Consider the following 115,343-nt stretch of genomic DNA (forward strand, 5'->3'; position numbering starts at 1 on the left):
AACACGACCGCCAACATGGCGACAAAAGGAACCTTGCCACGCAGGTCGAGACCTTTGAAGCTGTGATATTTAAAGTTACTGACCATCAGCAAACCCGCTGCCGGCACTATCACCGCCATCAACCAGGCCACCTCTTCCCCTTTAACACCAGTTTCACTGAACACCCAGACGGTACCGGCCACAATAGCTGCCGCCGCCGGACTGGCCAGGCCGGTGAAGAAGTTCTTATCCGCAGTGTCGAGCTGGGTATTAAAGCGCGCCAGTCGCAAAGCTGCACCGGCCACATAAATAAAAGCAGCAACCCAGCCGACTTTACCTAAATCCTGCAATGCCCAGCTGAAGGCCACCAGCGCTGGTGCCACGCCAAAAGACACCATATCGGCGAGGCTGTCATACTCGGCACCGAAATCACTCTGCGTATTAGTGAGACGAGCCACGCGGCCGTCCATACCATCCAGAATCATGGCTACAAAGATAGCAATAGAGGCATTAATAAAGTCGCCGTTCATACTGGCCACTACGGCATAGAAGCCAGAGAACAAGGCGCCGGTGGTGAACAGGTTCGGTAACAGGTAGATACCTTTACGGCCAGGCCACTTAGCTGGTTTACAGGGTTGTTCCGTTTCAGCGTCTGCCTGCTCGTCGTGCAGAGATTCGTTCTTATCGTTAAGACTCATGGGTAAAACTCGTTCGTACTGCGTTAAACAAAGGCTGCATTATGAGCCATCGCCGGTCAAATAACAGCCGTCTTCCACAACGCCTGCAATAAAGGTTCATGCAAACGTTGCGTCGGCGCGCACAGGCCAATGGAAAACGGCTCCAGCTCAGGTTGTACATTCAATACCCGCACCCGGCCGGCCATTGGACTGTTGCGCAATACCAGTTCCGGCACCACTCCAGCCCCAACCCCTAATGCCACCATGCTGACAATGGCTTCGTTGCCGGTGACCTGGGCATAGATATGCGGAGTAATGCCACGGCTTTCAAACCAGCGATTTACCCGGGTACGGGCCAACCCGGTTTCCGACAGCACCATGGGTACCGCCGACCAGTCGATATCACTGCGGGTTAGCGCTGACACCGCCCCTGGTGCCCGCGGGGCAATGAACAATAAAGGTGACGCGGCAATGGCCTTAAAAGTGAGCTCCTGCGGTAACTGCTCAGGGCGGGCCGCAATCACCACATCCGCCTCACCGGACAGCGCCCGCGGAATAGACTCTGCGGCATCACCGGTGTGGATACGCAGATCCACCAGCGGATAGCGTTCACGGAAACGCGATAACAGATCGGCCAGAAAGCTGTAGCTGGCAGTTACCGAACAGTAGAGTGTCAGACGACCACTGAGGTCGCTCACTTCGGTACTCAGAGCTGTGCGCAACTCCTGCCAGCTTAATAAGGTTTGCTCAGCATGCTGACGGAAACGCTCACCGGCGGCGGTTAACTGCAACGGTGTGGTATCGCGGGTTAACAGTTGCGCACCGGCTTCTTCTTCCATACGCGCCAGCCGCCGGCTGAGCGTGGACGGACTCATGTGCAGTTGCACACTGGCTTTCCCCAAGTGCAGACAGCTGCAGAGGCTTAAAAACACCTGCAAGTCTTTGTAATCCATGGTCTTTCTTTAACCTCCGCCAGGGCGTTGCATTTATTGCAACAGGATGACGCAAAGATAGCATTTTACGCAACAAGCTGGGTGGCTTAGTATGGGCGCGGATTTTTATTAACCTCACTACCTGGGAGACAGAGATGAGTGCTAACTATTTCAATACCCTGAACCTGCGTGAAAAGCTGGATCAGCTGGGCCGCTGCCGTTTTATGGACCGTTCTGAGTTCGAGTCCGGCTGTGATTTTCTGAAAGGCAAAAAAGTCGTCATCATCGGCTGTGGTGCTCAGGGTCTGAACCAGGGCCTGAACATGCGTGATTCTGGCCTGGATGTGTCTTACACCCTGCGCGCAGAAGCCATTGCGGAAAAGCGTCAGTCCTGGAAAAACGCCACTGACAACGGTTTCACTGTTGGCACCTACGAAGAACTGATCCCGCAGGCTGACCTGCTGATCAACCTGACCCCGGACAAGCAGCACACTGCCGTTATCAACGCCGTGATGCCGCTGATGAAGCAAGGCGCAGCCCTGGGCTACAGCCACGGTTTCAACATCGTGGAAGAAGGCATGCAGATCCGTTCTGACCTGACTGTAGTCATGGTGGCACCGAAGTGCCCGGGTTCTGAAGTGCGTGAAGAATACAAGCGTGGTTTCGGTGTACCGACCCTGATCGCTGTGCACCCGGAAAACGACCCGAACGGCGAAGGCTGGGACATCGCCAAAGCCTGGGCCGCTGGTACCGGTGGTCACCGTGCGGGCTGCCTGGAATCTTCTTTCGTAGCCGAAGTGAAGTCTGACCTGATGGGCGAACAAACCATTCTGTGCGGCATGCTGCAGACTGGCGCCATCCTGGGCTTCGAGAAAATGGTTGAAGACGGTATCGACGAAGGTTACGCCGCCAAGCTGATCCAGTACGGCTGGGAAACTGTGACCGAAGCGCTGAAATACGGCGGCATCACCAACATGATGGATCGTCTGTCCAACCCGGCGAAAATCGTTGCCTTCGACATGGCCGAAGACCTGAAAGAACTGATGCGCCCGCTGTTCCGCAAGCATCAGGACGACATCATGAGCGGCGAATTCTCCCGCAACATGATGATCGACTGGGCCAATAACGATGCCAACCTGCTGAAATGGCGTGAAGAAACCGCAGAAACCGGCTTCGAAAAAGCCCCGGCGTCTGACGTTAAGATCGACGAGCAGGAATACTTCGACCACGGCATCCTGCTGGTTGCCATGATCAAAGCCGGCGTAGAACTGGCGTTTGAAACCATGGTTGAGAGCGGCATTGTTGAAGAGTCTGCTTACTACGAGTCTCTGCACGAAACTCCGCTGATCGCCAACACCATCGCCCGTCGCAAACTGTACGAAATGAACGTGGTGATCTCTGACACCGCTGAATACGGTAACTACCTGTTCTCTCACGCTGCGGTACCGCTGCTGCGCGAGAAGTTCATGCCGCACATCAGCACCGACGTGATCGGTAAAGGCCTGAAAGTGAAGTCCACTTCTGTCGACAACAAGCGTCTGATCGAAGTGAACGAACTGATCCGCAACCACCCGGTAGAGTGGATCGGTCAGGAACTGCGTGGCTACATGACCGACATGAAGCGCATTGTAGAAGCCTCTAACTAAGAGACTGTCTGCAACCAAAGAACCCGGCTCCGGCCGGGTTTTTTATTGCCCGCCTGCCAACAAACAGCCGCGAAAAGTGACTGATTCATTACACGACTGTCATCTGGCGTTCACATTGCCGCCCGATAATGCCCGCCTGTCTGATTTTTCCGGTTTTATTTATGGCACCGCATCTGCTGCAACGCAGTCTGGACGATCTGATCAGCAAGGAAGCCATTCACACCGTTGTACAACCCATTGTCGATTTACGCCGGCAATGCGCGCTGGGTTATGAAGCACTCAGCCGGGGCGAACAGGGGCATCTGCTACAACGCCCGGACCTGATGTTTCAGGCTGCGCACCAGTTTGACCGCATTCCCGAACTGGAGCTGCTGTGTATCCGCAGTGCGGTAAAACACTTTGCTGCCGAACAGGCCGAAGGCCTGTTATTTCTGAATGTCTGCCCGCAAAGTCTGCTGAATTATGCCGAAGAAATCAGCAGCCTGACGCTGTTGCTGCAACAGCGTGGCCTGCAACCGGCCAATGTGGTGCTGGAAATATCCGAACGCTTTCCCATCGACAATACTGCGCAGTTTTTAACCCTGCTCGGCCACCTGAAAGAACTGGGTTACAGCATTGCCATCGATGATCTGGGCAGCGGCTATTCCGGCCTCAAACTCTGGTCAGAAATCCGTCCGCATTACGTCAAAATTGATCGCCATTTTATCGACCGCATTGATCAGGACCCGGTCAAGCAAGCCTTTGTCACCTCAGTGGTGCAGCTGTGTGAGCAACTGCAGTGCGAAGTGATTGCCGAAGGTATTGAAACCGTTGGTGAACTGAACCTGATCCGCAGTCTGGGTATTCATATTGGCCAGGGCTATCTGCTGGGTAAACCGCAAAGTCAGCCGGCATTTTTAACCCCGGAACGCACGCCGGCACCGCCGCCCAACAGTTATGGCAAAGGGCTTGAGCAACCCATTGGTAATTTATGCCAGAACGTCCGCGCCATTGATGCCCAGCTGCCGATGCGCCAGGTGGATGAATTATTCCGCACCCGGCCAGAACTGATGTCGCTGCCGGTGCTGGCACAGCAACGCCCGGTCGGTTTACTGGAACGGCGACGGTTGCTGGAAGCCTTTGCCCTGCCCTATGGCCGTGCCTTATTTGAACGCAAAACCGCCAGCCATTTTATGCAGCAGAATCCGCTGATTGTGGATGCCAGCATGACGCTGGAAACGGTGAGTAAAATCATTACCGACGACACCGAGCACGAATTGCCACCGCAGATTATCGTTACCCACGCCGGCGAATATCAGGGCGTGGTGAACAGTAAAGATCTGCTTAAACACATCACCGACAGCCAGCTGCAGAAAGCCCGTTACGCCAACCCGCTGACTCTGCTGCCCGGTAACGTGCCAGTGGATGAACACATCGCCTCGTTATTGCGGGTGCAACAGAATTTCAGTCTGCTCTATGCCGACCTGAATTATTTCAAACCCTTTAACGACCACTATGGTTATCGTCAGGGCGATGCGGTGTTGCGCTGGCTGGGCAAGCTGCTGCAACAATTCAGCAGTCGCGACACCTTTGTCGGCCATATCGGTGGTGATGATTTTGTGCTGATCAGCGAGGAACCGGATATTGCCCGCTTATGCGACGATATTCTGCAAGGCTTCGCCAGCGGCGTAACTGATTTTCTCAGTGCCGAAGACCGCCAGCGTGGCTATATTCCCGGTACCGACCGCGCCGGCAATGCCTGCCACTTGCCGTTACTGAGCCTCGCCATTGGTGTCGTTCCCTCAACCCTGCTGCCCAACAACGATCCGCAAACCCTGGCGCAGCTGGCCGCTCAGGCCAAACACCTGGCCAAACAAAAAAATGACAGCGCCTGGCATCTGCTTGGTAACAGCCACCCGCCGCTAAGGCCTGCCCTGCGCGCCGTACAGCTCTGACAAGCATCCACGCCAAATGCCTGTATAATGGCCGCCGTTTTTAAGGCAACGCGGACACAGGCATGAACCCCGATCTGAGCAAGCTGCAACCCTACCCGTTTGAGAAACTGGCCCAACTGAAGGCCGCGGTTACCCCACCTGCCGGGCTGCCACACATCGCCCTGTCCATCGGTGAACCGCAGCATCCGTCGCCGGCCTTTGTGCAGCAAGCCATGATCGACAACATCAGCCGGCTGGAAAATTACCCCACCACCAAAGGCCTGCCGGAACTGAGCAGCACCATCGCCCACTGGCTGCAGCGCCGTTTTAACCTGCAAACCATCGACCCAGTGACCCAGGTGATTCCGGTTAACGGCACCCGCGAAGCCATTTTTGCCTTTACTCAGGCCGCGGTTGATCGCAGCCAGCCCGATGCTCTGGTGGTGTCGCCCAACCCCTTCTATCAGATTTACGAAGGCGCCGCGTATCTGGCCGGCGCCACGCCGTATTTTCTGCCCTGTCTGGCGGCCAATAATTTCCATCCCGACTATAAAGCCGTACCGGCCGACGTCTGGGAGCGCTGCCAGCTGCTGTTCCTCTGCTCGCCCGGCAACCCGACCGGTGCGGTGCTGAGTTTTGAACAATTCGCTGAGCTGATTGAGCTGGCCGATCGTCATAACTTTATTCTGGCCAGTGATGAGTGTTATTCAGAAATTTACGTCGATGGCAAAGAAGCACCCATGGGCCTGCTGGAAGCCTGCGCACGTCTGGGCCGCCACGATTATAAAAACTGCGTGGTGTTTCACTCGCTGTCCAAACGCTCCAACCTGCCGGGCCTGCGTTCCGGTTTTATTGCCGGCGACGCCGCGCTGCTGAAACCCTTTTTGCTCTACCGCACCTACCACGGCTGTGCCATGCCGCTGCAAACCCAGCTGGCCTCCATCGCCGCCTGGAACGACGAGCAGCACGTAGTAGAAAACCGCGAGTTATACACACAAAAATTCCGTGCCGTGATCGATATTCTCAGCCCGGTGTTACCGGTGCAGCAAACCGACGCCAGTTTTTATCTGTGGGTAGAAACGCCCATTAATGAAGAAACCTTTGCCCAGCAATTATTCGCCCAGCAAAACGTCACCGTGCTGCCCGGTTCGTATTTATCCCGCACGGTAAATGACATTAATCCGGGTAAAAACCGCGTGCGCATGGCCTTAGTCGCCGGCGTGGATGAATGCATTGAAGCCGCGCAGCGTATCCGCGCCTTTGTTGAAAGCCTGTAAGGAGTAACCATGACCCTCACTGAAAACCCCTTCGGCACCAGCATCAGCACCGAAGACATTCTCGATACCCTGGGCTTTTTTGACGACTGGGAAGAGCGCTACAAATACATCATCGATCTGGGTAAACAATTACCCGTTATGGCCGACAGCAAAAAAACCGAACAGTATCTGCTGCGCGGTTGTCAGAGCCAGGTGTGGATCGACAGCGAACTGAATAACGGCGTGCTGAATTTCGAAGCCGATTCCGATGCACACATTGTGCGCGGTTTGCTGGGCGTGGTACTGGCGGCGTACAACCACAAAACCCCGGCGGGTATTCTGGCCTTTGATATAGACGATTATTTTGCCCGCATCGATCTGGTCAAACATTTAAGCCCCACCCGCGGCAACGGTTTACGCGCCATGGTGCAACGCATTCAGGACACCGCGCGCAACGCCGGCTGAGCCTGTTTGTGAATTCCGGTTAACATTTCCACCGATTTGTTAACCGCAACCGCATTGTCATAAATATGTAACATTGCACCTACAACCTGTGCAGCGCCGGATGTCCCGGCTCTGACAGGAATTTTTACATGCGCATCCGCCACCGGCTGATCCTGATGGCCGCTTTACCCGCCGTACTCACCAGCCTGATTTTTTTCTATGTGTGGCAACAAATGCCGCAGGTGGTCGCCAATGCCACCCGGCTGTTTGACGAACGCATGACCCCGGTGTGGTTACTCAGTGCCATCAGCCGTGCCACCGCCGATGGCGTGGTGGATGTGGCACACCAGAGCCGCGCCCAGATGCTGATGTGGCCGGACGCGCAGCAACGCCTGCAGCAAGCCCGCACACAGATTGAAGATTCCTGGCAGCAGTATCAGCGGCTGGCCACTTCCGCCAGCGAACAGGCCTTATTGCAGCAACACCCTGAGGCTTACCCACAACTGCAGACCGCCCTCGACCGCCTGCAGCAATTTATTGAGCAGCGCGAGTCGTACAGCATGGGCCGCTGGATTGATATGGATATGTACCCGCAGATCAGCCCCATGCTGCAACTGGTTGATCAGTTGATTGCGTTACAGACGGAACTGGCAGCGGCCGGCGCCGCCGAGGCCGAAGCGCAAACCCGGCAAACCATCCGCGCCATCGCCGCACTGGCCACGGTTCTGATTCTGGCCATGGCGGCGCTGGGCTGGCTGGGCTACCGGCGCATTCTGAACCCGCTGCGGAATATCCGTAACCGGGTGATTGAAGTGGAGACAACCCATGATCTTGGCTTGCGCATTGAACTGCAGAATCGGGATGAGCTGGGTGAGCTGGCACGGGCGTTTAATCAGATGATGGACAGCATCAGCAGCACCTTTCAGACCCTGCATCAGAATGGCCGCCAACTCAGTGAGGCGGCGGTAGAACTGCGTCAGCTGGCCGGCGACACCGGCAATCTGGCGCGCGAACAGCTGGGCAGCATGCACGAAACCAGTCAGCAGATGGAACAGGTACACGCTGCCGCGCAGCAGGTGAACCGGGTTACCGATCAGGCCGCCAGCGCCACCCAGGATGTCGCCCAGCTGGTCAGCCACGGCGACCAGACCGTGCAGGCGGTGGTTAAGGCCATTGCCGACACCAGCGCCCGCACCGAGCAGTCGGCCGGGTTTGCCCGTGGCTTGCTGGAACATTCCGGCAATATCGGCACCGTGCTGGATGTGATCAGCAGCATTGCCGAACAGACCAACCTGCTGGCGCTGAACGCGGCAATTGAAGCGGCACGGGCCGGTGAACACGGCCGCGGCTTTGCGGTGGTGGCTGATGAAGTGCGCACATTGGCGCGCCGTACCGCCGATTCCACCCGGGAAATTGCGGCGTTGGTGGAGAATATTCAGCAAGGTGCCGACCAGACCGCCAGCAGCCTGAATGATGTCAGCAGCTTAACCGATTATATGGTGCAACAGGCGCAGGCCGCCGGGCAGGCGCTGGCCGATATCCGCCAGGCCGCCGAGGCGCTGCAGGAAACCGGCCATGCGGTGGCGTCACTCAGCCATGAGCAGTTGCAGATCAGTGCCGCCATTCAGCAGCGCACCCACAGCATGACGGCCCAGGCCAGCCAGACCGAAAGTCAGGCCAGTGCCACCGAAGCTCTGAGCCAGCAACTGGAACAGCTGGCGGTGCAGCAAAAAACCGCCCTCAGCCGCTTCGGCATTTAACCGGGCTTTTTACCAGATACGCAGCGCAGCTTATAACGTCCGCAGTGCGGCTTATAAGGTGCGCAGTGCATCAATCGGATTCAGGCGCGCGGCGCGGCGGGCAGGAAAATAGCCGAACACCACGCCGACCAGCGCCGAAAACACAAAGGCAATTAAGGTGATGCCCGGGTCAAACACATAGGGCATGCCCATCCACAGCGACAGTCCGAACGACAACCCCACCGCCAGCAAGACGCCCAGCAAACCGCCCAGCGATGACAGCACCACCGCCTCGACCAGAAACTGCCACAACACTTCGTGTTCCAGCGCACCAATGGCGAGGCGGATACCGATTTCCCGCGTCCGTTCCGTTACTGACACCAGCATAATATTCATAATACCGATACCGCCCACCAGCAGGCTGACCCCCGCCACGGCGCCGAGCAGGCTGGTCATGGTGCGGGTGGTGCTGGTGAGAGTGTCGGCCAGCTCGGTGGTATCCATAATATTGAAGTTCAGGCTGCTGCTGGGGCCGATATTGCGGCGTAATTTCAGCAATTCGGTCAGGCGGTTTTTCACATGGGCGCTGTCCACCCCATCGTGCAGCGACACATAAATCTGCTGCACATCGCGGCTGCCGGCAATGCGCTGGGCAAAGGTCGGGAACGGCAGCAGCACCACATCGTCCTGATCCTGACCGAAGCTGGTCTGGCCTTTGCCCTTGAACGTCCCCACCACCGTGCAGGTAAAACGGCCGATGCGGATGGTCTGGCCCAGCGGCTGGTCTTTTAACAGCTGGCGGATAATGGTCTGGCCGACAATACAAACCGCGCCGCCGACGGTTTCTTCTTCGGCGGTAAATTCCCGGCCACTGTCCAGCGCCCAGTTACCGGCCAGCAGAAATTCATTGGTGCTGCCGCGAATGGTCGAGCTCCAGTTATTGTTGCCCACCACCAGCGTGGCGCTGCTGTTGCTCATCGGTGCCAGGGCTTTAATACCGGCGATTTCATTACGTACCGCCTCGGCATCGGCCAGAGTAAAGGCCGGCGCACTCATGCGGTCACGACCGGGGCCAAAGCCCTGCCCACGGTTAATCATCAGCAGATTGCTGCCGAGGCTGGCGATCTGTTCCGTCACCTGCGCGGTGGCACCTTTGCCCAGCGTAACCATGGTAATCACCGCCGCCACGCCGATGATGATGCCCAGCGTGGTTAAAAACGAACGCAGAATATTGCGGCGGATTTCCTGCAGCGCCAGCTTGAAGGCGTTACCCAGCATCAGTCCGAACATCACAACGCTCCTGCAGCAGGTTGATGCAACTGGTCGTAATCCACCCGGCCATCGACAAAGTGAATAATGCGGTTACCGAATTCGGCCATGTCCGGCTCGTGCGTCACCATCAGAATGGTCAGGTTCTGGTCGCGATTCAGGCCGGCCAGCAGCTGCATAATTTCGCGGCTGCGTTCGGTATCGAGGTTACCGGTGGGCTCGTCGGCCAGCAGAATGGCCGGCTGCGTCACCAGCGCGCGGGCAATGGCCACCCGCTGTTGCTGGCCGCCGGATAATTCTTCCGGGCCGTGCTTAGCCCAGGGCCCCAGGCCCACTTTATCCAGTGCTTCCATGGCCAACCGCTGGCGCTCTTTTCGGGCCAGACCACGGTACACCAGCGGCAGCTCGACGTTTTCCAGCGCCGTGGTGCGGGCCAGCAGGTTAAAACCCTGAAACACAAAACCAATATGCTGGCGGCGTAACAGCGCCCGCTGCTGACGGTTCAGCTGCGACACCGGCACCCCCTGAAAATAATATTCACCCCCACTCAGCACATCGAGACAGCCGATAATGTTCATCACCGTCGATTTGCCCGAGCCACTGGGGCCCATCAGCGACACAAACTGGCCGGGCTGAATGGCAAAATCCACACCTTTCAGAGCCTGAAAGGCCGCCGCACCCTGGCCGTAGGTTTTGGTAACGCCGCGAAATTCAATCAGGGCGGTCATGAGCGCACCGGCACCGCATCACTGATCACCAGATCACCTTCCTGCAGATCACCGCTGATAACCTGGGTGAAAGCGCCGTTGCTGATGCCGGTTTTAATTTCCACCGCCTGCGGCTGGTTATTACGCAACACCCAGATGGTGGCCGGACGACCGCGCAACTGCTCCTCGACCGAATTTTCTTCGCCGGCTTTTTTCTCGCCCCGGCCCATGCCCGGCAGACGCCGCGGCAGCAACGCCCCGACCATGCCTGAGCTGCCGTTAGCGGCGGTGTTGGCAGCGGCCGCCGGCCGGTAACGCAGTGCGGCGTTATCAATAACGAGGGCATTGTCGGCGCTGGCAATGCGGATATCGGTGACGGCGGTCATGCCCGGTAGCAGTAATAAATCATCATTTTCCACACTCAGCACCGTCTGATACGACACCACGGTGGAGGTGCTGGCTTCAGTAGTAGCAAGGCGGATCTGTTCGGTGCGGGCGGTAAAAGTACGGCCGCGATAGGCATCCACGGTAAAGGTGGCGGACTGCCCCACCTTCACCACACCGATGTCGGCTTCATCCACATCCACCAGCAATTCCATAGCTTTTAAATCCCGCGCCAACAGAAATAAGGTGGGCGCTGATAACGACGAGGCCACGGTCTGGCCTTTTTCCACCGAGCGGCTCAGCACCACGCCATCAATGGGCGACACCAGCGTGCTTTTGGCCAGATCGGATTCGGCAAATTCCAGATCGGCTTTGGCGGTATCCACACTGGCCAGCGCCTGTTCCACACTGGCTTCGGCCTTGGCCAGGGTAATGCGGGCGTTATCCAGGGTTTGTTGCGAGGGGAATTTGCCTGCGCTGCTGGCCCACACGTTCTGGTAATACTGATGATTCAGCTGCGCCTCTTCCAGATTGGCACGGGCGGTTTTTACCTGCGCCTGGGCCGAGCGCAGCGAACTTTTGCGCTGCAGCACGGTGGCGCCGATCTTACTGGTATCCAGCTGCGCCAGCTTCTGGCCTTCGCTGACGCGGTCGTTATAGTCGACAAACACCTCTTCGATAATGCCCGACAACTCCGAACTGAGTTCCACCTTGTCTTTCGGCGACACCTTGCCGGTGGCGGTAACGGTAACCGCCAGGTTCATGCGCTTGGCTGGCGCGGTTTTGTACATCATGCCGGTTTCTGGCTGGTACCCCAGCCACCACCACAGCCCGCCGGCGCCGGCCAGCAACAGCAGCGCGGCCAGCAGCCAGCGCAGTTTCGGATTAGCGGTTGCCTGCAGCAATCCCAGCTGCCGGGCTTGTTCCTGTTGTTCGTTATTCACGCGTATCACCTGCTGCATCAAAAGCCAGGGCCGGCAGCGTCAGGCCTTGCCAGCCGCCTCCCATACTGCGGTACAGCTGCACCCAGCTGCCCAGAATATTGCTGTGGTTACCCAATAAAGCGCTGCGGGCGTTCAGCAGCGCGGTCTGGGCATCGAGTAATTCGGAAAAACTTAATAAGCCGGCCTCAAACTGCTGAGCAGACAGACTGGCGGACAGTTCCGCCGACGCCAGTGCCTGAGCAAAGGATTGCTGCTGGCGTTGGGTGCTGGCCAGCCTGGTCAGGGCGTTTTCCACTTCTTCCTGCGCCGTCAGCAGCTTGCTGCGATAGGCCAGCAGGCTTTGTTCCAGCTGCAATTGCTGCGTGCGTACCGCCTGTTTCAGTACCCCGCCATCGAACAACACCAGCGCCAGATTGGCGGCAATTCTGGCCACCACGGCATCAACATCGAAGACATCGCTGTAGGTTTCACCACTGGCGGACAAACTGCCGGACAAACCCAGCGATGGGTAACGCTGATGCCGCGCCAGCACCACCGCTTCGGTCTGCGCCCGCACCGCCTGCTCCTGCGCCTGCACATCGGGGCGCTGGCGCAGCACTTCGGCCGGAATCGTTAACCCGGCCGGAGCGCTAAACGAGGGTAAGGATTGTGGCGTTTGCAGCGCCGCTGATAATTCACCCAACTCTCCGCCGGCCAGCGCCTGCAACTGCTGCAGCGCCTGCAGCTCGGCCTGTTCATAGGGTGGTAAGGAAGATTCGGTCTGGCGTAATAAGGTCAGCGCCTGCGCCTGTTGCAGCTCGGTGGTTAAACCGGCCTGCCGTTGCCAGCGCGCCAAGTCATAACTTTGCTGACGCAAGCGGATGGATTCTGTGGTTAACCCCCGGTTCTGCTGCGCCAGCCGCAGGTCTACATAGGCCTGCACCACTTCGGCAATTAAGCTCACCTGGGCGGCGTGTAACTCCTGCAGCGACTTCTGCACATTGGCATCGGCCTGCTCGCGGGCGGCGCGGCGGCTGCCCCATAAATCAATTTCCCAGGAAGCATTCAGCCCGGCATTAGCACTGGTGCTGTCAGTGTTGTCGCTCTCACTGGCACTGATGCCGGTGCTGAGGTTGCCCTTGGGGCGAAAACCGGCGGTAGCAACACCGGCCTGCAGTAATGCCAGCCGGTAACTGATGCCACTGCTGGCCAGGCTCGGGTTATTCGCCAATACCTGCTGTACCAGCTGATTCAGCAGCGGGTCTTGCCAGTGTTGCCACCAGGTGGCCAGGGACGAGGGGTCGGCAGCGTCAGCTGGGTCGAGGTTTACCCCTTGCGGGGTCTGGGTATGCCAATCCTGCACGGTGGTGGCGACCGCCAGATCAGGTTGCTCCGGGGCCGAGCTGCAGCCAGCCAATGTCAGCGGCAGCAGCAAAGCGGCGTGACGAACCAGAGTAGGAGAAATCAATTTCATGCCGGTTATTCCAACAACAGTACCCTCAGGATACCGGGGTGCGTACTCTGTCAGAAAGTGCTTTGTGATAAAAGACCCAAATAGTAAGTATTTGCATTTGTATTGAATAATTTACCTTTTCCCCGCGCAGATACAAAAAACCCGCCGCAGCGGGTTTTTTGTTGCATCACGAAAACCGCTCATCCGATTTTCGGATCCAGTTCGCCACGGGCGTAACGCTGGTACATGCCTTCCAGAGAGATCGGTTTGATCTTGGAAGCGTTACCGGCGGTGCCGAAGGCTTCGTAACGGGCGATACAGATATCACGCATGGCTTCGACGGTTTTGGCGAAGAATTTACGCGGATCGAACTCGCTCGGGTGTTCGGCCATCATGCGACGCATCGCACCAGTGGAGGCCAGACGCAGGTCGGTGTCGATGTTCACCTTGCGCACGCCGTACTTGATGCCTTCAACGATTTCTTCCACCGGTACACCGTAGGTTTCTTTGATGTCGCCGCCGTACTGGTTGATGATCGCCAGCCATTCCTGCGGAACCGAAGAAGAACCGTGCATTACCAGGTGGGTATCCGGAATGCGCTTGTGGATTTCTTTAATACGGTCGATGGCCAGAATGTCGCCTGTTGGCGGCTTGGTGAACTTGTACGCACCGTGGCTGGTACCGATGGCAATGGCCAGCGCGTCCACACCGGTTTTCTTCACGAAATCCGCAGCTTCTTCCGGATCGGTCAGCATCTGGCTGTGATCCAGCACGCCTTCGGCGCCGATGCCGTCTTCTTCACCGGCCATACCGGTTTCCAGAGAACCCAGACAGCCCAGCTCACCTTCTACCGATACACCACAGGCGTGCGCCATGTCGACGGTACGACGGGTTACGTCCACGTTGTACTCATAGGAAGTCGGGGTTTTACCGTCTTCACCCAGCGAACCGTCCATCATCACCGAGCTGAAACCCAACTGGATAGAACGCTGACAGACGTCCGGAGACGTACCGTGATCCTGGTGCATACACACCGGAATGTGCGGGAATTCTTCAATGGCCGCCAGAATCAGGTGGCGCAGGAACGGCGCACCGGCGTACTTACGGGCACCGGCAGACGCCTGCACAATCACCGGCGAGTCGGTCTTGTCGGCGGCTTCCATGATGGCGCGCATCTGTTCCAGGTTGTTCACGTTGAAAGCTGGCACGCCGTAGCCGAATTCGGCGGCGTGATCCAGCATCTGACGCATGCTGATTAATGCCATGTTGTTGCCTCTTTAGGTCTGCCAGACGCTGGACGCTAGACGCCAGACGCTGACTCTATTAAAAAATTCTGCGCGGGAAGCCGGGCTTCCCACACGCTGTTCAGCCGAACGCTTAACGGGCGCCCTGCGCGCGTTCTTCCAGTACTGCAACCGCCGGCAGCACTTTGCCTTCCACGAATTCGAGGAACGCACCGCCACCAGTGGAGATGTAAGAGATCTTATCGGCCACGCCGTATTTGTCGATGGCGGCCAGCGTATCACCACCACCGGCGATGGAGAATGCGGCGCTGTCCGCAATGGCATTCGACAGTTCTTTGGTACCGTTGCCGAAGCTGTCCACTTCAAACACGCCGACCGGGCCATTCCACAAAATGGTTTTGGACGCTTTCAGCATGTCAGCGAACTGGGCCGCGGTTTCCGGGCCGACGTCCAGAATCATGTCGTTGTCGCCCACGTCGGCCACTTTCTTCACCACCGGCGTGGCGGCATTAACGAAGGCCATAAAATCGTCGATCGGGCCGGTGATTTCCGCCACCACTACGTCGGTTGGCAGTGGCACGTTCACTTTGGCGGCGATGGCTTTGGCGGTGTCGATCAGGTCGTGTTCACACAGGGATTTACCCACTTTAAAACCCGCGGCGGCCAGGAAGGTGTTGGCGATACCGCCACCCACAATCAGCTGGTCACAAATGGTCGACAGCGAGGTCAGCACGTCGAGTTTGGTGGACACTTTGGAACCGGCAACAATTGCCACCATCGGACGGGCAGGCTTATCCAGCGCTTTGCCCAGTGCGTCCAGCTCGGCTGCCAGCAGCGGGCCGGCACAGGCCACCGGGGCAAATTTGGCCACGCCGTGGGTGGAACCTTCAGCGCGGTGCGCGGTACCGAAGGCGTCCATCACGAACACGTCGCACAGAGCAGCGTATTGCCTGGCCAGCTCATCGGCGTTTTTCTTTTCGCCCTTGTTAAAGCGCACGTTTTCAAACAGCACGATCTCACCGGCTTTTACATCCACACCATTCAGGTAATCACTGACCAGCGGTACATCACGACCCAGCGCCGCGCTCAGGTAGTCGGCCACCGGACGCAGAGAATTTTCTGCCGAGAACTCGCCTTCGGTCGGACGGCCCAGATGCGAACACACCATCACGGCGGCGCCTTTTTCCAGCGCCAGCTTAATGGTGGGCAGGGAAGCCAGAATACGGGCATCGGAAGCGACGTTGCCGTTCTTAACCGGTACGTTCAGGTCTTCACGGATCAGCACACGTTTACCGTTCAGATCCAGATCCGTCATTTTGATTACAGACATGATGTTTCCTCAGTCGATCACTTCGGCGGCTGCACCACCGGGTTAACAGAATTCGGGCCGGACGGCAGGCTGCTCATGCAGCGCGCGGTATCCAGCATGCGGTTGGCAAAGCCCCATTCGTTGTCGAACCACACCAGCAGTTTCAGCAGGTGGCCAGCACTGACGCGCGTTTGCGTGGCATCGACAATGCCCGAGCGCGCGTCGTGATTAAAATCGATGGAGGCATGGGCCTCGCGGGTAATGCCCAGAATCCCGCGCAGGTTGCCGGCGGCGGCGGATTGTATCAGGTCATTCACCGCTTGTGAGGATGTGATTTGCTGCAACTGCAGGCTGATATCCAGCGCCGATACGTTCATGGTCGGCACCCGCACGTGCAGGCTTTCGATCTTGCCGGCCAGCTTGGGCATTAAGCGGGCGATACCAAGCGGCAGGCCGGTATCCACCGGAATAATGCTCTGGCCGGCGGCGCGGGTGCGGCGCAGATCAGAATGGTAAGCGTCGATCACCGGCTGATCGTTCATGGCCGAGTGAATGGTGGTGGTGACGCCCGCTTCGATGCCAAAGGCGTTATCCAGCAGAGTCAGCAGCGGCAGCAGGCAATTAGTGGAACAGGAACCATTCGACACGATGCGCTGCTCCGCCGTCAGACTGTGCTGGTTCAGGCCATAAATAATGGTGTTATCCACCGCGCTGTCGGCCGGGTTGGAAATCAGCACACGACGGGCACCGGCGTGCAGATGCTGTTCGGCATCGTCGCGGCTGGTGACCTGACCGCTGCATTCCAGCACGATGTCCACATCCAGCGCCTGCCAGTCCAGCTCGCTCAGCTCGGCAATATGGCGCACACAAATACGGTCGCCATTCACCAGCAGATGCCGATCATCCGCCACGTCCACCGTGCCGGGAAAACGGCCGTGGGTGCTGTCATAGCGCAGCATATAACTGATGGTGTCGATGTCGGCCAGCTCATTAATGGCCACCACCTGCAAATCGTTGCGGTAACCATGCTCGTACAGCGCACGCAGCACGCAGCGGCCGATGCGGCCAAAACCATTGATGGCAATGCGGGTGGTCATGAACAGCACTCGGGCAGAAACAAGGGGCGTATTCTGGCGTATTCAGGGGCTGGCCGCAAAGGCCGGCGCCGTCAGGTTGCTGCGTCAACACTCTGTTCAGGCGTAACGGCTGGCACTTTGCTGCCATTGTGGCAGGCTGTAGCGGTTTTCCATTATCAGAACGGCCTCTTATGTCTGCTGCAACCCTGCCATTATCACTGCTGGAACTGGCTTCGGTGCCCACCGGTTCCGACATCCGCCACACCTTGCTGGAGCTGCGCCGTTACGCCCAGGCTGCCGATCAACTCGGCCTCACGCGCCTGTGGCTGGCGGAGCATCACAATATGGAAGGCATTGCCAGCAGTGCCACCAGCGTCTTAATTGCCGATCTGGCCGCGCACACGGAACGTCTGCGCATCGGTTCCGGCGGCATTATGCTGCCCAACCACCCGCCCTTGGTGGTGGCCGAACAGTTCGGCACCCTTGCAGCGTTGCATCCGGGCCGGATTGATTTAGGCCTCGGCCGTGCGCCCGGCACCGACCCCGTCACCAGCCGCGCCCTGCACCGCGATGAACGCCGCGCCGAGCGTTTTCCACAAGAAGTGGCCGAACTGCAACGGCTGCTGGGCAATGGCGATGAGCCGGGTGTGCGCGCGTACCCCGGCCGCAACAGCGACATTCCCATCTGGATTCTCGGTTCCAGTTTATTCAGCGCCCAGCTGGCGGCGCAGCGTGGGCTGCCCTATGCCTTTGCCGGGCATTTTGCTCCGGCGTTAGCGGCCGAAGCATTGGCCCTGTACCGCCGCCAGTTCCAGCCTTCGGCAGCGCTGGCCGAGCCTTATGCCATTCTCTGTTTGCCGCTGATTCTGGCCGACACCGATGACGAAGCGCGCTATTTAGGCACCAGTTCACAACAGCGGATTTTGTCATTGCTGTACGGCAAGCCGCTGTATATTCCGCCGCCGGTGGACGATATGGATAAGATCTGGGATGCCCCCAGCCGTATGCAGGTGCAGAATTTTCTGGCGCTGTCGGTGGCGGGCAGCCCGCAAACCGTGGCCTTTAAACTGCAGCAACTGCGCCAGCGCTATGTCTGCGACGAGCTGATGTTTACCAACGATATTTACGACCGGGAAAAACGTCTGCGGGCGCTGGAACTGCTGCCGCAGGTGCAGGCATTAATGGCGGATAAATAACCAATTTAAAAACGCATAAACCCGTTTTAAACATTATTTAAAACGCATAAAAAAGCGGCGCTGCTGAATGGCAGGGCCGCTTTTTTTTACCGGGCGGATCAGAAGCGGGCGTTCAGACGCATCTGGCCCGGCAGGGAAATAGTATCTTCCTGTCCCCAGGCATTGCCGCCGATCTGCAGCGGTACGATATCCAGCGTCAGACGGTCGTTGTATTCCCAACGCACACCAACAACAACCAGCGTGTCTTTGTTGTCTGCAGTGGTGGCAATTACTTCGATACCCGGCTGAAAGGTACCGTACTGGGTTTTGGCCATTTTCAGATGCGCTGACAAGCCCACGTCCAGGTAGTTGTCGTCATTATCGTCATCAATAATAAATTCCGGCGCAATGCTCAGCAGCAGGCTGTTCATGTCGGCGGTAAAGGCAGCACCGATCATAAAGTTGTTGTAGCTTTCGCCACCCACGGAATCTTCATCAAACACTGCCACGCCCGCGTACACCGCCAGACCGTGTTTCATTTCAGACAGACCCTGCAATGCAGGCAAACCCAGTTTGAAAATGGCTTCGCTGTTAACGCCTACTGTATCGACCTTGTTGCTGTTCAAAATCAGCTCACTGTTGCCCAGGCCCAGACGCACACCACCGCTGGAGTAGTCGCCACCAGTAGACAGATCCACCGAGGCCTCGCCCTGCGCGGCCACGCCTGCGCGCTCAACCATAAAGCCACGGGTTGGCTGCTGCGCAACCGCGGGTGCAGCAACCGCTGCTGCCAGAGTCATACCAGTCAGAATTTTTGCAATATTCATTGAGACACTCCTGTGAAAAGAGCCCTGATTGTAATGAGGCGAACGGGGAATAAAACAACCAGAACCGCCACAAGCACTCAAAAAACGGAACCGGCGCACAGAATCAGAAAAAAGTATCAGACCAAAAAGCCGTTGGTCATTAAACGGGCCAGCAGCATTTCTAACGTCTGGTCGCCAGCCGCCACCACGCCACAGTCCGCCAGTGCATAAGCACCACCGTATGTAGTACGCACATCGCCGCGCGCGCACTGGCTGCGGTTAATAATACGCACGCCACGCGCGCTGGCGTCTTTTAAAGCGCTTAGTAAGGTGGGATGTTGCGGCGCATTACCGCTGCCGAAGGTTTGCAGAATAACGGCGTCCCAGGGTTGCGCTAACCATTGTGCGATTAACTCAAAATCCATGCCCGGATGCAGGGTTAATACGGCAACTTTTTGCGCAACAATGCTTTTTAATTCTGGTTTGTCGCCATTTTTTACGTGCACTAATTCCGACAGTTTTAAATATTTATCCGTCCATTCCAGCAAAGGTTTGGCATTAGGGGCCGCAAAAGCAGCCAGGCCCTGGGCATCCACTTTGGTGGCGTATTCTGCTGGCAATAACTGCCGGTGAAACACAATCCCCACCTGAGCAATGCCACTGTGCGCAGCGGCGTACAACGCATTGCGGATATTCGCCGGCGCATCGGAACCGGCTTCGGCCAGTGGAATCTGCGCGCCGGTAAACAGCACCGGCTTGCCCAGCCCAGGCAATAAACACTGCACCGCCGCGGCGCTGTAAGCCATGGTGTCGGTGCCGTGCAGCACCACAAAACCATCGTAATCGTCGTAGTGCGCATGAATATCCGCCGCGATTGTTTGCCAATGCTGTGGCTGCATATCGGACGAATCGAGCAGTGGCGCATATTCATGCAGCACAAATTCTGGCATCTCCGGTTGCTGCAATTCCGGCAACTGGCGCAGCTGTTGTTCCAGCCAGCCGGCCAGCGGCTGATAACCACGCGGAGTGGGCTGCATCCCCAGGGTGCCGCCGGTGTAAATAACGAAAATGCGCTTAGAGGTCATGGCTAACAATCCGGGCCGGAAAACCGGCATCTTCGCATATTCCGCGCCGGCGACGAACCGCAGTGCTGGGCAAACCGCGGCCAGCGGAATATCCTACTGTTTTGCTCAGCTTTACGGATTGCTTATGCCAGCCCTGTTAACGATTCCGTTCGACAACGCCTACGCCCGCCTGCCCGCACAGTGCTTCGCCCGCGTGCTGCCCACGCCGGTGGCCAACCCGGCGCTGATCCGTTTTAACCACGGCTTAGCCGCGGAACTCGGCATTGATGTTAACGGCAGCACCGAGGCGGAACTGGCGGCGGTATTTGCCGGTAATGACATTCCGGCAGGGGCCGATCCGCTGGCCATGGCCTACAGCGGCCATCAGTTCGGGCATTTAAATCCGCAGCTGGGCGATGGCCGCGCCATTTTATTGGGCGATGTGGTGGATATTCACGGTCAGCGCCGTGACATTCAGCTAAAAGGCAGCGGCCGCACGCCGTTTTCACGCAATGGCGATGGCCGCTCACCGCTGGGGCCGGTGCTGCGCGAATACATTCTGTGCGAAGCCATGCACGCACTGGGCGTACCCACCACCCGTGCCCTCGCAGCCGTAAACAGCGGCGAATGGGTATACCGTGAAGGGCGCGAACCCGGCGCGGTTTTTACCCGCGTCGCCGCCAGCCATATCCGCGTGGGCACCTTTCAGTATTTTGCCCTGCGCCGTGATCACGAGACACTGCAGCAACTGGCCGACCATGTTATCGAACGTCATTACCCGCATATTGATCTCAATAGTTCAGATAAATACCGCCAGCTGTTTGCCGCCATCTGTAAAAATCAGGCGCAATTAATTGCGCAGTGGATGCAGCTGGGGGTTATTCACGGCGTAATGAATACCGACAATATGACGGTCAGCGGTGAAACCATTGATTACGGTCCCTGCGCTTTTATGGATGCTTACCACCCCGACACGGTCTTCAGCTCCATCGACCGCCAGGGCCGTTACGCCTATGCCAATCAGCCGGCCATCGGCCAGTGGAATTTAGCGCGGCTGGCCGAAGCGTTATTGCCGTTAATTCATAGCGATGAAAAAACCGCGGTGGCTCAGGCTACGGAAATTCTGCAGGAATACCCGCGCTGGCAGCAGGACACCTGGCTGCAGCACATGGCGGAAAAACTCGGTTTCAGCAGCGTACAGGAATCCGATCAGGCTTTGATTGAACAAGTATTACATCTGCTGGAACAAGGCCGGCTGGATTACAGCCTGTTTTTCCGCCGCTTAAGCCACTGCACGCAAGCCGGCGATAACCGTGGCCAGCTGCTGGCACTGCTGCAGTTACCCGAATGCCGCCCCACCGCCGCACTGGAACAGCAATTAAATGCCTGGCTGGATACATGGCAACAACAGTTAACTCAACGCGGCGACAGCCACAGTGCCGCCCAACGGATGCAGGCGAAAAACCCGGCCGTGATTCCCCGTAATCACCGCGTTGCCGAAGCCATTGCCGCCGCCGAAGGCGGTGATTATTCGGTGTTTGAACGCTTACTGGCCGCGCTGCAACAGCCCTATGAAGAACGGCCGGAATACGCCGGTTTTATGCAACCGCCGCAACCGGCCGAAAAAGTATTAAAAACCTTTTGTGGTACCTGAGCACTTATTGCTTCTGCAATAAATACTCTGCCAGTGCCTGATACGCCGGCAGCGAGGTGGCGTCGTTAGCAGCATTGCCGGCCGCCGCTTTAATTCCCTGCCGTTATTCACGGCCGTAAATATCCTGCAGGCGTTCAATATCGTCTTCGCCCAAATAATCACCTGACTGCACTTCAATCATTTCCAGCAGCGTATTACCGTGGTTGGCCAGCGCGTGAACATCGCCCAGCGCAATAAAGGTGGATTCATTGGCGTGCAGAATTTCCTGCGTTAATTCGCCATGCTGCTGGCGGATTACCGTTGCTTCACCGCGCACCACCACCCAGTGTTCGGCCCGTTGCTGATGGCGCTGCAACGATAACTGCCCGCCCGGTTTGACCTGCAGGCGTTTGATTTTATAGCCCTCACCGGGGTGCAGAATTTCGTAGCAACCCCAGGGGCGGAAGACTTTACGCGGGCTGACCGGCGGGCTGTCGGCAACCACCACACGCAGCTGATCCAGTGCATCGCGCTGCGCTATCAGCAAGGCATCGGCGGTATCCACCACCACCAAATCCGTTACGCCCAGCAACGCAATATCGCGGCCGCTGTGATTGTGCAGATAACTGTTATGGCTGCGGTAAAAACGGCCATTTCCCTGCTGCGCATTACCCTGCGCATCGGCCGGCGCCAGCGCCTGCACCGCCGTCCAGCTGCCGATATCACTCCAACCGCTGTCGGCTAATACGGCCGCCACCACGGCAGCCTCACCACTGGCGGCCAGCGGTTCCAACAGCGCAATATCCACCGGCAGCGCCGCCACCCCCTGCAGCGCAGCGGCATTAGGGCGGATAAAATCGAGGTCTTGTTGTTGCCCGGCAATGGCCGCCGCTGAAGCCGTGGCCAGTTGCGGTTGCCACTGCTGCAGCGCCTGTAAAAAAGACTGCACCTGCCAGCACAGCATGCCGCTGTTCCAGAACCAGCAGGGTTGGGGGGCAGTGGTATTGGCCTGCAAATAATCCGCGGCGGTGGTGGCATCGGGCTTTTCATGAAAGGCACGTAATGGCCGCACCGGCGCCTCACCGGCGCTGACCTGCAAATACCCAAAACCGGTCGCCGGCGTATGCGGCAAAATACCAAACACGGCGGCGGCACCCTGCTCCACCCAGGGCTGTAAGTGCTGTAGCGCCTGCTGCAACGGCGCAATGTTCTCTAGCAGATGATCGGCCGGCAGCACCAGCATCAGCACATTGTCATCACCACGGGCACGCAGAAACTGCGCCGCCAGCGCCAACGCCTGCGCGGTATTGCGGCTGTCGCGCTCCAGTAACAGGGTGGCGTGAATACCGGCCGCCCGGCATTGTTCCGCCGCCAGAAAACGCTGCTCTTCATGGCACACCAGCAACGGCTGGCACGGGCTGAGTTGCTGCGCCCGCTGTAACGTCTGTTGCAGCAGCGACCAGTGCGGATCCAGCAGGGGTAAATACTGCTTCGGGCAGTCCGGAGTCGACAGTGGCCACAGGCGGCTGCCCTGCCCTCCGGCCAGAATCACCGGCACCAGCTTCATAAAAATATTCCCGTCAGATAACAATGTGTTGCCGTTGCAGCCGGTGTTCAGCGGTGTATCCTGCCCGGCATTCTGGGCAACCGCAGGCACCGGTGGGGCAGTATGCAGATTCAGCCACGCTTACTCAATCTGGGTAAAAATCCGCACGGTCGTGATTTTGTCATCGGCGATATGCACGGTTGTGTCAGTGCGCTGCTGGCACAATTACAGGCACTGGCCTTTAACCCGCGCGGCGACCGGGTGATTTGTGTGGGTGATCTGGTGAACCGTGGCCCGGAATCGGTACAGGCCTTAGCGCTGCTGAGTGAGCCCTGGTTTTTTGCCGTGATCGGCAACCATGAACAAGTGTTGGTCAGTGCGTTTCAGGAGGGCCAGCCCGAACACCATGCCTTAATGCTGCAGCACGGCGGCGACTGGATTTTACAGCAGCCCCGCCAGCACTGGGATGGCTGGTTTACGCAAATTCGCCAGCTGCCACTGGCCATTCAGCTGGAAAATAACCAGGGTAAAACCATCGGTATTATTCATGCCGATTACCCGCTGGCCGACTGGGGCGATTTTCACCGCTTAACGGCAGACGATGCCGAGCGCGCGGTCTGGGCGCGCGAGCCGTTTCGCCAGCGCAGCCCGCACCGGGTGGCGGGGCTTGATTGGCTGATCGTTGGCCACAACGTTACCGAACAACCGCTACAACTGGGCAACCGCCTGTACATTGATTGTGGGGTTTATCTTGGTAACGACTACCAGATTATCGACATTAATCAGCTGTAGGCGCAGCGATTAAATAGGGCTGCCAGGCGGGCGGATATTCGGCATCGGTAACCGCCTGCTCATCCTTACCCAATTGCAGCTGCACAAAATACGCATGCAATAACTGGTGCGGCGCACCCAGCACCGCCAGATCGTCGGTGGTTAAATCCTGCTGCAGGCGTTTTAAATAAAAAGCACCGTCGTGGCTGTAAATTTTATCGCCAATAATCGGATAACCCAGGTGCGCCAGCTGCGCGCGAATCTGATGTTTACGCCCGCTGAACAACTCACATTCCAGCAGGCTGTACGAGCCAAAGCGTTTGAGTACACGAAACTGCGTGCGCGACCACTTGGGCGCATGCACGGCGTTATCATCCTGCTCGGTGGTCACCACCATCCGGCTGCGAATAAGGCTGTTTTGCTGCTCTGCCAGCCAGGTTTCGCACAGGTGTTCGTCCCAGACAGGATTACCCCACACCAGCGCGTGATAGACCTTACGCTGCAATAACCGGTCGAGGTGTTTTTTCCAGCGCTTATCGGCCCAGCCATTTTTTGCCAGCAACACAATGCCCGAGGTTTCCGCATCCAGCCGGTGCAATAAATGCGCGTCTTTATATTCCGTGTCGCGCCGCACCAGCGAAATTAACGTATTAAATAAATTGCGCGTGGTGCGCGACACCGGCAGCCCGGCGGGTTTATGCACGGCCATTACATCATCGCGCTGCCATAAAATATGCCAGCCGGTATCCACCGCATCTTCCTGATGCTCGGGCAAATACACACAGACCCGATCACCGGGCTGCAACGCCACATCCGCCGCCTTCACCACGCCATTTACCCGCACCGCACCCAGCGCCTGCGCCGCCAGCAACTCAGCGGCCGACCAATGGTGATACGCCTGCAACACCGACGCACGCAGGCCAATGGCCTGATACTCGGACCAGCACAGCTCAAAACCCTTATCTGGCGCCGTTTTCGTCACCGCCCAACCCTCTGTTGTTATGGCGGCGATTAAACCACGAAAGGCCGCCGGGCCGCAGCGGTAGCCGGCTGAAGCAACCACTGGATAGGAACCTGAGTATTTTGAAAAATGGCCAGAATTGTGCGCGTTTACACGTCACCGTCAAAAGTCAGATGCGCGAATTGCCGCCAGCCGGTAAAAATCTGACCTGTAAAATCAATGGATTAAGAAATTTCTCAGAGTGATCGTGCGCAAAATGTAAAGACGACAGCAGAGTAATAGTGTGCGTGCGCGTTTAGAGCCTGATAGCGATATTATTAGCGGCACTTTTCGCAACGGTAACAGTCGGTTACACTCGGGACTTAAACAAGGACACAGGTGTGTAAGTGAGCATGCCTACGAACAAACTGTTAGGTGAACAAAAGGACTAAACATGACCGCATACGTAATTCTTAGAATAACTGTTCACGATCCCGAGAAACTAAAAGCCTATCAAAAAGTAGCCCCAACAATCATTGAACAGTATGAGGGGAAACTATTGGCGCGAGGCGGAGAGGTTGTCTCACTGGAAGGGTCTACCGATAATCGAAGAACTGTCATAATCGAGTTTCCAACTATGGAAAAGGCGAAGTCCTTTTACCGGTCTCCGGAGTACACTGATGCAATACTGCTTCGCAAAGGTTCGGCGGAGTTCGAAGTAATGGTTGTGGAAGGTCTTGCCTAAGATGGCCAAATCACCTAACACAGCGCTCCACCCGACCAAAAACCGCTACGCGGTTTTCGTTGGGTGAGCTAGGCGTTACCAACCAAGCATACCCCCATGAAACACACCGGCAGCTGCCTCTGCGGAGGCATCCAATATGAAATCAATGGCGAGCTAACCGATGTTCTGAATTGCCATTGCTCCATGTGCCGCAAGCTGCACGCTGCAGCGTTCAGAACCCGGGCCAGTGTGCGCCGTGCAGACTGGAAAACCATTAAGGGCGAAGCGCTGATTAAATTTTATGAATCATCACCGGGTGAGCATAAAGGTTTCTGTTCAAACTGTGGCTCCAGTATTTTTACTAAGTTTGATAACAACCCGGATGTCTACGGCTTTCCGCTGGGTACACTGGATACCGATCCGGGTGTAAAAGCGGAACGTCATGTGTTTGTAGGAAGCAAAGCGCCCTGGTTCGATATTACCGATGACTTGCCGCAATATGACGGGTATAAATAACCCGTCGCTGCCACCATCAGGGGGCAGCGGCGCAGGGTACGCTACAAACAAGGATGAATCATCACGATGGATAAGCACCATAATCAAAGCACATCAATCCAGGCAAGGCTGATCAGCCTGCTGGCCTCTCTTCCCTTCTCGGTTCTGACGGCCGTATTCATCTGGATGGGCATTAACAAAGAGCTTATGTACTGGGGCGGCTTTCTCAGCAGCAGCTACCTGCTTACCTGCATCATGTTGTTTGCCGTACTGGCCTTGTTGTTACCGAAACTGTTTCCATCAATTCTTGGGAGAATCTGGCGGGGCATTGTCAGCGTTGAACGTTGGTGGGGATGGTAGCCATAGGCCACCGTCACCCGTTCCGCTAAACTAGCCCCCAATTCATTCCCCTTTGCTCAATTCTGCCGAAAACCCTGGCCTGGCCAGGTACATAATCCGGCATTGAGTAATTGCTAAACCTGCCAGTTTTACGGAGCCAGCATGCATAAAATTAACCCCGCCAAGCTGCGTAACAGTAAATGGACCGCCGTAACACCGCTCAATCGCGAGAAGCATTTTTTGGTTACCGAGGTTGAGTACGACGAAGAAGGCGCGGTGTTGTCGTGCGTACTTGAAGCGATACTGTCGCGCAATGAATACCCGATTGACTGGCAGGAACTCAAAGACGCCGACAAATGGCTGCAGGGCTGGAAGTAAGTTTACGGCTACTCAGTGACCCAGAGTTTATGCGTTACTGCATCCTATCTGTTCAGATTCAGCACGCCAGATCAGTAATGGTAACGAAGCTGTGCAATTAACAGCGCGTCATCCGTTACCTTGTAAACCATACGGTCTTCTTCATTGATTCTGCGTGACCAGTAACCGGTTAAATTATGCTTAAGCGGCTCTGGTTTACCGATACCTTCAAAGGGGTTGCGCAGGGTCTCTTTAATCAGGCTATTAATGCGGTTAAGCGTTCTTTTATCTGTTTTTTGCCAATACAGATAATCTTCCCAGGCATGTTCCGAGAAAATCAGTTTCATTCGCTCAGCTCGCGTTCTGTACCCTTACCGCTTTCCAGTTCAGCGACAGAGGCCAGCAAGCGACGGGCGTTTTTCGGCGCGCGCAGCAGATACGCCGTTTCCTGCAGAGCTTCGTAGTCTTCCAGCGACAGCATCACGACAGAAGGTGCCTTATTGCGGGTAATAATCACTGGGCTGTGGTCATCGCATACCTGCTGCATCATCTGCGCTAAATTGCTGCGGGCGCTGGTGTAACTGATAGCGTCCATGGTTGTCTCCTCTCTGAAATTCTGTACAGGAAACTGTACATAGGCATAAGTACAAAGACAAGCCCGCGATACAACTGACAGCTTCATTAACGCCAAGCCAGCCGACGCAACAGCCAGCCATAGGCCACAGCCCGCAGTTCCGCTAGAATAGCGCCCCTATTGATACCCGCTTACTTACCTCTGCCGGAGACACCGGCCAGGACACCATCATGATCCGTATTACCGAACTCGCCCTGCCCCTCGACCATCCGCAGGAAGCCCTGCGCGCCGCCATTCTGGAACGGCTGGGCATTCAGGACGCCGACCTGCTGAACTTCACCGTGTTCAAGCGCAGCTACGATGCGCGCAAGAAGAACAGCGAAATCAAATTTGTGTACATCATTGATGTGGAAGCGCGCCACGAAGACCAGCTGCTGCAGCGCTTTGCCAACGATACCCACATCCGCCCGGCGCCGGACACCAACTATTACCCGGTGGCGCAAGCGCCGGCGGGCTTAACCGAGCGCCCGGTGATTATCGGTTTTGGTCCCTGTGGTTTGTTTGCGGCGTTGTCGCTGGCGCAGATGGGTTTTAAGCCCATTGTGCTGGAGCGCGGCAAGGAAGTACGCCAGCGCACCAAAGACACCTGGGCGCTGTGGCGTAAGAAAACCTTAACGCCGGAATCCAACGTGCAGTATGGCGAAGGCGGCGCCGGCCTGTTTTCTGACGGCAAGCTGTACAGCCAGATCAAAGACCCGAAGTTTTACGGCCGCAAGGTGATGGCGGAATTCGTACGCGCCGGTGCGCCGGAAGAAATCATGTACGTCAGCAAGCCGCACATCGGCACCTTCCGCTTAACCGGCGTGGTGGCCACCATGCGCGAAGAAATCAAACAGCTGGGCGGCGAAGTTCGCTTTGAAGCCAAAGTCACGGACATTCTGCGCGCCGATAACGGCCAGATTGAAGGCGTGGTGCTGGATAATGGCGAAGTGATTCACAGCCGCCATGTGGTGCTGGCGCTGGGCCACAGTGCCCGTGACACCTTCCGCATGCTGCATAAAAACGGCGTGTATATTGAAGCCAAACCTTTTGCCATCGGCTTCCGTATTGAACACCCGCAGTCGCTGATTGATAACGCCCGCCTGGGCAAATACGCCGGCCACCCGGAACTGGGCGCCGCCGATTATAAGCTGGTGTATCACGCCAAAAATGGCCGCGCGGTGTATTCGTTCTGTATGTGTCCGGGCGGTACCGTGGTGGCCGCTACGTCCGAGCCGGGGCGAGTGGTTACTAACGGCATGAGCCAGTATTCGCGCAACGAACGCAACGCCAACGCCGGCATTGTGGTGGGCATTACTCCCGAGCAGGATTTCCCCGGCGGCCCGCTGGCGGGGGTGGAATTTCAGGAGCAACTGGAATCCAAAGCCTACGAACTGGGTGGCCGCGATTATTGCGCGCCGGGGCAACTGGTGGGCGATTTTATTCGTGGCACACCTTCGACCGAATTTGGCGAGGTCGAGCCTTCGTATAAACCGGGCGTAAAACTCGGTGACCTGCATCCGTCGTTGCCGCCCTATGTGATTGACGCCATCCGTGAAGCGCTGCCGGAATTCGGCAAACAAATCCGTGGCTTTGACCGGGATGATGCGGTGTTAACCGGTATTGAAACCCGCACCTCGTCGCCGGTGCGCATTAAGCGCGACCACGACAGCCTGCAAAGCATTAACACCCCCGGCCTGTACCCGGCCGGTGAAGGTGCAGGCTATGCCGGCGGTATTTTATCCGCCGGCGTCGATGGCATTAAAATCGCCGAAGCGGTAGCGCTGGATATGCTGGCCCAACACGGGAAAAACGCATGAAAGCGGATGATGTAAAAAAACTGCAGCAGAGAAAATACCGCGAACAGCTGGGGCATTATCTGGTTGAAGGCGAACATTTAATTCTGGAATTAATGAAAGCAGCGATTTTTCAGCCGCATCTGGCCAATGCGCAGTTATTTATTACCGAAAATTACGCCGACTGGGTGCATCAGCACAATAAACTGAAACTGCGTGTGACCATTATTGGTCACAAAGCCATGAGCCAGATTGCCGACACCCAAACGCCGCCGGGCATTATTGCCGCGGTGCCCTTTGCGCCGGTAAATGGCAAAGAGGCTGCCCACGCCGCCCACAGTGAGCGCGCTATTTACCTGCACGAAATTCAGGACCCGGGGAATTTAGGCACTATTTTACGCACCCTCGGCTGGTTCGGCGGCTTCCGCTGTTTGCTCAGCCCCGGCAGTGTTGACCCCTATAACCCGAAAGTGGTGCGCGCCAGTATGGGAGCGATTTTTCACGTACCGTTCGAGCAGAATGTACCGCTGGATACGGTGCAGGAACGCTACCCGCGCATCGCCTGCCTGGACATGCAGGGCAAAGCGCTGCGCGAAAACAGCTTCCATAATTACGACTGCTATGTGTTCGGCAACGAAGCCCGTGGTGTACCGCGCGAACAGCTGGATGAGCTGAATGCCACCGCCTTTACCATTACCGGTGGCGGCGCGATTGAGTCGCTGAATTTAGCGACTGCGGTGAATATCTGTATTTATGAATTGCGGCGCTGACCTGGCAGCGCCTGCCAACCACCAGCTTTACCCTTCCGACTGCGGCAACCTTGGCGCGTATTCGAAAACATCTGAATAGCAGTTTTGCTCTTTCAGGCCCCGGTTTTTGAGCTGATCCATGGTGCCGTATACCATCACCGGCGAACCGCACAGATACATTTTCGTGTGCTCAAGGCTGGCAAAATCTTGCTGAATAACCTCATAAAGATAGCCTGAGCGGCCACCCCAGCCGGGTGACTCTGATTCCAATACAGGAATGAATGTTATTGTCTTGTATCGGCTTTCCAGGCGCTGAAAAAAATCAAGAAGATAAAAGTCATTCAGGCTTCTGTTGGACCAATAGATGGTCACATCGGCGTCTGGCTTCCGGTTTACGATTTCTTCAATAATGCATTTTATCTTCGCAATGCCAGAGCCTGCAGCAACCAACACATGTGGCTGATCAAGCCGGGTTTGCAGATAGGCCTTGCCCAGCGGCATGGTTACCCTGGCGCTTTTCTTACTGTGCTGAAGAGAGGCCAGCGTCTTAATGATTTTTCCGGAAAACTCACTGTTTTTGTTAATAATCAGCTGCAGCCGTTGCGGGCTATCGGGTTTGCAGGCATTCGCAATCGTGTAAGAAAGCGATTGCATACCGGCTTCCTGTTCAGGGCTTAACTCAAGTTGAAGATGCTGACCGGCGTGGTAGCTCAGGCTGGCATCATCCGGTGCCAACAGATCAACTTGGTAGGTATTTTCGCTCAGCGGAGCGATGGCACTGACCTGGCAGGCGTACTGCTTAAGCGGGTAACCCATAACGTGATTATTCATTGCAAACCAGGAATCATAAAAATACCGGCCATGGCCGGTATTGGATTAATTAAACCGTGCTTTAACACCGACCCAGCTGCTGCCATTGAAGCGTGGCAACTCATTGCTCAGCCTTTCTTGCCGGTCACTACTGAACAGACACAGGCATCTTAAAAAACTTCTTAAGTGAACAAAAATGGTTTATTTTCACGCATCCATTACTTTGGCTCATGCAAAATATGCTGGAACGCACTCACCTCAGGGTTATACAAGCGGTCGAACAACAAGGGTCGCTGACGGCGGCCGCGCAGGTGCTCTGCGTTACTCAATCCGCCTTAAGCCACACCATGCGCAAACTGGAAGACAATATCGGTACTGCGGTCTGGTTGCGGGAAGGCCGCAGTCTGCGGCTGACACAAGCGGGCAGATTTCTGCTGAATATTGCCAACCGCGTGCTGCCAGTGCTGGAACATGCGGAAGGCAAACTCAAACAGATTGCCTGTGGTGAACGCGGCACATTAAGAATTGGTATGGAATGCCACCCCTGTTACCAATGGCTGCTGAAAGTGGTATCGCCATTTCTGGACGCCTGGCCCGATGTGGATGTGGATGTAAAACAGAAATTTCAGTTCGGTGGTGTTGGCGCGCTGCTGGATTACGAAATCGACCTGCTGGTAACACCCGACCCCTTCTATAAAAGCGGCCTGAACTTTCAGCCGGTTTTTGATTACGAGCAGGTTCTGGTGGTCCCCCAACACCATCCGTTAACGGCTCTTGAATACGCCCGGGCAGAAGACCTGCGCGACCAGGTTTTACTGACCTATCCGGTGCCAACCGACCGGCTGGACATCTACACCCAGTTTCTCAACCCGGCCATGGTGGTGCCTAAGCAACACAAAACCAGCGAAACCACCGACATCATGCTGCAGATGGTCGCCTGCGGCCGGGGGGTGGCGGCATTGCCGCGCTGGCTGGCAGAAGAATATTGCATCAGGCTGCCTTTGGCCGTGGTACGACTGGGCGAGCATGGCATCGCCAAACAGATTTATCTGGGTACCCGTGAAAATGACGGCGATATCGAATATCTGCAGGCGTTTACTGAACTGGCGCGCGCTTACCAATACCCGACAGGAGCGACAAACCCATGAGAATAAGTAATGGCTCGATGAGATAAAATCAATATTTCTCATGCGTTAGGCCATGTATAACGTGCTCAGTTATCTTTTATGGTCAGCACGGAATACGAAAACAATGAGTAACGGTTTTACCTACAGTATCAAGAGCATTCGTTTTGATGAGCACTACCAACCATCAGACAAGACGCGCTTAACCACCAATTTTGCCAACCTGGCCCGTGGCGAACAGCGCCAGGCAAACCTGCGCAAAGCCCTCGACATGATTAACAACTGCTTCAATGGACTGGCGCATTGGGATAATCCGAATAAAGACCGCTATAGCGTCGAGCTGGATATTATTCATGTGGATATTGATGTCGCGGGTAATGGCGAGACCTTTCCCACCATTGAAATTCTGAAAACCTACATCATCGACCACAAAACCAATAAACGGATTGAAGGTACCGTAGGTAATAACTTCTCCTCTTATGTACGCGACTACGATTTCAGTGTCGTGCTGCGCAGCCATAACGAAGGCAAAAACGAATTTACCGTGCCCGCTGACTTTGGCGACTTACACGGCAATATGTTCAAAGACTTTGTGCAATCCAGTGTCTACAAAGCAAATTTCAACAAACTGCCGGTGATCTGCCTGAGCGTTTCAGACAACAAAATTTACCGCCGTACCAGCAACCAACACCCGGTTCTTGGCGTTGAATACCTGCCGAATGAATCGTCGCTGACAGAGCAGTATTTTCAAAAGATGGGCATGAAGGTGCGCTATTTTATGCCGCCATGCAGTGTCGCGCCGTTTGCGTTCTTTTTCTTTGGCGACCTGCTCAACGATTACAGCACCCTGGAGCTGATCAGCACGCTGAGCACCATGGAAACTTTCCAGAAGATTTACCGGCCGGAAATTTACAACGCGCATTCCATTGCCGGTGAAATCTTCCAACCCAGCCTGAAGAATCAGGATTGCTCATTAACGCAGGTCGTCTATGACCGGGAAGAGCGTAATCGTCTGGCCACCGAGCAAGGCAAATGGTGTGCTGAGTACTTTATTCAGCGCCACCAGCCAATACTGGAAGCATGGTCGGCCGCCTTCTCTGATCAACAAGCCGGGTACTGATCATTATGAAAAAACTATTCCCGACCTCCACCGCCGGCAGTCTGCCCAAGCCTTCGTGGCTGGCTGAGCCAGAAACATTATGGTCACCCTGGAAGCTGGAAGGTGCTGAGCTGACCCTGGGCAAACAGGATGCCCTGCGCATTACGCTGAAAGAGCAGGAACATGCTGGCGTCGATATCGTCAGTGACGGCGAACAGACCCGCCAGCACTTTGTGACAACCTTTATTGAAAACCTGAGTGGCGTTGATTTTGAAAATAAAAAAACGGTAAGAATCCGCAATCGCTACGACGCCAGCGTACCGGGAATTGTCGGCCCGGTAAGCCGCCAGAAGCCGGTTTTTGTTGACGATGCAAAATTCCTGCGCGCCCAGACCAATCAGCCCATTAAATGGGCGCTGCCTGGCCCCATGACCATGGTTGACACCCTGTATGATGACTATTATCAGGATCGTAAAAAACTGGCCTTTGAATTTGCCAAAGCGCTTAATCAGGAAGCCAAAGAACTGGAAGCAGCAGGCGTTAACATCATTCAGTTCGATGAACCCGCTTTTAACGTATTTCTTGATGATGTGAACGAATGGGGTATAGAGGCGCTGGAAATCGCCAAGGCCGGCTTAACCTGTGAAACCGCTGTCCACATCTGTTATGGCTACGGCATTAAAGCCAATACCGACTGGAAAAAGACACTGGGTGAAGAATGGCGCCACTACGAAAAGACATTTCCTGCGATTCAGAAATCCAGCATTGATATTGTTTCGCTGGAGTGTCACAACGGCCGGGTTCCTTTAGAAGTTCTGTCCCTTCTTAAAGGTAAAAAGATCATGGTCGGTGCCATTGACGTGGCCACCGACACCATTGAAACACCCGAAGAAGTCGCCGCGACCATTCGTGAAGCGCTGAAATATGCCGATGCAGACAAGATTTATCCCTGCACCAACTGCGGCATGGCGCCACTGTCCCGCGACGTGGCAAGAGGGAAACTCCATGCACTGGCGGCCGGGGCAGAGATCGTCAGAAAAGAGCTTTCCGCCTGATCCTTGCTGAAAATCCAATGGGGCGACACCGCCCCTGTTGGATTTATTCCGTTTACCCATCCTTCAATCAAGTCATCTGTTCATGAACATTATCGAATTATTAATCGACCATTTACCGACGCTTCTGGCCCTGATCGCAACCGGTATTTTCGCCGGCATACTGGCGGGCCTGCTTGGGGTCGGTGGCGGCATCGTCATTGTGCCGGTGTTGTTTTTTATCTTTCAGGGTTTTGGCGTTTCACCGGAATCCGCAATGATTGTCGCTACTGCCACCTCTCTGGCAACCATTGTACCGACATCGATCAGCTCAATACGCTCACACAGGAAAAAAGGTAACGTCGATGTTGATCTGTTAAAGCGCTGGAGTCTGTTTATTCTTATTGGCGTCCTGGCTGGAAGCTGGCTGGTAACCCGCGCTGACGGGACATGGCTTACCGTATTGTTCGGCGTCATCGCCACTTTATCCGCATTAAACATGCTGCTTCGAACCGGAAAATCAGCATTATTTCCTGCCCTGCCGGGTAAAACCGGGCAAACCGTGATGGGCACCTCAATTGGCTTTTTCAGTTCCATGGTCGGCATTGGCGGCGGTACGATTTCCGTGCCACTGCTTACCCTTTATAACTATCCGGCCCACAAAGCCGTTGGTACGGCCGCAGCCATCGGCCTGATTATTTCATTACCCGGTGCGCTGACCATGCTGCTGTTGGGCACCACGCCGGCTGATGCACCGGCGGGAACCTTTGGGTTAGTCAATCTGGCAGGCTTTTTATGTATTGTGCCGCTGACGGTTGTGTTTGCTCCGATCGGCGCATCGTTGGCGGCCAGGCTGGATGCCGGGAAACTTAAGAAAGTTTTTGCCGTTGTTTTGTTGATCACCGGCTTAAGGATGCTGATACAAGTCTTTATTTAATAAGCCGCTGAACAGGCCGCCATTGGCGGCCTGATGTGGGGCTTCGCCCCTGCGCCCCGGATGTAAGGAGAAGAATCTCCTTACCAACCTCTCTGGCCCGCGCTCCAGCTAATCCTCGTTTACCAAAGCCAATTAAGCATACGCGGCCAAGGGGCATCCATGCCCCTACCCGCTCGTTTGGAATCATCCAAACGATGCTATTGGCTTTGCCAAACGTCGGGCTGGAACGAATGGGCCGAAAAAACATTAGCGGCTACGGTTTTATCCGCGCCTATAGCACGCTGAAATGAACCGTCATTGACAGGCCCGCCCGGATGGACCGGGCGAGGATCGTGGCGCACGACGCGCCTTACGATCCGTGGCTGTCGGCAATGACGGTGAATGAGGGAATACGTGCTATACAGCGCAAAGCTGGAGCGCGAGGATAAGTTCCTCGCAATCGGGGCGCGGGGGCAGAGCCCCGCACAAGCTGCCACGCAGTGGCAGCCAACCAGCCCAACGGCTGGCGTACACAATGCAAGGCCAGCGCGCAGCGCTGGATTCGCGGGCATGGCCCGCTCCCACAAAAGCCCGGCAGGGCTGGCAAAACTCAGGCGTTTTTAGCCCGGCGCTGGCCTTTCTTCGCCTGCAGCTGCACCGCCTTGGTAAAAATCCACTGGTAAGTGGAAGGCAGCATCCGCACCAGCAGGTCGAAGAACTTCGCATCCGGGCCAATTAACACCCGGCGGCTGTTTTTCCGCACCCCAGTTAAAATCACCTTAGCGGCTTTATCCGGCGTGGTAATAAATAACTTTTCAAATTCGGCCGCCGCTTCGCTCTGGCTGTTGCCGGTAATGGCGGTCACGCTGGCGTCGGTACGCGCGGTGCGGGCGATGTTGGTTTTAATACCGCCCGGATGCACGCAGGTTGCGCTCACGCAGGAACCGGAAATTTCCAGATCCTGACGCAGCGATTCTGTTAAACCGCGCACGGCAAATTTGCTGGCGTTATACCCACTCATTAACGGCTGCGAGGCCAGGCCAAAAATACTGGAAATATTAATAATATGGCCATCGCCGGAGCGCTGCAGGTGCGGCAAAAAGGCTTTGGCGCCGTACAGCACGCCGTTGAAATTAATGTCCATAATCCACTGATAATCTTCCAGGCTCAGCGATTCCACCGTACCGGACAACGCCACGCCGGCGTTATTAAAAATCAGGTTGACCTGGCCATGGTCAGCGACAATTTTATCGGCCCAGGCATACACCCCGGCGCGGTCAGAAACGTCCAGAATTTCGGTGGTGACTTTCACCGGATACTGCGCCAGTAAGTCGCGGGTTTCTTCCAACCCTTTGGCATTTACATCGGCAATGGCCAGATGACAGCCCTGCTGGGCTAAATTCAGTGCCAGCGCGCGGCCAATACCCGAACCTGCGCCGGTAACCGCCGCTACTTTATTGCTAAAGCTTTTCATATCAACCCCGTCTCCGCCTGAAATAGCGGTTTTATTATTGTGTGAACAGCGGCCGCGCCGCCCTTGACTGTTAAGGTATGCAGTCTGGCACGCCGGCCCGGCTTTGGCCGGGTTATGCACGGCCATTCTGGCGGTGAAATGCAGGCCCGCGGTGCCGGCTTTTCACCCGAAACAGACTCACAGCTGCCGCACCAACAATAATTGCAGGGCGCTCTCGCTGTGCAACTGTAAGCTATCGGCTTTAATCAACAGCCCCCGCTGCAACTCGATGCGGTGCCCGGCCGAACCGGCCTGGCCGTTACCGCTGACCACATAACACAACACCCGGCCCGGCACCCACAGCTGGCCACCCTGCGGCCAGTTCAGCACCTCAGCCTGAATTCCCGCCTCCGGGCCGCCGTACACAACGGTCAATCCGTCAGGCGTCGGTTGCACCACTTGATAGCGGGCACCACCTGATATTTCCGACGGTTTAAACCACAGCTGCAGCAACGGCTGTACTGCATCGGTGGGGTTTATTTCGTTGTGACTGAAGCCCTGGCCGCCGTCATATTGCACCTGTACGTTACCGGCATTCACCAGGGCTCCGGCGCCAATGGTGCCCTGATGCAACAGCTGGCCACGCGGAATCAGGCTGACAATATCCACCCCTTGATGATGGTGCAGGCCGGTGCTGCCACCGGGGCTGAACCAGGCATTGGCAAAATACACGCAGGGCCCAAAGCCATCGAAACATTCGTCCGGCACGGCATGGCGGAAAAAGCCCCGATCCTGCAGCAATACCCGCTCGCGGATACTGGCAAAACCACTGATGGCGACGGTGTTTTCATCCAGAATGTGCATAGCAATCTCCTGTATGGCCGTCAGCATAGCAGCCCACCGCGTACAATTGTGCCCGCCCCGCCCCGCCGGCGTTGCTGAGGCCTGCGTTCTGGGCGACAATAGCGCCCCCTTTTGGTACTGCCGGCGCAGACCGGCAGACTCAACCATCGCAACCGACATTCAGGAGTCGTTTCATGACTACCCGTACCGAACTGGCCAACGCCATCCGCGCCCTGAGCATGGACGCCGTACAGAAAGCCAAATCCGGTCACCCCGGCGCCCCGATGGGCATGGCCGACATCGCCGAAGTTCTGTGGAACGACTACCTCAAGCACAACCCGACCAACCCGGAATGGGCCGACCGCGACCGTTTTATTCTGTCCAACGGCCACGGTTCGATGCTGATTTACTCGCTGCTGCACCTGAGCGGTTACGACCTGACCATCGACGATCTGAAAAACTTCCGTCAGTTGCACTCCAAAACTCCGGGTCACCCGGAATACGGTTACGCCCCGGGCATTGAAACCACCACCGGCCCGCTGGGTCAGGGTATTGCCAATGGCGTGGGCATGGCGCTGGCCGAGAAAGTGCTGGCCGCCCAGTTCAACCGCGACAAATTCAATGTGGTCGACCACTTCACCTACGTGTTCATGGGTGACGGCTGCATGATGGAAGGTATTTCCCACGAAGCCTGCTCACTGGCCGGCACCCTGGGCTTAGGCAAACTGATTGCCTTCTACGATGACAACGGCATTTCCATCGACGGCGAAGTGGAAGGCTGGTTTACCGACGACACCGTGAAGCGTTTTGAGTCGTACGGCTGGCAGGTGATTCCGCGCGTGAACGGTCACGACCCGGAAGAAATCAAACAAGCCATTGAAACTGCCCGCGCCAACACCGAACAGCCGACCCTGATCTGCTGCAAAACCATTATTGGTTTCGGCTCACCGAATAAAGAAGGCAAAGAAGATTGCCACGGCGCGCCGCTGGGCGATGACGAAATCGCCCTGACCCGTGAGCGTCTGGGCTGGAAACACGGCGCCTTCGAAATTCCGGACAATGTCTACGCCGGTTGGAGTGCCAAAGAAAAAGGCACCGCTGCTGAGCAAAGCTGGAATGAAAAATTTGCTGCCTATGCAGCGGCTTACCCGGAACTGGCGGCGGAATTCAAACGCCGCGTCAACGGCGAACTGCCGGCCGACTTTACCGCCAAAGCCCAGGCTTATATCGAAGAATGCCAGGCCAAAGGCGAAGTGGTTGCCTCGCGTAAAGCCTCGCAAAACACATTGAACGCCTTTGGCCCGCTGCTGCCGGAATTCCTCGGCGGTTCCGCCGACCTCGCCGGTTCTAACCTGACCCTGTGGAAAGGTTGTCAGGGCGTGAGCGAAACCGACGCTTCCGGTAACTACGTATTCTACGGCGTACGCGAATTTGCCATGAGCGCCATGATGAACGGCATCGCGCTGCACAAAGGCTTTATTCCTTACGGCGCCACCTTCCTGATGTTTATGGAATACGCCCGTAACGCCGTGCGTATGGCTTCCCTGATGAAGCAGCGTTCTATTTTCGTATACACCCACGACTCCATTGGTCTGGGCGAAGACGGCCCGACCCACCAGCCGGTGGAACAGGTGGCCAACCTGCGTAATACCCCGAATCTGGAAACCTGGCGTCCGTGCGATACCGTGGAATCGGCTACTGCGTGGAAATCTGCCATCGAGCGTAAAGATGGCCCAAGCGCGCTGATTTTCTCGCGCCAGAATCTGCAGCATCAGCCGCGTTCGGCTGAACAGGTTGCCGCCATTGCCCGTGGCGGTTATGTGCTGAAAGATTGCGCTGGCACACCGGACGCCATCATCATCGCGACCGGTTCGGAAGTGGAACTGGCGACTGCTGCGGCTGAACAGCTGGCCGGCAAAAACATCCGTGTGGTGTCAATGCCGTGCGCCGAAGTGTTCTGCAAACAGGATGCGGCGTACATCGAATCCGTTCTGCCGGCATCTGTATCGGCCCGCGTGGCGGTGGAAGCGCTGCACAAAGATTACTGGTACAAGTTTGTTGGCTTAAACGGCAAGATCATCGGCATGGACACCTTCGGTGAATCCGCACCAGCGGCGCTGCTGTATAAAGAATTCGGCATTACCGTGGATGCGGTGGTCGAAGCAGTTAACAGCTTAGCCTGATGCGCTGCGCTCCGGGGTTTTGCCCCGGAGCTTTCTTCCTGTTTCAATCTCCTTCCTGCGTTTTTCTGCCCCTGCCCCGGTTACCCCCATGTTAAAAAAACACCAGCTCGAATTATTAAGCCCGGCCCGTGATGTCAGCATTGCCAAAGAGGCGATTCTGCACGGTGCTGATGCGGTGTATATCGGTGGGCCGGGGTTTGGCGCGCGCCATAACGCCAGCAACTCGGTGGCCGACATTGCGCAGCTGGTGGAATTTGCGCATTTATTCCACGCCAAAGTCTTCGTGACGCTGAACACCATTCTGCACGACGATGAACTGGAACCGGCGCGGCGGTTAATTCACGAACTGTACGATGCCGGCGTCGATGCCTTAATTGTGCAGGATATGGGCGTACTGGAACTGGATATTCCGCCCATTGAGCTGCACGCGTCCACCCAGTGCGATATCCGCCGGCTGGAAAAAGCGCAGTTTTTATCCCGTGCCGGATTTTCACAAATCGTACTGGCACGCGAATTAAACCTGCAGGAAATCAAAGCCATTGCCGACAGCGTCAATGCGGCGGTGGAATTTTTTATTCACGGTGCGCTGTGCGTAGCGTTTTCCGGGCAGTGCAATATTTCCCACGCCCAGACCGGCCGCAGCGCCAACCGGGGTGACTGTTCACAAGCCTGCCGTCTGCCCTACACCTTAAAAGACGATGCCGGCCGCGTGGTGGCGTACGACAAGCACCTGCTGTCGATGAAAGACAACAACCAGAGCGCCAACCTGCGCGATCTGGTCGATGCCGGCGTGCGTTCGTTCAAAATTGAAGGGCGCTATAAAGACGTCAGCTACGTCAAAAACATCACCGCGCATTACCGTCAGCTGCTGGACGACATCCTGACCGAACGCCCGGAACTGGCGCGCGCGTCCAGCGGCTATACCGAGCATTTCTTTGCGCCGAATCCGGATAAAACCTTTCATCGCGGCAGCACCGATTATTTCGTTACCGATCGTAAAATCGATATCGGTGCGTTCGATTCACCCAAATTCGTTGGCCTGCCGGTGGGTGAATTAATCGGCGTTGGCAAACAGGAATTAACCGTGCAAACCGACACGCCGTTAAGCAACGGCGATGGTCTGAACGTGCTGGTTAAACGTGATGTGGTCGGCTGGCGTGTGAACACTGTGCAGCTGCTGTGTGAGTTCGACTTACCACCTGAAGAGCATGAAGATGACAACGGCCAGCCGAAGCACGTCTGGCAATACCGGGTAACGCCAAACGAAATGCCACTGGAACTGAGCAAGCTGCGCCTGCCCACGGTGCTGAACCGCAACCTCGACCATAACTGGCAACAGGCGCTGCTGAAAACGTCGGCAGAACGCCGAGTGCTGGTGAACTGGGATATTCAGAGTACGCAGCAGGCCCTGAATGTTACGGTGACCAGCGAAGAAGGCATCCGTGTTTCTGCTACCTTAAATGGTCCGTTTGATCCGGCTAACAACGCGGAAAAATCGCTGCAGCAATTGCAGGATACCTTCGCGCAGCTGGGTAATACCATTTATCACGCTGACCAGATTAATGTGGAAGGCGATGCCTGGTTTATTCCCGGCTCACAAGTAAAAGCGCTGCGCCGCGAGCTGATTGATGCCCTAACCACCGCACGGGTAAACGCTCACCCACGCGGTTTCCGCAAAGCCGTCAGCGAGCCTGCGCCGGTGTATCCGGATACGCAGTTGTCGTTCCTTGATAACGTCTACAACGAAAAAGCCCGCGCCTTTTATCAACGCTTTGGTGTGCAGCTGATTGAAGCGGCCTTTGAAGCGCACGAAGAAACCGGCGACGTACCGGTGATGATTACCAAACACTGCCTGCGCTTCTCGTTTAATTTGTGCCCTAAACAGGCGAAAGGCGTGACTGGCGTCATCACCAAAGTAAAAGACATGCAGCTGGTGCACGGCGATGAAGTATTAACGCTGAAATTCGACTGCAAGCCGTGCGAAATGCACGTGGTGGGAAAAATCAAACCGCATATTTTTAACAGCGCCTTACCGGGCAGTCTGGCCAGCGGCGTGAGTATTTACGAGCCGGACAATCTGATCGCCAGCAGCCGGGATTAACCGGCTGCTCGCAATACCTTTTAGTTGAGCATCACACCAAACCATACCAGCCCGGAAACAGCATAATCGACACCAGCACCGTTACCTGCAGCAGGATAAAGGGCACCACGCCTTTATAAATATCCAGCGTGGTGACACCCGGCGGCGCGACCCCTTTCAGATAAAACAGCGAGAAGCCAAAGGGCGGTGTTAAGAAGCTGGTCTGCAGGTTCATGGCAATCAGAATGGCGAACCACAGCGGGGCAATGCCCAGCGCGTCAGCCACCGGTGCCAGAATCGGCACGATGATAAAAGCGATTTCCACAAAGTCGATAAAGAAGCCAAGAATCAAAATGGCCACCATCGACAGAATCAGGAAACCGGTGGCACCGCCGGGCAGATTGGTCAGAATTTCTTCCACAATGTAGTCGCCGCCGGTGTAGCTGAACGCCATCGAGAACGCCGTCGCACCCAGCAGAATGGCAAATACCATTGCCGTGACCTTAACGGTTTCAAGGGACGAATCCATCACCATTTTCCAGCTGAACTGTCGGTACAACAGCGCCAGCAACAATGCTCCCATACCGCCCAGCGCGGAGGATTCCGTAGGTGTGGCGACGCCCGCAAAAATAGACCCCAGCACCACCAGCACCAGTGTCAGCGGCGGCACAATAGCGAACATGGCTTTGCGGTAAAACTCGGCTTTATTCAGGGTTTCATCGCGGGGTAAGGCCGGCGCACTTTCCGGCTTCAGCCAGGTGTAAATAAAGATATAAATCAGGTAAGCACCGATCAGCACAAACCCCGGCACCACCGCGGCTTTGAACAGATCGCCCACCGCAATGCCCAGCACATCACCGAGAATAATCAGAATAATAGAAGGCGGAATAATCTGCCCCAGCGTACCGGACGCGCAGATCGTACCGGTGGCCAGTTTTTTATCGTAATTGTATTTCAGCATGACCGGCAGCGAGATTAACCCCATCGCCACCACCGAGGCGCCAACCACGCCTGTGGAAGCGGCCAGCAAGGCACCGACCAGCACGGTCGAAATGGCCAGACCACCGCGTACCGGGCCGAATAACTGCCCCATGGATTCCAGCAGTTGCTCCGCCAGCCGGGTCTTCTGCAGCACAATGCCCATAAAAATAAACAGCGGTACCGCCATCATGGTGGTGTTTTCCATAATGCTCTGAATGCGGAATGGCATGAAGGCAAAAATTTCCAGACCTTCGGCAAACACGCCGAAAATCAGGGCAACGCCACCGAAGATATAGGCTACCGGGAACCCCACCAGCAGCATCAGCAGCGCCACAAAAAACATAATAATACCGATCATAAAAGCGCGCTCCCGTCAGTGCTGTGGCGGCACATAAACTTCATCCTGATGGTGGCCCCGCAGGATATTAATTGAATGCAGCAGCAAGCCAATGCCACTGATAAAGTTGAACACCATCGCAATGGTGATTACGGAGCGGATAACCCAGCGTTGTGGCAAGCCACCCGGGTCGGGGGAGCCTTCACCAATCTGATAGGCTTCGTACGCAAAACCAATACCGTACCAGGCCACCAGCAGGGTGAACGGGAATAACAAAAACAGCGTACAGAGAATATCAATCCAGGCGCGGCGGTTACGGCTGAGACGGTCGTAAATAATATCCACCCGCACATGACTGCCAGCCCGTAAAGCGAACGGAATACCCAGCATAAACATGGCGGCAAACAGGTGCCATTCCAGTTCCTGCATGCCAATCGACACGCTGTTAAACAGATAGCGTGCGCTGACGTCGTAAAACACATTCAGCAGCATCAGCAAAAACAGAACGGCGGCAAACTTGCCCAGGCCATCCGATATCCGGTTGATGCCCTGTTCCAGGCTCAGCAAATTCATAATGAAGTCCGTCAGGATTAATACAGCACCGGAGTATAGCTCCGGTGCTGCAAATGGCGTTATTCCGCCATGTTATTGAGGTAGGTACGATCAGCAATATCGGTCCACTGGCGCACTTGTTTCAGGTAGGCATCCTGAGAATCAACAATCTCTTTGGTCAGCGGGTTTTTCGCGGTCACTTCAGCCAGCAACTCGTCGTTGGCTTTACGCAGCGCGGCCATCACTTCCGGCGGGAAGGATTTTACCTGTACTGCCGGAAACTCGGTTTTCATCGCCACCCAGTTCTGGCCAGACAGATGATGCGACTCAATGGTCATGTCATAAGCCGATACGCGCATCGCCGTCATCAGAATCTGCTGCAGGTCAGCCGGTAAACGCTCGAACTTACGCTTGTTGATCAGGAACTGCAGCTCGGTGGCCGGCTCCTGCCAGCCGCTGTAGTAGAACGGTGCAATTTTGTGGAAGCCCAGACGCAGGTCCATCGACGGGCCTACCCATTCCACCGCATCAATCGCACCACGTTCCAGCGAGGTGTACATTTCACCCGGTGCAATGTTGGTGGGGCTGGCGCCGACTTTGGCAAAGATTTCACCGGCAAAGCCCGGAATACGGATTTTCAGGCCTTTCAGATCGTCCAGACTTTTGATTTCTTTGCGGAACCAACCGCCCATCTGCATACCGGTGTTACCGCCGGGTACCGAGATCAGGTTGTAGGGCTCGTACACTTTCTGCATCAGCTCCATACCGCCGCCGTAGTAGAACCAGCCGTATTGTTCGGTGGCGGTCATACCAAAGGGACGGGTGGTCAGGAACTGGGTGTTTTCATCCTTGCCCTTCCAGTAATAGGAAGCGGAATGGCCCAGATCGTACTGACCAGCGCGCACCATATCGAACACGCCCATGGCGGATTTGTGCTTGTTGGCAGTATCGATTTCAATTTTAAGACGGCCGTTAGACAGTTTTTCGGCCAGCTCGGCCATGTTGCGGGCGGGTGCACTGAACACCCCAAAGTTGGTTGGCCAGGTTTCTGCCAGCTTCAGACGGTACACTTTTTTATCATCGGCTTGCGCCGGACCAATCAGCGCCACGGCACAGACAGCGGCCGCCACGACTTTACGGGCAAAGGTCAGCTTGATCATTGTTATTGTCCTTCTTGGTTGAAGAAACCGGCCAGCATTCGCTGCACCGGGCTATCCGCCAGAATGCATCATTACCCTGGCCGCCGGCATTAGCCATTCGGACGATAACCGGAAAAGTCAGCGCTGGTCGAGCCCAAGTTCGGCGTGTGAATAGCGGGTGGTCAGAAAACGCCGCTGCGCGGCAGTCAGGCTGTGCAACACCCGCGCGTAAGAATGGTCAATCAGGCGCTGCAGTTCGGCCGGCGGTACGTCGCCACCCAGCAACACGGTATTCCAGTGGGTTTTATTCATGTGCCAGCCGGGAATCACGCTTTGAAAGACATCGCGCAATTGTTGCGCCTGCAGCGGTTCGCATTTCAGGTTGACCCGCGCCTGGCCGTCTTTTTCGTACAGCAGCGCAAACATTTTGCCCTGCAGTTTGTACACATAAGCGTCGGGGCCGAAGGGAAAATCCTCCTGCGCCTCAGGTTTACTCAGCAAATAAGCCCGCAGGGCAGCGAAGTCCATTCAGCCTCCGGGCGTCTCGCTGGCCACCCGCTTGACCCGCGGCGTCAGCTGACAAAACAGTTCATAACTGATGGTGCCGCACAGGGCAGCAATGCGGTCGACACTCAGGTGTTCGCCCCACAACTCCACCGGGCTGCCGATCTGCGCGGCCGGATGGTCGGTAATATCGACGGTAATCATATCCATCGCCACACGGCCGATCAGCGGGCATTCAACGCCGTCCACCAGCACCGGCGTACCAGAGGGCGCATGGCGCGGATAGCCATCGCCATAACCAATGGCCACCACCCCAACGCGGGTATCACGCGCGGCCTGCCAGTCACCGCCATAGCCCACCCGCTCACCGGCCGGCACGCTGTGAGTACTGATTAACTGCGACTGCAGGGTCATCACGGCTTTTAAACCCAGCTCGGCGGCGCTGCGGTAATTCAGCGGTGAACTGCCGTACAGCATAATGCCGGGGCGACTGATGGCATCGGTAACCGGCTGCCCGGCCCAGATCTTTTCGGTGAATAAACCGGCACTGTTGCTGAAACTGGCCGGCACCGGCCAGGGCTGTGATGCCAGTAATTCCAGCTGTGCCGCCAGCGCCGGGCTTTGCCATTCATCGGCGCTGGAGAAATGCGACATCACCATCTGCAGCTGCAGGCCACTGTCCTGCTGAATACGCTCAATAATGGCCGGCGCCTGCGCCGGACGGAACCCCAGCCGGTTCATACCGCTGTTGATTTTCAGCCACACCGCCACCGGCTGCGCCAGTTTGGCGGCGGCGCGGTCGGCCAGCTGCTGTTCGTGGTGCAGCGCCAGCTGCAGATTCAGCTCAGCAGCCTGCTGCCATTCCTGTGCATCATAAGCGCCCTGCAACACCAGCACCGGCCGCTGAATACCGGCCTCACGCAGGGTAACCGCCTCGTCCACACAGGCCACGGCAAAGCCATCGGCGCTGCCCAGCGCGCGGGCGCAATTGACCAGACCATGGCCATAACCATTGGCTTTGATCACAGCGTAAGCTTTACCGTCGGCATGGGAACGGGCGATATCGTAGTTATGGCGCAGATGCGACCAATTGAGCAAAGCGCGGGTGGGACGTGTCATGAGCGTGGGAACAGCCGGCAAAAAGAGTACAATAGCGCGCACCGGTAACGATCACCAGAGCGGCTGCGGGGTTGGCATTATGTCAGGCCCGCCGCGCAAACTCATTACGGAAATACCTCATGCCCAGCCACCCGCTGTTCAGCGATAAAACCATTGCCCTGTCGGCCACTCTGGCCGCCACCATCGGGCTGGAAGAAGCCGTGCTGTTAACGGTGCTGAACGATGCTGCCAGCCTGCAAAGCCAGGCCTGGGCGCGGCTGGGCAAACAGGCGCTGCGCCAGCAGCTGCCGTTCTGGGACGATGTTACCATCCGCCGTATTCTGCAAAACCTGCTCGATAAGGGCCTGTTAACCTTAAGCGGGCCGATGTTTCCCGATGCCGAAGGCCTGATGTTCAGCTTTACCCCACCGGCCGGCCAGCCCCAGGCCAGCGCCCCGGCACCGCAGCCGCGTCCGGCGGTTGCAGAACCCCGGCCCCGCCCGGCCACGGCAACGCCGATGAACCCGCCGGCAGCACCGCCGGCCAACCTGAAACAACCACTGCCGGAACGCTGGCGCCCCAACACCGAAACCCTGCAGCGGCTGGAACAGCACGGCATTCCGGCCAGTTTCAGCTGGAGCCAGCTGGATGCCTTTTTATTGCAGGGCCACGAGCAGGGCGCCAATCGCAACGACTGGAACGTGCGCTTTTTCCGCCATGTAAAAAGCCAGTGGGTGTTTGCCCGCAATGATGCCGCGCGTCAGCAACAACGCCTGCAGGGTACGTTCAACCCGCAACAGGAAGATGCCCTGCCCATCCGCCACGACTGGCAACCGCACGAAGATGCCCTGCAGATTCTGCAGCGCGCCGGCATTGACCCGCAGTTTATTGCCGATGCCGTGCCCGAGTTTGTACTCTACTGGGTGGAACGCGGCGATGTGAGCAAAACCTGGAACAGCAAATTTATTCAGCACGTGCGGCAGCAATGGGCCCGGTTCAGCGCCTCGGCCGAACATTCATCGCTGCCCACCCGCATTACCGATAACTGGCAACCATCGCCGGACTGTTTCGATATTCTGGCCATGGCCCACATTGACCGGCAGTTCGCCGAACAGCGGGTGCCGGAATTTGTGCTGTACTGGCGCGATTCCAACCAGGTGCACAACAGCTGGAACAGCCGCTTTCTGCAATATGTAAAACAACAATGGGGCAAACGTCTGGCCCAGCCGTCAGGAGACACCAATGGACAGCAAGCAACTGCTCAACCGGGTTACACAACAGCTGCAGCAAGCGTCCAGCGCCTTAAAGACACCAACTGGTGAGGCGGTAAAAGAAGCCACCATTGAACAGAAAGAAGCCATTAACCAGATCTTCGAGCTGTTCCGCTTCAACTATCACAACCAGTTTCTGAAGGCTTTTCCCGACCATGACACCATGGTGATGGCCAAGCGCCTGTGGGCGCGGTTGCTGTGCGATTACAGTGGCGCCGTCATCATGCGCGCCGCCGAGCGGGCAGTAAAAGAAAGCAGCTGGCTGCCCAATGTGCACGAAGTGCTGGCGCGCTGCGATGTCGCCGATACCTTTGGTCTGCCCTCCGCGCACGCCGCCTATATGGAAGCCTGCCGCGCGCCGTCGCCGAAAAAAGACTTCGCCTGGAGCCACCCGGCGGTGTATTTCGCCGGCCGCGCCACCGACTGGTTTTTCCTTGCCAATACGCCCGAACAACAGGCGTTTCCGGTGTTTCAGCGCAATTATGAGATTCTGCTGCAACGCCTGCAGAACGGCGAAAACCTGGAACTGGATATCGCCCCGGCGTTACCGGAAACCGTGGCCGTCAGCCTGCCCCGCGACGAACAGCGCCAGCGCCTGCAAGCCTTGAAGCAGCTGATCGAACGCCATTAATCATCCACAGGGCGTTTCGGGAACCCAATAACCCGCCACGCCGCCTGCCCCTGCGACACAGTGTCGCATCCCCGCTGTCCTTGTCCTTTGTTAACCTGCGCACCGTTTTCAAAGATCACCACAAGGAAGCTTTATGCTCGCGTCGCGTCTGCATCCGTTAGCCCTGAGTATTGCCCTGGCCAGCAGCCTGCCGGTTCTGGCCGACAGCCAACTGGACCCGGTGGTGGTGACAGCCCCGGCCATGAATGAAGTGTTAACTGTGGTCACCGACCCGAAAGCCCCGCGCCAGCCGGTACCCGCCCACGATGGTGCCGACCTGCTTAAAAGCATCCCGGGCTTTGCCGTAATCCGCAAAGGCGGCACCGATGGCGACCCGTTATTCCGTGGTATGGCGGCCTCGCGCCTGAGCATTCTGCTGGATGGTGAAACCATCCTCGGCGGTTGCGGCAACCGCATGGACCCGCCCACGGCCTATGTGTTCCCGGAAGAATACGACAGCGTCACCATCCTGAAAGGCCCGCAAAGTGTGAAACACGCCAGCGGCAGCAGCGCCGGCACGGTGATGTTTGAACGCGCCAAACCCGATTTCAGCACCAACCCCCTGCAGGGTTATGTCAGCCTGCTGGGCGGCAGCTTTGGCCGTAATGATCAGGTGGCGCAGATTCTGGCCGGCGGCGACCAGGGCTATATCCGCCTCAACGGCACCCGCAGCGATGCCGATAATTACGACGATGGCGACGGCAACGAAGTGCATTCTGCCTACACCCGCTGGAGCACCAGCGCGCAGCTGGGCTGGACGCCGGATGCAGACACCACCGTTGAACTGAGCGCGGCGAAAAGCGACGGCGAAGCCGCTTACGGCGACCGCGGCATGGACGGCACCGCCTTTGACCGCACCAATATTGGCTTAAGTTACGAACAGAACAACCTGTCGCCGTTAGTGGCGCAGGTAAAAGCGCGCATTTATCACAACTACGTCGATCATGTGATGGATAACTACAGTCTGCGCGATGTCCTGCCAACGGCAACTAAAATGGTCTCCAACCCGGACCGCGAAACTCAGGGCGCTACCGCCAGCACCGAACTGAACCTGTCTGACCGCCTGACCCTGGAACTGGGCGCGGAGCATCAGCGTAACGAGCACAGCCTGCGCAAAGCCATGAGCATGGTGGCCGGCGATGCCGCAGCTGACCCGGATTATCAGAGCCAGACCCGCATCGATGATATGCGTTTCACCAGCAACGCCCTGTTTGCCGAAGCCACTCAGCAACTGGATGGCGGTAACAGTCTGCACGCCGGCCTGCGCGTTACCCGTGACGAAGCCGAAGACTTACGCAGCGGAAAAACCACCAGCAGCACAGAAGATAACCAGTGGCTGACCAGCGCCTTTGCCCGTTATGAGCAGCAGCTGAACAGCAATACCCGCAGCTATATTGGCCTGGGTTATACCGAACGGGCGGCGGATTACTGGGAACGTACCCGCAACCCGGAGGCCACCTCCAGCATGATGACCGGCAGCGCCAGCACCTTTGCGCTGAACCCGGAACAAACCACCCAGCTGGATATCGGCCTGGTGTACAGCAGCACGGATATCAAAGCCTCGGTGTCGGCGTTTTACGCCCACCACAACGATTACATTCTGATTGAAAAACTCAGCGCGGTTGCCAGCGATGCGCGCAATATCCGCGCCACTACATTGGGCACCGAAGCCGACCTGAGCTGGCGTTTCGCCCCCAACTGGACCAGCACCAGCACCCTGGCCTGGGTGTACGGTGACAACGACAATGAAGACCGCGCCCTGGGCCAGATGCCGGCGCCGGAACTGCGTTTAGGTCTGAATTATGCACAAGGAAAATGGACGGCCGGTGGCCTGTGGCGCGGTGTGGCGCAGCAGTCCCGCGTCGCGGTTAATCAGGGCAATATTGTGGGGCAGGATATCGACGAAACCAGCGCCTACGCCGTGTTCTCATTGCACGCCGGTTATCAGGCGATGGAAAACCTGCTGGTCACCGCCGGTATTGATAACCTGTTCGACCGTACTTACGCCGAACATATATCCCGCAATGGCGCGACGGTGCCGGGCTACGATGTAACCACCGACCGCATTAACGAACCGGGCCGGAATCTGTGGCTGAAGGCGCAATATAATTTTTGAAATAACGCACTCTAACAAGCTGATCATGCGGCTATTTTGAGGAACTGTTAGCAGACCGTATGCCGCAGGGAAGCGGCATTCGAGCGTCCACGGAAGGATTCACAGCGAGTCTGCTAACAGTCCCTCAAACGTAGACGCAGAACCTGAATAGTCGATCAACTTTCAGCGACGATCCGTCGCCAGAAAACTCCACAATTCCAGATCAACACTGCGGCCTTCAAATTCCAGTTGCGCCGGCAGGCACCCCTCGCGCTGAAAGCCCAAAGCCTGTAAGCGCTGCTGCTGTAACTCATGGCCCGCTTCCAGCCGCATTTCGATGCGGTGCAAACCCAGTTCGGTAAAGGCGTAATTCAACACCGCCGGCACGATCTGCTGCAGGTCGGCCAGGCTGACGCTGGCCGGGAATTCCCACTGTAAGCGGGCGCAGCGCTGCAGCCAGTTAATATTCTGAATACCGATGCGGCCGATTAACTCACCGGCATTATTTTCCACCAGCCAGAATGCCGCTTCGCGGGTTTCAAAGCGCATCGCCACGCGGCGCAGTTCATCCAGAGCCTGTGCCGCTACGGTTAACGGCAGGCGCGGAATATGCGCGGCAACTTCGGCATCGTTCAGCAGCACAAAGAGTGCCTCATTATCCTGTTCGGTCACCGGTAAACGTAAGGAAAAACCGCCCGCAGTAAAATTCCACATCAGGCATTACCTCCGTTACCACTGAATGATTTGTCCAGGTTCTGACCCGGGTTATCCTGCTCCCCCAGACGCCCGGCTTTGGGTTTTTCTTCGGCGCGCAGTAAATGGTATTGCTGCACATCGGCAAAGCCGTCGTTACCGACGCGCCAGCCATCACGCAACGTGGCGCACAGGCTGAAACCCATGCTTGCCAGCATGCTGGTAATGGCCGGGTTCTGACCCTGAATCCACTGATAACCGAAATTGCGCAGGTGATATTTCTGCGCCAGAAAATCCATGCACACCTGCAAGGCGGCCTGCCGCTGTTCAATGTTCAGCGCCGGTAAACCATCGACGCGCATCATCACGCGCAGTTGTGACGGCTGCCAGTCAAACGCGCTGACCATACCAACCACCGCGCCGTCGACTTCCAGCAACCACATCATGCCGCGCTGGGTGGCGGCCATCTGCACGCTGTAATCGACCAGCCGGCTCATTGCTTCGCTGTTATCGGGAATGCTCTGGCCGGGTAATTCCGGCTGCTGATACAACGCCAGCAGGGCGTCGGCATCGTCATAGTCCAGCGGCCGCACACGGCCACCGTTAAACGCTAACTCAGGGGTAAATTTCATACTATTTCCTGCTCACAGCAACCGCACCGGCGATCCGCCGGGCGGTTCAGACATCAGTATTCGTCGTCGCCGCCTTCATAGCCGCGCGCCAGATTTTCAAACCGGGTGTATTTACCGATAAACGCCAGCCGGTCAATACCGATGGGGCCGTTACGGTGTTTACCGGTAATAATTTCCGCCACGCCTTTATCGGGGGAGTCTTCGTTATACACTTCGTCGCGGTAAATAAACTGAATAATATCGGCGTCCTGCTCGATGGCACCGGATTCCCGCAGGTCAGACATCACCGGGCGTTTATTCGGCCGTTGCTCCAGCGAGCGGTTGAGCTGCGACAGGGCAATCATCGGACAATTAAATTCTTTGGCGATGGCTTTCAGGGTACGGGAAATTTCCGAAATTTCCTGGGTACGGCCTTCGCTTTTGCCGGATACCCGCATTAATTGCAGGTAGTCGACCATGATCATGGCCAGATCATTATTATTTTCACGATACACCTTACGCGCCCGGGCGCGCATTTCCTGCGGCGTTAAGGCCGGCGTATCGTCAATGTACAGCGGCAGGTCTTTTAATAAATTTACCGCGGCGGATAATTTCGGCCAGTCTTCATCAATTAATTTGCCGGAACGGATACGGGTCTGGTCGATCTTGCCAATCGACGACAGCATACGCATCACGATGGATTCCGACGGCATTTCCATACTGAACACCAGGCACGGGCGTTTGGTCGCCAGCAGCGCATTTTCCACCAGATTCATGGAATAAGTGGTTTTACCCATGGAGGGACGCGCCGCCACAATCACCAGGTCGGCTTTTTGCAGGCCCGAGGTGCGGGCGTCAATTTCGGTAAAGCCGGTGGTTAAACCCGTTAAGCCATCGGGTTGCTCAAACATCCGCTCAAGGGTTTCGAGGGTGTTTTTCAGAATCGGCCCTACCGCCTGCGGGCCGCCGTCTTTGCGGCTGCCTTCAGCGATCAGGGCAATGGCTTTTTCAGCATCGGAAATCAGCGTCAGCGAGCTTTCGCCTTCAGTTTCGTAGGCGCGCTGCATAATGTCGGTGGCGGCTTCAATCAGGCGCCGCTGCTGCGACCGTTCGCGCACGATTTCGGCGTACGCCGCGCAGTTATCAATGGACGGAGTCATGTCCACCAGCCGGCTTAAATATCCAGGCCCGCCGGCTTTTTCCAGTTGCGCGCGTTCTTCCAGCTCTTCGGAAACGGTCACCACATCGATGGGCTGTTCCTGCGCCACCAGATGCTGAATGGCACGGAAAATCAGCCGGTGATCATGGCGGTAAAAATCATTGTCCTGCAGGGTTTCGGCCACCGTTTCCCAGGCGCGTTCGTCCAGCATCAGCGAACCCAGTACCGACTGTTCGGCTTCCACCGAATGCGGTGGCGTACGCTGACTGGCGGTCTGTTGATCGGAGTTGTAATCGTCGCTCATGCTGTTATTCCAGACGTTTTCAGAAACGGAACCAATAAAAAAGGCACTATCAGCGGGTGGCTAATAGTGCCTTATTCTGCCAGTGGCTGCCAGTCGGCGGCCACCCCGCAGCAACCGTTATTACTCGGCTACAACGTGCAGTTTCAGTACAGCGTTCACTTCCGGGTGCAGGTGAATAGCGATATCGAATTCACCCAGCGCGCGGATCGGGCCTTCCGGCAGACGTACTTCAGCTTTGGTCACTTCAACACCAGCCTGGCTTACCAGGTCAGCGATGTCGCGGTTGCCCAGAGAACCGAACAGTTTGCCTTCGTCACCGGCTTTAACGGCAACAGACACTTCGATTTCTTCGATCTTGGCAGCGCGGGCCTGAGCGTCGGCCAGCTTGGCAGCAGACTGAGCTTCCAGTTCGGCACGACGGGTTTCGAACTGTTCTACGTTGATTTTGGTAGCCGGTACAGCTTTGCCCTGCGGGAACAGGAAGTTACGCGCATAGCCCGGACGTACATTAACGGTATCGCCCAGTGCACCCAGGTTGGCTACTTTTTCTAACAGAATGATTTTCATAATAAATTCCTCATTACAGGGTCACGGTTACTCACCGGCCGTGTCTTTTAGTCGCGCGCGGAGGTTTAAACCACTGTCCAGCAGCGCTACGAAAATTAGTAATGTGTACATGTAAGGTCCGAACAGGAACAGTGCCAGATAAACCGACAAAATCCACGCCGAACTGGCGTTTGTGGTGGTCACAACACCATGGAACAGCGCCATCCCAGCCAGCATCAGCGGCACCGTAAAAACGGGCATGAGTCCGGCCAGTTCCGGTGACAGTTGCCCCGCCAGCAGCATCATTGCCACCGCCGGTACACTGTAAGCCAGAGGCAAGCGCAGCTGTTTAAACTCGGTGCCGAAGCCGCCGGGGTTATACAGTTCACTTTGCCAGTAGCGTCCCAGTAACAGACACAACATAAAAACCAGCGTATGCAGAGCGGCCAGCACTCCACTGATCATCGGGGCAACCAAGGGCTGAATCTGCGCCAGTAATTCTGGCTGCGCGCTCAGCGCTTCGGCAATCATCTGCTCACTGCTTTGTATGACCTGAGGCAGAACCTCAGACAACCACAACGGCAACAGAAAATACGCCACTATCCCGGGGATCACCGCCAGCATCACCACCTGATCAAGGCGGATCGTCTGACGCAACATTACCGCTAGGGCGCTGGTGCCCACAGCAATAATCAGTGGCGTGGGGTCGCCCATGGCGAACCAGGCAATTGCCGGAAGCAATGCCCATAACACCACGGAACTTCCTTCACGCCAGCCCTGACGCAAAATCACCAGTGCCAACAATGCTGCTCCGATCCAGAACAGCAACGGCAAGGCTAAACACAAACCCGCCGCGACAGTTGCCTGCCAGCGGCCGGACATGGCCCATTGCGCCAGTGCTTTCATACTTTACTACCTGATGCAGAACCGGGCGTTATTGAGGCAGGTCCGGCGAGGCAAAAGCTTTCGAGTAAGCGGAGTGTATAAACATACATGAGCATTACGAGAAAGCTTTTAACAAGGCCGGGACAACGCAAATAGCCCGGAACCCACTCAGTTGTCGTGCTGATCAGTGTACGGCAGCAGAGCAATATAGCGCGCACGCTTGATTGCAGTAGACAGCTGACGCTGATACTTCGCACGGGTACCAGTGATACGGCTCGGAACGATCTTGCCGGTTTCAGTGATGTAACCTTTCAGAGTGTCCAGATCTTTGTAGTCGATCTCTTTAACGTTCTCTGCAGTGAAACGGCAGAACTTACGACGACGGAAAAAACGTGCCATGACTTAAATCCCCTTACTCAGCGTTTTCTTCAGAATCGGTTTCGTCGGCATCATCGGCCTCGTCAGTTGCTTCTTCAGTTTCAGCAACAACGCGGGTATCACGACGACGGTCTTCACGGCCTTCAGCGGCTTTGATCGGAGAGATATCAGTAACAGCTTCTTCACGACGGATCACCATGTTACGCAGAATGGCATCGTTGTAACGGAAGTTGGTGGTCAGTTCGTCCAGAGCAGCCTGCGAACATTCTGCGTTCATCAGAATGTAGTGGGCTTTGTGTACATCGTTGATCGGGTAAGCCAGGTGACGGCGGCCCCAGTCTTCGAAACGGTGGATTTTACCGCCGTCGGCTTCGATAGCATTGGTGTAACGCTCAACCATTGCCGGTACTTGTTCGCTTTGATCTGGGTGAACCAGAAAAACGATTTCATAGTGACGCATTGTCAGCTCCTTGTGGGTTATCAGCCTTCCGGCCCATCCGGTAAGGCAAGGAGTCCGTTTTTCACTGGTTGCACAAGGCAACCAGCCAACCTACGGATAAAAGGACCGCGGATTCTAGCAGAACGGCAACACCGGCGCCAGACTCCTTCAGGCCTTATGTTTTATCGGTCCAACCAGCCAGTGTGCCAGCCGGTTACCCAGCAATAACGCCGCCACAAACTGCAGCACATCGCTGTTGAGGGTAAAAATATTCACCAGCGCCGGACCCGGGCATAAGCCCACCAGCCCCCAGCCCACGCCAAACAGTATGGCGCCACTGAGCAGGCGGGCATCAATGCGGGTGAGGGTCGGCTCGTGGAATACCGATGCACAAACCGGGGCGCTGCGCTTACGCCCCAGCCAGAACGCCAGCGCAAAGACCGTCACAGCTGAGCCCATTACGGCGATCAGGGCCGGTTCCCAGGCACCAAACACATCCAGAAACGCCCGCACCTTGGCCGGGTTATTCATGCCCGACACCAGCAATCCCAGTCCAAAAATCAGACCACTGGCCAATGCCACCAGCGGTGCTAAACGCTGCCGGTTCATACCTGCACCCCCAGCTGATTCATCATGGCCACCGTAACAACGCCAGCCACCATAAAGGTGACGGTGGCAACGGTTGAGCGCACCGACAACCGGCCCATGCCGCACACGCCGTGGCCACTGGTGCAGCCATTACCAATATAGGTACCAAAGCCCACCAGCAAACCCGCTGCCGCCAGCAGGCCTTTATGATCGGTGATCACCACCGGTGCTTCGCCACCCAGCAGCCGGAACAGTGGGTAAGCCAGCAGCAACCCGGCCAGAAACCACAGCGCCCAGCGCCGCTGCGGCTGCCAGCTCTGAAACACACTGGATAACACCCCGGTCATGCCGCTGATGCGGCCAATACCCAACCATAACAGAGCAGCGGCCAGGCCAATGAGCGTGCCGCCAGCTAGTTCGTACATCATAAGGATACCCATGCAAAACAGTCAGGCATTCTACCCTGCCGGACGGTAACCATGAAGGCAGATGTATTTTCCACAAGCCGGCCTGTATCCAGCCGCCAACGGAGGACTATACTTTGCCCTATTCACACAGCCCCGGAGTTCACATGTCTGTTTTAGCCGCCGGCCGGCAGGGCACCCCCCTGCTTATTCTTGAATCTGCTCTTTACAACGCCTGGCTGGAACAGCAGCCAGCCAGCACCCGCAACTGGCTGCAAGCCTGTGGCTTCAGCGGTAAGGGCCTGCAATTGCTGCCGGCGGCCGATGGTCAGCTGCAGCAGGGGCTGTTTGTTTGTGACTCCCTGGATGATGAGTTTGCCTGTGGCGACTTGCCGGCGGCGCTGCCGGCCGGTGATTACTGGCTGGAAAATATTGATGACCCGGCACAGATGAAACGCATCGCCTTTGCCTGGGGGGTTGGCTGTTATCGTTTTGACCGGTACCGCAGCAACGATAAGCCGTTACCCTGCCTGTATATCAGCGATGGGGATGCCCTGCGCGAAGCGCAGCATCTGGTGATTGCCACCCGCTGGGTACGCGACCTGGTGAATACCCCGGCCGCCGATATGATGCCCGAGCATCTGGCAGCCGCCGCAGAAACCATTGCCGCGGAATTTGGCGCACATTTGCGCCAGGTGATCGGTGACGATCTGCTGACTCACAACTTCCCAATGATTCATGCGGTTGGCCGGGCCAGCGCTTCAGCGCCCCGCCTGATTGATTTCAGCTGGGGCGATCCCAGCCTGCCGAAAATCACCCTGGTCGGCAAAGGCGTCTGTTTTGACAGCGGCGGTCTGGATATCAAACCCGCCGACGCCATGCGCACCATGAAAAAAGACATGGGCGGTGCCGCTCATGTGCTGGGCCTGGCCTATCTGATTATGGCGGAGCGTTTACCGGTGCGCTTACGGGTACTGATTCCAGCAGTGGAAAACGCCATCAGTGGCAACAGCTTCCGCCCTGGCGATGTACTGAAAACCCGCAAAGGTTCAACCGTGGAAATTGACAACACCGATGCCGAAGGCCGGCTGGTGCTGTGCGATGCCTTAACCGAAGCGGTGGGCGAACAACCGGAGCTGGTGATTGATTTTGCGACCTTAACCGGCGCCTGCCGCGTGGCCCTGGGCACTGAATTACCCGGTTTCTTTACCAACCAGTGGCAACTGGCGTCAGACCTGATGCAGACCGGCCAGAGTGTGTCAGACCCGGTCTGGCACCTGCCGCTGCACGAACCTTACCGTGACAGTCTGAAAAGCGACATTGCCGATCTGGTGAATTCGGTACCCGGCCCGTTTGGCGGTGCCATTACCGCCGCGCTGTATCTGGAGCACTTTGTCGACAACGTACCCTGGGTACATTTCGATGTAATGGCCTGGAACCGGCGCAAGTTACCTGGCCGGCCGTTAGGTGGGGAAGCCATGGGAATACGGGCGGTATTTGCGTATTTGCAGAACCGTTACCAGAACGTCTGAGGGAATCCGCGGCAGCCACCGGCTGCCGCTTCTGGCGGTTACAGCGCGGCAATAACGCTGGCGTAATGCTCAGAAAAATCGCTGAAGTGGTCATCATTATGGCCACAGCAACGGATGGTGCCGGACTTGATGTCATACACCCAGCCATGAATCTGCACTTTGTGTGTGGCCAGTTTGGCCGCTACCACCGGGTGCGTACGCAGATGCTGCACCTGCTGCAGTACGTTTTCTTCAATCGCTTCGTTCAGATGCTGATGCGGCAGGCACTGATCAAACGGAATGTTGTTACGCTCACGCACAATCTCCATGGCCGAACGGCAGTGACTGAGCCACTCGGTTACGTGCGGCAGGGCCTTCAGCTTGCTTAAGTCCAGCGCGCCTTTAATGGCACCACAATCGGTATGGCCACAGACGATAATGTGCTTCACCCCCAGCACGGCGACGGCGTATTCAATGGAGGCGGTCATACCGCCAGTTTCGTTACTGTGGGGGGGAATAATATTGCCGGCATTGCGGCAGATAAACAGATCACCGGGATTGGAACCGGTGAGCATATTCGGGTCAATGCGCGAATCGGAGCAGGTAATAAATAATACATCCGGGTTTTGTCCCTGATCCGCCAGACTGGCAAACAGATCTTTGCGCTCCGGATAAATATTGCGCTTAAAATTCAGCACACCACGAATAATCTGTTCCACGCCTCACCTCCAATCAACAAGGCTACAAGAATAAGGAGTTCTGCTGTGGAACAGAACCCGTTTTTTGCTTTCCTGCTGTGCCGGACGGGCAAGAATCCGCCCGCCACACGCAGCGGTTCACCATCAGACGATTTCGATCAGCACTTCTCCCGGTGTGACCCGGTCGCCTTTCGATACATGCACGGCTGTTACAGTGCCGGCAATATTGGCGTGCACTTCGGTTTCCATTTTCATGGCTTCGGCCACCAGCACCGCCTGCCCGGCATTAACGGTGTCACCCACCGCCACCAGCACCTCGACAATATTGCCCGGCATGGCAATGCTGACATGGCCGGGTTCACTGGCCTGCCGCCGCGCTTGTTTACCGGACGCCACATAATCGTTCAGCGGCTCAAAGGTAATTTCTTCCGGCACGCCATCCAGCGACAAGTAAAGTTTGCGTTTACCGGAGGCGGCATCACCAGCGCCGGTAATCGCCACTTCATAGGTTTCGCCATGCACATCAATACGGAATTCGGTGGCCACCCCGATGCGGTCTTTTTTCTGTTCCGGCGGCTCCAGCGATTCCGGCTGCAAGGTGCCGGCGGCCCGCTGCTGCAGGAAATCGCGGCCCAGATCGGGGAACATGGCGTAAGTGAGCACATCTTCTTCGCTCTGCGCCAGTGTGCCGATGTCGGCGCGCAATTTTTCCAGCTCCGGCGCCAGCAAATCGGCTGGCCGACCCTCAATCACGATTTCACTGCCAATGGCCTTTTTCTGCAACGACGCATTAACCGGCGCCGGTGCGGCACCATAGCCGCCCTGCAGATAGCGTTTTACTTCGTTGGTAATGGTTTTATAGCGTTCGCCGGCCAGTACGTTATACACCGCCTGAGTGCCGACAATCTGTGACGTGGGCGTTACCAGCGGAGGATACCCCAGGTCGGCACGCACCCGTGGAATTTCGGCAAATACCGCACGGATTTTATCCAGCGCGTTCTGTTCTTTCAGCTGATTGGCCAGGTTCGACATCATGCCGCCCGGTACCTGATTGATCTGCACCGACACATCTTCGCGGGTGAATTCACTTTCAAACTGGTGATATTTTTTCCGCACCTCGCGGAAGTAATCAGCAATTTCGCCCAGTAATTCCAGATCCAGTCCGGTATCAAATCCGGTACCTTTCAGCGCCGCTACCTGCGATTCCGTGGCCGGATGGCTGGTACCCGAAGCAAAGGCGGAAATGGCGGTATCAATACGATCGGCACCGGCTTCAATTGCCTTCAGCTGACACAGCGGCGCCAGGCCGGCGGTGGAGTGACTGTGCACCACCACCGGTACGTTTAATTCTGCCTTTAACGCCTTCACCAGATCGTAGGTGGCGTACGGGGTGAGCAGGCCCGCCATATCTTTAATAGCGATGGAGTCTGCGCCCATGTCTTTCATCACGTGCGCCTGTTTTACAAAGGCTTCCGGCGTATGCACCGGCGAGGTGGTGTAACAGATGGTGCCCTGTGCGTGTTTGCCGGCTTTTTTTACCGCTTTCATAGCGGTTTCCAGATTACGCACATCGTTCAATGCATCAAAAATACGGAATACATCAATGCCGTTATCGGCGGCTTTTTCCACAAAAGCTTCCACCACATCGTCGGCGTAATGACGATAGCCGAGCAGGTTCTGGCCCCGCAGCAACATCTGCAAACGGGTATTGGGCAGCGCTTGTTTCAGTTGGCGCAGACGCTGCCAGGGGTCTTCTTTCAGAAACCGCACACAGGCATCAAAGGTGGCGCCGCCCCAGACTTCCAGCGACCAATAGCCGACCTGATCCAGCTTACTGCAGATCGGCAACATATCTTCCGTACGCAGGCGGGTGGCAATCAGCGACTGGTGGGCATCACGCAGTACAACATCGGTAATTTCGATTTTTTTAGCCATGATTTTTCCTCTTACCAGCCGGCATGGGCAGCAATAGCAGCCGCCACGGCCAGGGCAATTTCACTGGGGTGCTTTTTATCGGAGTACTGCAATAATTCCGGATGCTCCGGCACAAAGCCGGTATGGAAATGACCGCGATTAAAATCCGGATGCTGCAGAATCTGCTGGTAATAACTGGCGGTGGTTTTAATGCCGTGCAGACGCATATCGGCCAGTGCCCGTTGCCCGCGGGCAATGACTTCGTCCCAGGTTAAGGCCCACACCACCAGTTTCAGACACATAGAGTCGTAATACGGCGGAATTTCATAGCCGGTATAAATGGCGGTATCGACGCGCACCCCGGGGCCACCGGGTGCGTAATAGTGAGTAATACGGCCAAAGCTGGGCAGAAAATCATTTTTCGGATCTTCGGCATTAATGCGGAATTGCAGCGCAAATCCCCGGTACTGAATATCTTCCTGGCGGTAACTGAGCGGTAAGCCGGCGGCGATGCGTAATTGTTCACGCACGATATCCACCCCGGTAATCTGTTCGGTAATGGTGTGTTCGACCTGCACGCGGGTATTCATTTCCATGAAATACACTTCATTGCCCGACAGCAGAAATTCCACCGTACCGGCATTTTCATAGCCGACGGCGGCCGCCGCCTTTACCGCTAAGCCGCCAATATAATTACGCTGTTCCGGCGTTAATTGCGGGCTGGGGGCAATTTCAATTAACTTCTGATTGCGCCGCTGAATGGAGCAATCGCGCTCGAATAAATGCACCACATGGCCGTGCGAGTCGGCCAGAATCTGCACTTCAATATGGCGCGGATTAACGATGCACTTTTCCAGAAACACATCGGCCGAGCCAAAGGCTTTGGTGGCTTCGGAAATCACCCGCGGGTACTGCATTTTCAGCTCATCCGCCGAATCACAGCGGCGAATACCGCGACCGCCGCCACCGGACGTGGCTTTCAGCATCACCGGATAACCAATACTGGCGGCCAGCTGCAGCGCTTCTTCCAGATCCGCCAGGTTACCCTCCGAGCCCGGAGTCACCGGCACGCCGGCGGCGCGCATGGCATCGCGGGCCTGGGTTTTATCGCCCATTTTATGAATTACATCAGAACGCGGCCCTACGAAGATAATCCCGTGTTCTTCACACAGGCGGGCAAATTGCGCATTTTCAGATAAAAAACCATAGCCGGGATGAATGGCATCACAGCCGGTTTCCAGCGCCAGATTCACCAGCCGCTGCGGGTCCAGATATCCGGCCAACGGATTCTCGCCCAGTGAGTACGCCTCATCGGCACGCTTAACGTGCAAGGCATAGCGGTCGGGCTCGGTATAAATCGCCACCGAGCGGATGCCCATTTCCGCACAGGCCCGCACGATGCGCACCGCAATTTCACCGCGGTTGGCGATGAGTAGTTTCTTCAGCATACAGACTCCTTGGCCAGTGACCGGGTTGTCTTCTGGTTGAAAATCAGACTACAGATAGGCATTGAAAACTAAAAATTGAAATTTTTTGCTTTCTGCATAAGGTATCACTTATAGATACCCACCCGGACTGCCCATGCCACTCAGCATCCAACGCCTCGCCACCCGCCTGACCTTCCGCCAACTGCAGGTATTTCTGGCGGTGTATGAACAACAGGGCTACAGCAAAGCCGGTGATTTGCTGGGCCTGACCCAGCCGGCGGTCAGCAGCCAGATGCGTCAGCTGGAGGACGCACTGGGGCAACCCTTATTTGAATACGTCGGCCGCAAGCTCTATTGCACCCCGGCCGGTGAAACACTGGCACTCAGCGTCAGCCGGATTTTTGATGAAATGCGCCGCCTGCAAACCGACCTCGCCGCGCTGGATGGCAAAGTGGCCGGTGAATTGCGGATTGTGGCGGTGAATACCGCCCAATATGTGGTGCCTTATTTATTGCGGGCGTTTCTGGATTTGCATCCCGATGTGCAGGTGACGGTACGGGTGGTGAATCGCGCCAACGCCATTCAGCGCCTGAACGATAACAGTGATGACCTGGTGATTATGGGCATGGTGCCGGTGGACAAACCGCTGGCCTCACTGCCGTTCCTGGATAATGAACTGGTGGCCGTGGTACCGGCCGGGCATCCTTTGCTGCAGCTTCAACAACCTGCCCTGCCGGATTTTCTGCAGGCCGGCTTACTAACACGGGAACCCGGTTCCGGCAGCCGCCTGGCCCTGGAACTGCATTGCCAGCAACAACGCCTGGACCTGAAAGCGATTATGCAGCTGGGCTCGAATGATGCGGTAAAACACGCGGTACTGGCCGGGCTGGGCGTGGCGGTATTACCGAAACTCAGCATTCTGCCGGAACTGCAGCTGGGCAGCTTACAGACGCTGGCTTTACCCGGCTTCCCGCTGCGCCGCAGCTGGTGCGTGGTGTACCCGCAAGGCAAACATCCCACACCCGCCATGCGCGCGTTTCTGGATTATGTGCAGCAGAACATCCGCCAGTTTGAGCAAATGTTCAGCCTCCCGCCGGTGACGGAATAAATACCTGGCCGGGATACCAGGAACGGGAAAAAGAAAGGCATCAGCACAGAAAAAAAATGAAAAAAGCCGGCCCGGGGACGTCATCACCACCGGGCCGGAAAGTTCCCAACTTATCGAGAGTCATCGAGGGTGCTGTTGGAAAGGGGATGATCCGCCTCAGCGGCGGATCAGGTAGTCGAAGGCACCGAGTGCAGCGGTAGCGCCCGAGCCCATGGAAATAATGATCTGCTTGTACGGTGTGTTGGTCACATCACCGGCGGCAAATACACCCGGCATGGACGTTGCGCCGTGCGCATCAATCACAATTTCACCACGGTCGGTTAATGCCAGCGTATCGCGCAGGAATTCGCTGTTCGGCACCAGACCGATCTGCACGAAAATACCGGCCAGTTCGATCACATGGGTTTCATCGGTGCGACGGTCTTTGTATTTAATGCCCACCACGCGCTCGCCATCGCCCAGTACTTCGGTGGTCATGGCCATTTTGATGATATTCACGTTCTGCAGCGATTCGGCTTTTTTCACCAGAACGACATCGGCGCGCAGCGTGTCGGAAAATTCCAGCACGGTGACATGCTCAACAATGCCCGCCAGGTCGATCGCGGCTTCGATACCGGAATTACCGCCACCGATTACCGCGACTTTTTTACCTTTAAACAGCGGACCATCGCAGTGCGGGCAGAAACATACGCCTTTGGCTTTGTATTCCTGCTCGCCCGGTACGTTCATTTCGCGCCAGCGCGCACCGGTTGCCAGAATCACAGATTTACTCGCCAATACCGCACCATTGGCCAATTCCACTTCGGTTAAACCGGCGTCGGTTTTGCGCAATGCCACGGCCTTCTGCGCTTTCATCACATCCACGTCGTATTCTTTAACGTGTTCTTCTAAATGTGCGACCAGCTTCGGGCCTTCGGTGTATTTCACCGAAATAAAGTTTTCAATGCCGACGGTATCGGACACCTGGCCACCGAAACGCTCGGCGACAATACCGGTGCGGATGCCTTTACGCGCTGCGTAAATCGCCGCTGACGCACCCGCCGGGCCACCGCCCACCACCAGCACATCAAACGGATCTTTACCGGCCAGCGCGGCGGCCGCTTTGGCATCGGCGTCGTCATCGACTTTATTAAGAATTTCCGCCAGCGTCATTTTGCCGTTGGCAAAGGGCTCGCCGTTCAGGAATACCGCGGGCACCGCCATAATGTTGCGGGCTTTCACTTCATCAGGGAAAACACCGCCATCAATCATGGTGGCTTTAATATTCGGATTCAGCGCCGCCATTAAATTCACAGCCTGGACGACATCCGGGCAGTTGTGGCACGACAGCGATACATAGACTTCAAAATTCAGCGCACGGGTCAGGGATTTCGCCTGCTCCTGCAGCGCTGCATCTTCTTTCGACGGATGACTACCCGCCTGCAACAGGGCCAATACCAGCGAGGTAAATTCGTGCCCCATCGGCACACCGGCGAAAGCGACACGGGCATCATTACCGGCTTTGGCAATGGTCATCACCGGACTACGACCATCAATCGCATCGCGGGTCGTAGTCAGAGAAATTTTGTCATTTAACTGGGCAATTTCCTGAGCCAGTTCTTCCAACTCTTTCGACTTGGGCGAATCGTTTACAGACACCTTCAGTTCAATCGGATTACGCAGATTGTTCAGGTAGGTGCCTAATTGTTGTTTCATATTTGCATCAAGCATGGGATTACCGTCCGATTGAATGATTTAAAACGCTGCCCCGCGGCCCGAAGCGGCCATGAGGCTGGCAGTGCAAGACGTTCTTTGGCAAAGCCTGCGGAATGGAGTGCGCGGCGCGGTTTAAGTGAGAGCCCAAGCCATACCACATGGTAGGCGCCGGGCCGAACGAAAACCGCAACAAAGCAATCCGTCCGCAGGGGCAGCCAAATCAGATTTTGCCGACCAGATCGAGAGAGGGGGCTAACGTCGCCTCACCTTCTTTCCACTTCGCCGGGCACACTTCACCCGGGTGAGAAGCCACATACTGAGCCGCTTTCACTTTGCGCATCAGGTCGTCGGCGTCGCGGCCAATACCTTCCGCGGTGATTTCCATAGCCTGAATCACACCCTGCGGGTCGATCAGGAAGGTCGCGCGGTCGGCCAGGCCCTGACCTTCACGCATCACACCAAAGTTGTTGGTGATGGTGCCGGTCTGGTCGCCCACCATGTAGTACTTAATCTTGCCGATGGTGTCAGAGCTGTCGTGCCAGGCTTTGTGGCAGAAGTGGGTGTCGGTCGACACAGAGAACACCTCTACGCCCAGTTTCTGCAGTTCTTCGTATTTGTCGGCCAGGTCACCCAGTTCGGTCGGGCACACGAAGGTGAAATCGGCCGGGTAGAAGAAGAATACGGACCACTTGCCCTTCACATCGGCTTCAGTGATGTCGACGAACTGGCCATCTTTGAATGCTGTGGCTTTGAACGGTTTGATTTCAGTGTTGATCATGGTCTCGCTCCATAGGTTTGTGTTGGGAACGAGAGTGATAATAGAGGATGGGGATTAATTAGTTAAATTGATCTTATTAAAGGGGAGTATAGGCGGAGGCTATTGAAAACCTGAATCGTTAAGGGTCAGGCGTTCAGGGTTCAGTGAGCACGGCTCTCTGATCAGCAGCACGCAGAACCCTCAACGCTTAACGCTCAACCGGCCCGTTGCCGTACCGCTTCAAACAAACAAATACCGGTGGCCACCGATACATTCACCGAGCTGACTTCGCCGGCCATAGGGATATTCACCAGGTAATCGCAGTGTTCGCGGGTTAAACGGCGCATACCGCTGCCTTCCGCGCCCATCACCAGCGCCATCGGGCCTTTCATATCCTGCTGATAAATGCTGTGTTCGGCTTCACCGGCGGTGCCGACAATCCAGATGCCGCGCTGCTGCAGGTCTTTCATGGTGCGGGCCAGGTTGGTTACCTGAATATAGGGCACGGCTTCGGCCGCACCACAGGCAACCTTGGCAGCGGTCGCATTCAGCGGCGCCGATTTGTCTTTCGGGGCAATCACCAGCTGCACGCCGGCGGCATCAGCGGTGCGCAGACAGGCACCCAGGTTATGCGGGTCGGTGACGCCGTCCAGAATCAGAATCAGCGGCGTACCGCTGATGGCATCGAGAATATCCGGCAGGTGTTTTTCGGTTTTGTGCTGCACCGGCTTGCGCCAGGCAATCACGCCCTGATGGTTACCTTCATCGGCTTTCTGGTTCATCAGGCCTTTGTCGGCCTCACGGACATCCAGCTGCTGCTCTTGCGCCAGTTCCAGCACCCGCTGCATACGGGCATCGTGGCGGCCCTGCATAATCCACAGTTCAATCACCTGTTCCGGGTTGCGCTGCAGTAAGGTGGTTACGGCGTGCAGGCCATAAACCGCTTCCAGTTTCATGTTGCTTAACCTTGTTACAGCCGCTTATTCAGCGGCATTTTTAGAGGATTTTTTGGCCGGCTTTTTGCCGGCTTTTTTCTTGGCCGGCTTTTTTACTTTGTCATCGGCTTTTTTCTTGGCATTCAGCTTCTGACGCTTGCTGGGCTTCGGCTTTTTCTTTTTCGGCTTGTCCGCTGTCTCTGCCGGGGCCGTTTCTGTCGCGGCAGGCTTGCGCCGGGACGGTGCCAGCACTTCTTCTTTAACAGCACCATCACCCTGCTTGGTACGACGACGAGGCAAACGCGCCGGAGTCGGTAAATCATCCGCACCGGCGCGGGTTTTGTTGGCCGGGGCCGCGGCCAGTTCAAAATCGACTTTGCGCTCGTCCAGATCGACATTCATTACCCGCACCCACAGCTTATCGCCAAGGCGGAAACTGCGGCGGGTACGCTCGCCCACTAAACGGTGCTTGGCCGCATCAAAGTGGTAATAGTCGTTGGCCAGGGTGCTGATGTGCACCAGGCCTTCCACGTACACGTCGCTCAGTTCCACGAATAAACCGAAGCCGGTCACGGCGCTGATAACACCCTCGAATTCTTCGCCAATACGGCTGCTGATGTATTCACACTTAAGGAAATCCACCACATCGCGGGTCGCGTCATCGGCACGGCGTTCGGTCATGGAGCAATGCTCGCCCAGATGCACCATGGCGGCGATATCGTATGGGTAAACCGCGTGCGCTTTCAGCGGCTTGGCACCTTCGGCCCGCTTAACGTGTTTGCACTCACGCTCGCTGCGGATAAGGCTGCGGATGCCGCGATGCACCAGTAAATCGGGGTAACGACGAATGGGCGAAGTAAAGTGCGTATACGCCTTATACGCCAGGCCAAAGTGGCCTTCGTTTTCCGGTTGATACACCGCCTGACTGAGCGAGCGCAGCAGCACGGTTTGGATTAAATGCGAGTCCGGACGACCGGCAATTTTTTCAATAAATTGCTGATAATCCTTCGGTGAGGGTTTATCACTGCCGTTGGCAATCGACAAACCCAGCTCCCCTAAAAAGGCGTGCAGGTTGGTCAGCTTTTCTTCACCCGGGCCGTTATGCACCCGGTACAGTGCCGGCACTTTATAGCGCTCGAAGAAATCCGCCGCGCAGACGTTGGCGGCCAGCATGCATTCTTCAATCAGCATGTGCGCTTCGTTACGGGTAACCGGCACAATCTGCTGAATTTTACGCTGCGAGTCGAACACAATGCGGGTTTCGACCGAGTCAAAATCCATGGCACCGCGCTCTTCGCGCTTGCTGCGCAGCAAGCGGAATAAGGCGTACAGATTTTCCAGGTGCGGCACCACCTCGCGGTAATGTTCACGCCAGGTATCCCGCTCTTCACCACCATCCGGGTTCAGCATGGTCCACACCTTGTTGTAGGTGAGACGCGCGTGGGAGTGAATAACCCCTTCCATAAACTGATAACCGGAAATATTCCCGGCTTTGGAAATGGTCATTTCACAGACCATCACCAGACGATCCACCTGCGGATTTAACGAGCACAAACCGTTGGATAATTTTTCCGGCAGCATGGGTACCACAAACTCGGGGAAATACACCGAGTTACCCCGGCTGTGGGCTTCCTTATCCAGTGCCGAACCGGCTTCGACATAGCTGGAGACGTCGGCAATGGCGACGTACAAGCGCCAGCCGCCGGAGGTTTTATTCCGCTCACAGTACACCGCATCATCAAAGTCTTTGGCGTCTTCGCCATCGATGGTAACGAATGGCAGATCGCGCAAATCAATGCGGTGTTTTTTATCCGCGGCTTTGACTTCGGCCGGTAAGTTTTTCGCTTCAGCCAGCGCCTCATCCGGCCAGTCATGCGGGATATTATGGCTGCGGATGGCCACGTCAATTTCCATACCCGGCGCCAGGTGGTCACCCAGCACTTCCACCACTTCGCCCACCGGCAAGCCTCCGGACTGGGGTTGCTGGGTAATCTTCACCACCACAAACTGGCCATGTTCCGCACCGTGACGACCCGCCGGCGGAATCAGAACTTCCTGGGTTACCCGCTTGTTATCGGGCTGCACCACACCCACGCCGGACTGGTCAAAATAACGGCCAACCGTGTGTTGGGTATTACGTTCCAGCACTTCAACAATTTTGCCTTCCGGGCGACCACGGCGGTCGAGCCCCATAATCTGTACCGCCACGCGGTCGCCATGAAAGACTTTACTCATCTGCCGGTTGGACAGGTAGACATCATCGGCGCCTTCACGCAGCACAAAGCCGAAACCATCACGGTGGCCCTGCACGATGCCGGTCACCAGGTCGACTTTTTTCAGCGGTGCAAACTGGCTGCGACGATTGCTGATTAACTGGCCGTCACGGCACATAGCAATCAGGCGGCGGCGGATGGCTTCCACCCGCTCCTCATCGGTTTCACCCAGCGCGTCACAGACGGCAGCATGGGTTAACGGGCGGCCGGATTGCTCCAGCAACATTAACAGGGCGTCGCGGCTGGCGACCGGGTTGTCGTACTTTTCGGCCTCAATGGCTGCATTCGGGTCGACAAACGGCTGGGGAGTTTTGCGGGAATCCGTCACTATGCGGCTCCTTTTATAAAGATATCGGGTGTGCAGCGGGGGTAATGAGCAGCCGCTTACAACGCTTTGAAACTGATCTGCGCCGACTCACGGCTCCTGCCGGCGGCCTGCAGACGCTCCAGATAGGTTTGCCACAGGGTATCACGGTTAACACAGAGGTGCCGCAGGTATTCCCAGTCGTACAGACCGGAATCGTGACCATCGTCAAACACCAATTTCAGCGCATAGTTGCCGGCCGGTTCAATACGCAGCAGTACCACATCTTTTTTACCAAATTGCAGCACATCATTGCCCACGCCATGGCCGCGCACCTCTGCTGAAGGAGAGTGAACCCGCAGAAATTCGTAAGGCAGCTCAAAGGTGCCGTCGCTGTAGGTCAGCTGCAGTGACTGGCTGATTTTCTTAACCTTTATGCTTTTTGGTATCAACTGGGAATAACTCTTATGACTAACGGATAGGGGGTAACGGCGGCAATAAAACCAATGCAGGCTAAACTCCGGACAATGTCAGCCGAAACATTGTCAGGGCTGATTTTACTTTGCAAGGGACAAACTGCCTATGAAATCTTTACGCCAAATGAGCATCCGCAACCGCCTGTGGCTGATGCTGGGGGCTGCTGTCGCGGCGCTGGTCATTGTGCAGGCACTGACCCTGCAGAAAATGTACAACAACATCAGCTCGGGCAAAGCCACCAGCGTACAACTGCAAACCGACACCGCGTTCAGTCTGGTGCAGCACTATTATCAGCTGTCACAGCAAGGCTTGCCGGAAAGCGAAGCCAAGGCTCAGGCGCTGCAGGCCCTGAAAAACCTGCGCTATGACAAACAGGAATACTTCTGGGTCAATGACTCCCGGCCAGTCATGATCATGCACCCCATCAATCCCAAACTGGACAACCAGCCCGTGGGCGATGTGAAAGACCCGAACGGCCTGCATCTGTTCCGGGAAATGGTAAAGACAGTGAAAGCCAACCCCGATGGCGGACTGGTTAATTATTACTGGCCCAAACCTGGTGCTGATGAACCGGTATCCAAAGTCAGTTTCGTAAAACACTTTGCACCCTGGGACTGGATTATCGGTACCGGAGTTTATACCGATGATGTGCAGGCCGATTTCCGCGCGGCGACAACCCCGGTGCTGATTACCTCAGCCGTACTGCTGATTGTGCTGCTGATTCTGGTGCTGACCATTTCCGCCAGCATCCGTATTCCGCTGCAATATTTCACCCATGCCATGCATAACATTGCCCGCGGCGAAGGGGATTTAACCCAGCGTCTGCCGGTCAGCGGCAAAGATGAACTGACCGATATCGCGCAGTCGTTCAATACTTTTGTCGGCCAGATTCATAAAGTGGTTACGGAAACACAAGGCACGGTTGAAGTGCTGGCCGAACTGAACCAGACCATTGCCGATATTTGCCGCAATACCTCGGCGTTATCGGATGACCAGCTGCAACAAACCGACCAGGCCGCCACCGGCTCCAATGAAATGAGCCAGACCATTCAGGAAGTAGCCGGCAACGCGGAACGGGCGGCCGAAGCAGCCCGCGCCGCGGATGAAAATGCCCGCCAGGGTATGCGCATTATGCAAAGCACGCAGGAACGCATTATGACGCTGGCGCAGGATATTCAGCAGTCATCGGCGGTTATTCAGAATCTGCGCAACGAAACCAATGCCATTGGTTCGGTGCTGGATGTGATCCGTGGTATTGCCGAACAAACTAACCTGCTGGCTCTGAACGCCGCTATTGAAGCGGCCCGCGCCGGTGAACAGGGACGCGGCTTTGCTGTGGTGGCCGATGAAGTACGGACACTGGCATCACGCACGCAGCAGTCTACCGAAGAAATTAATCAGATGATTTCCCGTCTGCAGGAACAGGCCGCCGGGGCGGTAAAATCCATGGAAACCAACGCCCACAATTCGGAAGAAACGGCCGGCTCCGCCGACCAGGCCCTGCACGCCATTTCCGGCATCAGTGATGCGGTCAGCACAATTACCGAAATGAACCTGAGCATCGCCAGCGCGGTGGAAGAACAAAGCGCCGCCGCCAACGAGATTACCGGCAACATTGTGCGCATTGCCGAATCGTCGGGGCAGATTGTCGGCAATATGCAAAGCACCGGTAACGCGGTACAGCAGCTGCAGGGCAGCACCCAGACGCTGGTTGGATTGGTGGAGCGGTTTAAGGTGTGAGCCTGAGGGTTGAGAGTTAGGGGTTGAGGGTTCGGCGTGCTCGGCAGCAAAACCCCAACGCCCAACACCAGACGCTGGAAGCAAACAAAAATGGCACTCTCGGGTGCCATTTTTGTTATGCGGGAAAAAATTGTTAAGAGGGCAAGACTGGGCGTTCAACGTCAGGCGTGTATTGGCTTCAACTCCGAGCACGCCGAACCCTCAACGCTGAACCCTCAACATCCCTATAAAATAAACTGGCTCAAATCCACATTACGGGCCAGCGAGCCCAGTTGTTTTTCTACATAAGCGGCGTCAATGACCACCGGTTCGGTAAGGTCGGTGGCATCAAAGGATACCTGCTCCAGCAAGCGCTCCAGAATGGTATGCAAGCGCCGGGCACCAATGTTTTCCGTGCTTTCGTTTACTTCAAAGGCAATTTCCGCCAGCCGCTTAACCGCATCAGCAGTGAACTCAACGTCCAGCCCTTCGGTTTTCAGCAAGGCCTTATATTGCACGGTCAGCGACGCACTGGGCTCGGTCAGAATGCGTTCAAAATCCTGCGGCGTAAGGGCTTCCAGCTCCACCCGGATGGGTAAACGCCCCTGCAGTTCCGGAATTAAATCGGACGGTTTGGCTAAATGGAAAGCACCCGAGGCAATAAACAGAATATGGTCGGTTTTAACCATGCCGTATTTGGTGCTGACGGTACTGCCTTCAATCAACGGCAGCAAGTCACGCTGCACCCCTTCACGGGAAACATCGCCGCCGGAACCGCTGTCATGGCGCTTGGCGACTTTGTCGATTTCGTCGATAAAGACAATGCCATTCTGTTCGGCCAGTTCCACCGCGCGCACTTTCAGCTCTTCCATGTTCAGCATTTTAGCGGCTTCTTCGTCACGCAATTGCTTCATGGCATCGCGGATTTTTAATTTGCGCTTGTTTTTCTTTTCACCGCCGAGGCTGGAAAACATGCTTTGCAGCTGGCTGGTCATTTCTTCCATGCCCGGTGGCGCCATAATTTCCACGCCCACATTCAGCTGGGCCAGATCGATTTCAATCTCTTTATCGTCCAGCTCACCCTGGCGCAGTTTCTTACGGAACACCTGGCGAGTCGAAGAATCTTCTTTTTTCGGTTCTTCGGTGGTATCCCAGCTGCTGCTGACCGGGCGCGCCGGCGGCAACAATACGTCCAGAATACGTTCTTCAGCCGCGACTTCGGCGCGTGACTGCACGCGCTCCATTTCCTGTTCGCGCAGCAGTTTCACGCTGGTTTCAATCAGATCGCGGATAATGGATTCCACGTCCTTACCGACATAACCCACTTCGGTAAATTTGGTGGCTTCCACTTTAATAAAAGGCGCATTGGCTAATTTTGCCAGCCGTCGGGCAATTTCGGTTTTACCCACCCCGGTCGGGCCAATCATCAGAATGTTTTTCGGCGTTACTTCGTCACGCAGCTCGGGTTCCAGCTGCATCCGGCGCCAGCGGTTACGCAGGGCAATGGCCACCGCCCGCTTGGCGTTATGCTGGCCGATAATATGGCGGTCGAGTTCGTGAACAATTTCGCGCGGGGTCATCTGGCTCATGAACTGGCTCCGTCTTCAAGACTTTCAATGGTGAAATTACTGTTGGTAAAGACGCAGATATCAGCGGCAATCTGCAGACTTTTTTCGACAATATCGGCGGCGTTTAATTCGGTATTTTCCAGCAGAGCACGGGCTGCGGCGAGGGCGTAATTACCACCGGACCCCACACCAATAAGATCATCTTCCGGCTGCAGCACATCGCCGTTGCCGGTAATAATCAGTGACGCCGTATGGTCAGCCACCGCCAGAATGGCTTCCAGTTTGCGCAGCGCGCGGTCAGAGCGCCATTCTTTGGCCAGCTCAACGGCTGCACGGGTCAGCTGGCCATGGTGTTTCTGCAGCTGCGCTTCAAATTTTTCAAACAGGGTAAAGGCATCAGCGGTACCGCCGGCAAATCCGGCCAGCACTTTACCATCGTATAAACGCCGTACTTTGCGGGCATTGCCTTTCATGACGGTATTGCCCAGCGACACCTGGCCGTCGCCACCGATAACAACCTGATTACCGCGGCGGACAGAAACGATTGTGGTCATGTACGTTGTATCCTTTGTTGACTCTGCAGGCATTTATGGGGATGCCGCCGGGCAAATCAAGTGGGTACAATAGCGCCCCTCAAATACCCCGGCCTTGCGGAGAGCCTGAATGAACATCAGCAAAGATAGCGTGGTGCAGCTGCACTACAGCCTGTTTGACGAACAGGACAACCTTATTGAAAGCACCAGCGGCGGCAATGCGCTGGCCTATCTGCATGGCCACGACAATATGATTCCGGGGTTTGAAAAAGCCCTGGAAGGCAAAGCTGCCGGCGAGCACGTCAGCATAACCCTGACCCCGGAGCAAGCCTACGGTGCCCGTCGCGCTGACGCCATTCAGCGCGTACCGGTGAAGCACCTGAGCGGTGCCAAAGTGTGGAAGAAAGGCATGACCGCTGTGGTGCATACCGAGCAGGGCCCACGCCAGGTAACCGTCGAAAAAGTCGGTCGTTTTATGGCGGATGTCGATACCAACCACCCGCTGGCGGGTAAAACCATCCGCTTTGAAGTGGATATTCAGGATATCCGTGCGGCGACAGCAGAAGAACTGGCGCATGGCCACGCTCATGGCGTGGGTGGCCACCAGCACTGATCAGCCCATGCAGCCGTCCGGAACGCTGTGTTCTGGACGGCTCCCCCTCAGCGCGCGGCCTCCATCCACACATAAAATTCATCCCGCTGCGCGTCGTACCAGGTATCAATAACCCGCGCCTTCACTTCCTTGCCATTCACCTGTTCCAGAATTTCTTTATTAAAGCGGACATTACTGGCGTCGTTGCGTACCGATTCGGATAAATGCGACACGCTGCTGATCTTTACGCCCTGCTCTGCCGCCAGGCGTTCCCGCGCCCGCATTAAGGCGCACTGCTCTTGCGCATAACGGCCTTTTATATTGAAACCACAGGAAGCAACCACCCCTTTACCCGGGTTCATAATCCAGCCCGGTGCCTGACCAGCCGGCGGGTTAACGGCACAGCCGGCCAGCCCCGTCTGCAACAATAAAGCCAACCCGGCAACGGCCAGCGACCGCATACGAAACACCATGAAAAGGATCCTTTTTGTTGATTTGATACGGTGGCATTCTGGCATTCCATCCGCTATTCTCAAACCCACATTTTTAAGCGGCCGCTGCCGTTTTGTTTTCAAGGAGAAGACCATGAAACATACCCTGACCATCGCTCTGGCGACTGCCTCTTTAATGCTGGCCGGTTGTGCCAGCGGCCCGAAAGAACCGCAACAGCCGGTTGCCAGCTGTGTATTTGCCGATGGTTCCAATCAGCCAGCTCCGGAGTGGGTATGTGGCGCCCCGGTTGAAGGTATTGATCTGTCAGCTGTGGGTTATGCCGATAAATCAGCTGCCGGACCGAACTTCATGAAACAAATGGCCGCCACCGCAGCCCGTGTTGAGCTGGCGCAGACCATGCAGGTCGAAGTTCAGAATATGATCAAACAATACGCCGAAACCACTGGCGTAGGTGATTCTGAAACCGTTGATATGGTGAACACTTCGGTGACCAAACAGATCACCAAAGAAACTCTGATTGGTTCGAAAATTTTCCGCCAGATGCCGACACCAACCGGCGGCATGGTTGTTCTGGTTGGCCTGGATGCCGACACCGTGAACAAGCTGGCCGAGCAGGCACTGAAAACCTCTATGAACAACGAACGCGCCCTGTGGCAGAAATTCCAGGCTGAGAAATCTTTTGACGAACTGGCCGAAGAAATCTCCAATATGGAAGGCTCTAACTGAGCCGGCATAATGCGTGTTAAGTAACGGAAAGCCGGCACCCCGCCGGCTTTTTTATTCAGGGAGCCGGGTAATGAAAATCCGTACATTGATGCTTATTCCTGCCCTGCTGTTAAGCAGCGGCCTGCAGGCAGAATCTGAATACGAACAATGGCGCCGGCAGAAACTGACCGATTTTCAGGCCTATCTGGATGAAAATGACAAAGCCTTTATTCAGTTTCTGCAGCAAAAATGGCAGCCCGTCGATGTGGCGCCGGCACGCCAGCGTGACCCGCAGCCCAAACCGGTGGAATTACCCAAAGCGCCCAAACCGGCTCCCGTACAACCCACTCCGGTGGATGTCAGCCCCATCGTTAAAGTGCCGGAACCCGCACCAGCTGTGCAGCAACGTCCGCAGCCGGTGGTGGTGATCAGTCCGCCCGCCAGCCATCTGCCGCAGGTCAGTTTTGATTTTTACGGCCACAGCATCCGCATTCCTTACGCCAAAGAATTACGCAAATCGTTCAGCGGTGCCTTAAACAGCAAAAGCATTGCGGCTTACTGGCAACAACTGGCTGGCAGTCCGCATAAAGACACCGTCAGCGCTCTGCAGGCGCAGGCCAAAGCGCTGCAACTGAATGACTGGGGCACGGCCAAATTATTTGATCAGTTTGCCCGCCAGCTGCACCGTGACAACAACAGCCGCCAGCTGACCAGCTGGTTTTTACTGGTAAAAGCCGGCTATGACGCCCGTGTCGCTTACAACCAGCGTATTCATCTGTTGCTGACGTCTGAGCAGGAAATGTTCGGGGTTACTTTTTTCACCCTCAGCAACAAACGCTATTACGCGGTTAACCTGAATGAGCAACCCTTAAAACCAGGCAAAGTGTTTACCTACGAAGGCCAGCATGAAGAAGGCCGCCGGGCGCTGGATTTCAGCAACCCTACCCGCTTTACCGCCAGCGGCAATACCTCCGAACGGCAGCTGAAATTCCAGCTGGACGGCAAAGACTACCGCATTAATGTGCAGTACCCGGAACGCTACATCAGCTATTTCAGCAGCTTCCCGCAATTAAGCCTGCCCAATTATTTCCGGGCCGGCTTACCCGCCGTAACGGCCGACAGTTTATTGCAGCAATTACGCCCGGTGGTGGAAGGCCAGAGCGAACTGGATGCCGCCAACCGGTTATTGCGCTTTGTGCAAACGGCTTTTGCCTACAAAACCGATGATGATCAGTTCGGTCAGGAAAATTACCTGTTTCCGCTGGAAACCCTGCATTACCCCTATTCCGACTGCGAAGACCGCGCCGCGCTGTTTGCCTGGCTGGTTGAAAGCCTGCTGGGGCTGGATGCGGTGATTCTGGATTACCCCGGCCACGTCGCCACCGCCATTGCTTTCCATGGCAATGTCAAAGGCGATGCGGTAATGCACCAGGGCGCGCGCTTTGTGGTGGCCGACCCCACCTTTGTCAACGCCAGTGCCGGTATGACCATGCCGCAGTTTGCTGCCAGCCAACCTAAAGTGATTCCGTTTTAATGAGAGATGTTATGAGCTTATCGGTCGCCATTATTCCTGTAACCGCCTTTGCCCAGAACTGCTCCATTCTGATGTGCAATAAAAGCAAAAAGGCCGCCGTGGTTGATCCCGGCGGCGACCTGGAACGCATTGTGGCGCAGCTGCAGCGCATGGGTGCCACGGCCGAGAAAATTCTGCTGACCCACGCCCACATTGACCATGCCGGCGGCACCGCTGCGCTGGCACGGCAACTGAATATTCCCATTGAAGGGCCGCAGGAAGGGGATCTGTTCTGGATTCAGGGCTTGCCAAACCAGTCGGCCATGTTTGGCTTTCCACCGGCTGAAGTGTTTACCCCGGACCGCTGGCTGCAGGATAACGATACCGTGACCGTGGGAGAGGTAACCCTGCAGGTGATTCATACGCCCGGCCACACACCCGGCCATGTGGTGTTTTACAGCGCCAACGATAAGCTGGCGATTGTCGGGGATGTGTTATTTCAGGGATCAATTGGCCGCACGGATTTTCCGCAGGGTAATCATGAGCAGCTGGTGCATTCAATCCGCGCCAAACTGTTTCCGCTGGGGGATGACATTACCTTTATTCCCGGGCACGGGCCGGAATCAACCTTCGGGCAGGAACGCCGCACCAACCCCTTTGTCGCCGATCACAGGGGCTGAAAACAGCCCCCGGGTTTTCTCCGCCCGGCTCAGTTAATCACCTGAGCCGGTGCAGCACGTTCCGGCAACTGCAGCGCTTCAATCTGTGGCAGTTCACTGGTTTGCAGTCGCGACAATTGCGTCATGCGCGCCTTGCTCTGCTCAATCGCGGTATTCATCTGCTCTTCATACTCTTCCAGCCAGGTGCGCGAACCCGGCACCATACGGGCCAGATCACGCATGCCTTCTTTCAGTGCATTCAGGTGCAGCTGATAGCTCTGTTCCTGTTCCAGCATCATGGCTTTGAAGGCGGTGGCATGGCTGCTGTCCAGAATCACTTTCATATCGGCTGCTTTTTGCTCCCAGGCAATAGCGGCTTCTTTCAGCACCGTAACCTCTTGCTCCACCCGGGCGAAGGTACGGGTATCCACATAGGTGACATCCGGCGCAAGCAAACGCACCACCGCCATGGTGACCGTTACCGACACCACAATCAGCGCCATCACCAGCACAGCTATCAGCAGGCGGCGGTTGGTGGTAACGGTTTCTTCCAGAATACTCAGGCGCTGGGATTCACTGAGTTCGTTTTCATCTTCATCGCGGCGGGACACGGCACTTTCCTGTTATACAAATGACAGGTCGAGTTTAGTAATAAACCCGGCCAATGCCAATGACAGCCTGCCACTGCCAACCAACAGGCATAAAAAAACCCGCCGCAGCGGGTTTTTTGTACGTTCGGGCAAATTACTTCTTGAAGCTGCCGAAACGCTTGTTGAAACGATCGATACGACCGCCGGTATCAACAACTTTCTGCTTGCCGGTGTAGAACGGGTGGCAAGCTGAGCACACGTCCAGGTACATGGTGCCTGGCTTGGTGGAACGGGTTTTGATTACGTTGCCACAGGAGCAGGTAGCTTCCAGTGCAGCGTATTCAGGATGAATACCTTTTTGCATGAGACACCTCACAGAGCTTCACGCCGCCACTTACCGGACTCTGCCCGCAAGCACCGCGCTACTGGATTTAAAAAACTGCCCTTGCATGGGCAATAAGGACGCGCATAATACCAGAGCCAACTTCATCAGCAAGCCCTTTCATGTCCTTTTTTGTTGTCGACATTGCTTTGCCCGTCCCCCTGCGCCGCACCTTTGATTACCTGCCGCTTGCCGGAGAAGACGCCAGTTTCTATAAGCCCGGCCAACGGGTGCGGGTGGAGTTTGCCCGTCAGCTGCTGTGCGGTGTGGTGCTGGGTACCCGCACCACCACGGAGGTGCCAGCCAATAAGCTGAAGCCACTGCTGGCGCGACTGGACGATACCCCGCTGCTGCAGGAAAGTGACCTGGCCCTGTGCCGCTGGCTGGCTGACTACTACCACCACAGCCCCGGCGAAGTGCTGGAACATCTGCTGCCCACCATGTTGCGGCGCGGTTGCGGGTTAAGCGAAGCCGATGAGCGCGGCTGGGAAAGTACCGGCCAGGAACCCGCTAAACCCCTGCGCGGCAGCAAACAACAAGCCTTGTGGGCCTTGTTTCAGCAGCAACCACAACAGTTGCACGCCGACTTAACCGCTCAGGGCTTCACGCTGGCACAACTGCGCAGCCTGAGTGACGCCGGTGTGATCCGCGCAACCCAGCGCTTACCAATACCGCCTGTGCTGCAGGACCGTCAGCAATTTCACAGCCTGAACGCGCAGCAGCAACAGGCGCTGAAAGCCATCAGCACCGAACTCGGACATTTCCGCGCCTGTTTACTGGAAGGCGTGACCGGCTCCGGCAAAACCGAGGTGTATCTGCGCCTGATCGAACAGGTGCTGGCACAAGGCAAGCAGGCACTGGTGCTGGTGCCGGAAATCGGTTTAACCCCGCAAACGGTGCGTCGTTTTCAGGCGCGCTTTAATGTGCCGGTAGCACTGCTGCACTCCGGCCTGAATGACCGCGAACGCCTGCAGGGCTGGCGGCAAACACGCGAAGGTGTGGCGCGTATTTTAATTGGCACCCGCTCGGCGGTATTTACCCCGATGCCCGAATTAGGGCTGATTATTATCGACGAAGAGCACGACGGCTCGTTCAAACAGCAGGACGGCCTGCGTTATTCGGCGCGGGATTTTGCCCTGGTGCGCGCGCACAAAGCCGGTGTTCCGGTGGTGTTGGGGTCTGCCACGCCGTCGCTGGAAACCCTGCATAACGCCCTCAGTGGTAAATACCTGCACGTTAAATTAACCCTGCGTGCCGGTAACGCCAAAGCACCACGCATGAAACTGCACAGCATTCTGCACCAGCCGTTAGTTGCCGGCTTTGCCGAGCCGGTGCTGAGTGCCATGCACCAGCATCTGCAGAATAATAAGCAGGTACTGGTATTTATTAACCGGCGCGGTTTCGCCCCGCTGGTTGCCTGCCGTGATTGCGGCTGGATGGCCGAATGCCGCCGCTGTGATGCGCGCCTGACCCTGCACCAGTTGCCGCCGCACCTGCATTGCCACCACTGCGATTATCAGCAAGGCGTTCCCGCGGCCTGCCCGCAATGCGGCAGCCACCAGATTGACGGCCTTGGTCAGGGCACCGAGAAAATTCAGGAGCAACTCACGCAGATATTTCCGCAGGTGCCGGTGCGCCGGGTTGACCGCGACACCGTGCGTACCAAACAGGCCTTCGACGATTTATACGACGACATTCATGATGGCGGCTCCTGCATTCTGGTGGGCACGCAAATGCTGGCCAAAGGGCATCATTTTCCCGACGTGACGTTGGTGGTGATTCTGGATGCCGATGCCGGCTTATTCAGCAGCGATTTCCGCGGCATGGAACACAGCGCGCAATTAATCTGCCAGGTGGCTGGGCGTGCCGGGCGCGAAGAAGCGCCGGGCGAAGTGTGGATACAAACCCTCTACGCCGACCACCCGCTGCTGAACCTGTTGCTCGACAGCGGCTACCACGCCCTGGCACTGTCGTTATTACAGGAACGCCAGCACCAGCAGCTACCGCCCTACAGCCACATGGCTTTGCTGCGCAGCGAAAGTGAAGACCGCCACCAGGCCCAGCAATTACTGCACGACGCCCGCGCCTTTATGCAGCACTGGTTGCAACAACAGCATCCGCACTTACGCCAGTCACCGGTGAATTTACTCGGCCCCTTCCCGGCCATTATGGAACGCCGCGCCGGGCGCTTCCGGTTTCAGCTGCAGTTATTCGCCGACGAACGCCCGGCGCTGCATCGGCTGGCGGCGGTGCTGGTGCAATACCTCGACGACCAGAAGCAGTACCGCAAAGTGCGGTGGCATCTGGATATTGATCCGTTGGATACGATTTAAGGCTGGCGCTGGTTAGTGGCTGACACTGCTGGACAGCCTATGCCAGCCCTGCCGGGCTGGTTTAGCTGCCACTTCGTGGCAGCTGATGCGGGGCTCTGCCCCCGCGCCCCGAATGTAAGGAGAAGTGTCTCCTTACAATCCTCTCTGGCCCGCGTTCCAGCGGTTCCCTCGTTTACCAAAGCCAATTGAGCATACGCGGCTAAGGGGCATCCATGCCCCTACCCGCTCGTTTGGAATCATCCAAACGATGCTATTGGCTTTGCCAAACTTCGGGCTGGAACGAATGGGCCGGGAAAAAACGCAGCAACCTTGATGAAATTTTGCGGCCTTCGGCCGGTAGGATTTTCTTTTTCTTTTTCTTTTTTGATTTTGGTTTTGTGTGCATAGCGCGCCCAATAAAGTCATGCCGGCATCGCCGCTGCGGTTGTTATCCGCGCCTATAGCACGCCGAAATGAAGCGTCATTGACAGGCCCGCCCGGATGGACCGGGCGAGGATCGTGGCGCACGACGCGCCTTACGATCCGTGGCCGCAGGCAATGACGGTGAATGAGGAAATACGTGCTATACAGCGCAAAAGCAGGGGCGTGGGGATAAGATCCCCACATCCGGGGCGCAGGGGCGGAGCCCCGCATCAGCTGCCACGCAGTGGCAGCCAACCAGCCCGGCAGGGCTGGCACACAATATGTCTCGCGACAAAAATGTCGCTCCCACCTAAAAACCATTACCATAGCCGCACGCTGCAAATGGTATTCATCATGTCCAACATCACCCCTCCAAATATGAAAAACCCCATTCACCTGCTGGCTTTCGGGCTGGGGTCGGGCCTGGCCCGTAAAGCCCCCGGCACCTTCGGTACGCTGGCGGCGCTGCCGTTCTGGTGGTTCCTGCTGCAGGGTGTGCCCACGCTGCCCTATATCGGCGTGCTGGTGGCCGGTTTTGCGCTGGGCGTAGTGCTCTGTGAGATCACCTCACGGGATATGGGCGTGCACGACCACGGCGGTATCGTGTGGGATGAGTGGATCGGGATGTGGATCACGCTGCTGTGGTTGCCGCTGGGTGGCGGGCTGTGGGCCGACATCGCCTGGGTTGCCTATGCCTTTGTGGCCTTCCGCTTTTTCGACATTCTGAAACCCTGGCCGATTAAATGGCTGGACGCCAAAGTGCATGGCGGTTTCGGCATTATGATTGACGATGTTCTGGCAGGTATTTTTGCATTAGCGGTGGTACAGGCAACGGCTGCGGTTATTTAAACCGCTTAAACCGCCAGGCCGATGCCACGCAGAATCATACCCACCAGAAAGTCTTCGGTGTGGCGGATATCATCGGCGTCAAATTCGCGCTTATTGGTCACTTCCAGAATCTGGGTTTCAAAATCGGCGTAATGCTGGGTGGTGGCCCAGATCATAAAAATCAGTTGCACCGGGTCAGTGGCCGGCATTTTTCCGGCGGCCATCCAGCCATTTAAAATCGCTGTTTTTTCTTTTACCCAGTTGCGCAGATAACCGCTTAGATAATCTTTTAAAAACGGCGCCCCCTGAATAATTTCCATAGCAAAAATACGCGATGCGGTCGGGTGGCTGTACGACATCCGCACTTTGGTACGGATAAAGTGCTCCAGCACTTCGCGCGGATCGCTGTCAGCGTTCATATCATCAATAATGCCCAGCCAGACGTTCACAATGCTTTCCAGCAGCTTGCGGTATAACGTGGCTTTATTGCCAAAATAATAATGGATATTGGCTTTGGGCACCCCGGCACGATCAGCAATGGCCTGCATGCTGGTGCCTTTAAAGCCGTGCAGAACAAACTCTTGTTCGGCTGCGGCCAGAATCAGCTGGTAATTACGTTCACGGATACTGCCGGGTTTGGGTTTCTTCGGGGTCATGATGCTGCCAACCTGAAATAAAGCCCGCGCATCATAACACAGGCGCAGCATGCCACCGTAAATCACAATAAAAAGGGGAGCCCTGCTCCCCTTTTATATCACCAACCCGTTTAGGTTAACGAATTACAGATGCCATTTGAGCAGCAGGCTGGCGTTGTGCTGGTCATCATTGTCTTCCGGAGTAGCAAACTTGTTACGCCAGTAGCTGTATTCAATACCAACTTTGACTTTGTTTTTCAGCCCCAGCATTGGACCGATGTTGTAAGTCAGCTGCGGGGCAATGCTCAACTCAGTTTTACGGCCATTACGACCCGGGGTGTAATCCAGATAACCATCCAGAGTCACATTACCCAGCGACCAGCCGTATACCAGGGTTAACTGGTTGTCATAAAAGGAATCAAAACTGGTGTTGTTTTTAGAACGGTAAACCGTAGCGCTGAAGTAATCAGCCCCCGGAATGGCCAGATCCACGCCCACACCGGCCAGATAGTTGTCCTGACTGAATGTATTGTATGGATAAGATGCAGTGCTGGTCGTGCTGCTGCTGAACTCGTAAGTAAACGCCGCATTAATGCCTTTTACGAAGCCATCAAACTTAGCCAGGCTGATGCTCGGCGACAGTTCACCGTAGGTCTCATCGTAAGCACCTTCGCCGGAGTTTACGCGGTCAATAAAAAAGAACATACCGCCCCAGCTGTGGCCGGATACATGCTCTAAGGTCATTACGGTTGCCCGGGTATTTTCACCCGCCGGTACCATTTTGTAGTTATCACCATAGAGCAGGGAAAAGCTGTTATCAGCCCAGAATTGCTCAGCCTGAGCAGACAGCGACAGTACCGATACACCGGCAGCCAGCAGCAGATTTTTTTTCATGACGTTCTCTCAAATAACAGGAAGGCAATGGCCGCCACGGACGATGCAGATCGTCTCTTGTAAAAAGCTGACCAGTTGGCCACGTATGGTAAACAATTCGATCGCGCGATGAAATAAGGGAACGAGCGGACGCTGAGGGCAGAGTTGTCTATCTGGTCAAAGACGCTGATGTAAAGATAAGAATGATGGATGCGAAAGAGATAACAGCAGCCAGACCAGAGGCCCGGCTGCTGCGATGGGCCCAGGGAGCCTCTGAATAACTCTGCACAGCTCTGCGCGAGTTCTTTCCGGGCTTGCAGGGCAAGGCGGCGAACGCAGAGAATGGCGAGCCCTTTTCAAGTTCGCCAACGCCGCTATACGGCCCGGAAAGCCGCGCCCTACGGGGATGCAGGAAAGCCCTGACTCGGTGTCGCCAGGTTTTGACAGAACCCGCTATGCCTGCAACCCGGCTTCGTGATTCAGAACTTCCCTGCAATCCAGAGCGGGCACCGGGTTATTCAGCGGCTCCCTAGCGGTGATACGCCGGGCTTAATTCCACCACCGCCTCCACAAAGGCTTTGGCGTGTTCCGGGTCGACAAACTGGTGAATGCCGTGGCCCAGGTTAAATACATGGCCAGAACCCTGGCCGTAGCTGTCCAGAATACGTTTCACTTCAGCGCGAATGGTCGCCGGTGAGGCGTACAGCACGGATGGGTCCATATTGCCCTGCAGCGCTACTTTGTTGCCAACACGGGCACGGGCGTTGCCGATGTCGGTAGTCCAGTCGAGGCCCAGTGCATCGGCACCGGTCGCGGCCATATCTTCCAGCCACTGACCACCGCCTTTGGTGAACAGAATCACCGGAATTTTGTGGCCTTCGTGTTCACGGATTAACCCGCTCACAATCTGCTGCATATATTTCAGCGAGAATTCTTTATAGGCCACATCACTGAGGCTGCCGCCCCAGGTATCAAAAATCTGTACGGCCTGCGCGCCGGCTTTAATCTGTGCGTTCAGGTAATCGATCACCGATTTGGCCAGCACATCCAGCAGCTGATGCATCACTTCCGGCGTGTCGTACATCATCGCCTTCACATGGCGGAAATCTTTGGAGGAACCGCCTTCGACCATGTAGGTGGCCAACGTCCACGGGCTGCCAGAGAAACCGATCAGCGGCACACGGCCATTCAGTTCGCGGCGGATGGTGGAAACGGCTTTCAGCACATAGTCCAGATCGGCGGCGGTGTTCACTACCTGCAGGCTTTGCACATCGGCTTCGGTACGGATGATTTTATTGAAGCGCGGGCCTTCGCCATTTTCAAAATACAGACCCAGGCCCATGGCATCGGGAATGGTGAGAATATCGGAGAACAGAATGGCAGCGTCGAGCGGAAAACGATCCAGCGGCTGAATGGTCACTTCACAGGCCAGTTCCGGATTTTTGCACAACGACATGAAATCACCGGCCTGTGCGCGGGTGGCGCGGTATTCCGGCAGATAACGGCCCGCCTGACGCATCATCCAGATGGGCGTGCGGTCTACCGGCTGACGTAACAAGGCTTTCAGAAAACGGTCATTTTTCAGTTCAGACATGGGAATTCCGGGTACAGATAAAAAGTTGCGCCGATCATAACAAAAAACCCGGCCAATGGCCGGGTTCAGATCAGGACAACTTCAGATTCAGTTCTCGATGGTCAAACTTGCGATGGTTGTACCTGACGACAAGGTTGTATTTGTGAGTTGTACAATTTGCCCCACATCCGCTGCGCTGATGGTAATGGATCCATCGGTTGCGGCTGTACGTGGGTTTCCACCCACCGTCCAGCTGTAATCGGCAGCACCATATGAGGTGACGGTATAGCGGGTTGCCGGGTACAGACGGGGGGCATCAGCAATACGTACACGCCCACCGGCGAGGAAATCGTTATTGGCGGTCGTAATTTCTACGCGGGCTGGAACCTGATCCGGAATCGGAAATAGAACTGGATCAGTATCATTGGCTTCCACATACGCTGAAACATCCAGCTCCGTCGTTAAGCCAAAGTTATATCCAGCAGCCCGGCTGGAAAACAGCAGATTATGCTTACCATCCCGTTCACGCACAGCAAAACGAACCAGATGCTGATTATTATTACGGGAGCGGACACTAATGCTGTTTTGCTGCGCCGCAATCAGCGCTGCGGCAAAGTTATAACCGGAACCATCAATGGTGACTGACGCCAGATCAGTTACCGTTTTTTCGGCACTGTTCCCACCCACATGGACAAAGAACAACGGTTTACCCAGATAGGTTACAGGTGAATCGGCAATGGGACTGGCATCTTCCTCAGCAGGATCATCGCCACCATCACTTTCTGTGTCGGCATCTGTGTCATACACAATCAGTGACTGCCAGTTTAATGCGGCAGTAACCGACTCGGCATTGAACACATTATTGGACGGCATGCCACCGGCACCAATCAATACAACGTTACTGAGGCTGAGCTTACTCATTGCATGATTGCTGGGGTTGAAATCATAACCGTCAAGCAGGTCACCAATCACATCGTTGACCATGTCATATTCTTCGAAAGAATCGGTAGGACTGGTACCGAAATAGCTACCAACCGCGTTCACAATCGCTTCATAAGTGGCAGAACCGCCACCTAACTGATCCCAGCGAGTATTAATGGCTGACGCAGCAGCCGTTTTAGCAGCCGCTGCATCAGAAAAGGTCGCTAAAGGCGTTTCGATCTCATCACCGTAAATCCATACGGTAAATTGCTGAGTGCGGATAACAGAATCGGTACTGCTGATCACGGCATCAAAATACGCATTGACCGCACTGATCAGAGAAGCTTTATTCACCTGCGAGCGTGCCGTGCCACTGGCATCAATGATAACCGCCGTATTCAACTCAACGGGCAAGCCGACAATTTTCTGCAACATGGCGTATTGCTCAAAGCGGTTGATTGCCTGCCCATTCACACTGATATTGAAGTCGTTAATGGAAGCCGTTACCGGCTCTAATGTGCGCGCGCCGACCGGAGCAATCACATAGGCTTTTACCAACGGATCAAACATCAGCCCGGCAAACACTTCTCCATCCACATATCCTTCACCTTGCAGGAAAAAGTTCATGGGGAAATAGGTCACAGAACTCAGATTAACAGGCGTGTCACCGCCACCACCTCCAGTGCCATCATCATTTCCTCCTGTTTCCGGGATAACGGAATCACTGCTGCCACCACAGGCGGCCAATAGAACAGAAAACAGTATGGCGAGGGGAAATTTAAGCCTGAACATGCGCTTGCGCTCCATTTTTGGTATTTCAACCGTATCCGAGTTGCGGGCTAGCATAGCACCGGCCCCGCTACTCAGGCCATAAACAAAAACGCGGCATTCCTGCCGGAATACCGCGTTTTATGCCGTCCGTCACATTCCGGCCCGGTATGCAGGCAGGGCTGTTTATACGTCCAGATAATCCAGAATGCCTTCGGCGGCGTTGCGGCCTTCCCAGATGGCGGTTACCACCAGGTCGGAGCCACGCACCATATCGCCACCGGCAAACACTTTCGGGTTACTGGTCTGGAATTTGAACTCCTGCTCTTCCGGTGCCACCACGCCATCCCAGCTGTTCAGTTCAATACCGAAGTCTTTGAACCAGGGCGCTGGGCTGGGGCGGAAGCCGAAGGCCACCAGCACAGCGTCGGCCGGCAGGATTTCTTCGGAACCCGGAATCACTTCCGGGCGGCGGCGGCCGTTTTCGTCCGGCTCACCCATCTGAGTGGTCACCACTTTCACGCCTTCGACTTTGCCGTTGCCGACAATTTCGACCGGCTGACGGTTAAACAGGAACTCCACACCTTCCTGACGGGCATTCACCACTTCGCGCTTGGAACCCGGCATGTTGGCTTCGTCGCGGCGGTACGCACAGGTCACACTGTCGGCACCCTGACGGATGGAGGTACGGTTACAGTCCATGGCGGTATCACCACCACCCAGCACCACCACTTTTTTACCCGCCATGCTGATAAAGTCCGCCGGGTCTTTTTCAAAACCCAGGTTGTGGTTGACGTTGGCAATCAGAAAATCCAGCGCATCCACCACACCCGACAGGTCTTCACCGGGGAAGCCGCCTTTCATGTAGGTGTAGGTGCCCATGCCCAGGAATACGGCGTCGAATTCTTCGATCAGACTGTGGAAATCGACGTCTTTGCCCACTTCGGTATTCAGGCGGAACTCAATGCCCATGCCTTCAAAGATTTTGCGGCGGTTGGCCATCACACTCTTTTCCAGCTTGAACTCGGGGATACCGAAGGTGAGCAGGCCACCGATTTCCGGGTATTTGTCGAACACCACCGGGGTGACGCCATTGCGCACCAGTACGTCGGCACAGCCCAGACCCGCCGGGCCGGCACCGATGATGGCAACACGTTTACCGGTCGGTACCACTTTCGACATATCCGGCTTCCAGCCCATGGCGAAAGCGGTGTCGGTAATGTACTTCTCAACGTTACCAATGGTGACCGCACCGAAGCCGTCGTTGAGGGTACAGGAACCCTCGCACAGACGATCCTGCGGGCACACCCGACCGCACACTTCCGGCAGGGTGTTGGTTTGGTGGCTCAGTTCCACCGCTTCCAGAATGTTGCCTTCGCTGGCCAGTTTCAGCCAGTTCGGAATAAAGTTGTGAACCGGGCATTTCCATTCGCAGTAAGGGTTACCACAGCCCAGGCAACGGTGTGCCTGCTGGTTCACTTCTTCCTGATTGAACGGCTTATAAATTTCCACAAACTGGCTTTTACGCAGCTTGAGGGGTTTTTTGGCCGGATCTTTCCGGCCCACATCCAGAAACTGGAAGTGATTGTTCAGACGTTGTGCCATCTCGAACCTCTCTCTCTCATCCCGACCGGTTACTCGGGACGAGCACGGGTGTTATTCAGCAATTGTTGTAAATCGGCCGCTTTCGGCTTCACCAGCCAGAACTTGCCAACGTAGCCATCGAAGTCATCCAGTACGGTATGGCCCCAGGCACTGCCAGTGGCGGCGGCAAATTCGTGCAGCATGCCGCGCAGGTGGCTGCGGTAGGCTTCGCTGGTTTCGTTGGAAATGCGGTGAATGGCCACCAGCTCGCTGTTGTATTTGTCGACGAAGCTGTTATCCAGATCCAGCACATAGGCGAAGCCACCGGTCATACCGGCACCGAAGTTGTAGCCGGTTTCACCCAGTACCACGACCACGCCGCCGGTCATGTATTCGCAGCAGTGGTCGCCCGCGCCTTCCACAATGGCGATGGCGCCAGAGTTACGCACGGCAAAACGCTCACCGGCACGGCCCGCCGCCAGCAGTTTGCCGCCGGTGGCGCCGTACAGACAGGTGTTGCCGACAATGGCGGTGTCGTTGGTTTTGAACACCGAACCTTTGGGCGGGTAAATCACCAACTTGCCGCCGGTCATGCCTTTACCCACGTAATCGTTGGCGTCACCTTCCAGCACCATTTCCAGACCACCGGCGTTCCAGACACCGAATGACTGGCCAGCCACTCCGGTCAGTTTCAGGCGTACCGGCTTGGACGACATGCCCTGGTTGCCGTAACGACGGGCGATTTCACCCGACAGACGCGCGCCAATAGAGCGGTCGCAGTTGGTGATGCGGTAGCTGAATTCGCCACCGGCTTTTTGTTCAATGGCCGGCAGAATATCGCGCACCATGGTTTCCGCCAGTGCACCCGCGTCGTAGGGATGGTTGCGCTCAACCTGTACGGTGTGCGGTTTATCCGCCGGAATGTGGTCGTTGGCCAGCAGCGGCATCAGATCGAGGTGCCGCTGCTTATCGGTCAGGCCATCGATCATTTCCAGCAGGTCGGTACGGCCCACCAGCTCTTCCAGCGAGCGCACGCCCAGCTTCGCCATCCACTGCCGGGTTTCTTCGGCAATGAAATGGAACATGTTTTTCACCATGTCGGCGGTGCCGATGTAGTGTTCCTTGCGCAGGTCATCACGCTGAGTGGCCACGCCGGTGGCGCAGTTATTCAGGTGGCAGATACGCAAGTACTTACAACCCACGGCCACCATCGGCAGGGTACCGAAACCGAAGGATTCCGCACCCAGAATGGCGGCTTTCACCACGTCCAGACCGGTTTTCAGACCACCGTCGGTCTGCACCCGCACTTTGCCGCGCAGATCATTGGCGCGCAGCGCCTGATGCGCTTCCGACAGGCCCAGCTCCCACGGCGAGCCCGCATACTTGATGGACGTGATCGGCGACGCCGCGGTACCACCGTCGTAACCGGAAATGGTGATCAGATCGGCGTAGGCCTTCGCCACACCAGCGGCGATGGTGCCCACACCCGGTTCAGAAACCAGTTTCACCGATACCAGCGCCTGCGGGTTTACCTGCTTCAGGTCGAAAATCAGCTGCGCCAGATCTTCGATGGAGTAGATATCGTGGTGCGGCGGCGGTGAAATAAGTGTGACCCCGGGTACTGAATAGCGCAGGGTAGCGATGAGATCGTTTACCTTGCCACCTGGCAGCTGACCACCTTCGCCCGGCTTGGCGCCCTGGGCCACTTTGATCTGCAGCACTTCGGCGCTGGCCAGATAAGCGGGGGTAACGCCGAAGCGACCGGAAGCGATCTGTTTGATTTTGGAGTTACGGTTGGTGCCGTAACGGGCCGGGTCTTCACCCCCCTCACCCGAGTTAGAGCGACCGCCCAGGTCGTTCATGGCCAGCGCCAGCGCTTCGTGCGCTTCCGGCGACAGGGCGCCCAGTGACATGGCCGCGGTGTCGAAACGCGGGAAGAGCTTCTCCACCGGTTCCACGTCGCTGATATCAATCGGCTGAATGTCACTGCGCAGCGCCAGCAAGTCGCGCAGGGTTGCCACCGGACGCTTGTTGACCAGATCAGCGTAGCGGTTGTACGCCTGCTGATCATTGAACTGCACCGCTTCCTGAATGTTTTTGATCACATCCGGGTTGTAGGCGTGGTATTCACCGCCATGGACGTACTTGATCAGACCGCCCTGGTCGAGTTTTTTACGGTTCTTCCAGGCGTTTTTGCGCACCAGTTCCAGGTCGGCCTGGAAGTCGGCAAAGGTCGCCCCGCCAATACGGCTGGGCACGCCTTTAAAGCACAGCTCGACCACTTCTTTGCTCAGACCCACGGCTTCAAACAGCTGCGAACCCCGGTACGAAGCAACGGTGGAAATACCCATTTTCGACATCACTTTCAGCAAGCCTTTGGTGATGGCTTTACGGAAATTATGCTGGGATTTCAGCGGGTCACCCAGCAGTTCACCGCTGCGGTGCAGGTCAGTCAGCACGTCAAACGCCAGCCACGGAAACACCGCAGTGGCACCAAAACCGATTAATACGGCGAACTGATGCGCGTCGCGGGCGGCGCCGGTTTCGACCAGAATGTTGCCGTTGGTGCGCAGGCCGGTTTGCACCAGACGCTGATGCACCGCACCGGTGGCCATTGCAGCCGGAATCAGCAGCTGGTCTTCAGTGACCTCGCGGTCGGACAGAATCACCATCACCACACCATCACGCATCGCCTGTTCGGCGGCATCACAGAGGTTGATGATGGCCTGCTGCAAACCAACAGCCGGAGCAAAGGCCATGGAGAAGGTCTGATGGCGGTAGTCGTCACGGCCAGTGGTTTTCAGGCCGTGGAACTTCAGCGGTGACAGCACCGGTGAGGTCAGAATGATGCGGTTGGCATGATCGGCAGCGGTTTCAAAAACGTTCTTCTCGGCGCCGATGCAGGTTTCCAGCGACATCACAATGGCTTCACGCAGCGGGTCGATCGGCGGGTTAGTCACCTGCGCGAACTGCTGACGGAAGTAATCGGCCATGTGGCGCACACGCAGCGACAGCACCGCCATGGGCGTATCGTCACCCATGGAGCCGGTGGCTTCCTGGCCTTCTTCACCCATCGGCCGCAGCACCTGATCCCGTTCTTCGTTGGTAATCAGTTGCAGCTTCTGGTGCGTATTGAGCAAATCGCCGCTCAGCGGTACGGCATCTTTCACGGTTTCCAGCAACAACTGGCTTTCCATCCGGGTGGCGTGTTCTTTCAGCCACTGACGGTACGGATATTCGGCCTTCAGCGCGTTGTCGATGTCATCGGTATTCAGCAGCTTGCCTTCCTGAGTATCGATGGCCAGCATCTGGCCCGGGCCTACACGACCTTTGGCCACCACGTTTTCCGGCGCGTAGTTGTAGGTACCGATTTCAGAGGCCACGGTAATGAAGTTGTCGTTGGTAATTACCCAACGGGACGGGCGCAGACCGTTACGGTCCAGACCACAGACGGCATAGCGGCCATCGGTAATCACCAGGCCGGCCGGGCCGTCCCAGGCTTCCATGTGCATGGAGTTGTATTCGTAGAAGGCGCGCAGATCCGCGTCCATGGTTTCCACGTTCTGCCAGGCCGGCGGCACCATCATGCGGATGGCGCGGAACAGGTTCATACCGCCCAGGGTCAGCAGCTCGAGCATGTTATCCATGGAGGAGGAGTCAGAGCCGGTGGTGTTCACAATCGGCGCCAGCTCGCTCAGCCCCGGCAGCAGCGGGCTGTTGTATTTCGGGGTGCGGGCATTGGCCCAGCTGCGGTTGCCCTGAATGGTGTTGATTTCACCATTGTGCGCCAGCATGCGGAACGGCTGCGCCAGCGGCCAGCGCGGCATGGTGTTGGTGGAGAAGCGCTGATGGAATACGCAAATAGCGGTTTCCATGCGTTCATCGCCCAGGTCCGGGTAGAAGTTCGGCAGGTCGACCGGCATCATCAGGCCTTTGTACGACACCACCCGCTCAGCCAGACTGGCCACATAAAAACTGGCCTGGCCATCGAGCGCTTTTTCAGCCAGACGGCGGGCGTAGAACAGCTTAACGGCGAACTGAGTTTCGTCCATGTCCGCCGCCGGCGCGACAAACACCTGCTCAAAACGCGGCAGGCTGGACAACGCAATGGGACCCAGGCAGTCATTATTGGTAGGCACTGTGCGCCAGCCGATAACCGGCAAACCCTGAGCGGCAAAGGCCTGCTCAACGGCGTCTTGCTGTTGTTTGAAAACTGTTTCGTTCAGGTCCATGAACAGCATACCCACGGCATAGCGGGCCGGCAGGGTCATGCCTGCTTCGGCCGTGACGGCACGCAGGAAAGAGTCAGGCTTCTGCAGTAACAGACCACAACCGTCACCGGTTTTGCCGTCGGCCGCAATACCGCCGCGGTGGGTCATGCAGGTTAAGGATTCAATAGCCGTTTTCAGCAGTCGGTGACTCGGTTGACCTTGCAGATGGGCCAACAGGCCAAAGCCACAGTTGTCCTTAAACTCGCCGGGAGTGTACAGACCGGTTCTCATAGAACAGTCCTCATGTAAAACGATTGAAATCAAAGACTTAAATAAGCCCACTGCTCAAACTGCTGGCAAATCCAGGGCGCAGAAAGGCTATCCTGCGCCCACCTTCAGTCCGGCTGCAAGCTGCAGCCTGGTAAGAACGTGGTCAGGATAGCGACTAAGACAGAATTAGCGTAATGCCTGCTTTACGGCTGAAATGTCGCGGATCCAGGGTGACTGGTCGCGCAGAGGGCGTGGTAAAGCATTCACAGCGGCTGTAGCTTCGGCCCGGCTGCCATAAACACCGGCCACGACAACGAACCAGGGTTTGTTGTTGTGCCGGGTTTCGTAAAGGTACAGGCTGCCGGTGATTTCGTCTCGCCATTGACGACGAAATTTGTCCGCATTGGCAGCTTCGTAACTGCCAAACAGCTGCACCACAAAGCCGGACGGAATGTCCAGCAGGCGTGAACGGTCATAAACCGGCGCTTTAGCGACGGGGGCGGGAGCAGCAACCGGCGCCGGCTTAACGGCGGCCGTTGCCGCAGCTGGCGCAGCTTCCGGCACATCAGCAGGCGCTACTGCCGGCGGCACCGGAGCTACCGGAGCTACCGGAGCTACCGGAGCGGGGGCCTGCACTGAGGCAGGAAAGTTGTAATCCGGCTGGCTATCGCCGGCAGTCGTGGCCACTTTGTCAGCCACTTCCGCAGCCGGTGCTGCTGGCGGATTATCCAGCGTTAAGACATCCGGCGGTGTCACCTCAGCATCCGGGGCACTATCGGCAGAAAGGGTTTCACCCGGCAACGGCCCGCGCAGGAAATCCACCGGCTCAGACGGCTCAGTAATAATGTCGTCAGCGGGTTCCTGTTGCCGGTACAACAGTGAAACACCTAACGCCGCCAGCAACGCGGCAATGGCAACGATATGCAGCAACGGGAAACGCCCGCCTGCTTTAGGTTCTGCCCGGGCCTGACGCGGGGCGTCGGCCGCTTCTGCGGCAATAAAGTAGTCCCCGGCCTGCATCAGCAGCGCACCGGGCCACCCCTGTGATTGCTGCAGGATAAAGGCGAATTCTTTTTCACTGAGTGGCAACGCCTGCCCGGGGCTGTAAACCCGTTGCAGCAGCTGCTGAGCAGCGGCAGCATTCAATGGCGCCAGAGACTGCACCTGCACCTGAGCCTGTGCAGGCCCGCCACGCAAGGCCTGTTCAAAACCCGGCTGACCAAACAGCACAATACTGATAGCCGGTGGCGCCAGCAGAGCAAAATGCGCAATATCGTTCAGGGTTTCGGTATCCAGCTGCTCAGCCTGATCAATTATCAGCAGCAGGTGGCCGCCCTGTTCAGAGCGCTGCAGCGCTTCACGACTGATCAGCTCACGGGCGGCCGGCAGCTCCTGCGGCAACTGAATTTGCCAGTGGGCAGCTATCTGCTGCAGCAAGGCCGGCATCCCCAGCATGTTATTGGCGGTCAGCAATAAAGCATCATCAGCAGCATGACGGCGCTCGGCCAGCGTTTCCGCCAGCAGGGTTTTACCGCTGCCATCCGGCCCGCTGACCACCACCAGCATATCGCTGTATGCAGCCAGGTGAGCCACCAACTCCAGAGTTTCTTCCTGTACCGGCAACAGCGCTGGCAATTCACGGCCCTGCGGATAACCCTGCGGACCCAAACCGGGTTCAGTGCTGAAATCTGTCATAACGCTTTCTCCTGAGCCTGATGTGTTTCAGGGACAACCGAGCCTGTTACCTGCCTGCAGTGTCTGCAGCAACAGCTCGCGCGGAACCTCTGAGGTAATGCAGGCTTCACCAATGCGCTGCAGCAAAACCAGCCGGATGCGTCCATCCAGCACTTTTTTATCGACCACCATGCGGCTTAAATAATCATCCACCGTCATATCCGCCGGGCCGGTTACCGGCAGGCCGGCCTGTTGCAGCAACGCCCGCAACGCCTCCAGTTCCGGCGCACTGATATTGCCCATGCGCCAGCTCAGATCAGCCGCCTGCAGCATCCCCGCGCCCACGGCCTCACCGTGCAGCCACTGGCCATAGCCCTGGTGGGATTCAATCGCATGACCAAAGGTGTGGCCCAGATTAAGGGTGGCGCGGATGCCGGATTCGGTTTCGTCCTGCGCCACCACTTCGGCTTTATTCTGACAGGAGCGTTCAATGGCATAGGCCAGTGCCCGCGGGTCGCGTGCCATCAACGCCGCCATATTGTCCTGCAGCCAGCGGTAAAAGGGTTCATCGCAGATCAGGCCATATTTGATCACTTCGGCGATACCGGCCGACAGTTCACGCTCCGGCAAGGTATTCAGGGTTTCGGTGTCCGCCAGTACGCACTGCGGCTGATGAAAGGCACCGATCATGTTTTTACCGAGGCGGTGATTGACCCCGGTTTTACCGCCCACAGAGGAATCCACCTGCGATAACAGGGTGGTCGGCACCTGAATAAAGTTCACGCCGCGCTGATAAGACGCCGCCGCGTAGCCGCACATATCACCAATAACACCGCCACCCAGCGCCAGCAGCGTGGTGGTGCGGTTATGGCGCTTTTCCAGCAGGGCATCGTAAATAAGATTCAGGGTATCGAGGTTTTTGAAGGCTTCGCCATCGGGCAGGATCACTTCGTCGACCTGCAGCCCCGAGGTTTGTTGCAGGGCCGTTTTTACCCGCTGCAAATATAAAGGGGCAACGGTTTCGTTGGTGACAATCAGGACCTGACGGCCCTTGATGTGCGGGGTATAAAGCTCGGCACGATCCAGCAGGCCGGTACCGATATAAATCGGATAGCTGCGATCGCCCAGATCAACCGTAAGGGTATGCATGGATATCAGCCTTTAATAAGCCGTTTTAATTCGTGGACCACCCAACGCGGATTGCGCTGGTCGGTTTCAATAATAATGTCTGCCACTTCCCGGTACAGCGGGTCGCGCTTGCTGAACAGCTCGCGCAGCACCGCTTCCGGGTTGGCGGTTTGCAGTAACGGACGGTTTTTATCTTTGGCCGTACGGGCCAGCTGTTGTTCTACCGAGGTACACAGGTAGACCACGGTACCGCGGGCACTGAGATGACGACGATTGGCTTCGCGCATGATTACGCCGCCACCGGTGGCCAGCACAATACCGCCCATGCCGGTCAGCTCATCAATCACCTGCTCTTCACGCTCGCGAAAGCCAGCCTCCCCTTCCATATCAAAAATCCAGGGAATATTGGCGCCACAGCGCTCTTCGATCACCTTATCGGAATCGTAGAAGTCGAGTTTCAGTTCGGCAGAAAGCAGGCGGCCAATGGTGCTTTTACCAGCGCCCATTGGCCCAACCAGAAAGACAGAAGGTGCTCGCATCATAAATCAGCGGTTCGTGAGCGAGTCCTTCACCAGTCGTGGAGTGATAAACACCAGCAGTTCGCTCTTGTCATCAGCACGGTTGGTGTAACGGAACAATGCACCGATCAGTGGCAGATCACCGAAGAACGGCGTCTTGCTGATGGAAACAATTTCTTCCGAACGGAAAATACCACCCAGCACCACGGTTTCGCCATTATCGACCAGTACCTGCGTCTGTACCGAGTTGGTATTGATGCTGGGGCCGGCAGCGGTCAGCTCACCGACGGAATCCTGGTTGATGACCAGATCCATGATGATGCGGTCATCCGGGGTGATTTGCGGGGTTACTTCCAGCTTCAGCACGGCCGATTTGAACGACACGCTGGTGGCACCGCTGGAACTGGCTTCCTGATACGGAATTTCCGTACCCGATTCAATGGAAGCGGTCTGGCCATCGGCGGTAATCACCCGCGGCTGCGACACAATTTCAGCACGGCCGTCGGTTTCAATGGCGGCTAATTCCAGATCCAGCAGGTAATCAGCGGTCTGATAACCAATGGCGAAAGTCGACGCAGAGGCATTGGTTACGCCGAAATCAACCATATTGGCCGCACCAATATCAATGGCGGAAGAACCAGCAGCACTTCCTGATGCACGATCGAACAGAATCTGATTGCCTTCGGTCAGCGTCTGCTGGCTGCCGCCGATAGTGGTCCAGTTGCTGCCGTTGTTTTTATAACCAGCACCGCCCCATTTAACGCCCATCTCTTCACCCACACTGGTGCTGGCGACCACGATACGGGCTTCGATCAGTACCTGGCGCACCGGTACGTCCAGCATCATCAGTGCTTCGCGGACTTTCTCCAGGTTTTTGGCGGTGTCTTTCATCAGCAGCGTGTTGGTACGCTCATCAACGACCGCGGAGCCGCGCTCAGACAACAGGCCTTTTTCTGAGGTCAGCAGGTTCACCAGCACACTGGCTTTGGCGTATTTCAACTGCATGTATTCAGTGACCAGCGGAGCCAGTTCGTCGACCTGACGCACAGCTTCCAGCTCGATTTTTTCCCGCGCGGCAATTTCTTCCGCCGGTGCAATCAGCAGAACCGAGCCCATCTGGCGCTTGCCCAGACCTTTGGTTTTCAGCACCAGATCCAGCGCCTGATCCCAGGGTACATTCTGCAGACGCAGGGTAATGCTGCCCTGCACGGTATCGGACGCCACCAGGTTCATGCCGGTGAAATCAGCAATCAGCTGCAGTACGGCGCGCACTTCGATGTTCTGGAAGTTCAGCGACAGCTTTTCGCCGGTGAACGGGAACATCTGCTTTTTGCGGTCTTCTTTTTGTTCCGGCGGCAACACAGAGACGTTGATCGACAGCAGACGATCGGTCTGGTAGGCCAGATATTCAAATTCATCACCATTCGGCTCAATCACAATGCGGGTACCACGACCTTCAGCGCGGGCATCGACAAAGCGGACCGGGGTGGAAAAATCGGTGACATCCAGACGACGGCTGAGGTTATCCGGCAGGCGGACGTTATCCAGCTCGGCAATAATCTTGGTGCCTTCACGACGGATATTGGCAGCGGCACGATCATCGCTGAGCATAATCTGCACCTGGCCTTCACCTTGCTGACCACGGCGGAAATCGACATTCACGACACGCATATCACGGGCTGAAGATGCGGCAGCAACCGGGGTCTGAGCGCTGCCGGCCGGGGCAGCAGGTTGGGCGGCAAACACTTTATCGCTTTCGGTCTGGCCAATACGCAGCAGCACAGCATTACCTTCAACGCGGGTGGTGTAACCCACCGCCCGGGTCAGATTAAACACAATGCGGGAACGATCTTTGGTTGCCACCACCACCGCGCTGCGGGCATTGCCGGAGCCGATTTCATGGCGACGGGTTTTCAGACCATTGTCAGTAGCAGGTAAGTCGATAGCGATCCGGGCCGGCTGTTCAATGGTGTAGCCACTGATGGCGGGCGGTGTGCCGTCAAAATCGAGTCGCACCTCCGTGACATCACCGGGCAACGCCGAGAAGGTCATATCCGTCAGGGTCAGAGCCGAGGCATTAGCCGCCAGCATCGTCAGCAGCAGGACCGGCACTGACTTAATTGCCACACGTACGCGCTTAACCATGTTCATATAATTATTCTCCACCCAGTCCATCCAGAGCCAGTGTACGCGGGCGCTCAATCCAGCCCCCCAGTCCGTTCGGCACAATTTCGATTAAATTAATTCTTTGCTCGTTAACCGCCACGATCCGGCCATGGTTCTGGCCCATGTAGTACCCTTCCCGTACGCGTACCACACTGCCGTTGCCATCTTTGATCAATACCCACAGCACACCATCGACACCTTTCAGGGTGCCCACCATGCTGAGTGAACCAAACGGGAACTGTTCAAGGTGTTCGCGCGGACGGTCTGTATCCGGACTGACATTATCCGTTGTGGATACCACCATTTCCGCATCGTCCAGCACCGGTAATTCAAAGGGTGAACGCATGCCGGCGGCACTATAACTGAAAAATTCGTAGGGCTTAAAGACCGGTATCGGCTCAATACGGCCACGGGGACGATTCTGGGTATCTTCCATAAACTTGCGCAGGTCAGCCGTGTCGGAGTTTCCGCCACAACCCACTAAAGCGAGTGCCAAAACAGGCAACAGCAGCAGTCGGATCATTTCTTCTTACCTCCGCGGGCTGGTGCCGGTTCATCACCACTGTACTGGTAAGTTTTGGCAAGAATCTTCATTTTCAGACCACCTTCTTTACCCACACCGTCGATGGCGAAATCATGCAGGGTAACGATACGTGGCAATGAGGCCACTGAAGAGACGAACGCGCCCATTTCGTGATAGCCGCCCACCACTTCGATATTAATCGGCAGCTCCATATAGAACTCGGTACGGGTCATTTTTTGCGGGTCAATGGTATTCAGCTGCAACCCAGCGCTGAGAGCAGCGGCGCTGATGTCATCAATCAGACCCGGTACTTCGGTATCGCGCGGCAACTGCTTCAGCAGCGAACCAAAGCCTTCTTCCATTTCCGCCAGCTGGGCTTTGTAAGCATCCAGATTCGCGACCCGGAAGGCCTTATTTTCATAATCTTTTTTCAGCGTTATTTCGCGCTGCTCAGCACTGGTCAGGGTGCTCATCTGATCAGCAATTAACGCAAAATAACCACCAGCTAATACCGCGACAAAAATCAGTACGCAAAAAATAATTTTGCCTGGCAAGGGCCATGAGCCCATATTTTCCCAGTCAATATTATTCAGGTCATCCAGCTGAAGCTCATTCAGCCTGGCCATCATGGCCTTCACATCGGGCTTATTCTGTTCGGCCATTTCTTATTCCTCTGCCGCCTTTGGCTGAACGCGTTTCATGGTAATTTCAAACTCGTTCACAGCTTCGCCTTTCGCCTGTACGCGGATCAGTGACGGCTCTGCAAACCAGTCCGACTGATCAAAATTACGCATCAGCGCCGCGACCCGGTTGTTGGACTTAGACACACCCTTGATATTGACATCAGTGCCCTTGACGGTAACGGCACTGAAATACAGATCTTCCGGCACGGCCCGTACCATTTCATCAAACACGCGCACAATAATGGGGCGGTTGCCCTGCAGCGCCTGAATCAGCTCCATACGCTCAATCAACTGCTGACGGGTTTCCCGCAGCGCACTGATTTCGGCAATTTTGGCATCCAGCACTTTGGTTTCGGTGGTAATAAAATTATTGCGGCGGTTCTGGTTATCAATGGCATCGCTGTAATAGCCGTTCACTGAGAACACAATAAAACCAGCCGCCAGCACGACCAGGCCAATAACACCATAAAATTCCTGCTGGCGTTTCTGGCGGCGCTCGGCGCGCCACGGCAGAAGGTTAATATTTGCCATTATCAAAACTCCTCATAGCCAGACCACAGGCAATCATCAGTGATGGTGCGTCACTGTTGAGCAGATTCGGGTTTACCTTCTGCGATAACGTCATATTGACGAAAGGATTGGCCACAATGGTAGCAATACCCATGGCATCCTGAACCTGATCGGCCAGATGGGGAATGGAAGCGGTACCGCCCGCCAGAATGATGTAATCCACATCATTGAACTGACTGGAGGAATAAAAGAACTGCAGCGAGCGACTGACCTGCTGCACCACCGCACGACGGAAAGGCTCCAGCACTTCCGTTTCATAATCGTCCGGCAAGCCCCCTTCGAGCTTGGCGCGGCTGGCCTCCTCTTCGCTGAGACCATAGCGGCGCATAATATCTTCGGTCAGCTGACGACCGCCGAATAACTGCTCGCGGGTATAAATAGATTTGCCTTCATGCAGAATGCTGAGAGTGGTCATGGTCGCGCCGACATCAATAATGGCGACGGTATCGATATCGTCGCCATCCATCTGGCCTTGCAGCAAAGAAAAGGCGCGTTCCGTACAGAACGCTTCGACATCAACAACACCGGCTTCAAGATTGGCGTATTCGACCGCATCTTTACGCCGCTCAACCGTCTCAGAACGGCAGGCCGCCAGCAGCACATCTACCATATCGTTACCACCGGCAGACGGCCCCTGTACTTCCCAGTCCAGCGCCACTTCTTCCAGCGGATAAGGAATATACTGATCCGCTTCAGCGCGGATCTGGAAATCCATCTCGTCATCGCTGAGCTTGCCATTCATCTGCACCGTTTTGGTAATAACGGCAGAGCCGGCAACCGCAATGGCAGCACGACGGGCACCGGCACGGGAACGGGTCAAGGCACGCTTGATCGCTTCACCAACGGCTTCGTCATTATTAATGCTTTGTTCAACAATGGCATTAGGCGGCAGAGATTCGCACGCATAGGCTTCAACCTGATATCTTCCATTATTGTGACTCAGTTCAAGAATCTTAACCGATGTCGAACTGATATCGACCCCCAGCAAGGCCTTGCTCTTCTTCTTAAACAGGTTGGCCAGCACGACAAATCCCCTTGAAAATCGCGAACTTGCGCACGCAAGCTCACTCAGTTCCTATATAGTCGAAGTCATTATAAGCACATTCCTATTAAAAGAACAAAAAAGCCTTATAATGCCGCAACCCGCATATTCACTGGCTTTCTGAGGCATCTGGCAATCTTTTTTATGACTGTTCTTAAACCCCTTCTGCGCTTTTTGGCCTGGTTTATCCTGTCTGCTGTTTCCGCAGTGGGTATTGCCGCCTGCGGCATCTATATTTATCTCGCCCCCGAGCTTCCCGACCCGGATGAATTACGTCGTATTGAATTACAAACCCCGCTGCGGGTTTACAGCGCCGACGGTAAGCTGATCAGCGAATTTGGCGAAAAACGCCGTAACCCACTCAGCTATGCGGAAATCCCGCCCAGCTTTATCAATGCGCTGCTGGCCTCAGAAGATGACGGCTTCTTTGAACATATTGGTATTGATTTCAAAGGCCTGGCCCGCGCGGCCATCGAGCTGATCCGGACCGGCGAGAAACGCTCCGGCGGCAGCACCATTACCATGCAGGTCGCCAAGAACTATTACCTCAGCTCAGAAAAAACCTTCACCCGTAAATTCACAGAAATCATGCTGGCGCTGGAGATTGAACAATATCTCAGCAAGCAGGAAATTCTGGAGCTGTATATTAATAAGATCTATCTGGGTAAACGCGCTTATGGCATCGAAGCTGCCGCTCAGGTGTATTACGGCAAAAGCATCCATGAACTGAATCTGGCCCAGATTGCCATGATTGCCGGCCTGCCGCAGGCGCCCTCAGCCGCTAACCCGATCAACAACCCACGTCGCGCCATTGATCGCCGCAACTACGTACTGGCCCGTATGCTGACCCTGAACATGATCAGCCAGGAAGAGTTCGACCAGGCGGCCCGGGCGCCGGTTACCGCCCGCTACCACGGCCCAACCTCGGAAATCATCGCCCCCTATGTTGCGGAAATGGTACGTCGTGAAATGGTGGCCCAGTACGGTGACGCGGCCTACACCGCCGGTTTCCGCGTCTATACCACCGTCGACTCCACCAGCCAGACGGCTGCCAACCGCGCGTTGCAAAGTGGCCTGCTGAAATACGACCGCGATCATGGATGGCGCACCCCAAAGCCCATGGCAACGTTACAGACACTGGCGGTTACCGACACACCGGAACTTGCAGAATGGCTGAAAAAAGCCGATGCACGCTATGACATCGACTGGCCGGCCACCCTCGAAGAATGGAACAGCCGCTTACTGGCCCGTGATGACATGGGGTTAATTGCACCGGCCATTGTTACCCGGGTAATGCCCGAAGGTGCCTGGGTGCTGCAACAAAATGGCGAGCGTTGGCTGCCATTCAGCGCCATGCTGTGGGCCAAGCCCTATATCAACGTCAACGTCATTGGTGCTGAACCCGCCAGTCCGGCCGATGTATTACAGCCGGGCATGGAAATCTGGATTGAAGAAACCAGCGCCGGCCCGCTGCTGGCACAATTGCCAGAGGCCGAAGGTTCACTGGTGTCATTGCGCCCGGCCGATGGCGCCATTCAGGCACTGGTGGGTGGCTTTTCCCCCACCAGCAATCAGTTTAACCGTGCCATTCAGGCTGACCGCCAGCCCGGCTCCGCCTTCAAGCCCTTTATTTACAGCGCCGCACTGGCGCACGGCTTTACTCCGGCCAGCATCATTAATGATGCCCCGGTAGTCTTTGAAGACGCTGGCCTGGAAGCCACCTGGCGGCCGGAAAACAACAGCGGCAAATTCTATGGCCCCACCCGCCTGCGTGAAGCGCTGTACCGCTCGCAGAACCTGGTATCCATCCGCATTCTGAACCAGGTCGGCCCCCACCGGGCCATCCGCTATATCGAACCCTTTGGTTTCCCGCGCCATAAGCTGAATGCCGACCTGTCACTCTCCCTGGGCGCCTCGGCCGTTACCTCCATGGAGCTGGCCACCGGCTATGCCGTGCTGGCGAACGGTGGTTTCGCTGTTACCCCTTATCTGATTGACCGTATCGAAGACGACAACGGCCAGCTGCTGTACCAGGCCAGGCCCGCCGTGGCTTGCCGCAACTGCCCCGAACCGGTAACAGACCCGAAAACCGGCGAACCAGATGCCAATGCAGCCATCCACGCGCCCAGAGTGATGGATGAACGCGTTCACTATCTGATGATCAGCATGCTGAAAGATGTGGTGACCCGCGGCACCGGGCAGCGGGCGCTGGTGCTGAACCGCGACGACCTGGCCGGCAAAACCGGCACCACCAACGACCAGAAAGATGCCTGGTTCGCCGGCTTCAGCCCGGATCTGGTCGCCACGGTCTGGGTGGGTTTCGATCAGCCGGTCACTCTGGGACGCTGGGCCTTCGGCAGCAATACTGCTCTGCCTATCTGGGTCGATTATATGGGGACGGCGCTTGCCGATAAGCCACCCCGCCCCTACGAGCAACCGGATGGTATTGTCAGCGTCCGCATTGACCCGGTGACCGGATTACTGGCAGCACCGGGTCAACCGGATGCAATTTTTGAGTACTTCCGCGAAGAGGATGTGCCGAAAGAACTGGCACGTCCGGCCCGCCAGCCGGATAACGAAGGACAACCGGCCGCACCCGAAATGATTCCGGAGCAGTTGTTTTAGAACGCCTGCCGTTCAGGGTTGGGCGTTAAGGGTTCTGCGTGCTCCGCGTAAAATTGCAAGGCACGCTGGACGCTGGACGCTGGACGATTTTTGGCGTCTCCCGTCAAGCGCAGCGAGCGTTTTTTTGCTTCAAGCCTCAAGCCTCAAGCCTCAAGCTTCAGACTCCAGGCGCAGCGAGCGTCCGGCCTGCTTACATATCCACCAGCTTGCCCGGGTTCATCACATTGTTCGGATCGAACACCGCTTTCACCGCTTTCATATAGGCAATTTCTGCCTCAGAACGGGTGTACGGCAGGTAGGCTTTTTTGGTCATCCCCACACCATGCTCGGCGGAAATAGAACCGTCATATTTCTGCACGATTTCCATCACCCACTTGCTCACCTTATTGCAGCGTGGGAAGAATTCTTCCTTCGGCAGCGCATCCGGCTTAAGAATGTTCAGGTGCAGGTTGCCATCACCGATATGACCAAACCAGATGATCTCGAAATCCGGATATTCACGGGTGACGACTTCGTCAATTTCGCGCAGGAACGGCGGCACTTTGGAAACCACCACAGAGATGTCGTTTTTATACGGCGTCCACTGCGCGATGGTTTCAGAAATGTCTTCACGCAGACGCCACAGATTGGCCGCCTGAGTTTCGCTCTGGCTGATTACACCATCCACTACCCAGCCATTTTCCACGCACTGCTCGAACAGACTCATGGACAGATCCATATCAGCATCGGTAATGGCTTCAAATTCGATCAGGGCATAGAAGTCGGCGTTGCTTTCGAACGGCGCCGGCACATCGCCACGGGCCAGTACCTTGCTCATGGCTTTGTCAGAGAAGAATTCAAACGCGGTCAGATCCATGCTGGACTGGAATTGGTTCAGCACTTTCATTACGTCATCCAGTTCCGGAATCGCCAGCACCAGCACGGTGAGGTTTTTCGGCGGACGGGTTAAGCGCATGGTGGCTTCGGTAACAAAACCCAGGGTTCCTTCGCCGCCGATAAACAACTGACGCAGGTCGTAGCCGGTGTTGTTTTTCAGCAGGTCTTTGTTCAATTGCAGAATATCGCCCTTGCCGGTCACCACGGTTAAGCCCGCCACCCAATCACGGGTCATGCCCCAGCGGATCACTTTAATGCCACCGGCGTTGGTGCCGATGTTGCCGCCGATCTGACTGGAACCTGCAGACGCGAAATCCACCGGGTAGAACAACCCCTGCTCTTCAGCGTAGGTCTGCAGTTGTTCGGTAATCACACCAGCGCCGCACTTAACGGTACGATCAACGGCGTTAAATTCCGCAATCTGATTCATGTAATCAAAGGCGACCACCACTTCACCGTTGGCGGCCACGGCACCGGCACTCAGGCCGGTACGACCACCGGACGGCACCAGCTGCAGGCCGCACTCATTAGCCAGCAGCACAATGTCACGCACCTGTTCGGTGGTTTTCGGGAACACAATGGCGCTCGGCTTCGGCTCGTACACCTTGGTCCAGTCTTTGCCGAAGGTTTGCAGGGAATCCGCATCGGTACGGACTTTGTCGCTACCGACAATGGCAGACAGGCGTTCGATCAGGGCGTCTTGGGTCAGGGCAGTCATGGGAATCCCGCTCAGAATGAATGCTTTTCACCTCAAACTGAATAATCTTCGCGATGAAAACGGGGTTTGAGGCTCACGTTAACAGGCCGGCTATGCTAGCATACGCGCCTTATTTTTCGGAGAGCTTTATCTCCGACGGAGCCGCCCCGGCGACTGCCGCACAGGTTTTATCATCTGCTCACAGGTACTACCATGGCAAAGACCTCCCTCGACAAAAGCAAGATCAAGTTCCTTCTGCTGGAAGGCGTACACCAGTCGGCGCTCGACACACTGCACGCGGCCGGCTACACCAACATTGAGTATCTGAAAACATCCCTGCCGGATGACGAGCTGAAAGCCCGTATCAAAGATGCGCACTTCATTGGTATCCGCTCCCGCACCCAACTGACCGAAGATATCTTTGCCGCCGCCGAAAAACTGATCGCCGTGGGTTGTTTCTGCATTGGTACCAACCAGGTTGATCTGAAAGCGGCCACCAAGCGTGGTATCGCGGTATTCAACGCGCCGTATTCCAACACCCGCTCAGTGGCGGAGTTGTCCATTGCTGAAATCATTATGCTGATGCGCGGTGTACCGGAGCGTAACGCTCAGTGCCACCGTGGTGGCTGGAACAAATCGGCTGATAATTCTTACGAAATCCGCGGCAAAAAACTGGGCATCGTCGGTTACGGTTCCATCGGTACTCAGCTGTCGGTGATGGCCGAAAGCCTGGGCATGGAAGTGTACTTCTACGACGTGGTCACCAAGCTGCCAATCGGTAACGCCAAGCAAGTGGGCAGCCTGAACGAACTGCTGAACATTGCCGACGCCGTGTCCCTGCACGTTCCGGAAACCGCCGCCACCAAGTGGATGATCGGTGCGGAACAATTCGCGCAAATGAAGCAGGGTTCTATCCTGCTGAACGCTTCCCGCGGCACCGTGGTCGACATCGACGCCCTGGCCGAAGCCATCCGCAGCAAAAAACTGCTGGGCGCTGCTATTGACGTATTCCCGGTTGAACCGCGTGCCAACGGTGAAGAATTTATCACCCCGCTGCGTGAATTCGACAACGTCATCCTGACCCCGCACGTGGGTGGCTCTACCCTGGAAGCCCAGGAAAATATCGGTAAAGAAGTGGGCGAGAAGCTGGCTCAGTACAGCGACAAAGGCACCACGACCTCTTCCGTCAACTTCCCGGAAGTGGCTCTGCCAGGCAACGCCAACGTACACCGCATTCTGCACATTCACAAAAACGTGCCGGGTGTAATGAACGCCATCAACAAGATTTTCGCTGAAAACGACATCAATATTTCCGGCCAATACCTGCAGACCGTTGAAGATGTGGGCTATGTGGTTATTGATGTTTCCAAAGACGCCTCAGAACTGGCGCTGGAAAAAATCAAACAGGTGGAAGGCACTATCCGTGCCCGTGTGCTGTATTAATTCGCGGGATTAACGGCATAAAAAAAGCGGCTTCGGCCGCTTTTTTATTTTATATGCAGATCATCTGCCATGATCGGCTTAAACAAGAGAGCAATCACTGCAATGTTCTCAGTATGCGAAACCATGTAAGGCATGGTGTTCGGGGTAAAAGAAGCAGACCGCATGCCGCAGGGCCGCATCTCGTTCCCGACGAACTGCGGCATTCACCTCGTCCTGAGGATCGATGCGGCATACGAGCCTCCATGGATGGATTTACGGCGTGTCTGCGACTTTACCCTGACACGCCATCGCCCGAACATGGAAGGCATCCATTAAGACTGAATCGTCTTAATCCAACCGCATTTCAATACCGGCCGCCGCCATATGCTGCTTGGCCTGCTGCACGGTGTATTCGCCAAAGTGGAAAATACTGGCCGCCAGTACCGCATCGGCATGACCGATTTTTACGCCATCGACCAGGTGATCAAGATTACCGACACCGCCGGAGGCGATGACCGGAATATTCACCGCATCGGCAATGGCACGGGTAACACCCAGATCAAAACCGGACTTCACACCGTCACGATCCATGGAGGTCAGCAGAATTTCACCGGCGCCGTACTGAGCCATTTTCACCGCCCATTCCACCGCATTAATACCCGTGGGTTTACGCCCACCGTGGGTAAAAATTTCCCAGTGATTATCACCCACCTGCTTGGCATCAATGGCGACCACGATGCACTGCGCACCGAATTTGTCCGACGCAGCCTTCACAAAATCCGGGTTATACACCGCCGCCGAATTAATCGAGACTTTATCGGCACCGGCATTCAACATGCGGCGGATATCCTCCAGCTCACGAATGCCACCGCCCACGGTCAGCGGAATAAACACCTGCTCGGCAATGGCTTCCACCATATGCACGGTGGTTTCACGGCCTTCGTGACTGGCGGTAATATCCAGAAACGTAATTTCGTCGGCGCCCTGGTCGTTATAGCGCTTGGCAATTTCCACCGGGTCACCGGCATCGCGGATACCAACGAAATTAACGCCTTTTACCACGCGGCCTTTATCAACATCGAGGCAGGGAATAATGCGCTTGGCCAATGCCATGATTATGCTCCGGTTAACTCGTCGGCCAGTTGCTGGGCTTCGGCTACGTTCAGCGTGCCTTCATAAATCGCCCGGCCGGTAATAGCACCCAGAATGCCCTGACCGGATACTTTGGCCAGCGCGCGGATATCTTCAATATTGGTCACACCGCCAGACGCGATCACCGGAATACCGCCTTCCACCGCCAGTTGCAGCGTGGCTTCAACGTTCACGCCCTGCATCATGCCATCGCGGGCAATGTCGGTGTAGACAATGGAGGTAACGCCGTCATCGCGGAATTGTTTGGCCAGATCCACCGCCTTAACGCTGGATACTTCCGCCCAGCCGTCGGTCGCCACATAACCATCCTGCGCGTCCAGACCGACAATCACATGCCCCGGGAAGGCTTTGCAGGCTTCTTTCACAAAAGCCGGCTCTTTCACCGCTTTGGTGCCAATAATTACATAGCTGACACCGGCTTTGATGTAATGCTCAATGGTTTCCAGTGTGCGGATACCACCGCCAATCTGAATCGGCAGGCCCGGAAAGGCTTTGGCAATGGCGGTCACGGCTTCGCCATTCACCGGTGTACCGGCAAAGGCACCGTTCAGGTCGACCAGGTGCAGGCGACGACAGCCGGCATCGACCCAGCGCTTGGCCATGGACACCGGATCATCACCGAACACGGTAGAATCATCCATACGGCCCTGACGCAGGCGCACACATTGGCCATCTTTCAAATCAATAGCAGGAATTACCAGCATGGTTTTACCTTAATTCGGAATGTAAAAAATAATCAGGCCTGACCGTCCCAGGCGAGGAAATTACGCAGCAACGCCAAGCCGGCGTGGTGGCTTTTTTCCGGGTGAAACTGCACCGCAAAGACGTTGTCTTCGCCCATGGCGGCGGCAAAATCGACGCCGTAATGACCACGGCCTTTCACCTGTTCAGGCTTTTCTGCCTGCACATAATAAGAGTGCACAAAATAAAACCGGCTGTTATCAGCAATACCCGCCCACAGCGGGTGAGCCACCTGCGCCACTTTATTCCAGCCCATGTGCGGCACTTTAAGATGCTCGCCATTTTCGTGCAGATCATTACCGAAAAAACGCACCTGACCGGGGAATAAACCCAGACAGTCAACGCCACCGTTTTCTTCGCTGCGATCCATCATGGCCTGCAGCCCGACACAAATACCCAGTAACGGTTTGGTTTTGCGTACCTCGGCCACCACCTGATCGATGCCCTGCTTACGGATTTCCGCCATGCAGTCACGGATGGCACCGACACCGGGTAACACCACATGGTCAGCCTTCAGAATGGTTTCCGGGTCACTGGTTACCAGCACCCGGGTATCCGGCGCCACGGTCTGTAACGCGCCGTGGGCCGAGTGCAGGTTGCCCATGCCATAGTCAATGACCGCACAGAGTTTACTGCTCATGCTCTGCGCTCCTTACAAGCAACCTTTGGTGGACGGCATCACACCGGCCATACGCGGATCCTGTTCCAGCGCCATGCGCAGCGCGCGGCCGAAGGCTTTGAAAATGGTTTCCGCCTGATGGTGAGCGTTAAAGCCTTTCAGGTTATCAATGTGCAGCGTCACACCGGCGTGGTTCACAAAGCCCTGGAAGAATTCCCAGAACAGCTGCGTATCCAGCTTGCCGATGCTGGCGCGGGTAAATTCCACGTTCATGCTCAGCCCGGGACGACCGGAAAAATCAATCACCACCCGTGACAGGGCTTCATCAAGCGGCACATAGGAATGACCGTAACGGACGATGCCTTTTTTGTCGCCCACGGCTTTGGCAAAGGCCTGGCCCAGGGTAATACCAATATCTTCCACGCTGTGGTGGTCGTCGATGTGGTTATCGCCTTTGCAGGTAATATCCAGGTCGATCAGGCCATGGCGGGCAATCTGATCCAGCATGTGCTCCAGGAAAGGGACCCCGGTATCAAAACGGGATTGACCGGTACCATCCAGGTTAATGGTGGCACGGATCTGGGTCTCCAGCGTATTACGCTCGACCGTTGCTGCGCGGGACATGGCTGCTCCAACTCTCGCAAAAAGGAAAGGAAAGCATTATAAAGCAAAGCGCCAAAGAATATACCCGACAGGAAGCCCACCGTGCCCGTCAAACTCGAACACATCCATACGCCCACTGCTGCCGACTGGCAGGATCTGGAAAAAATTCATCAGGATACCAGCGCCACCGGTTTTGCCGCTGATCGCAGCGCGCTGGAACAGTGGCTGGCCGACGGCGGCTGGATAATTGCCGGCCGCTTTAACGACCGCCTTATCGGCGCCCTGCTGGCGCAAGAAACTCCGGCCGGGGTGACGCTGTCTCAGGCCGGTGTACGCAGCGTGACGCAACGACGCGGCGTGATGCATCAGATGCTGCACTTTATTCAGCGCTGGGCGCAGGAAGAAGGCAAAACCCTGGTGGTGCGCGACTGCCCCGAAAACCTGCAACCGGCATTACAGCACCGGGGCTTTATGGCCGCCGATGGTGAACTGCAGTATCGGCATAACGGCTGAAGAAACGTTCCATTCCGGCAACAGGCCATTCACGCCGGACGGCTTTCATTCTGCAACACCCTTGCCCATACTGCGTCAATGCTTGAAACAAGGTTGTCATTTATGAAAATCGCTCTGCAATCCTTCTCTGCCTTTGTCATTCTGTTGGCGGCTGCCCTGCTGTCTGCAGCCGTACAGGCGGCACCGGAAGATCCGCGCACCGTCGTTGAACGTGCCACCAACGGCATTATTAATGATCTGAATAAGCTCACGTTGGAGCAGCGCACCGATGCGGAAATCCGCCGGCTGGTCATGACCTGGATCATACCGGCCATTGATCAGCAACGCATTGCCATGGGCGCACTGGGCAAACACTGGCGCCGGGCCACTCCGGAACAGCGACAGGCCTTTATTGACCGCTACCGTGAACTGCAGATCCGTACTTACAGCGGGGCGTTCAAGGCCTTTAATGGCGAGCAGTTTGTCTTCGAAGACGTGCGCTACAACGACAGCGGTGATCGCGCGCTGGTAAAAGGCACGATGCAACAAACCGATGGCAAACTGGTGCCCGTTGATTTCCGTCTGTATCAGCGCAACAAAACCAGTGACTGGTTGGTATACGATGCCGTTATTGCAGGCCTGGGCATGGTTAAAACTTACCGTGACCAGCTGAATGAACGCCTGCAAAATATCAGTATTGATGAATTACTGGCGGAACTTGCCGAGCAAACCGCAGACTAACGCTTCACTCTCCTTGATTCATTCCCTTCTTTAACTGGCCCTTGTGGCCAGTTTTTTTTAGCCCATGATGGCAATCAGACCGTATCTTTTCTAAGCTGACAGCTGGTTTTGCCCCATCCCGGCCAGAACTGCCGGGCATTCCGATGACACAGAGCAGGTAACAACCCTTGTTGTTTTTTCGCCCCTTAAACTCGCAATCGTTGCGACGCAAGCTGGTAATCATTGCCTTGCTGACCACCGGCCTGACACTGTTCATCACCAACCTGGCGTTCATTTCTCTCGAGTACTACCTCAGCCGTCAGGATGTCGACAAAAAACTGACCATTCTGGGTGAGGTTATTTCCAATCGCGCCAGTGCAGCGCTGACGTTCAGCGACTTTTCCATGCTGCAAACCAACCTGAATACACTCAATGCCGACAGCAGTGTGGTCCGCGGCTGTATCTATGCCGACAATCAGGAGCTGGTGGCAGCCTATACCGCACGGCAGGAAAATACACCGGGCTGCCCGCCAAGACTGCACGAACTTCACGGCAGCGAAGGCCTGAATTTCCATCAGTTCTTCCCCGTTATGCTGGGCGAAGCGCCGATTGGCACCTTGTATATCGAAGCCAGTCATCTGGATCTGCTGCAACGACTGGGGCAGTTTTTATTCTTTTCCCTGTTAATTCTGCTGGCCGCCGTGATGCTGGCATTTTTACTGGCCAGCCGCCTGCAAAATGTTGTGACCCGTCCTATTCAGGAGCTGGGTAACACACTGCGCCACATTATGCTGAAAAAGGATTACTCGATCCGGGCGAACAAACAGAGCCATGATGAACTCGGCGACCTGGTTGATCTGTTTAACACTCTGCTACGCACCGTTGAAGATGAAAATGCATCACTCAAAACCAGCGAAGAACGCTTCCGCAAACTGACCGCGCTGTCGCCCGTCGGTATTTTCCAGATAGATGCCAAGCAGCGCCTGCAATATGTGAATCAGCGCTGGCGCGATATTCACCATGTACCGGATGAAACACCCTCTCTGCATGACTGGTTTGCCCGCATTCATCCGGATGACCTTACCGAAGCTCAGCAAGCCTGGAATAAACTGACTTGCGAGCAGGAGAGTATTGCCCTGGAAATACGGCTCAGCCGCAAAAACCATGAACCGACCTGGATTCAGGTATTAGCCAGTACACTGCACGACCGGCACGGAGAATTATTGGGCTATCTGGGTGCTATTTCGGATATATCCGAATTAAAAGCAGCGCAGCTGCAAATGGAAAACCTGGCGTTTTACGATCCGCTCACCGGTCTGGCAAATCGTCGCTTATTCCGCAACCGACTGGAAAAAGCCGTTAAAACTGCCCAGCGCCATCAAAGCTCAATGGCTTTGTTATTTCTCGACATGGACCAGTTCAAACGGGTTAACGATACCCTGGGTCACGATGCCGGCGACCTGATGCTGAAAGAAGTTGCTCACCGACTGACGGCCGCGGTAAGAGAAAATGATACCGTTTCACGGATCGGCGGGGACGAGTTCACCATTCTGCTGACGGATGTACATCATAACAACGATGTATTGGTGGTCGCCGAAAAGCTGCTGCGCATGCTGGCCAAGCCGATCCGCATTAAAGGCCAGGACATCGTCACCACCGTCAGTATTGGCATTACCTTAACACCGGATGATTCAACCGATGCCAATACGCTGATGAAAAATGCTGACCTGGCCATGTACCGCGCCAAAGAACTTGGACGCAATAATTTCCAGTTCTTTTCTGAAGACATGAACCGCTCCATCATGGAACATCTGGCACTGGAAAAAGAAATCAGCGAAGCATTAACCCGGGAACAGTTCAGCCTGGTTTTTCAGCCCAAAATCAGCCTGTTTGATTTCCACATTACCGGTGTCGAAACACTGTTACGCTGGAACCATCCGGAAAAAGGCTTTATTCCACCGGATCGTTTTATTCCGGTTGCGGAAGAAACCGGCCAGATCCTGGAAATCGGCAGCTGGGTACTGGAACAAAGCTGCCGCCAGATCAGCTCGTTAATCCGCAGCAAAGTCCTGCCACCAACCACCAAGGTTGCGGTAAACCTTTCAGCGCGACAATTTAACGACCCCAGCCTGCTGAATCGCATCCGCAGTGTTATCGAAATCAGTAAAATCCCACCGCAATGTCTGGAGCTGGAACTAACTGAAAGTACCTTAATGGATGATGTGGAAAGCGCGATTGTGACCATGCAGGAAATTAAAAAAATCGGCATTTCCATTGCAATTGATGATTTCGGTACTGGTTACTCATCGCTGGCGTATATCAAGCGTTTTCCGATCGATGTACTGAAAGTAGACCGCTCATTTGTGATGGATATTCCCGGTGACCAGAATGATATGGCGATTACCGCAGCCGTTATTGCCATGGCGCACAAACTCAGCATGACGGTGGTCGCCGAAGGCGTGGAAACCGAAGAGCAATTGCACTTTCTGCGCCGCAATAATTGTGATGAGGGGCAAGGGTATTTATTCAGCAGGCCATTGTCACTGGCCCAGCTGCATCAATTCCTGAGCGAACATCAGCGCCGGCATTCAGACTGATACACAACACCAGCAGCTAAAACATTGCGCTACTATAGCGCTCCGCCTGGACAACCCAGCAACTTATGACAGCACAACTTTTCAGCAAGGCCGTACTCGATTGGTACGAACAATACGGGCGAAAAAATCTGCCGTGGCAACAACAGATTTCTCCTTACCGGGTCTGGGTGTCAGAAATTATGTTGCAGCAAACCCAGGTAACAACGGTTATTCCGTATTTTGAACGGTTTATGCAGCGATTCCCTGATGTATTCAGCCTCTCCACCGCCAAACAGGATGAGGTTCTGCATCTCTGGACCGGCCTTGGCTACTATGCCCGCGGGCGTAACCTGCATGCCTGTGCCAAAACCATCGTCAATGAATACAACGGCCTGTTTCCTCATTCCGTCGAACAGCTGTCAGAATTACCCGGCATCGGGCGCTCAACCGCCGCCGCCATCGCCTCGATCAGTATGGGCATTCATGCCCCGATTCTCGATGGCAACGTCAAGCGCGTATTAACTCGCTGTTTTGCTGTACCGGGCTGGCCCGGCGATGGTCAGGTACAAAAACGACTGTGGTCACTGGCAGAAGAGCTGACACCAAACCACAGCTCGCGACAGTACACCCAGGCCATGATGGATCTTGGCGCTACACTCTGCACCCGCAGTAAACCAGCTTGTGGTATCTGTCCGTTACAGCCGCAATGCCTCGGCCTGAAAACCGGCAACCCGACCCAATTTCCCAACAGCAAGCCCAAAAAAGCCAAACCTGAAAAACACACAATCCTGATCATGATCAGCAATCCGGCCGGCGAATATTTTCTGCAACAACGACCCCAGCAAGGAATCTGGGGCGGTTTGTGGAGTTTTCCGGAAGGTACCGACCGACAAGCCGCCAGACTGATGGTGCAGCGTCTGTTACCCGGTACAGAAGCCTTAGAACAGGAATTACCGCCATTCCGGCATACGTTCAGCCACTACCATCTGCATATTCAACCCGTGGTATTCCGGTTGCAACGACATCTGGCAACGGTGCAGGAAACCGACAATCCGAATCACTGCTGGTACAATCCCGTCTCTCCCGACAATATTGGTCTGGCAGCTCCGGTTAAAATGCTGCTGCAGCAACAGAGCACAGAGGAATATCCATGACCCGCACCGTATTTTGCAAAAAATATCAGCAAGAACTTGAAGCACTGGCTGCTGCCCCATTCCCGGGTCCAAAGGGCGAGGAAATTCTGCAAACAATTTCAAAAAAAGCCTGGACCGAATGGACAGAACATCAGACCCGGCTGATTAATGAAAAACACTTGAACATGATGGATTTGAAGGCCCGGAAATATCTGACCGAGCAACGCGAACGTTTTCTGAGTGGCGAAGAGTTTGACGCAGCCGAGGGCTATGTTCCTGAAAATAAAGATAAATAAAGTGAAACAGAGGGGTTGACACCCCAACGGCCAACGGGTTTAATACGCGCCAATTCACGAACAACACGTTGTTCATGAAATGCCCAGATAGCTCAGTCGGTAGAGCAGCGGATTGAAAATCCGCGTGTCGGTGGTTCGATTCCGCCTCTGGGCACCATTAAATACCTAAAGCCTGCATAGCAATATGCGGGCTTTTTTAATGGCTCTGATTTTACTTCAGGCGTCATCGAACCGGGTTCGATGCATCAGAACCATCCATGGTTCTGCCCCTGCGGGCAGCAAAGCTGTGCCAATCGGCTCCCGGCCTATTGGTCCGCCTCTGGGCACCATTAAATACCTAAAGCCTGCATAGCAATATGCGGGCTTTTTTAATGGCTCTGATTTTACTTCAGGCGTCATCGAACCGGGTTCGATGCATCAGAACCATCCATGGTTCTGCCCCTGCGGGCAGCAAAGCTGTGCCAATCGGCTCCCGGCCTATTGGTCCGCCTCTGGGCACCATTAAATACCTAAAGCCTGCATAGCAATATGCGGGCTTTTTTATTGCCAGCAATTTTGTATTGGTGTCATCGAAGAAAGTGAAATTATAAAAGCCTCACCAGGATAACCGGTAAAGAGTCTGATGCCACAAGCCAGCTGTTCAATCAGCGTTGCCGGTTGATTCCTTCACATGGGGACCAGCGGCAGGAGCCGCTGGCACAGCTTGCTGCCCACAGGGCGAGCA

103 protein-coding genes and 1 tRNA gene (1 of these 104 only partly in view) are annotated in these 115,343 nt (G+C 56.0%); 40 read left to right on the plus strand and 64 right to left on the minus strand.

What is annotated here, in order from left to right; genetic code table 11:
* Positions 1 to 677, minus strand: the 5' portion of a protein-coding gene (gene pssA / locus GJQ55_RS11495; protein ID WP_228345103.1) for a CDP-diacylglycerol--serine O-phosphatidyltransferase. Its footprint begins 121 nt before the window's first position; 677 of the gene's 798 nt are visible here — the first part of the coding sequence; it begins with the start codon at positions 675 to 677; its stop codon lies beyond the left edge, outside the window.
* Positions 678 to 733: 56 nt separating this feature from the next.
* Positions 734 to 1,609, minus strand: a complete 876-nt coding sequence (ilvY, locus tag GJQ55_RS11500; RefSeq protein WP_228345104.1) for an HTH-type transcriptional activator IlvY — start codon at positions 1,607 to 1,609, stop codon at positions 734 to 736.
* 134 nt (positions 1,610 to 1,743) lie between these two features.
* On the opposite strand from ilvY, the gene ilvC reads away from it, so the two are divergent.
* The 5 genes from ilvC (at position 1,744) to GJQ55_RS11525 (ending at position 8,607) form a co-directional block, all read left to right on the plus strand.
* Positions 1,744 to 3,234, plus strand: a complete 1,491-nt coding sequence (gene ilvC / locus GJQ55_RS11505; RefSeq protein WP_228345105.1) for a ketol-acid reductoisomerase — start codon at positions 1,744 to 1,746, stop codon at positions 3,232 to 3,234.
* Positions 3,235 to 3,395: 161 nt separating this feature from the next.
* Complete coding sequence (locus GJQ55_RS11510; protein WP_228345106.1) at positions 3,396 to 5,168, plus strand: GGDEF domain-containing protein; 1,773 nt, start codon at positions 3,396 to 3,398, stop codon at positions 5,166 to 5,168.
* A gap of 62 nt (positions 5,169 to 5,230) precedes the next feature.
* Positions 5,231 to 6,424: a succinyldiaminopimelate transaminase gene (dapC, locus tag GJQ55_RS11515; protein ID WP_228345107.1), complete on the plus strand. Its 1,194-nt coding sequence runs from the start codon at positions 5,231 to 5,233 to the stop codon at positions 6,422 to 6,424.
* 9 nt (positions 6,425 to 6,433) lie between these two features.
* Positions 6,434 to 6,868 (plus strand): SufE family protein, encoded by a 435-nt coding sequence (locus tag GJQ55_RS11520; RefSeq protein WP_228345108.1) that lies wholly within the window; start codon positions 6,434 to 6,436, stop codon positions 6,866 to 6,868.
* A gap of 128 nt (positions 6,869 to 6,996) precedes the next feature.
* Positions 6,997 to 8,607: a methyl-accepting chemotaxis protein gene (locus GJQ55_RS11525; protein WP_228345109.1), complete on the plus strand. Its 1,611-nt coding sequence runs from the start codon at positions 6,997 to 6,999 to the stop codon at positions 8,605 to 8,607.
* Between the two features lie 51 nt (positions 8,608 to 8,658).
* Here GJQ55_RS11525 and GJQ55_RS11530 read toward each other — a convergent pair whose 3' ends face one another.
* The 7 genes from GJQ55_RS11530 to GJQ55_RS11560 all read right to left on the minus strand — a co-directional run bounded on the left by GJQ55_RS11530 (position 8,659) and on the right by GJQ55_RS11560 (position 16,972).
* Entirely contained in the window at positions 8,659 to 9,876 is a 1,218-nt protein-coding gene (locus tag GJQ55_RS11530) for an ABC transporter permease (RefSeq protein WP_228346792.1), read from the minus strand.
* Positions 9,876 to 10,583 carry an ABC transporter ATP-binding protein gene (locus GJQ55_RS11535; protein ID WP_228345110.1) on the minus strand — a complete coding sequence of 236 codons (708 nt, stop codon included), beginning with the start codon at positions 10,581 to 10,583 and terminating at the stop codon, positions 9,876 to 9,878. Before GJQ55_RS11535 ends, GJQ55_RS11530 begins: the two co-directional genes overlap by 1 nt.
* Positions 10,580 to 11,890, minus strand: coding sequence for an efflux RND transporter periplasmic adaptor subunit (locus tag GJQ55_RS11540; RefSeq protein ID WP_228345111.1), 1,311 nt, complete (start codon positions 11,888 to 11,890; stop codon positions 10,580 to 10,582). The genes GJQ55_RS11535 and GJQ55_RS11540 overlap by 4 nt, the downstream gene beginning before the upstream one ends.
* Positions 11,883 to 13,343, minus strand: coding sequence for an efflux transporter outer membrane subunit (locus tag GJQ55_RS11545; protein ID WP_228345112.1), 1,461 nt, complete (start codon positions 13,341 to 13,343; stop codon positions 11,883 to 11,885). The genes GJQ55_RS11540 and GJQ55_RS11545 overlap by 8 nt, the downstream gene beginning before the upstream one ends.
* Positions 13,344 to 13,522: 179 nt before the next feature.
* On the minus strand, positions 13,523 to 14,587 hold the full coding sequence (gene fba / locus GJQ55_RS11550) for a class II fructose-bisphosphate aldolase (RefSeq protein WP_228345113.1): 1,065 nt from the start codon (positions 14,585 to 14,587) through the stop codon (positions 13,523 to 13,525).
* A 112-nt stretch (positions 14,588 to 14,699) separates the two neighbouring features.
* On the minus strand, positions 14,700 to 15,896 hold the full coding sequence (locus tag GJQ55_RS11555; RefSeq protein WP_228345114.1) for a phosphoglycerate kinase: 1,197 nt from the start codon (positions 15,894 to 15,896) through the stop codon (positions 14,700 to 14,702).
* Positions 15,897 to 15,913: 17 nt separating this feature from the next.
* Positions 15,914 to 16,972: a type I glyceraldehyde-3-phosphate dehydrogenase gene (locus tag GJQ55_RS11560; RefSeq protein ID WP_228345115.1), complete on the minus strand. Its 1,059-nt coding sequence runs from the start codon at positions 16,970 to 16,972 to the stop codon at positions 15,914 to 15,916.
* Positions 16,973 to 17,142: 170 nt separating this feature from the next.
* Here GJQ55_RS11560 and GJQ55_RS11565 point away from each other — a divergent pair, with 170 nt between their 5' ends.
* On the plus strand, positions 17,143 to 18,147 hold the full coding sequence (locus tag GJQ55_RS11565; RefSeq protein WP_228345116.1) for an LLM class flavin-dependent oxidoreductase: 1,005 nt from the start codon (positions 17,143 to 17,145) through the stop codon (positions 18,145 to 18,147).
* A gap of 98 nt (positions 18,148 to 18,245) precedes the next feature.
* On the opposite strand, the gene GJQ55_RS11570 is transcribed toward GJQ55_RS11565, so the two are convergent.
* Both GJQ55_RS11570 and GJQ55_RS11575 read right to left on the minus strand, forming a co-directional pair.
* Positions 18,246 to 18,953, minus strand: a complete 708-nt coding sequence (locus tag GJQ55_RS11570) for a hypothetical protein (RefSeq protein WP_228345117.1) — start codon at positions 18,951 to 18,953, stop codon at positions 18,246 to 18,248.
* A 116-nt stretch (positions 18,954 to 19,069) separates the two neighbouring features.
* Positions 19,070 to 20,017 carry an asparaginase domain-containing protein gene (locus tag GJQ55_RS11575; protein WP_228345118.1) on the minus strand — a complete coding sequence of 316 codons (948 nt, stop codon included), beginning with the start codon at positions 20,015 to 20,017 and terminating at the stop codon, positions 19,070 to 19,072.
* A gap of 124 nt (positions 20,018 to 20,141) precedes the next feature.
* Between GJQ55_RS11575 and GJQ55_RS11580 the strand changes: the two genes are divergently transcribed.
* On the plus strand, positions 20,142 to 21,650 hold the full coding sequence (locus tag GJQ55_RS11580; protein WP_228345119.1) for a protein adenylyltransferase SelO: 1,509 nt from the start codon (positions 20,142 to 20,144) through the stop codon (positions 21,648 to 21,650).
* Positions 21,651 to 21,753: 103 nt separating this feature from the next.
* Here GJQ55_RS11580 and GJQ55_RS11585 read toward each other — a convergent pair whose 3' ends face one another.
* A complete protein-coding gene (locus GJQ55_RS11585; protein ID WP_228345120.1) occupies positions 21,754 to 23,196 on the minus strand; it encodes a mannose-1-phosphate guanylyltransferase/mannose-6-phosphate isomerase in 1,443 nt (480 codons plus the stop codon).
* Between the two features lie 102 nt (positions 23,197 to 23,298).
* Between GJQ55_RS11585 and GJQ55_RS11590 the strand changes: the two genes are divergently transcribed.
* Entirely contained in the window at positions 23,299 to 23,967 is a 669-nt protein-coding gene (locus GJQ55_RS11590; protein ID WP_228345121.1) for a metallophosphoesterase, read from the plus strand.
* On the opposite strand, the gene GJQ55_RS11595 is transcribed toward GJQ55_RS11590, so the two are convergent.
* A complete protein-coding gene (locus tag GJQ55_RS11595; RefSeq protein WP_228345122.1) occupies positions 23,954 to 24,928 on the minus strand; it encodes an RluA family pseudouridine synthase in 975 nt (324 codons plus the stop codon). The genes GJQ55_RS11590 and GJQ55_RS11595 overlap by 14 nt on opposite strands.
* Positions 24,929 to 25,340: 412 nt before the next feature.
* Between GJQ55_RS11595 and GJQ55_RS11600 the strand changes: the two genes are divergently transcribed.
* From GJQ55_RS11600 to GJQ55_RS11615, 4 genes are all read left to right on the plus strand, one after another.
* Positions 25,341 to 25,631, plus strand: coding sequence for a DUF1330 domain-containing protein (locus tag GJQ55_RS11600; RefSeq protein WP_228345123.1), 291 nt, complete (start codon positions 25,341 to 25,343; stop codon positions 25,629 to 25,631).
* Positions 25,632 to 25,727: 96 nt separating this feature from the next.
* On the plus strand, positions 25,728 to 26,126 hold the full coding sequence (locus tag GJQ55_RS11605) for a GFA family protein (protein ID WP_228345124.1): 399 nt from the start codon (positions 25,728 to 25,730) through the stop codon (positions 26,124 to 26,126).
* A 66-nt stretch (positions 26,127 to 26,192) separates the two neighbouring features.
* Positions 26,193 to 26,465, plus strand: a complete 273-nt coding sequence (locus GJQ55_RS11610; RefSeq protein WP_228345125.1) for a hypothetical protein — start codon at positions 26,193 to 26,195, stop codon at positions 26,463 to 26,465.
* 141 nt (positions 26,466 to 26,606) lie between these two features.
* Positions 26,607 to 26,822 carry a TIGR02450 family Trp-rich protein gene (locus GJQ55_RS11615; RefSeq protein WP_228345126.1) on the plus strand — a complete coding sequence of 72 codons (216 nt, stop codon included), beginning with the start codon at positions 26,607 to 26,609 and terminating at the stop codon, positions 26,820 to 26,822.
* A 71-nt stretch (positions 26,823 to 26,893) separates the two neighbouring features.
* Here the strand turns inward: GJQ55_RS11615 and GJQ55_RS11620 are convergent, their stop codons facing one another.
* Both GJQ55_RS11620 and GJQ55_RS11625 read right to left on the minus strand, forming a co-directional pair.
* The gene (locus GJQ55_RS11620) at positions 26,894 to 27,148 is read right to left on the minus strand and encodes a Txe/YoeB family addiction module toxin (RefSeq protein WP_228345127.1); all 255 of its coding nucleotides are present in this window, start codon (positions 27,146 to 27,148) and stop codon (positions 26,894 to 26,896) included.
* Positions 27,145 to 27,396: a type II toxin-antitoxin system Phd/YefM family antitoxin gene (locus tag GJQ55_RS11625; protein WP_228345128.1), complete on the minus strand. Its 252-nt coding sequence runs from the start codon at positions 27,394 to 27,396 to the stop codon at positions 27,145 to 27,147. The genes GJQ55_RS11620 and GJQ55_RS11625 overlap by 4 nt, the downstream gene beginning before the upstream one ends.
* Before the next feature lie 209 nt (positions 27,397 to 27,605).
* Between GJQ55_RS11625 and GJQ55_RS11630 the strand changes: the two genes are divergently transcribed.
* Positions 27,606 to 29,234: an NAD(P)/FAD-dependent oxidoreductase gene (locus GJQ55_RS11630; RefSeq protein ID WP_228345129.1), complete on the plus strand. Its 1,629-nt coding sequence runs from the start codon at positions 27,606 to 27,608 to the stop codon at positions 29,232 to 29,234.
* Complete coding sequence (locus GJQ55_RS11635; RefSeq protein ID WP_228345130.1) at positions 29,231 to 29,980, plus strand: TrmH family RNA methyltransferase; 750 nt, start codon at positions 29,231 to 29,233, stop codon at positions 29,978 to 29,980. Before GJQ55_RS11630 ends, GJQ55_RS11635 begins: the two co-directional genes overlap by 4 nt.
* Before the next feature lie 27 nt (positions 29,981 to 30,007).
* Here the strand turns inward: GJQ55_RS11635 and GJQ55_RS11640 are convergent, their stop codons facing one another.
* Complete coding sequence (locus GJQ55_RS11640) at positions 30,008 to 30,790, minus strand: ferredoxin reductase domain-containing protein (RefSeq protein ID WP_228345131.1); 783 nt, start codon at positions 30,788 to 30,790, stop codon at positions 30,008 to 30,010.
* 218 nt (positions 30,791 to 31,008) lie between these two features.
* Between GJQ55_RS11640 and GJQ55_RS11645 the strand changes: the two genes are divergently transcribed.
* From GJQ55_RS11645 to GJQ55_RS11660, 4 genes are all read left to right on the plus strand, one after another.
* Positions 31,009 to 31,917, plus strand: coding sequence for a LysR family transcriptional regulator (locus GJQ55_RS11645; protein ID WP_228345132.1), 909 nt, complete (start codon positions 31,009 to 31,011; stop codon positions 31,915 to 31,917).
* Positions 31,918 to 32,020: 103 nt separating this feature from the next.
* Positions 32,021 to 33,013, plus strand: coding sequence for a DUF1852 domain-containing protein (locus tag GJQ55_RS11650; protein ID WP_228345133.1), 993 nt, complete (start codon positions 32,021 to 32,023; stop codon positions 33,011 to 33,013).
* Between the two features lie 5 nt (positions 33,014 to 33,018).
* Positions 33,019 to 34,047: a methionine synthase gene (locus GJQ55_RS11655; protein WP_228345134.1), complete on the plus strand. Its 1,029-nt coding sequence runs from the start codon at positions 33,019 to 33,021 to the stop codon at positions 34,045 to 34,047.
* 82 nt (positions 34,048 to 34,129) lie between these two features.
* Positions 34,130 to 34,960, plus strand: coding sequence for a sulfite exporter TauE/SafE family protein (locus GJQ55_RS11660; RefSeq protein ID WP_228345135.1), 831 nt, complete (start codon positions 34,130 to 34,132; stop codon positions 34,958 to 34,960).
* A gap of 589 nt (positions 34,961 to 35,549) precedes the next feature.
* On the opposite strand, the gene GJQ55_RS11665 is transcribed toward GJQ55_RS11660, so the two are convergent.
* Together GJQ55_RS11665 and GJQ55_RS11670 are read right to left on the minus strand one after the other, a co-directional pair.
* The gene (locus GJQ55_RS11665; RefSeq protein WP_228345136.1) at positions 35,550 to 36,413 is read right to left on the minus strand and encodes an SDR family NAD(P)-dependent oxidoreductase; all 864 of its coding nucleotides are present in this window, start codon (positions 36,411 to 36,413) and stop codon (positions 35,550 to 35,552) included.
* A gap of 177 nt (positions 36,414 to 36,590) precedes the next feature.
* Positions 36,591 to 37,256: a pirin family protein gene (locus GJQ55_RS11670; RefSeq protein ID WP_228345137.1), complete on the minus strand. Its 666-nt coding sequence runs from the start codon at positions 37,254 to 37,256 to the stop codon at positions 36,591 to 36,593.
* 173 nt (positions 37,257 to 37,429) lie between these two features.
* Here GJQ55_RS11670 and tkt point away from each other — a divergent pair, with 173 nt between their 5' ends.
* On the plus strand, positions 37,430 to 39,418 hold the full coding sequence (gene tkt / locus GJQ55_RS11675) for a transketolase (RefSeq protein WP_228345138.1): 1,989 nt from the start codon (positions 37,430 to 37,432) through the stop codon (positions 39,416 to 39,418).
* An 88-nt stretch (positions 39,419 to 39,506) separates the two neighbouring features.
* Complete coding sequence (locus tag GJQ55_RS11680) at positions 39,507 to 41,519, plus strand: peptidase U32 family protein (protein ID WP_228345139.1); 2,013 nt, start codon at positions 39,507 to 39,509, stop codon at positions 41,517 to 41,519.
* A 31-nt stretch (positions 41,520 to 41,550) separates the two neighbouring features.
* On the opposite strand, the gene GJQ55_RS11685 is transcribed toward GJQ55_RS11680, so the two are convergent.
* The 5 genes from GJQ55_RS11685 to alr all read right to left on the minus strand — a co-directional run bounded on the left by GJQ55_RS11685 (position 41,551) and on the right by alr (position 46,130).
* Complete coding sequence (locus tag GJQ55_RS11685; protein ID WP_228345140.1) at positions 41,551 to 42,837, minus strand: TRAP transporter large permease; 1,287 nt, start codon at positions 42,835 to 42,837, stop codon at positions 41,551 to 41,553.
* Positions 42,838 to 42,852: 15 nt separating this feature from the next.
* Positions 42,853 to 43,389 carry a TRAP transporter small permease subunit gene (locus GJQ55_RS11690; RefSeq protein WP_228345141.1) on the minus strand — a complete coding sequence of 179 codons (537 nt, stop codon included), beginning with the start codon at positions 43,387 to 43,389 and terminating at the stop codon, positions 42,853 to 42,855.
* Positions 43,390 to 43,448: 59 nt separating this feature from the next.
* The gene (locus tag GJQ55_RS11695) at positions 43,449 to 44,528 is read right to left on the minus strand and encodes a TRAP transporter substrate-binding protein (RefSeq protein WP_228345142.1); all 1,080 of its coding nucleotides are present in this window, start codon (positions 44,526 to 44,528) and stop codon (positions 43,449 to 43,451) included.
* Positions 44,529 to 44,645: 117 nt separating this feature from the next.
* Positions 44,646 to 45,035, minus strand: a complete 390-nt coding sequence (locus GJQ55_RS11700) for an MmcQ/YjbR family DNA-binding protein (RefSeq protein ID WP_228345143.1) — start codon at positions 45,033 to 45,035, stop codon at positions 44,646 to 44,648.
* Positions 45,036 to 46,130, minus strand: a complete 1,095-nt coding sequence (gene alr / locus GJQ55_RS11705; protein ID WP_228345144.1) for an alanine racemase — start codon at positions 46,128 to 46,130, stop codon at positions 45,036 to 45,038. It lies immediately after the preceding gene.
* A gap of 119 nt (positions 46,131 to 46,249) precedes the next feature.
* Here alr and GJQ55_RS11710 point away from each other — a divergent pair, with 119 nt between their 5' ends.
* The 3 genes from GJQ55_RS11710 to GJQ55_RS11720 all read left to right on the plus strand — a co-directional run bounded on the left by GJQ55_RS11710 (position 46,250) and on the right by GJQ55_RS11720 (position 50,166).
* Positions 46,250 to 47,431, plus strand: coding sequence for a DnaT-like ssDNA-binding domain-containing protein (locus GJQ55_RS11710; protein WP_228345145.1), 1,182 nt, complete (start codon positions 46,250 to 46,252; stop codon positions 47,429 to 47,431).
* Positions 47,352 to 48,011: a replication protein P gene (locus GJQ55_RS11715; RefSeq protein ID WP_228345146.1), complete on the plus strand. Its 660-nt coding sequence runs from the start codon at positions 47,352 to 47,354 to the stop codon at positions 48,009 to 48,011. Before GJQ55_RS11710 ends, GJQ55_RS11715 begins: the two co-directional genes overlap by 80 nt.
* A gap of 133 nt (positions 48,012 to 48,144) precedes the next feature.
* Positions 48,145 to 50,166 carry a TonB-dependent copper receptor gene (locus GJQ55_RS11720; protein WP_228345147.1) on the plus strand — a complete coding sequence of 674 codons (2,022 nt, stop codon included), beginning with the start codon at positions 48,145 to 48,147 and terminating at the stop codon, positions 50,164 to 50,166.
* A gap of 162 nt (positions 50,167 to 50,328) precedes the next feature.
* Here the strand turns inward: GJQ55_RS11720 and GJQ55_RS11725 are convergent, their stop codons facing one another.
* From GJQ55_RS11725 to GJQ55_RS11765, 9 genes are all read right to left on the minus strand, one after another.
* The gene (locus GJQ55_RS11725) at positions 50,329 to 50,859 is read right to left on the minus strand and encodes a GNAT family N-acetyltransferase (protein ID WP_228345148.1); all 531 of its coding nucleotides are present in this window, start codon (positions 50,857 to 50,859) and stop codon (positions 50,329 to 50,331) included.
* The gene (locus GJQ55_RS11730; protein ID WP_228345149.1) at positions 50,859 to 51,470 is read right to left on the minus strand and encodes a GNAT family N-acetyltransferase; all 612 of its coding nucleotides are present in this window, start codon (positions 51,468 to 51,470) and stop codon (positions 50,859 to 50,861) included. The genes GJQ55_RS11725 and GJQ55_RS11730 overlap by 1 nt, the downstream gene beginning before the upstream one ends.
* Before the next feature lie 53 nt (positions 51,471 to 51,523).
* Positions 51,524 to 52,912 (minus strand): replicative DNA helicase, encoded by a 1,389-nt coding sequence (gene dnaB, locus GJQ55_RS11735; RefSeq protein ID WP_228345150.1) that lies wholly within the window; start codon positions 52,910 to 52,912, stop codon positions 51,524 to 51,526.
* Positions 52,913 to 53,032: 120 nt separating this feature from the next.
* Positions 53,033 to 53,479: a 50S ribosomal protein L9 gene (rplI, locus tag GJQ55_RS11740; protein WP_228345151.1), complete on the minus strand. Its 447-nt coding sequence runs from the start codon at positions 53,477 to 53,479 to the stop codon at positions 53,033 to 53,035.
* A 27-nt stretch (positions 53,480 to 53,506) separates the two neighbouring features.
* Complete coding sequence (locus tag GJQ55_RS11745) at positions 53,507 to 54,364, minus strand: YybS family protein (RefSeq protein ID WP_228345152.1); 858 nt, start codon at positions 54,362 to 54,364, stop codon at positions 53,507 to 53,509.
* Between the two features lie 147 nt (positions 54,365 to 54,511).
* Positions 54,512 to 54,742, minus strand: a complete 231-nt coding sequence (gene rpsR, locus GJQ55_RS11750; protein ID WP_228345153.1) for a 30S ribosomal protein S18 — start codon at positions 54,740 to 54,742, stop codon at positions 54,512 to 54,514.
* Between the two features lie 13 nt (positions 54,743 to 54,755).
* Complete coding sequence (rpsF, locus tag GJQ55_RS11755) at positions 54,756 to 55,181, minus strand: 30S ribosomal protein S6 (RefSeq protein ID WP_228345154.1); 426 nt, start codon at positions 55,179 to 55,181, stop codon at positions 54,756 to 54,758.
* 147 nt (positions 55,182 to 55,328) lie between these two features.
* Positions 55,329 to 55,769, minus strand: a complete 441-nt coding sequence (locus GJQ55_RS11760; protein WP_228345155.1) for a YeeE/YedE family protein — start codon at positions 55,767 to 55,769, stop codon at positions 55,329 to 55,331.
* Positions 55,766 to 56,176: a YeeE/YedE family protein gene (locus tag GJQ55_RS11765; RefSeq protein WP_228345156.1), complete on the minus strand. Its 411-nt coding sequence runs from the start codon at positions 56,174 to 56,176 to the stop codon at positions 55,766 to 55,768. The genes GJQ55_RS11760 and GJQ55_RS11765 overlap by 4 nt, the downstream gene beginning before the upstream one ends.
* Before the next feature lie 143 nt (positions 56,177 to 56,319).
* Here GJQ55_RS11765 and GJQ55_RS11770 point away from each other — a divergent pair, with 143 nt between their 5' ends.
* Positions 56,320 to 57,684, plus strand: a complete 1,365-nt coding sequence (locus GJQ55_RS11770; protein WP_228345157.1) for a leucyl aminopeptidase family protein — start codon at positions 56,320 to 56,322, stop codon at positions 57,682 to 57,684.
* Positions 57,685 to 57,722: 38 nt separating this feature from the next.
* On the opposite strand, the gene GJQ55_RS11775 is transcribed toward GJQ55_RS11770, so the two are convergent.
* The 3 genes from GJQ55_RS11775 to GJQ55_RS11785 form a co-directional block, all read right to left on the minus strand.
* Positions 57,723 to 58,382 carry a carbonic anhydrase gene (locus tag GJQ55_RS11775; RefSeq protein WP_228345158.1) on the minus strand — a complete coding sequence of 220 codons (660 nt, stop codon included), beginning with the start codon at positions 58,380 to 58,382 and terminating at the stop codon, positions 57,723 to 57,725.
* A gap of 123 nt (positions 58,383 to 58,505) precedes the next feature.
* The gene (gene oadA, locus GJQ55_RS11780) at positions 58,506 to 60,296 is read right to left on the minus strand and encodes a sodium-extruding oxaloacetate decarboxylase subunit alpha (protein ID WP_228345159.1); all 1,791 of its coding nucleotides are present in this window, start codon (positions 60,294 to 60,296) and stop codon (positions 58,506 to 58,508) included.
* A gap of 11 nt (positions 60,297 to 60,307) precedes the next feature.
* Positions 60,308 to 61,723: an acetyl-CoA carboxylase biotin carboxylase subunit gene (locus GJQ55_RS11785; RefSeq protein ID WP_228345160.1), complete on the minus strand. Its 1,416-nt coding sequence runs from the start codon at positions 61,721 to 61,723 to the stop codon at positions 60,308 to 60,310.
* Positions 61,724 to 61,856: 133 nt separating this feature from the next.
* Between GJQ55_RS11785 and GJQ55_RS11790 the strand changes: the two genes are divergently transcribed.
* Entirely contained in the window at positions 61,857 to 62,810 is a 954-nt protein-coding gene (locus tag GJQ55_RS11790) for a LysR family transcriptional regulator (protein WP_228345161.1), read from the plus strand.
* A 156-nt stretch (positions 62,811 to 62,966) separates the two neighbouring features.
* On the opposite strand, the gene ahpF is transcribed toward GJQ55_RS11790, so the two are convergent.
* From ahpF to GJQ55_RS11815, 5 genes are all read right to left on the minus strand, one after another.
* Positions 62,967 to 64,520: an alkyl hydroperoxide reductase subunit F gene (gene ahpF / locus GJQ55_RS11795; RefSeq protein WP_228345162.1), complete on the minus strand. Its 1,554-nt coding sequence runs from the start codon at positions 64,518 to 64,520 to the stop codon at positions 62,967 to 62,969.
* A 205-nt stretch (positions 64,521 to 64,725) separates the two neighbouring features.
* Entirely contained in the window at positions 64,726 to 65,283 is a 558-nt protein-coding gene (gene ahpC / locus GJQ55_RS11800) for an alkyl hydroperoxide reductase subunit C (protein ID WP_228345163.1), read from the minus strand.
* A gap of 194 nt (positions 65,284 to 65,477) precedes the next feature.
* Positions 65,478 to 66,218 (minus strand): 23S rRNA (guanosine(2251)-2'-O)-methyltransferase RlmB, encoded by a 741-nt coding sequence (gene rlmB, locus GJQ55_RS11805; RefSeq protein WP_228345164.1) that lies wholly within the window; start codon positions 66,216 to 66,218, stop codon positions 65,478 to 65,480.
* Between the two features lie 24 nt (positions 66,219 to 66,242).
* Positions 66,243 to 68,798, minus strand: a complete 2,556-nt coding sequence (gene rnr / locus GJQ55_RS11810; protein WP_228345165.1) for a ribonuclease R — start codon at positions 68,796 to 68,798, stop codon at positions 66,243 to 66,245.
* A gap of 56 nt (positions 68,799 to 68,854) precedes the next feature.
* Complete coding sequence (locus tag GJQ55_RS11815; RefSeq protein ID WP_228345166.1) at positions 68,855 to 69,226, minus strand: gamma-butyrobetaine hydroxylase family protein; 372 nt, start codon at positions 69,224 to 69,226, stop codon at positions 68,855 to 68,857.
* Positions 69,227 to 69,356: 130 nt separating this feature from the next.
* On the opposite strand from GJQ55_RS11815, the gene GJQ55_RS11820 reads away from it, so the two are divergent.
* Positions 69,357 to 70,991 (plus strand): methyl-accepting chemotaxis protein, encoded by a 1,635-nt coding sequence (locus GJQ55_RS11820; protein ID WP_228345167.1) that lies wholly within the window; start codon positions 69,357 to 69,359, stop codon positions 70,989 to 70,991.
* Between the two features lie 224 nt (positions 70,992 to 71,215).
* Here the strand turns inward: GJQ55_RS11820 and hslU are convergent, their stop codons facing one another.
* On the minus strand, positions 71,216 to 72,559 hold the full coding sequence (gene hslU, locus GJQ55_RS11825) for an HslU--HslV peptidase ATPase subunit (RefSeq protein ID WP_228345168.1): 1,344 nt from the start codon (positions 72,557 to 72,559) through the stop codon (positions 71,216 to 71,218).
* Positions 72,556 to 73,092, minus strand: coding sequence for an ATP-dependent protease subunit HslV (gene hslV / locus GJQ55_RS11830; RefSeq protein ID WP_228345169.1), 537 nt, complete (start codon positions 73,090 to 73,092; stop codon positions 72,556 to 72,558). The genes hslU and hslV overlap by 4 nt, the downstream gene beginning before the upstream one ends.
* Before the next feature lie 109 nt (positions 73,093 to 73,201).
* On the opposite strand from hslV, the gene GJQ55_RS11835 reads away from it, so the two are divergent.
* The gene (locus GJQ55_RS11835; RefSeq protein ID WP_228345170.1) at positions 73,202 to 73,684 is read left to right on the plus strand and encodes an FKBP-type peptidyl-prolyl cis-trans isomerase; all 483 of its coding nucleotides are present in this window, start codon (positions 73,202 to 73,204) and stop codon (positions 73,682 to 73,684) included.
* A gap of 47 nt (positions 73,685 to 73,731) precedes the next feature.
* Here GJQ55_RS11835 and GJQ55_RS11840 read toward each other — a convergent pair whose 3' ends face one another.
* Positions 73,732 to 74,136: a hypothetical protein gene (locus GJQ55_RS11840; protein WP_228345171.1), complete on the minus strand. Its 405-nt coding sequence runs from the start codon at positions 74,134 to 74,136 to the stop codon at positions 73,732 to 73,734.
* A gap of 112 nt (positions 74,137 to 74,248) precedes the next feature.
* Here GJQ55_RS11840 and GJQ55_RS11845 point away from each other — a divergent pair, with 112 nt between their 5' ends.
* From GJQ55_RS11845 to GJQ55_RS11855, 3 genes are all read left to right on the plus strand, one after another.
* Complete coding sequence (locus GJQ55_RS11845; protein ID WP_228345172.1) at positions 74,249 to 74,842, plus strand: LPP20 family lipoprotein; 594 nt, start codon at positions 74,249 to 74,251, stop codon at positions 74,840 to 74,842.
* A 70-nt stretch (positions 74,843 to 74,912) separates the two neighbouring features.
* The gene (locus GJQ55_RS11850; RefSeq protein WP_228345173.1) at positions 74,913 to 76,355 is read left to right on the plus strand and encodes a hypothetical protein; all 1,443 of its coding nucleotides are present in this window, start codon (positions 74,913 to 74,915) and stop codon (positions 76,353 to 76,355) included.
* 11 nt (positions 76,356 to 76,366) lie between these two features.
* Positions 76,367 to 77,014 (plus strand): MBL fold metallo-hydrolase, encoded by a 648-nt coding sequence (locus GJQ55_RS11855; protein ID WP_228345174.1) that lies wholly within the window; start codon positions 76,367 to 76,369, stop codon positions 77,012 to 77,014.
* 29 nt (positions 77,015 to 77,043) lie between these two features.
* On the opposite strand, the gene GJQ55_RS11860 is transcribed toward GJQ55_RS11855, so the two are convergent.
* Positions 77,044 to 77,604 carry a hypothetical protein gene (locus GJQ55_RS11860; protein ID WP_228345175.1) on the minus strand — a complete coding sequence of 187 codons (561 nt, stop codon included), beginning with the start codon at positions 77,602 to 77,604 and terminating at the stop codon, positions 77,044 to 77,046.
* A gap of 133 nt (positions 77,605 to 77,737) precedes the next feature.
* The gene (rpmE, locus tag GJQ55_RS11865; protein WP_228345176.1) at positions 77,738 to 77,947 is read right to left on the minus strand and encodes a 50S ribosomal protein L31; all 210 of its coding nucleotides are present in this window, start codon (positions 77,945 to 77,947) and stop codon (positions 77,738 to 77,740) included.
* A gap of 140 nt (positions 77,948 to 78,087) precedes the next feature.
* Here rpmE and GJQ55_RS11870 point away from each other — a divergent pair, with 140 nt between their 5' ends.
* Together GJQ55_RS11870 and GJQ55_RS11875 are read left to right on the plus strand one after the other, a co-directional pair.
* Positions 78,088 to 80,298: a primosomal protein N' gene (locus GJQ55_RS11870; protein ID WP_228345177.1), complete on the plus strand. Its 2,211-nt coding sequence runs from the start codon at positions 78,088 to 78,090 to the stop codon at positions 80,296 to 80,298.
* A gap of 756 nt (positions 80,299 to 81,054) precedes the next feature.
* Complete coding sequence (locus tag GJQ55_RS11875) at positions 81,055 to 81,549, plus strand: phosphatidylglycerophosphatase A family protein (RefSeq protein WP_228345178.1); 495 nt, start codon at positions 81,055 to 81,057, stop codon at positions 81,547 to 81,549.
* 5 nt (positions 81,550 to 81,554) lie between these two features.
* On the opposite strand, the gene GJQ55_RS11880 is transcribed toward GJQ55_RS11875, so the two are convergent.
* The 14 genes from GJQ55_RS11880 to GJQ55_RS11945 form a co-directional block, all read right to left on the minus strand.
* Positions 81,555 to 82,184, minus strand: a complete 630-nt coding sequence (locus GJQ55_RS11880) for a TetR family transcriptional regulator C-terminal domain-containing protein (protein WP_228345179.1) — start codon at positions 82,182 to 82,184, stop codon at positions 81,555 to 81,557.
* 123 nt (positions 82,185 to 82,307) lie between these two features.
* Entirely contained in the window at positions 82,308 to 83,057 is a 750-nt protein-coding gene (locus tag GJQ55_RS11885) for a hypothetical protein (RefSeq protein ID WP_228345180.1), read from the minus strand.
* Positions 83,058 to 83,565: 508 nt separating this feature from the next.
* Positions 83,566 to 84,630 (minus strand): uroporphyrinogen decarboxylase, encoded by a 1,065-nt coding sequence (hemE, locus tag GJQ55_RS11890; protein WP_228345181.1) that lies wholly within the window; start codon positions 84,628 to 84,630, stop codon positions 83,566 to 83,568.
* 87 nt (positions 84,631 to 84,717) lie between these two features.
* Complete coding sequence (locus GJQ55_RS11895; RefSeq protein ID WP_228345182.1) at positions 84,718 to 86,376, minus strand: hypothetical protein; 1,659 nt, start codon at positions 86,374 to 86,376, stop codon at positions 84,718 to 84,720.
* 108 nt (positions 86,377 to 86,484) lie between these two features.
* Entirely contained in the window at positions 86,485 to 87,903 is a 1,419-nt protein-coding gene (locus tag GJQ55_RS11900; protein WP_228345183.1) for an FAD-dependent oxidoreductase, read from the minus strand.
* 29 nt (positions 87,904 to 87,932) lie between these two features.
* Positions 87,933 to 92,384, minus strand: a complete 4,452-nt coding sequence (gltB, locus tag GJQ55_RS11905; protein WP_228345184.1) for a glutamate synthase large subunit — start codon at positions 92,382 to 92,384, stop codon at positions 87,933 to 87,935.
* 165 nt (positions 92,385 to 92,549) lie between these two features.
* Positions 92,550 to 94,058 carry an AAA family ATPase gene (locus GJQ55_RS11910; RefSeq protein ID WP_228345185.1) on the minus strand — a complete coding sequence of 503 codons (1,509 nt, stop codon included), beginning with the start codon at positions 94,056 to 94,058 and terminating at the stop codon, positions 92,550 to 92,552.
* A gap of 27 nt (positions 94,059 to 94,085) precedes the next feature.
* Positions 94,086 to 95,186, minus strand: coding sequence for a 3-dehydroquinate synthase (gene aroB / locus GJQ55_RS11915; RefSeq protein WP_228345186.1), 1,101 nt, complete (start codon positions 95,184 to 95,186; stop codon positions 94,086 to 94,088).
* 5 nt (positions 95,187 to 95,191) lie between these two features.
* Positions 95,192 to 95,707, minus strand: coding sequence for a shikimate kinase AroK (gene aroK / locus GJQ55_RS11920; RefSeq protein WP_228345187.1), 516 nt, complete (start codon positions 95,705 to 95,707; stop codon positions 95,192 to 95,194).
* Positions 95,708 to 95,710: 3 nt separating this feature from the next.
* The gene (locus GJQ55_RS11925; protein ID WP_228345188.1) at positions 95,711 to 97,834 is read right to left on the minus strand and encodes a type IV pilus secretin PilQ; all 2,124 of its coding nucleotides are present in this window, start codon (positions 97,832 to 97,834) and stop codon (positions 95,711 to 95,713) included.
* 4 nt (positions 97,835 to 97,838) lie between these two features.
* Complete coding sequence (locus GJQ55_RS11930; protein WP_228345189.1) at positions 97,839 to 98,372, minus strand: pilus assembly protein PilP; 534 nt, start codon at positions 98,370 to 98,372, stop codon at positions 97,839 to 97,841.
* Positions 98,369 to 99,034 carry a type IV pilus inner membrane component PilO gene (locus GJQ55_RS11935; protein ID WP_228345190.1) on the minus strand — a complete coding sequence of 222 codons (666 nt, stop codon included), beginning with the start codon at positions 99,032 to 99,034 and terminating at the stop codon, positions 98,369 to 98,371. Before GJQ55_RS11935 ends, GJQ55_RS11930 begins: the two co-directional genes overlap by 4 nt.
* 3 nt (positions 99,035 to 99,037) lie before the next feature.
* Entirely contained in the window at positions 99,038 to 99,586 is a 549-nt protein-coding gene (locus tag GJQ55_RS11940) for a PilN domain-containing protein (protein ID WP_228345191.1), read from the minus strand.
* Complete coding sequence (locus GJQ55_RS11945; protein WP_479266820.1) at positions 99,573 to 100,649, minus strand: pilus assembly protein PilM; 1,077 nt, start codon at positions 100,647 to 100,649, stop codon at positions 99,573 to 99,575. The genes GJQ55_RS11940 and GJQ55_RS11945 overlap by 14 nt, the downstream gene beginning before the upstream one ends.
* 162 nt (positions 100,650 to 100,811) lie before the next feature.
* On the opposite strand from GJQ55_RS11945, the gene GJQ55_RS11950 reads away from it, so the two are divergent.
* Positions 100,812 to 103,292, plus strand: coding sequence for a penicillin-binding protein 1A (locus GJQ55_RS11950; protein ID WP_228345192.1), 2,481 nt, complete (start codon positions 100,812 to 100,814; stop codon positions 103,290 to 103,292).
* A 190-nt stretch (positions 103,293 to 103,482) separates the two neighbouring features.
* On the opposite strand, the gene GJQ55_RS11955 is transcribed toward GJQ55_RS11950, so the two are convergent.
* Positions 103,483 to 104,886, minus strand: a complete 1,404-nt coding sequence (locus GJQ55_RS11955) for an FAD-binding oxidoreductase (RefSeq protein ID WP_228345193.1) — start codon at positions 104,884 to 104,886, stop codon at positions 103,483 to 103,485.
* 192 nt (positions 104,887 to 105,078) lie between these two features.
* Between GJQ55_RS11955 and serA the strand changes: the two genes are divergently transcribed.
* On the plus strand, positions 105,079 to 106,308 hold the full coding sequence (gene serA, locus GJQ55_RS11960) for a phosphoglycerate dehydrogenase (RefSeq protein WP_228345194.1): 1,230 nt from the start codon (positions 105,079 to 105,081) through the stop codon (positions 106,306 to 106,308).
* A 327-nt stretch (positions 106,309 to 106,635) separates the two neighbouring features.
* On the opposite strand, the gene hisF is transcribed toward serA, so the two are convergent.
* From hisF to hisB, 4 genes are read right to left on the minus strand one after another with little or no spacing between them, the layout of a single operon-like run.
* Entirely contained in the window at positions 106,636 to 107,400 is a 765-nt protein-coding gene (gene hisF / locus GJQ55_RS11965) for an imidazole glycerol phosphate synthase subunit HisF (protein ID WP_228345195.1), read from the minus strand.
* 2 nt (positions 107,401 to 107,402) lie between these two features.
* The gene (gene hisA, locus GJQ55_RS11970; protein ID WP_228345196.1) at positions 107,403 to 108,143 is read right to left on the minus strand and encodes a 1-(5-phosphoribosyl)-5-[(5-phosphoribosylamino)methylideneamino]imidazole-4-carboxamide isomerase; all 741 of its coding nucleotides are present in this window, start codon (positions 108,141 to 108,143) and stop codon (positions 107,403 to 107,405) included.
* A gap of 32 nt (positions 108,144 to 108,175) precedes the next feature.
* On the minus strand, positions 108,176 to 108,820 hold the full coding sequence (gene hisH / locus GJQ55_RS11975; protein ID WP_228345197.1) for an imidazole glycerol phosphate synthase subunit HisH: 645 nt from the start codon (positions 108,818 to 108,820) through the stop codon (positions 108,176 to 108,178).
* 12 nt (positions 108,821 to 108,832) lie between these two features.
* Positions 108,833 to 109,423 carry an imidazoleglycerol-phosphate dehydratase HisB gene (gene hisB / locus GJQ55_RS11980; RefSeq protein ID WP_228345198.1) on the minus strand — a complete coding sequence of 197 codons (591 nt, stop codon included), beginning with the start codon at positions 109,421 to 109,423 and terminating at the stop codon, positions 108,833 to 108,835.
* Between the two features lie 81 nt (positions 109,424 to 109,504).
* Between hisB and GJQ55_RS11985 the strand changes: the two genes are divergently transcribed.
* The 6 genes from GJQ55_RS11985 to GJQ55_RS12010 all read left to right on the plus strand — a co-directional run bounded on the left by GJQ55_RS11985 (position 109,505) and on the right by GJQ55_RS12010 (position 114,776).
* Positions 109,505 to 109,915: an acetyl-CoA sensor PanZ family protein gene (locus tag GJQ55_RS11985; RefSeq protein ID WP_228345199.1), complete on the plus strand. Its 411-nt coding sequence runs from the start codon at positions 109,505 to 109,507 to the stop codon at positions 109,913 to 109,915.
* A gap of 102 nt (positions 109,916 to 110,017) precedes the next feature.
* Complete coding sequence (locus tag GJQ55_RS11990) at positions 110,018 to 110,635, plus strand: MlaC/ttg2D family ABC transporter substrate-binding protein (protein WP_228345200.1); 618 nt, start codon at positions 110,018 to 110,020, stop codon at positions 110,633 to 110,635.
* Between the two features lie 167 nt (positions 110,636 to 110,802).
* Positions 110,803 to 113,211 carry a bifunctional diguanylate cyclase/phosphodiesterase gene (locus tag GJQ55_RS11995; protein WP_228345201.1) on the plus strand — a complete coding sequence of 803 codons (2,409 nt, stop codon included), beginning with the start codon at positions 110,803 to 110,805 and terminating at the stop codon, positions 113,209 to 113,211.
* A 65-nt stretch (positions 113,212 to 113,276) separates the two neighbouring features.
* Positions 113,277 to 114,344, plus strand: coding sequence for an A/G-specific adenine glycosylase (mutY, locus tag GJQ55_RS12000; protein ID WP_228345202.1), 1,068 nt, complete (start codon positions 113,277 to 113,279; stop codon positions 114,342 to 114,344).
* Positions 114,341 to 114,619 (plus strand): oxidative damage protection protein, encoded by a 279-nt coding sequence (locus tag GJQ55_RS12005; protein WP_228345203.1) that lies wholly within the window; start codon positions 114,341 to 114,343, stop codon positions 114,617 to 114,619. The genes mutY and GJQ55_RS12005 overlap by 4 nt, the downstream gene beginning before the upstream one ends.
* Positions 114,620 to 114,700: 81 nt before the next feature.
* A tRNA-Phe gene (locus GJQ55_RS12010) sits at positions 114,701 to 114,776 on the plus strand.
* The last annotated feature ends 567 nt before the right edge of the window (positions 114,777 to 115,343 follow it).

It is taken from the genome of Venatoribacter cucullus (assembly GCF_016132445.1).
GTDB classification, from domain to species: domain Bacteria; phylum Pseudomonadota; class Gammaproteobacteria; order Pseudomonadales; family Oceanobacteraceae; genus Venatoribacter; species Venatoribacter cucullus.

What these genes read in the sequence shown, in the direction of transcription:
- ilvY (WP_228345104.1), bottom strand. Translation starts at nt 1,609, where the DNA reads ATGGATTACAAAGACTTGCAGGTGTTTTTAAGCCTCTGCAGCTGTCTG.
- ilvC (WP_228345105.1), top strand. Translation starts at nt 1,744, where the DNA reads ATGAGTGCTAACTATTTCAATACCCTGAACCTGCGTGAAAAGCTGGAT.
- GJQ55_RS11510 (WP_228345106.1), top strand. Translation starts at nt 3,396, where the DNA reads ATGGCACCGCATCTGCTGCAACGCAGTCTGGACGATCTGATCAGCAAG.
- dapC (WP_228345107.1), top strand. Translation starts at nt 5,231, where the DNA reads ATGAACCCCGATCTGAGCAAGCTGCAACCCTACCCGTTTGAGAAACTG.
- GJQ55_RS11520 (WP_228345108.1), top strand. Translation starts at nt 6,434, where the DNA reads ATGACCCTCACTGAAAACCCCTTCGGCACCAGCATCAGCACCGAAGAC.
- GJQ55_RS11525 (WP_228345109.1), top strand. Translation starts at nt 6,997, where the DNA reads ATGCGCATCCGCCACCGGCTGATCCTGATGGCCGCTTTACCCGCCGTA.
- GJQ55_RS11530 (WP_228346792.1), bottom strand. Translation starts at nt 9,876, where the DNA reads ATGTTCGGACTGATGCTGGGTAACGCCTTCAAGCTGGCGCTGCAGGAA.
- GJQ55_RS11535 (WP_228345110.1), bottom strand. Translation starts at nt 10,583, where the DNA reads ATGACCGCCCTGATTGAATTTCGCGGCGTTACCAAAACCTACGGCCAG.
- GJQ55_RS11545 (WP_228345112.1), bottom strand. Translation starts at nt 13,343, where the DNA reads ATGAAATTGATTTCTCCTACTCTGGTTCGTCACGCCGCTTTGCTGCTG.
- fba (WP_228345113.1), bottom strand. Translation starts at nt 14,587, where the DNA reads ATGGCATTAATCAGCATGCGTCAGATGCTGGATCACGCCGCCGAATTC.
- GJQ55_RS11555 (WP_228345114.1), bottom strand. Translation starts at nt 15,896, where the DNA reads ATGTCTGTAATCAAAATGACGGATCTGGATCTGAACGGTAAACGTGTG.
- GJQ55_RS11560 (WP_228345115.1), bottom strand. Translation starts at nt 16,972, where the DNA reads ATGACCACCCGCATTGCCATCAATGGTTTTGGCCGCATCGGCCGCTGC.
- GJQ55_RS11565 (WP_228345116.1), top strand. Translation starts at nt 17,143, where the DNA reads ATGTCTGCTGCAACCCTGCCATTATCACTGCTGGAACTGGCTTCGGTG.
- GJQ55_RS11570 (WP_228345117.1), bottom strand. Translation starts at nt 18,953, where the DNA reads ATGAATATTGCAAAAATTCTGACTGGTATGACTCTGGCAGCAGCGGTT.
- GJQ55_RS11575 (WP_228345118.1), bottom strand. Translation starts at nt 20,017, where the DNA reads ATGACCTCTAAGCGCATTTTCGTTATTTACACCGGCGGCACCCTGGGG.
- GJQ55_RS11580 (WP_228345119.1), top strand. Translation starts at nt 20,142, where the DNA reads ATGCCAGCCCTGTTAACGATTCCGTTCGACAACGCCTACGCCCGCCTG.
- GJQ55_RS11585 (WP_228345120.1), bottom strand. Translation starts at nt 23,196, where the DNA reads ATGAAGCTGGTGCCGGTGATTCTGGCCGGAGGGCAGGGCAGCCGCCTG.
- GJQ55_RS11590 (WP_228345121.1), top strand. Translation starts at nt 23,299, where the DNA reads ATGCAGATTCAGCCACGCTTACTCAATCTGGGTAAAAATCCGCACGGT.
- GJQ55_RS11600 (WP_228345123.1), top strand. Translation starts at nt 25,341, where the DNA reads ATGACCGCATACGTAATTCTTAGAATAACTGTTCACGATCCCGAGAAA.
- GJQ55_RS11605 (WP_228345124.1), top strand. Translation starts at nt 25,728, where the DNA reads ATGAAACACACCGGCAGCTGCCTCTGCGGAGGCATCCAATATGAAATC.
- GJQ55_RS11610 (WP_228345125.1), top strand. Translation starts at nt 26,193, where the DNA reads ATGGATAAGCACCATAATCAAAGCACATCAATCCAGGCAAGGCTGATC.
- GJQ55_RS11615 (WP_228345126.1), top strand. Translation starts at nt 26,607, where the DNA reads ATGCATAAAATTAACCCCGCCAAGCTGCGTAACAGTAAATGGACCGCC.
- GJQ55_RS11620 (WP_228345127.1), bottom strand. Translation starts at nt 27,148, where the DNA reads ATGAAACTGATTTTCTCGGAACATGCCTGGGAAGATTATCTGTATTGG.
- GJQ55_RS11625 (WP_228345128.1), bottom strand. Translation starts at nt 27,396, where the DNA reads ATGGACGCTATCAGTTACACCAGCGCCCGCAGCAATTTAGCGCAGATG.
- GJQ55_RS11630 (WP_228345129.1), top strand. Translation starts at nt 27,606, where the DNA reads ATGATCCGTATTACCGAACTCGCCCTGCCCCTCGACCATCCGCAGGAA.
- GJQ55_RS11635 (WP_228345130.1), top strand. Translation starts at nt 29,231, where the DNA reads ATGAAAGCGGATGATGTAAAAAAACTGCAGCAGAGAAAATACCGCGAA.
- GJQ55_RS11640 (WP_228345131.1), bottom strand. Translation starts at nt 30,790, where the DNA reads ATGAATAATCACGTTATGGGTTACCCGCTTAAGCAGTACGCCTGCCAG.
- GJQ55_RS11645 (WP_228345132.1), top strand. Translation starts at nt 31,009, where the DNA reads ATGCTGGAACGCACTCACCTCAGGGTTATACAAGCGGTCGAACAACAA.
- GJQ55_RS11650 (WP_228345133.1), top strand. Translation starts at nt 32,021, where the DNA reads ATGAGTAACGGTTTTACCTACAGTATCAAGAGCATTCGTTTTGATGAG.
- GJQ55_RS11655 (WP_228345134.1), top strand. Translation starts at nt 33,019, where the DNA reads ATGAAAAAACTATTCCCGACCTCCACCGCCGGCAGTCTGCCCAAGCCT.
- GJQ55_RS11660 (WP_228345135.1), top strand. Translation starts at nt 34,130, where the DNA reads ATGAACATTATCGAATTATTAATCGACCATTTACCGACGCTTCTGGCC.
- GJQ55_RS11665 (WP_228345136.1), bottom strand. Translation starts at nt 36,413, where the DNA reads ATGAAAAGCTTTAGCAATAAAGTAGCGGCGGTTACCGGCGCAGGTTCG.
- GJQ55_RS11670 (WP_228345137.1), bottom strand. Translation starts at nt 37,256, where the DNA reads ATGCACATTCTGGATGAAAACACCGTCGCCATCAGTGGTTTTGCCAGT.
- tkt (WP_228345138.1), top strand. Translation starts at nt 37,430, where the DNA reads ATGACTACCCGTACCGAACTGGCCAACGCCATCCGCGCCCTGAGCATG.
- GJQ55_RS11680 (WP_228345139.1), top strand. Translation starts at nt 39,507, where the DNA reads ATGTTAAAAAAACACCAGCTCGAATTATTAAGCCCGGCCCGTGATGTC.
- GJQ55_RS11685 (WP_228345140.1), bottom strand. Translation starts at nt 42,837, where the DNA reads ATGATCGGTATTATTATGTTTTTTGTGGCGCTGCTGATGCTGCTGGTG.
- GJQ55_RS11690 (WP_228345141.1), bottom strand. Translation starts at nt 43,389, where the DNA reads ATGAATTTGCTGAGCCTGGAACAGGGCATCAACCGGATATCGGATGGC.
- GJQ55_RS11695 (WP_228345142.1), bottom strand. Translation starts at nt 44,528, where the DNA reads ATGATCAAGCTGACCTTTGCCCGTAAAGTCGTGGCGGCCGCTGTCTGT.
- GJQ55_RS11700 (WP_228345143.1), bottom strand. Translation starts at nt 45,035, where the DNA reads ATGGACTTCGCTGCCCTGCGGGCTTATTTGCTGAGTAAACCTGAGGCG.
- alr (WP_228345144.1), bottom strand. Translation starts at nt 46,130, where the DNA reads ATGACACGTCCCACCCGCGCTTTGCTCAATTGGTCGCATCTGCGCCAT.
- GJQ55_RS11710 (WP_228345145.1), top strand. Translation starts at nt 46,250, where the DNA reads ATGCCCAGCCACCCGCTGTTCAGCGATAAAACCATTGCCCTGTCGGCC.
- GJQ55_RS11715 (WP_228345146.1), top strand. Translation starts at nt 47,352, where the DNA reads ATGGACAGCAAGCAACTGCTCAACCGGGTTACACAACAGCTGCAGCAA.
- GJQ55_RS11720 (WP_228345147.1), top strand. Translation starts at nt 48,145, where the DNA reads ATGCTCGCGTCGCGTCTGCATCCGTTAGCCCTGAGTATTGCCCTGGCC.
- GJQ55_RS11725 (WP_228345148.1), bottom strand. Translation starts at nt 50,859, where the DNA reads ATGTGGAATTTTACTGCGGGCGGTTTTTCCTTACGTTTACCGGTGACC.
- GJQ55_RS11730 (WP_228345149.1), bottom strand. Translation starts at nt 51,470, where the DNA reads ATGAAATTTACCCCTGAGTTAGCGTTTAACGGTGGCCGTGTGCGGCCG.
- dnaB (WP_228345150.1), bottom strand. Translation starts at nt 52,912, where the DNA reads ATGAGCGACGATTACAACTCCGATCAACAGACCGCCAGTCAGCGTACG.
- rplI (WP_228345151.1), bottom strand. Translation starts at nt 53,479, where the DNA reads ATGAAAATCATTCTGTTAGAAAAAGTAGCCAACCTGGGTGCACTGGGC.
- GJQ55_RS11745 (WP_228345152.1), bottom strand. Translation starts at nt 54,364, where the DNA reads ATGAAAGCACTGGCGCAATGGGCCATGTCCGGCCGCTGGCAGGCAACT.
- rpsR (WP_228345153.1), bottom strand. Translation starts at nt 54,742, where the DNA reads ATGGCACGTTTTTTCCGTCGTCGTAAGTTCTGCCGTTTCACTGCAGAG.
- rpsF (WP_228345154.1), bottom strand. Translation starts at nt 55,181, where the DNA reads ATGCGTCACTATGAAATCGTTTTTCTGGTTCACCCAGATCAAAGCGAA.
- GJQ55_RS11760 (WP_228345155.1), bottom strand. Translation starts at nt 55,769, where the DNA reads ATGAACCGGCAGCGTTTAGCACCGCTGGTGGCATTGGCCAGTGGTCTG.
- GJQ55_RS11765 (WP_228345156.1), bottom strand. Translation starts at nt 56,176, where the DNA reads ATGATGTACGAACTAGCTGGCGGCACGCTCATTGGCCTGGCCGCTGCT.
- GJQ55_RS11770 (WP_228345157.1), top strand. Translation starts at nt 56,320, where the DNA reads ATGTCTGTTTTAGCCGCCGGCCGGCAGGGCACCCCCCTGCTTATTCTT.
- oadA (WP_228345159.1), bottom strand. Translation starts at nt 60,296, where the DNA reads ATGGCTAAAAAAATCGAAATTACCGATGTTGTACTGCGTGATGCCCAC.
- GJQ55_RS11785 (WP_228345160.1), bottom strand. Translation starts at nt 61,723, where the DNA reads ATGCTGAAGAAACTACTCATCGCCAACCGCGGTGAAATTGCGGTGCGC.
- GJQ55_RS11790 (WP_228345161.1), top strand. Translation starts at nt 61,857, where the DNA reads ATGCCACTCAGCATCCAACGCCTCGCCACCCGCCTGACCTTCCGCCAA.
- ahpF (WP_228345162.1), bottom strand. Translation starts at nt 64,520, where the DNA reads ATGCTTGATGCAAATATGAAACAACAATTAGGCACCTACCTGAACAAT.
- ahpC (WP_228345163.1), bottom strand. Translation starts at nt 65,283, where the DNA reads ATGATCAACACTGAAATCAAACCGTTCAAAGCCACAGCATTCAAAGAT.
- rlmB (WP_228345164.1), bottom strand. Translation starts at nt 66,218, where the DNA reads ATGAAACTGGAAGCGGTTTATGGCCTGCACGCCGTAACCACCTTACTG.
- GJQ55_RS11820 (WP_228345167.1), top strand. Translation starts at nt 69,357, where the DNA reads ATGAAATCTTTACGCCAAATGAGCATCCGCAACCGCCTGTGGCTGATG.
- hslU (WP_228345168.1), bottom strand. Translation starts at nt 72,559, where the DNA reads ATGAGCCAGATGACCCCGCGCGAAATTGTTCACGAACTCGACCGCCAT.
- hslV (WP_228345169.1), bottom strand. Translation starts at nt 73,092, where the DNA reads ATGACCACAATCGTTTCTGTCCGCCGCGGTAATCAGGTTGTTATCGGT.
- GJQ55_RS11835 (WP_228345170.1), top strand. Translation starts at nt 73,202, where the DNA reads ATGAACATCAGCAAAGATAGCGTGGTGCAGCTGCACTACAGCCTGTTT.
- GJQ55_RS11840 (WP_228345171.1), bottom strand. Translation starts at nt 74,136, where the DNA reads ATGGTGTTTCGTATGCGGTCGCTGGCCGTTGCCGGGTTGGCTTTATTG.
- GJQ55_RS11845 (WP_228345172.1), top strand. Translation starts at nt 74,249, where the DNA reads ATGAAACATACCCTGACCATCGCTCTGGCGACTGCCTCTTTAATGCTG.
- GJQ55_RS11850 (WP_228345173.1), top strand. Translation starts at nt 74,913, where the DNA reads ATGAAAATCCGTACATTGATGCTTATTCCTGCCCTGCTGTTAAGCAGC.
- GJQ55_RS11855 (WP_228345174.1), top strand. Translation starts at nt 76,367, where the DNA reads ATGAGCTTATCGGTCGCCATTATTCCTGTAACCGCCTTTGCCCAGAAC.
- rpmE (WP_228345176.1), bottom strand. Translation starts at nt 77,947, where the DNA reads ATGCAAAAAGGTATTCATCCTGAATACGCTGCACTGGAAGCTACCTGC.
- GJQ55_RS11870 (WP_228345177.1), top strand. Translation starts at nt 78,088, where the DNA reads ATGTCCTTTTTTGTTGTCGACATTGCTTTGCCCGTCCCCCTGCGCCGC.
- GJQ55_RS11875 (WP_228345178.1), top strand. Translation starts at nt 81,055, where the DNA reads ATGTCCAACATCACCCCTCCAAATATGAAAAACCCCATTCACCTGCTG.
- GJQ55_RS11880 (WP_228345179.1), bottom strand. Translation starts at nt 82,184, where the DNA reads ATGACCCCGAAGAAACCCAAACCCGGCAGTATCCGTGAACGTAATTAC.
- GJQ55_RS11885 (WP_228345180.1), bottom strand. Translation starts at nt 83,057, where the DNA reads ATGAAAAAAAATCTGCTGCTGGCTGCCGGTGTATCGGTACTGTCGCTG.
- hemE (WP_228345181.1), bottom strand. Translation starts at nt 84,630, where the DNA reads ATGTCTGAACTGAAAAATGACCGTTTTCTGAAAGCCTTGTTACGTCAG.
- GJQ55_RS11895 (WP_228345182.1), bottom strand. Translation starts at nt 86,376, where the DNA reads ATGCTAGCCCGCAACTCGGATACGGTTGAAATACCAAAAATGGAGCGC.
- GJQ55_RS11900 (WP_228345183.1), bottom strand. Translation starts at nt 87,903, where the DNA reads ATGGCACAACGTCTGAACAATCACTTCCAGTTTCTGGATGTGGGCCGG.
- gltB (WP_228345184.1), bottom strand. Translation starts at nt 92,384, where the DNA reads ATGAGAACCGGTCTGTACACTCCCGGCGAGTTTAAGGACAACTGTGGC.
- GJQ55_RS11910 (WP_228345185.1), bottom strand. Translation starts at nt 94,058, where the DNA reads ATGACAGATTTCAGCACTGAACCCGGTTTGGGTCCGCAGGGTTATCCG.
- aroB (WP_228345186.1), bottom strand. Translation starts at nt 95,186, where the DNA reads ATGCATACCCTTACGGTTGATCTGGGCGATCGCAGCTATCCGATTTAT.
- aroK (WP_228345187.1), bottom strand. Translation starts at nt 95,707, where the DNA reads ATGATGCGAGCACCTTCTGTCTTTCTGGTTGGGCCAATGGGCGCTGGT.
- GJQ55_RS11925 (WP_228345188.1), bottom strand. Translation starts at nt 97,834, where the DNA reads ATGAACATGGTTAAGCGCGTACGTGTGGCAATTAAGTCAGTGCCGGTC.
- GJQ55_RS11930 (WP_228345189.1), bottom strand. Translation starts at nt 98,372, where the DNA reads ATGATCCGACTGCTGCTGTTGCCTGTTTTGGCACTCGCTTTAGTGGGT.
- GJQ55_RS11935 (WP_228345190.1), bottom strand. Translation starts at nt 99,034, where the DNA reads ATGGCCGAACAGAATAAGCCCGATGTGAAGGCCATGATGGCCAGGCTG.
- GJQ55_RS11940 (WP_228345191.1), bottom strand. Translation starts at nt 99,586, where the DNA reads ATGGCAAATATTAACCTTCTGCCGTGGCGCGCCGAGCGCCGCCAGAAA.
- GJQ55_RS11950 (WP_228345192.1), top strand. Translation starts at nt 100,812, where the DNA reads ATGACTGTTCTTAAACCCCTTCTGCGCTTTTTGGCCTGGTTTATCCTG.
- GJQ55_RS11955 (WP_228345193.1), bottom strand. Translation starts at nt 104,886, where the DNA reads ATGACTGCCCTGACCCAAGACGCCCTGATCGAACGCCTGTCTGCCATT.
- serA (WP_228345194.1), top strand. Translation starts at nt 105,079, where the DNA reads ATGGCAAAGACCTCCCTCGACAAAAGCAAGATCAAGTTCCTTCTGCTG.
- hisF (WP_228345195.1), bottom strand. Translation starts at nt 107,400, where the DNA reads ATGGCATTGGCCAAGCGCATTATTCCCTGCCTCGATGTTGATAAAGGC.
- hisA (WP_228345196.1), bottom strand. Translation starts at nt 108,143, where the DNA reads ATGCTGGTAATTCCTGCTATTGATTTGAAAGATGGCCAATGTGTGCGC.
- hisH (WP_228345197.1), bottom strand. Translation starts at nt 108,820, where the DNA reads ATGAGCAGTAAACTCTGTGCGGTCATTGACTATGGCATGGGCAACCTG.
- hisB (WP_228345198.1), bottom strand. Translation starts at nt 109,423, where the DNA reads ATGTCCCGCGCAGCAACGGTCGAGCGTAATACGCTGGAGACCCAGATC.
- GJQ55_RS11990 (WP_228345200.1), top strand. Translation starts at nt 110,018, where the DNA reads ATGAAAATCGCTCTGCAATCCTTCTCTGCCTTTGTCATTCTGTTGGCG.
- mutY (WP_228345202.1), top strand. Translation starts at nt 113,277, where the DNA reads ATGACAGCACAACTTTTCAGCAAGGCCGTACTCGATTGGTACGAACAA.
- GJQ55_RS12005 (WP_228345203.1), top strand. Translation starts at nt 114,341, where the DNA reads ATGACCCGCACCGTATTTTGCAAAAAATATCAGCAAGAACTTGAAGCA.